The 111,623-nt window shown below is 70.1% G+C and carries 102 protein-coding genes, 1 pseudogene and 1 riboswitch (1 of these 104 running past the window's edge); of the genes and pseudogenes, 61 read left to right on the top strand and 42 right to left on the bottom strand.

Going from position 1 to position 111,623, the window contains the following annotated elements; genetic code table 11:
- From AC07RM_RS00515 to AC07RM_RS00475, 9 genes are all read right to left on the bottom strand, one after another.
- Positions 1-876, bottom strand: partial view of an amidase gene (locus AC07RM_RS00515; protein ID WP_495332164.1) — the 5' portion only. The gene continues 666 nt to the left of window position 1, outside the view; the window shows 876 of its 1,542 coding nt (coding positions 1-876); it begins with the start codon at positions 874-876; the stop codon falls past the left edge of the window.
- Between the two features lie 55 nt (positions 877-931).
- Positions 932-1,624, bottom strand: coding sequence for an ATP-binding cassette domain-containing protein (locus tag AC07RM_RS00510; protein WP_203207381.1), 693 nt, complete (start codon positions 1,622-1,624; stop codon positions 932-934).
- Positions 1,618-2,388, bottom strand: a complete 771-nt coding sequence (gene urtD, locus AC07RM_RS00505) for an urea ABC transporter ATP-binding protein UrtD (RefSeq protein ID WP_495332161.1) — start codon at positions 2,386-2,388, stop codon at positions 1,618-1,620. Before urtD ends, AC07RM_RS00510 begins: the two co-directional genes overlap by 7 nt.
- Positions 2,385-3,500 (bottom strand): urea ABC transporter permease subunit UrtC, encoded by a 1,116-nt coding sequence (gene urtC / locus AC07RM_RS00500; protein ID WP_495332159.1) that lies wholly within the window; start codon positions 3,498-3,500, stop codon positions 2,385-2,387. Before urtC ends, urtD begins: the two co-directional genes overlap by 4 nt.
- Before the next feature lie 5 nt (positions 3,501-3,505).
- Positions 3,506-4,399, bottom strand: coding sequence for an urea ABC transporter permease subunit UrtB (gene urtB, locus AC07RM_RS00495; protein WP_057591911.1), 894 nt, complete (start codon positions 4,397-4,399; stop codon positions 3,506-3,508).
- Between the two features lie 76 nt (positions 4,400-4,475).
- Positions 4,476-5,723, bottom strand: coding sequence for a transporter substrate-binding domain-containing protein (locus AC07RM_RS00490; protein ID WP_261210604.1), 1,248 nt, complete (start codon positions 5,721-5,723; stop codon positions 4,476-4,478).
- Positions 5,724-5,982: 259 nt separating this feature from the next.
- Positions 5,983-6,582 (bottom strand): ANTAR domain-containing response regulator, encoded by a 600-nt coding sequence (locus tag AC07RM_RS00485; protein WP_093346041.1) that lies wholly within the window; start codon positions 6,580-6,582, stop codon positions 5,983-5,985.
- A 16-nt stretch (positions 6,583-6,598) separates the two neighbouring features.
- Complete coding sequence (locus AC07RM_RS00480) at positions 6,599-7,744, bottom strand: transporter substrate-binding domain-containing protein (RefSeq protein WP_495332156.1); 1,146 nt, start codon at positions 7,742-7,744, stop codon at positions 6,599-6,601.
- A 153-nt stretch (positions 7,745-7,897) separates the two neighbouring features.
- Positions 7,898-9,151: a cation:proton antiporter gene (locus AC07RM_RS00475; RefSeq protein WP_495332154.1), complete on the bottom strand. Its 1,254-nt coding sequence runs from the start codon at positions 9,149-9,151 to the stop codon at positions 7,898-7,900.
- Between the two features lie 84 nt (positions 9,152-9,235).
- Here AC07RM_RS00475 and AC07RM_RS00470 point away from each other — a divergent pair, with 84 nt between their 5' ends.
- The 5 genes from AC07RM_RS00470 (at position 9,236) to AC07RM_RS00450 (ending at position 14,128) form a co-directional block, all read left to right on the top strand.
- On the top strand, positions 9,236-10,159 hold the full coding sequence (locus tag AC07RM_RS00470; RefSeq protein ID WP_495332152.1) for a LysR family transcriptional regulator: 924 nt from the start codon (positions 9,236-9,238) through the stop codon (positions 10,157-10,159).
- Positions 10,160-10,310: 151 nt separating this feature from the next.
- Positions 10,311-11,267: a tripartite tricarboxylate transporter substrate binding protein gene (locus AC07RM_RS00465; RefSeq protein ID WP_495315635.1), complete on the top strand. Its 957-nt coding sequence runs from the start codon at positions 10,311-10,313 to the stop codon at positions 11,265-11,267.
- 8 nt (positions 11,268-11,275) lie between these two features.
- Positions 11,276-12,052: an alpha/beta fold hydrolase gene (locus AC07RM_RS00460; RefSeq protein WP_495332150.1), complete on the top strand. Its 777-nt coding sequence runs from the start codon at positions 11,276-11,278 to the stop codon at positions 12,050-12,052.
- A 61-nt stretch (positions 12,053-12,113) separates the two neighbouring features.
- Positions 12,114-13,736 carry an FAD-dependent monooxygenase gene (locus tag AC07RM_RS00455; protein WP_495332148.1) on the top strand — a complete coding sequence of 541 codons (1,623 nt, stop codon included), beginning with the start codon at positions 12,114-12,116 and terminating at the stop codon, positions 13,734-13,736.
- Positions 13,733-14,128 (top strand): VOC family protein, encoded by a 396-nt coding sequence (locus AC07RM_RS00450; RefSeq protein ID WP_495332146.1) that lies wholly within the window; start codon positions 13,733-13,735, stop codon positions 14,126-14,128. The genes AC07RM_RS00455 and AC07RM_RS00450 overlap by 4 nt, the downstream gene beginning before the upstream one ends.
- 39 nt (positions 14,129-14,167) lie before the next feature.
- Here the strand turns inward: AC07RM_RS00450 and AC07RM_RS00445 are convergent, their stop codons facing one another.
- Both AC07RM_RS00445 and AC07RM_RS00440 read right to left on the bottom strand, forming a co-directional pair.
- On the bottom strand, positions 14,168-14,968 hold the full coding sequence (locus AC07RM_RS00445; protein ID WP_495332144.1) for an aminoglycoside phosphotransferase family protein: 801 nt from the start codon (positions 14,966-14,968) through the stop codon (positions 14,168-14,170).
- A gap of 10 nt (positions 14,969-14,978) precedes the next feature.
- Entirely contained in the window at positions 14,979-15,776 is a 798-nt protein-coding gene (locus tag AC07RM_RS00440) for a GntR family transcriptional regulator (protein WP_296779859.1), read from the bottom strand.
- Positions 15,777-15,911: 135 nt separating this feature from the next.
- On the opposite strand from AC07RM_RS00440, the gene AC07RM_RS00435 reads away from it, so the two are divergent.
- Genes AC07RM_RS00435 through AC07RM_RS00405 form a run of 7 tightly spaced genes read left to right on the top strand, consistent with a single transcriptional unit; the run spans position 15,912 to position 23,196 of the window.
- Positions 15,912-16,775 carry an isocitrate lyase/PEP mutase family protein gene (locus AC07RM_RS00435; protein ID WP_495332142.1) on the top strand — a complete coding sequence of 288 codons (864 nt, stop codon included), beginning with the start codon at positions 15,912-15,914 and terminating at the stop codon, positions 16,773-16,775.
- A gap of 5 nt (positions 16,776-16,780) precedes the next feature.
- A complete protein-coding gene (locus AC07RM_RS00430; protein ID WP_495332140.1) occupies positions 16,781-18,199 on the top strand; it encodes a 3-isopropylmalate dehydratase large subunit in 1,419 nt (472 codons plus the stop codon).
- Positions 18,200-18,201: 2 nt separating this feature from the next.
- On the top strand, positions 18,202-18,828 hold the full coding sequence (gene leuD, locus AC07RM_RS00425) for a 3-isopropylmalate dehydratase small subunit (RefSeq protein WP_495332138.1): 627 nt from the start codon (positions 18,202-18,204) through the stop codon (positions 18,826-18,828).
- A gap of 19 nt (positions 18,829-18,847) precedes the next feature.
- Positions 18,848-19,831, top strand: coding sequence for a Bug family tripartite tricarboxylate transporter substrate binding protein (locus AC07RM_RS00420; protein WP_495332136.1), 984 nt, complete (start codon positions 18,848-18,850; stop codon positions 19,829-19,831).
- 4 nt (positions 19,832-19,835) lie between these two features.
- Positions 19,836-21,017: a 2-methylaconitate cis-trans isomerase PrpF family protein gene (locus tag AC07RM_RS00415; protein WP_495332134.1), complete on the top strand. Its 1,182-nt coding sequence runs from the start codon at positions 19,836-19,838 to the stop codon at positions 21,015-21,017.
- Positions 21,018-21,057: 40 nt separating this feature from the next.
- Complete coding sequence (locus tag AC07RM_RS00410; protein ID WP_495332132.1) at positions 21,058-22,056, top strand: Bug family tripartite tricarboxylate transporter substrate binding protein; 999 nt, start codon at positions 21,058-21,060, stop codon at positions 22,054-22,056.
- 3 nt (positions 22,057-22,059) lie between these two features.
- A complete protein-coding gene (locus tag AC07RM_RS00405; protein WP_495332130.1) occupies positions 22,060-23,196 on the top strand; it encodes a 2-methylaconitate cis-trans isomerase PrpF family protein in 1,137 nt (378 codons plus the stop codon).
- Between the two features lie 9 nt (positions 23,197-23,205).
- Here AC07RM_RS00405 and AC07RM_RS00400 read toward each other — a convergent pair whose 3' ends face one another.
- Positions 23,206-24,132, bottom strand: coding sequence for an AraC family transcriptional regulator (locus AC07RM_RS00400; RefSeq protein ID WP_495332128.1), 927 nt, complete (start codon positions 24,130-24,132; stop codon positions 23,206-23,208).
- Between the two features lie 101 nt (positions 24,133-24,233).
- Here AC07RM_RS00400 and AC07RM_RS00395 point away from each other — a divergent pair, with 101 nt between their 5' ends.
- Both AC07RM_RS00395 and AC07RM_RS00390 read left to right on the top strand, forming a co-directional pair.
- The gene (locus AC07RM_RS00395; protein ID WP_495332126.1) at positions 24,234-24,986 is read left to right on the top strand and encodes an SDR family oxidoreductase; all 753 of its coding nucleotides are present in this window, start codon (positions 24,234-24,236) and stop codon (positions 24,984-24,986) included.
- A 324-nt stretch (positions 24,987-25,310) separates the two neighbouring features.
- Positions 25,311-25,493, top strand: coding sequence for a hypothetical protein (locus tag AC07RM_RS00390; RefSeq protein WP_495315665.1), 183 nt, complete (start codon positions 25,311-25,313; stop codon positions 25,491-25,493).
- A gap of 3 nt (positions 25,494-25,496) precedes the next feature.
- Here the strand turns inward: AC07RM_RS00390 and AC07RM_RS00385 are convergent, their stop codons facing one another.
- The 4 genes from AC07RM_RS00385 to AC07RM_RS00370 form a co-directional block, all read right to left on the bottom strand.
- A complete protein-coding gene (locus AC07RM_RS00385; protein ID WP_495332124.1) occupies positions 25,497-27,125 on the bottom strand; it encodes an amidase family protein in 1,629 nt (542 codons plus the stop codon).
- Positions 27,126-27,185: 60 nt separating this feature from the next.
- Positions 27,186-27,368 (bottom strand): hypothetical protein, encoded by a 183-nt coding sequence (locus AC07RM_RS00380; protein WP_495332123.1) that lies wholly within the window; start codon positions 27,366-27,368, stop codon positions 27,186-27,188.
- A 38-nt stretch (positions 27,369-27,406) separates the two neighbouring features.
- Positions 27,407-29,404, bottom strand: coding sequence for a M14 family zinc carboxypeptidase (locus AC07RM_RS00375; protein WP_495332121.1), 1,998 nt, complete (start codon positions 29,402-29,404; stop codon positions 27,407-27,409).
- A 290-nt stretch (positions 29,405-29,694) separates the two neighbouring features.
- The gene (locus tag AC07RM_RS00370; protein WP_057591871.1) at positions 29,695-30,576 is read right to left on the bottom strand and encodes a LysR family transcriptional regulator; all 882 of its coding nucleotides are present in this window, start codon (positions 30,574-30,576) and stop codon (positions 29,695-29,697) included.
- A 200-nt stretch (positions 30,577-30,776) separates the two neighbouring features.
- Here AC07RM_RS00370 and AC07RM_RS00365 point away from each other — a divergent pair, with 200 nt between their 5' ends.
- The 11 genes and pseudogenes from AC07RM_RS00365 to AC07RM_RS00315 form a co-directional block, all read left to right on the top strand.
- Entirely contained in the window at positions 30,777-31,247 is a 471-nt protein-coding gene (locus AC07RM_RS00365) for a DNA-binding protein (protein WP_256222667.1), read from the top strand.
- The gene (locus AC07RM_RS00360) at positions 31,240-31,641 is read left to right on the top strand and encodes a PPC domain-containing DNA-binding protein (RefSeq protein ID WP_495332120.1); all 402 of its coding nucleotides are present in this window, start codon (positions 31,240-31,242) and stop codon (positions 31,639-31,641) included. The genes AC07RM_RS00365 and AC07RM_RS00360 overlap by 8 nt, the downstream gene beginning before the upstream one ends.
- A 22-nt stretch (positions 31,642-31,663) precedes the next feature.
- Entirely contained in the window at positions 31,664-32,482 is an 819-nt protein-coding gene (locus AC07RM_RS00355) for an SDR family NAD(P)-dependent oxidoreductase (protein WP_495332119.1), read from the top strand.
- Positions 32,483-32,496: 14 nt separating this feature from the next.
- Entirely contained in the window at positions 32,497-33,669 is a 1,173-nt protein-coding gene (locus AC07RM_RS00350) for an acetyl-CoA acetyltransferase (protein ID WP_495332118.1), read from the top strand.
- Entirely contained in the window at positions 33,666-35,255 is a 1,590-nt protein-coding gene (locus tag AC07RM_RS00345) for an acyl-CoA synthetase (RefSeq protein WP_495332116.1), read from the top strand. Before AC07RM_RS00350 ends, AC07RM_RS00345 begins: the two co-directional genes overlap by 4 nt.
- Before the next feature lie 68 nt (positions 35,256-35,323).
- A complete protein-coding gene (locus tag AC07RM_RS00340; RefSeq protein WP_490876366.1) occupies positions 35,324-36,337 on the top strand; it encodes a TRAP transporter substrate-binding protein in 1,014 nt (337 codons plus the stop codon).
- A complete protein-coding gene (locus AC07RM_RS00335; RefSeq protein ID WP_495332113.1) occupies positions 36,334-38,226 on the top strand; it encodes a TRAP transporter large permease in 1,893 nt (630 codons plus the stop codon). Before AC07RM_RS00340 ends, AC07RM_RS00335 begins: the two co-directional genes overlap by 4 nt.
- 1,020 nt (positions 38,227-39,246) lie before the next feature.
- Positions 39,247-39,786 (top strand): hypothetical protein, encoded by a 540-nt coding sequence (locus AC07RM_RS00330; protein ID WP_495332111.1) that lies wholly within the window; start codon positions 39,247-39,249, stop codon positions 39,784-39,786.
- A gap of 27 nt (positions 39,787-39,813) precedes the next feature.
- A complete protein-coding gene (locus AC07RM_RS00325; RefSeq protein WP_495332109.1) occupies positions 39,814-40,380 on the top strand; it encodes a hypothetical protein in 567 nt (188 codons plus the stop codon).
- On the top strand, positions 40,377-41,561 hold the full coding sequence (locus AC07RM_RS00320; RefSeq protein ID WP_495332107.1) for a hypothetical protein: 1,185 nt from the start codon (positions 40,377-40,379) through the stop codon (positions 41,559-41,561). Before AC07RM_RS00325 ends, AC07RM_RS00320 begins: the two co-directional genes overlap by 4 nt.
- Before the next feature lie 152 nt (positions 41,562-41,713).
- Positions 41,714-41,871, top strand: a pseudogene (locus AC07RM_RS00315) (IS630 family transposase); the annotation flags it as partial.
- Here the strand turns inward: AC07RM_RS00315 and AC07RM_RS00310 are convergent.
- A complete protein-coding gene (locus AC07RM_RS00310) occupies positions 41,868-42,725 on the bottom strand; it encodes a LysR family transcriptional regulator (RefSeq protein ID WP_495332105.1) in 858 nt (285 codons plus the stop codon). The pseudogene AC07RM_RS00315 and the gene AC07RM_RS00310 sit on opposite strands and share 4 nt — an antisense overlap.
- An 88-nt stretch (positions 42,726-42,813) precedes the next feature.
- Here AC07RM_RS00310 and AC07RM_RS00305 point away from each other — a divergent pair, with 88 nt between their 5' ends.
- The 3 genes from AC07RM_RS00305 (at position 42,814) to lipP1 (ending at position 44,627) form a co-directional block, all read left to right on the top strand.
- Positions 42,814-43,191 carry a tautomerase family protein gene (locus AC07RM_RS00305; protein ID WP_495332103.1) on the top strand — a complete coding sequence of 126 codons (378 nt, stop codon included), beginning with the start codon at positions 42,814-42,816 and terminating at the stop codon, positions 43,189-43,191.
- 35 nt (positions 43,192-43,226) lie between these two features.
- Positions 43,227-43,610, top strand: coding sequence for a MerR family transcriptional regulator (locus tag AC07RM_RS00300; protein ID WP_057592651.1), 384 nt, complete (start codon positions 43,227-43,229; stop codon positions 43,608-43,610).
- 84 nt (positions 43,611-43,694) lie between these two features.
- The gene (gene lipP1 / locus AC07RM_RS00295; RefSeq protein WP_495332101.1) at positions 43,695-44,627 is read left to right on the top strand and encodes a LipP1 family hormone-sensitive lipase; all 933 of its coding nucleotides are present in this window, start codon (positions 43,695-43,697) and stop codon (positions 44,625-44,627) included.
- A 5-nt stretch (positions 44,628-44,632) separates the two neighbouring features.
- Here the strand turns inward: lipP1 and AC07RM_RS00290 are convergent, their stop codons facing one another.
- Together AC07RM_RS00290 and AC07RM_RS00285 are read right to left on the bottom strand one after the other, a co-directional pair.
- Positions 44,633-45,037, bottom strand: coding sequence for a VOC family protein (locus AC07RM_RS00290; RefSeq protein ID WP_431513933.1), 405 nt, complete (start codon positions 45,035-45,037; stop codon positions 44,633-44,635).
- Positions 45,038-45,050: 13 nt separating this feature from the next.
- Positions 45,051-45,803, bottom strand: coding sequence for an SDR family NAD(P)-dependent oxidoreductase (locus AC07RM_RS00285; protein WP_495332098.1), 753 nt, complete (start codon positions 45,801-45,803; stop codon positions 45,051-45,053).
- 147 nt (positions 45,804-45,950) lie between these two features.
- Here AC07RM_RS00285 and AC07RM_RS00280 point away from each other — a divergent pair, with 147 nt between their 5' ends.
- Positions 45,951-46,832, top strand: a complete 882-nt coding sequence (locus AC07RM_RS00280; RefSeq protein ID WP_495332096.1) for an AraC family transcriptional regulator — start codon at positions 45,951-45,953, stop codon at positions 46,830-46,832.
- A 25-nt stretch (positions 46,833-46,857) separates the two neighbouring features.
- Here AC07RM_RS00280 and AC07RM_RS00275 read toward each other — a convergent pair whose 3' ends face one another.
- Positions 46,858-47,661 (bottom strand): IclR family transcriptional regulator, encoded by an 804-nt coding sequence (locus AC07RM_RS00275; RefSeq protein WP_495332094.1) that lies wholly within the window; start codon positions 47,659-47,661, stop codon positions 46,858-46,860.
- Positions 47,662-47,859: 198 nt separating this feature from the next.
- On the opposite strand from AC07RM_RS00275, the gene AC07RM_RS00270 reads away from it, so the two are divergent.
- Together AC07RM_RS00270 and AC07RM_RS00265 are read left to right on the top strand one after the other, a co-directional pair.
- Positions 47,860-49,353 (top strand): alpha/beta hydrolase, encoded by a 1,494-nt coding sequence (locus AC07RM_RS00270; protein WP_495332093.1) that lies wholly within the window; start codon positions 47,860-47,862, stop codon positions 49,351-49,353.
- A gap of 76 nt (positions 49,354-49,429) precedes the next feature.
- The gene (locus tag AC07RM_RS00265) at positions 49,430-50,419 is read left to right on the top strand and encodes a tripartite tricarboxylate transporter substrate-binding protein (RefSeq protein ID WP_495332091.1); all 990 of its coding nucleotides are present in this window, start codon (positions 49,430-49,432) and stop codon (positions 50,417-50,419) included.
- A gap of 18 nt (positions 50,420-50,437) precedes the next feature.
- Here the strand turns inward: AC07RM_RS00265 and AC07RM_RS00260 are convergent, their stop codons facing one another.
- From AC07RM_RS00260 to AC07RM_RS00240, 5 genes are all read right to left on the bottom strand, one after another.
- Positions 50,438-51,010 (bottom strand): TMEM165/GDT1 family protein, encoded by a 573-nt coding sequence (locus AC07RM_RS00260; RefSeq protein WP_093345903.1) that lies wholly within the window; start codon positions 51,008-51,010, stop codon positions 50,438-50,440.
- A 10-nt stretch (positions 51,011-51,020) separates the two neighbouring features.
- Positions 51,021-51,191: riboswitch (yybP-ykoY riboswitch) on the bottom strand.
- A gap of 90 nt (positions 51,192-51,281) precedes the next feature.
- Positions 51,282-52,637: a DUF8696 domain-containing protein gene (locus tag AC07RM_RS00255; RefSeq protein WP_495332089.1), complete on the bottom strand. Its 1,356-nt coding sequence runs from the start codon at positions 52,635-52,637 to the stop codon at positions 51,282-51,284.
- Between the two features lie 111 nt (positions 52,638-52,748).
- Complete coding sequence (locus AC07RM_RS00250) at positions 52,749-54,530, bottom strand: ATP-binding response regulator (protein ID WP_495332087.1); 1,782 nt, start codon at positions 54,528-54,530, stop codon at positions 52,749-52,751.
- Between the two features lie 38 nt (positions 54,531-54,568).
- Positions 54,569-55,252 (bottom strand): response regulator, encoded by a 684-nt coding sequence (locus AC07RM_RS00245; RefSeq protein ID WP_495332085.1) that lies wholly within the window; start codon positions 55,250-55,252, stop codon positions 54,569-54,571.
- A 291-nt stretch (positions 55,253-55,543) separates the two neighbouring features.
- Complete coding sequence (locus tag AC07RM_RS00240) at positions 55,544-55,753, bottom strand: hypothetical protein (RefSeq protein ID WP_495332083.1); 210 nt, start codon at positions 55,751-55,753, stop codon at positions 55,544-55,546.
- 282 nt (positions 55,754-56,035) lie between these two features.
- On the opposite strand from AC07RM_RS00240, the gene AC07RM_RS00235 reads away from it, so the two are divergent.
- Positions 56,036-56,284 (top strand): hypothetical protein, encoded by a 249-nt coding sequence (locus AC07RM_RS00235; protein WP_093345893.1) that lies wholly within the window; start codon positions 56,036-56,038, stop codon positions 56,282-56,284.
- A gap of 15 nt (positions 56,285-56,299) precedes the next feature.
- On the opposite strand, the gene AC07RM_RS00230 is transcribed toward AC07RM_RS00235, so the two are convergent.
- Positions 56,300-56,797: an arsenate reductase ArsC gene (locus AC07RM_RS00230; protein ID WP_296779776.1), complete on the bottom strand. Its 498-nt coding sequence runs from the start codon at positions 56,795-56,797 to the stop codon at positions 56,300-56,302.
- A gap of 164 nt (positions 56,798-56,961) precedes the next feature.
- Here AC07RM_RS00230 and AC07RM_RS00225 point away from each other — a divergent pair, with 164 nt between their 5' ends.
- On the top strand, positions 56,962-57,255 hold the full coding sequence (locus AC07RM_RS00225; protein ID WP_296779773.1) for a hypothetical protein: 294 nt from the start codon (positions 56,962-56,964) through the stop codon (positions 57,253-57,255).
- A 20-nt stretch (positions 57,256-57,275) separates the two neighbouring features.
- On the opposite strand, the gene AC07RM_RS00220 is transcribed toward AC07RM_RS00225, so the two are convergent.
- Genes AC07RM_RS00220 through AC07RM_RS00195 form a run of 6 tightly spaced genes read right to left on the bottom strand, consistent with a single transcriptional unit; the run spans position 57,276 to position 63,546 of the window.
- Positions 57,276-58,163, bottom strand: a complete 888-nt coding sequence (locus AC07RM_RS00220) for a VOC family protein (protein WP_495332081.1) — start codon at positions 58,161-58,163, stop codon at positions 57,276-57,278.
- A 34-nt stretch (positions 58,164-58,197) separates the two neighbouring features.
- Positions 58,198-59,052: an ABC transporter ATP-binding protein gene (locus AC07RM_RS00215; protein WP_495332080.1), complete on the bottom strand. Its 855-nt coding sequence runs from the start codon at positions 59,050-59,052 to the stop codon at positions 58,198-58,200.
- Positions 59,049-59,897, bottom strand: a complete 849-nt coding sequence (locus AC07RM_RS00210; protein ID WP_495332078.1) for an ABC transporter ATP-binding protein — start codon at positions 59,895-59,897, stop codon at positions 59,049-59,051. The genes AC07RM_RS00215 and AC07RM_RS00210 overlap by 4 nt, the downstream gene beginning before the upstream one ends.
- The gene (locus AC07RM_RS00205) at positions 59,881-60,459 is read right to left on the bottom strand and encodes an OsmC family protein (protein ID WP_495332076.1); all 579 of its coding nucleotides are present in this window, start codon (positions 60,457-60,459) and stop codon (positions 59,881-59,883) included. The genes AC07RM_RS00210 and AC07RM_RS00205 overlap by 17 nt, the downstream gene beginning before the upstream one ends.
- A gap of 17 nt (positions 60,460-60,476) precedes the next feature.
- Positions 60,477-62,306, bottom strand: a complete 1,830-nt coding sequence (locus AC07RM_RS00200) for an ABC transporter permease (RefSeq protein ID WP_495332074.1) — start codon at positions 62,304-62,306, stop codon at positions 60,477-60,479.
- 49 nt (positions 62,307-62,355) lie between these two features.
- The gene (locus AC07RM_RS00195) at positions 62,356-63,546 is read right to left on the bottom strand and encodes an ABC transporter substrate-binding protein (RefSeq protein WP_208509416.1); all 1,191 of its coding nucleotides are present in this window, start codon (positions 63,544-63,546) and stop codon (positions 62,356-62,358) included.
- 226 nt (positions 63,547-63,772) lie between these two features.
- Between AC07RM_RS00195 and AC07RM_RS00190 the strand changes: the two genes are divergently transcribed.
- Complete coding sequence (locus AC07RM_RS00190; protein ID WP_208509415.1) at positions 63,773-64,792, top strand: ABC transporter substrate-binding protein; 1,020 nt, start codon at positions 63,773-63,775, stop codon at positions 64,790-64,792.
- A gap of 4 nt (positions 64,793-64,796) precedes the next feature.
- Here AC07RM_RS00190 and AC07RM_RS00185 read toward each other — a convergent pair whose 3' ends face one another.
- Together AC07RM_RS00185 and AC07RM_RS00180 are read right to left on the bottom strand one after the other, a co-directional pair.
- The gene (locus tag AC07RM_RS00185; RefSeq protein WP_495332071.1) at positions 64,797-66,059 is read right to left on the bottom strand and encodes a type II toxin-antitoxin system HipA family toxin; all 1,263 of its coding nucleotides are present in this window, start codon (positions 66,057-66,059) and stop codon (positions 64,797-64,799) included.
- Positions 66,049-66,366, bottom strand: coding sequence for a helix-turn-helix transcriptional regulator (locus tag AC07RM_RS00180; protein ID WP_296779753.1), 318 nt, complete (start codon positions 66,364-66,366; stop codon positions 66,049-66,051). The genes AC07RM_RS00185 and AC07RM_RS00180 overlap by 11 nt, the downstream gene beginning before the upstream one ends.
- A 231-nt stretch (positions 66,367-66,597) precedes the next feature.
- On the opposite strand from AC07RM_RS00180, the gene AC07RM_RS00175 reads away from it, so the two are divergent.
- The 9 genes from AC07RM_RS00175 to AC07RM_RS00135 all read left to right on the top strand — a co-directional run bounded on the left by AC07RM_RS00175 (position 66,598) and on the right by AC07RM_RS00135 (position 76,406).
- A complete protein-coding gene (locus tag AC07RM_RS00175) occupies positions 66,598-67,509 on the top strand; it encodes a TauD/TfdA dioxygenase family protein (protein ID WP_495332069.1) in 912 nt (303 codons plus the stop codon).
- A 77-nt stretch (positions 67,510-67,586) separates the two neighbouring features.
- Complete coding sequence (locus AC07RM_RS00170) at positions 67,587-68,969, top strand: LLM class flavin-dependent oxidoreductase (protein WP_495332067.1); 1,383 nt, start codon at positions 67,587-67,589, stop codon at positions 68,967-68,969.
- A complete protein-coding gene (locus AC07RM_RS00165) occupies positions 68,966-70,174 on the top strand; it encodes an SfnB family sulfur acquisition oxidoreductase (RefSeq protein WP_495332065.1) in 1,209 nt (402 codons plus the stop codon). The genes AC07RM_RS00170 and AC07RM_RS00165 overlap by 4 nt, the downstream gene beginning before the upstream one ends.
- Positions 70,175-70,205: 31 nt before the next feature.
- Positions 70,206-71,816: an ABC transporter substrate-binding protein gene (locus tag AC07RM_RS00160; protein ID WP_495332063.1), complete on the top strand. Its 1,611-nt coding sequence runs from the start codon at positions 70,206-70,208 to the stop codon at positions 71,814-71,816.
- Positions 71,813-72,832 carry an ABC transporter permease gene (locus AC07RM_RS00155; protein WP_495332062.1) on the top strand — a complete coding sequence of 340 codons (1,020 nt, stop codon included), beginning with the start codon at positions 71,813-71,815 and terminating at the stop codon, positions 72,830-72,832. The genes AC07RM_RS00160 and AC07RM_RS00155 overlap by 4 nt, the downstream gene beginning before the upstream one ends.
- Positions 72,829-73,701, top strand: coding sequence for an ABC transporter permease (locus AC07RM_RS00150; protein ID WP_495332061.1), 873 nt, complete (start codon positions 72,829-72,831; stop codon positions 73,699-73,701). Before AC07RM_RS00155 ends, AC07RM_RS00150 begins: the two co-directional genes overlap by 4 nt.
- The gene (locus tag AC07RM_RS00145) at positions 73,698-74,741 is read left to right on the top strand and encodes an ABC transporter ATP-binding protein (protein WP_495332060.1); all 1,044 of its coding nucleotides are present in this window, start codon (positions 73,698-73,700) and stop codon (positions 74,739-74,741) included. The genes AC07RM_RS00150 and AC07RM_RS00145 overlap by 4 nt, the downstream gene beginning before the upstream one ends.
- Positions 74,738-75,577 carry an NADPH-dependent oxidoreductase gene (locus tag AC07RM_RS00140; RefSeq protein WP_495332058.1) on the top strand — a complete coding sequence of 280 codons (840 nt, stop codon included), beginning with the start codon at positions 74,738-74,740 and terminating at the stop codon, positions 75,575-75,577. Before AC07RM_RS00145 ends, AC07RM_RS00140 begins: the two co-directional genes overlap by 4 nt.
- A gap of 4 nt (positions 75,578-75,581) precedes the next feature.
- Positions 75,582-76,406 carry an ABC transporter ATP-binding protein gene (locus AC07RM_RS00135; protein ID WP_495332057.1) on the top strand — a complete coding sequence of 275 codons (825 nt, stop codon included), beginning with the start codon at positions 75,582-75,584 and terminating at the stop codon, positions 76,404-76,406.
- Between the two features lie 19 nt (positions 76,407-76,425).
- Here AC07RM_RS00135 and AC07RM_RS00130 read toward each other — a convergent pair whose 3' ends face one another.
- The 7 genes from AC07RM_RS00130 to AC07RM_RS00100 form a co-directional block, all read right to left on the bottom strand.
- Positions 76,426-78,045 (bottom strand): ABC transporter substrate-binding protein, encoded by a 1,620-nt coding sequence (locus AC07RM_RS00130; RefSeq protein ID WP_495332055.1) that lies wholly within the window; start codon positions 78,043-78,045, stop codon positions 76,426-76,428.
- Positions 78,046-78,075: 30 nt separating this feature from the next.
- Positions 78,076-78,882: a MetQ/NlpA family ABC transporter substrate-binding protein gene (locus AC07RM_RS00125; RefSeq protein WP_495332053.1), complete on the bottom strand. Its 807-nt coding sequence runs from the start codon at positions 78,880-78,882 to the stop codon at positions 78,076-78,078.
- A 158-nt stretch (positions 78,883-79,040) separates the two neighbouring features.
- Positions 79,041-81,290, bottom strand: a complete 2,250-nt coding sequence (locus AC07RM_RS00120) for an alpha/beta hydrolase (protein WP_495332051.1) — start codon at positions 81,288-81,290, stop codon at positions 79,041-79,043.
- Between the two features lie 419 nt (positions 81,291-81,709).
- Positions 81,710-82,675 carry an aliphatic sulfonate ABC transporter substrate-binding protein gene (locus tag AC07RM_RS00115; RefSeq protein WP_495332049.1) on the bottom strand — a complete coding sequence of 322 codons (966 nt, stop codon included), beginning with the start codon at positions 82,673-82,675 and terminating at the stop codon, positions 81,710-81,712.
- A 32-nt stretch (positions 82,676-82,707) separates the two neighbouring features.
- Positions 82,708-83,946 (bottom strand): SfnB family sulfur acquisition oxidoreductase, encoded by a 1,239-nt coding sequence (locus AC07RM_RS00110; RefSeq protein ID WP_495332048.1) that lies wholly within the window; start codon positions 83,944-83,946, stop codon positions 82,708-82,710.
- Positions 83,943-84,968, bottom strand: coding sequence for an aldo/keto reductase (locus AC07RM_RS00105; RefSeq protein ID WP_495333392.1), 1,026 nt, complete (start codon positions 84,966-84,968; stop codon positions 83,943-83,945). The genes AC07RM_RS00110 and AC07RM_RS00105 overlap by 4 nt, the downstream gene beginning before the upstream one ends.
- 61 nt (positions 84,969-85,029) lie before the next feature.
- Entirely contained in the window at positions 85,030-86,214 is a 1,185-nt protein-coding gene (locus tag AC07RM_RS00100; protein WP_495332046.1) for an LLM class flavin-dependent oxidoreductase, read from the bottom strand.
- Between the two features lie 198 nt (positions 86,215-86,412).
- Here AC07RM_RS00100 and arr point away from each other — a divergent pair, with 198 nt between their 5' ends.
- Complete coding sequence (gene arr / locus AC07RM_RS00095; RefSeq protein ID WP_495332044.1) at positions 86,413-86,823, top strand: NAD(+)--rifampin ADP-ribosyltransferase; 411 nt, start codon at positions 86,413-86,415, stop codon at positions 86,821-86,823.
- Between the two features lie 14 nt (positions 86,824-86,837).
- On the opposite strand, the gene AC07RM_RS00090 is transcribed toward arr, so the two are convergent.
- Positions 86,838-88,073, bottom strand: coding sequence for an acyl-CoA dehydrogenase family protein (locus AC07RM_RS00090; RefSeq protein ID WP_495332042.1), 1,236 nt, complete (start codon positions 88,071-88,073; stop codon positions 86,838-86,840).
- A gap of 220 nt (positions 88,074-88,293) precedes the next feature.
- Between AC07RM_RS00090 and AC07RM_RS00085 the strand changes: the two genes are divergently transcribed.
- The 17 genes from AC07RM_RS00085 (at position 88,294) to AC07RM_RS00005 (ending at position 111,337) form a co-directional block, all read left to right on the top strand.
- Positions 88,294-89,898 carry an ABC transporter substrate-binding protein gene (locus AC07RM_RS00085; protein WP_495332040.1) on the top strand — a complete coding sequence of 535 codons (1,605 nt, stop codon included), beginning with the start codon at positions 88,294-88,296 and terminating at the stop codon, positions 89,896-89,898.
- A gap of 19 nt (positions 89,899-89,917) precedes the next feature.
- Complete coding sequence (locus AC07RM_RS00080; protein WP_495332038.1) at positions 89,918-91,471, top strand: amidase; 1,554 nt, start codon at positions 89,918-89,920, stop codon at positions 91,469-91,471.
- Positions 91,468-93,114 (top strand): ABC transporter substrate-binding protein, encoded by a 1,647-nt coding sequence (locus AC07RM_RS00075; RefSeq protein ID WP_495332036.1) that lies wholly within the window; start codon positions 91,468-91,470, stop codon positions 93,112-93,114. The genes AC07RM_RS00080 and AC07RM_RS00075 overlap by 4 nt, the downstream gene beginning before the upstream one ends.
- A gap of 2 nt (positions 93,115-93,116) precedes the next feature.
- Entirely contained in the window at positions 93,117-94,748 is a 1,632-nt protein-coding gene (locus tag AC07RM_RS00070; protein ID WP_495332035.1) for an ABC transporter substrate-binding protein, read from the top strand.
- Between the two features lie 24 nt (positions 94,749-94,772).
- Positions 94,773-95,849, top strand: coding sequence for an ABC transporter substrate-binding protein (locus tag AC07RM_RS00065; protein ID WP_495332033.1), 1,077 nt, complete (start codon positions 94,773-94,775; stop codon positions 95,847-95,849).
- The gene (locus AC07RM_RS00060) at positions 95,846-96,754 is read left to right on the top strand and encodes an SDR family NAD(P)-dependent oxidoreductase (RefSeq protein WP_495332031.1); all 909 of its coding nucleotides are present in this window, start codon (positions 95,846-95,848) and stop codon (positions 96,752-96,754) included. The genes AC07RM_RS00065 and AC07RM_RS00060 overlap by 4 nt, the downstream gene beginning before the upstream one ends.
- A gap of 84 nt (positions 96,755-96,838) precedes the next feature.
- Positions 96,839-98,530: a rhodanese-like domain-containing protein gene (locus tag AC07RM_RS00055; RefSeq protein WP_495332029.1), complete on the top strand. Its 1,692-nt coding sequence runs from the start codon at positions 96,839-96,841 to the stop codon at positions 98,528-98,530.
- A 70-nt stretch (positions 98,531-98,600) separates the two neighbouring features.
- Positions 98,601-99,455 (top strand): transporter substrate-binding domain-containing protein, encoded by an 855-nt coding sequence (locus AC07RM_RS00050; RefSeq protein ID WP_495332027.1) that lies wholly within the window; start codon positions 98,601-98,603, stop codon positions 99,453-99,455.
- Between the two features lie 151 nt (positions 99,456-99,606).
- Positions 99,607-100,353 (top strand): amino acid ABC transporter permease, encoded by a 747-nt coding sequence (locus tag AC07RM_RS00045; RefSeq protein ID WP_495332025.1) that lies wholly within the window; start codon positions 99,607-99,609, stop codon positions 100,351-100,353.
- Positions 100,343-101,179 carry an amino acid ABC transporter permease gene (locus tag AC07RM_RS00040; protein ID WP_495332023.1) on the top strand — a complete coding sequence of 279 codons (837 nt, stop codon included), beginning with the start codon at positions 100,343-100,345 and terminating at the stop codon, positions 101,177-101,179. The genes AC07RM_RS00045 and AC07RM_RS00040 overlap by 11 nt, the downstream gene beginning before the upstream one ends.
- Positions 101,166-102,044, top strand: coding sequence for an amino acid ABC transporter ATP-binding protein (locus AC07RM_RS00035; RefSeq protein ID WP_495332021.1), 879 nt, complete (start codon positions 101,166-101,168; stop codon positions 102,042-102,044). Before AC07RM_RS00040 ends, AC07RM_RS00035 begins: the two co-directional genes overlap by 14 nt.
- A 16-nt stretch (positions 102,045-102,060) precedes the next feature.
- On the top strand, positions 102,061-102,696 hold the full coding sequence (locus AC07RM_RS00030) for a cysteine dioxygenase family protein (RefSeq protein WP_495332019.1): 636 nt from the start codon (positions 102,061-102,063) through the stop codon (positions 102,694-102,696).
- A 61-nt stretch (positions 102,697-102,757) separates the two neighbouring features.
- The gene (metC, locus tag AC07RM_RS00025; RefSeq protein WP_495332017.1) at positions 102,758-104,038 is read left to right on the top strand and encodes a cystathionine beta-lyase; all 1,281 of its coding nucleotides are present in this window, start codon (positions 102,758-102,760) and stop codon (positions 104,036-104,038) included.
- Positions 104,039-104,076: 38 nt separating this feature from the next.
- Positions 104,077-106,236, top strand: coding sequence for a hydantoinase/oxoprolinase family protein (locus tag AC07RM_RS00020; RefSeq protein ID WP_495332015.1), 2,160 nt, complete (start codon positions 104,077-104,079; stop codon positions 106,234-106,236).
- A complete protein-coding gene (locus AC07RM_RS00015) occupies positions 106,233-107,981 on the top strand; it encodes a hydantoinase B/oxoprolinase family protein (RefSeq protein ID WP_495332013.1) in 1,749 nt (582 codons plus the stop codon). The genes AC07RM_RS00020 and AC07RM_RS00015 overlap by 4 nt, the downstream gene beginning before the upstream one ends.
- Positions 107,978-109,696 (top strand): hydantoinase B/oxoprolinase family protein, encoded by a 1,719-nt coding sequence (locus tag AC07RM_RS00010; protein WP_495332011.1) that lies wholly within the window; start codon positions 107,978-107,980, stop codon positions 109,694-109,696. Before AC07RM_RS00015 ends, AC07RM_RS00010 begins: the two co-directional genes overlap by 4 nt.
- A 33-nt stretch (positions 109,697-109,729) precedes the next feature.
- On the top strand, positions 109,730-111,337 hold the full coding sequence (locus tag AC07RM_RS00005; RefSeq protein WP_495332009.1) for an ABC transporter substrate-binding protein: 1,608 nt from the start codon (positions 109,730-109,732) through the stop codon (positions 111,335-111,337).
- Positions 111,338-111,623: the final 286 nt, after the last annotated feature.

Raw genomic sequence — 111,623 nt, 5'->3', positions numbered from 1 at the left:
CGACAGCGGCTGGGAGCGCCAGCCCGGGCCGTACAGGCCGATGCGCGCACCCGCGAGGCTGCGGCTGCCGAACTGCGCGGTGTAGCCGCCCACCGGCTTCTTGCCGACGCCGGCCAAGGTCTTCGGATCTTCGGGCGAGTAGCCCGCGAGCACGTCGAGGCACAGCGCCGCGTCCTTCACGGTGCGCGCGATCGGGCCCACCACGTCGCGGTTGCCCGACAGCGGCATCACGCCGGCATTGGGCACCAGGCCGATGGTGGGCTTGATGCCGACCAGGTCCTGCGCCGAGGCCGGGTTCTGGATCGAGCCGCCGGTCTCCTCGGCCAGGCCCAGCACGGCCATGCTGGCGCCGACCGCGGTGGCCGTGCCCGCGCTGCTGCCGCCGGGCACGCGATCGGGCAGCACCACGTTGAGCGTGGGGCCGGCCCAGCTGTCGTCGGCATGCGTGCCGGTGTGGCTCAGCACCGGCACGTTGGTCTTGCCGAGGATGACGGCGCCGGCCGCGCGCATGCGCGCCACCACGGGCGCGTCGGTGGCGGGCATCAGGTCGACGCCGCCGCTCTTGCCGTGCAGCAGCGACCAGCCGGCCGTGGTCGGGAAGCCGACCATGTCCATCGGGTCCTTGACGACCACGGGCACGCCCGCGAGCGGGCCGAGCGCCTCGCCGGCCGCGCGCCGACGGTCGATGGCACGCGCATCGTCGATGGCCTCGTCGTTGAGGAAGATGATGGCGTTGTAGCGCCCGTTCCAGGTCTCGATCTGCGCAAGGCAGGCGCGCGCGAGCGACTCGGCCGTGAAACTGCCGTTGCGAAAGCCTTCCTGCACGGTGTCGACGGTCAGCGTGGCGAGGTCGATGGTGGGGGGGGTCTGGCTCATGGCGAAGAAACTCCTCGTGAATGCGGTGGATGAAGAGGGAGACAAAAAGGGGAAGTCAGAAGGTCATGTGGCGATCGATGATCTCGTCGCTCAGCTGCTCGATGGGACCGCTCTCGACGATGGTTCCCTTCTCGAACATGGCGAAGCCGCTGGCCACGCGGCGCACGAAGTCGATGTTCTGCTCGACCAGCACCATCGTCAGCCCGAGCTCGCGGTTCATGCGCGCGATCGCGGCCTCGATCTCCTGCACCACCGAGGGCTGGATGCCCTCGTTAGGTTCGTCGAGCAGCATCACGCTGGGTTGCGCCGCGAGGGCGCGCGCCAATGCGAGCTGCTGCTGCTGGCCGCCCGACAGCACGCCGCCGGGCCGGTCGAGGTTGGCCGCCAGGTACGGGAACAGCTCGAGCGCCAGCGGCGGGATCGCGCGCGGCCCGCGGCCCGAGAAGGCGCCCATCAGGATGTTCTGGCGCACGCTGAAGTCCGGGATGATCTCGCGCCCCTGCGGCACGTAGGCGATGCCGCCGCGCGCGCGCAGGTGCGTGGGCAGCCCGTCGATGCGCAGGCCGTCGAGTTCGATGCGGCCCGTGGCGCGCACCATGCTGCCCATCAGGGTGCGCAGCAGCGTGGTCTTGCCCATGCCGTTGCGCCCGAGGATGGCGGTGATCTTCCCTTTCGGGATGGAGAGGCTCACGTCCTGCAGCGCGTGGCTGCGGCCGTAGTAGCTGTCGACGTTGGCGAGTGTCAGCATGGCATTCCGATCGCGTGGGAGATTCCGTGGGAGCCCAGGTAGGCCTGCCGGACGCGCGCATCGCGCTCGATCTCGGCGACGCTGCCCTCGGCCAGCACGCGGCCCAGGTGCAGCACGGTGATGCGCTCGGCGATGTCGCGCACGAAGGCCATGTCGTGCTCCACCACCAGGATGGTGTGGCGCCCGCGCAGGCTCTTGAGGATCTGCGCGGTCTTGCGCGTCTCGCCGGCCGTCATGCCGGCCGTGGGTTCGTCGAGCAGGATCACCTTCGGCTGCTGCGCGATCAAGAGGCCCAGCTCCAGCCACTGCGTCTGGCCGTGGCTCAGGTCGCCGGCCTGCTGTTGCTGCACCTCCTCGAGGCCGGCCAGGGCCAGGATCTCGTCGACGCGGCGGTCGGTCTCGCGCCCGAAGCCCCAGCGCAGGTTGCGCAGGATCGAGGGCTCGCGGCTCGCGGCCACGCAGAGGTTGTGGCGCACCGTGAGCTCGCGGAACACGCTCGGGATCTGGAACTTGCGGCCGATGCCCGCGCGCGCGATCCGGTACTCGGGCCAGTTCGTGAGGTCGCGGCCGTGCAACTCGACCCGGCCCTCGGTGCTGCGCGTCTTGCCCGAGATCAGGTCCATCAGCGTGGTCTTGCCGGCGCCGTTGGCGCCCAGCAGCACGCGCAGCTCGCCCTCGGCCACGCGCAGCGACACGCCGTCCACCGCCTTGAAGCCGCCGAAGCTCACGCCCAGCGCATGCAGTTCGAGTGCGATGTCGCTCATGGCACACCTCCGCCAGCACGGCGCTGACCGATGCGCTCGAGCAGGTCGTGCGCCCAGCCGGCCATGCCCTTGGGCAGGTACAGCACCACCAGCACGAAGGTCAGCCCCACGATCACGCGCCAGGCCTCGACCAGCGACTGGGTCTCGCTCGCCGTGGCCTCGAGCATGTTGATCAGGATCGCGCCGATGCACGCGCCCAGCAGCGAGGCGCGCCCGCCCACCGCGGCCCACACCACCATGGTGATCGAGAAGCTCAGGTCCATGAAGGTGGGCGAGGCGAACTCGGCCACCACCACGTAGAGCATCCCGGCCACCGCGGCGATGGCCGCCGACATCGCGAAGAAGAAGGTCTGGTAGTGCGCCACGTCGAAACCCAGGTAGCGCGCGCGCTGCGGATCGCCCGAGGTGGCGCGCAGGATCACGCCGGCGCGCGTGGCGAGCAGCGCGCGCGCACCGACCAGCACCACGGCGAGCACGCCCGCGACCAGGTAGTAGGTCGACACGCCGTAGGGATCGAGCTCGTGCCCCGCGATGCGCAGCCAGGCCAGGTCCGACAGCCCGTTGAAGCCGTTGGTGATCGGCTGCGCGTCGACCAGCAGCAGGCGCACCAGCAGCACCAGGGCCAGCGTGACGATCGAGACGAACACGCCCGCGATGCGCTTGCGGAACAGCAGCGCGCCGAGCACGAAGGCCATCAGCGCCGGCAGCAGCAGACCCATGGCGAGGCCGAACCCCTGCGACTGGAACGGCTGCCACAGGAAGGCGCCCGGGTTGATGCAGCACAGGTCGACGGTGGCGCCGGGCTGCGCGTTCGACAGCATGAAGTCCGGCACCGGGTTGGCACCGCCATGCTGCAGGCTGGAGGGGCTGGCCATCTTCAGCGACATGGCCAGCATGTAGGCGCCGAGGCCGAAGAACAGCCCCTGCCCCAGGTTGAGGATGCCGGCATAGCCCCAGCTCATGGCGACGGCGATGCCGAGCATGCCGAACACCAGGTACTTGGCGAGCCGGTTGAGCCAGAAGCCGTCGAGCACCAGCGGTGCCAGCGCGACCAGGGCCAGGAAGATTGCGTAGGCGGCGAAGGTCGCGCGCCGGTCCAGAGGAGTGCCCATGCCGCTCACCGCCCCTTGAACGAGAACAGGCCCTGCGGCCGCACCACGATCAGCAGGATCACCAGGCCGAACACCACCGCGCGCGCGAGGATGTCGTTGCTGACCGCCGCCACCACGCCCGTGACCTCGCCGAGGCCGATCGAGGTGACGACCGCGCCGAGCAAGCTGCCGACGCCGCCCGAGACCACCACCAGGAAGCTGTCGACCACCAGGGCCGTGCCCATGTCGGGCGAGACGGTCTTGAAGCCCGCCACCAGCACGCCGGTGATGCCGGCCAGGCCGGCGCCGAAGGCGAAGGTCCAGGCGTTGACGCGCTGCACGTCGATGCCGCAGGCCGCGGCCATGCGCGGGTTGCGGATGATGGCGCGTACCTGCATGCCGATGCGCGTGCGGTAGAGCAGCAGCCAGGTCGCGAAGGTCAGCACCACGGTGCAGGCCACGATGAAGGCGCGGTAGGCATTGATCGGCGTGTCGCCGACCATCACCGCGCCCTGCAGCACGGCGGGGATCGGCATGTTCTGCAGCCCCGGTCCCAGCCCTTCGATGTGGATGCCGAAGAAGGCCAGGCCGCCTTCGAGCCGCACCGCCTGCTGCACCAGGATCGCCACGCCCCAGGTGGCGAGCAGCGTGTCGCCGAGGCGGCCGTAGAGGCGCCGCACCACGCAGCGTTCGATCAGCAGGCCCAGCGCGGCCGCGACCACGAAGGCGATCGGGATCGCGGCGAACAGCCCGAGCCCGAGCCAGATCTGCGCCAGCACCGCGGCATAGGCGCCGACCATGATCATCTCGCCGTGCGCCATGTTCACCACGCCCATCGCGCCGTAGATGATGACCAGGCCGAGCGCGGCCAGCAGAAGAATCGAGCCCATGCTGAGCCCGATCAGGAGTACGTCCAACATCGGAAGTCTTTCTCTCGAGGGTGACTGCGGGCGCGGCACATGCCGCCGCGCCCGCGGACGGCTGTTCAGGCCTTTTTTAGGCCTTCACCGGCGCGGCGCCGTTGCGCTTGCAGATCAGGTTGGCGTCGGTCTCGCCATAGGCGAAGTAAGGCAGCGGCCGCACCGGCTGCGGGCTGGCGTCGACCACCTTGCTCTGGCCGTCGGCCTGCCACTGGCCGATGCGCGGCGTGACCCAGGCATGCAGGCTCTCGGGATCGATGCGCACCTTGCCGCCGGGCGCGTCGTAGCTCTGGCCGCCGATGTGGGCGCGGATGGCGTCGGCCGTGGTGGCCTTGCCGGCCTCCACCGCCTGCTTCCAGAGGAAGACCTGGAAGTAGGCGGCCTCGAGCGAGTGGTAGGTCACGGCCTTGGGGTCGTTGACGAACTTGCGGTAGCGCTCGATGAAGGACTTGTTGGCCGGCGTGTCGATCGACATGAAGTACGGCACCGAGGTGTAGCTGCCGGCCGCGTACTCGCCGCCCATGGCAGCGATCTCGATCTCGCTGATCACGGTGGCGCAGATCGGCACCGCGGCCTGCGACATGCCCTGGTTCTTGTACTCGCGGTAGAAGGCCACGAGCGAATCGCCCACCACGTGCGAGAGCACCACGTCGGCGCCCGACTCCTTGATCTTGCGCACCACCGAGGCCCATTCCGAATGGCCGAGCTCGAGGTACTCGTCGGCCACCCACTTGGCGCCCGACTGCTCGATCAGCTTCTTGCTGACCTTCGACATCTCGCGCGGATAGACGTAGTTGGAGCCGACGATGAAGAACTTCTTCTTGCCGAGCTTCTCGACGATCCACGGCACGTAGTTGGCCAGCTGCTGGTTGGCGACCGCGCCGCTGTAGACCACGTTCTTCGAACACTCGAAGCCTTCGTAGTGGGTTTGATAGAACAGCATCGCGTTGCGGCGCTCGAACACCGGCAGCACCGCCTTGCGGCTGGCCGAGGTGTGGCAGCCGAACACGGTCTCGATGCGGTCGCGCGTGATCAGCTTCGAGGCCTTCTCGTTGAAGGTCTTCGGGTCGGAGGCGCCGTCCTCGAGCACCACCTCGACCTGGCGGCCCATCACGCCGCCCGCGGCGTTGATCTCGGCCACGGCCATGCGCACGCCGTTGGCGAGCATCTTCTCGACGATCGACAGACCGCCGGTCTGCGAATAGAGCGCGCCGACCTTGATGGTGTCGGCCGCGTAGGCGCTGCGCATCAGCGCGGGCGACGAGAGGGCAGCCGCGGAAGCAGCCGAGGAAACGAGGAAGTGGCGACGGTTGGTTGTCAACATGATGGGACCTCAGGACGTGACGCAGCGACCATGCGCTGACGAATGGTTGAAGAGCTCGATGGGTGGAACCAGCCGACAGCACTGTCGGGCGCAGGCGAAAAAAAACCCACAACGCGGTGGGGACCGCGGCGTGGGCTTCATTGCCAGGTGGACCGGAGAACACACATGGTTCCCGATGCCGGCTGCATCGGCGCCTGACGAATCAAGGGGATGCAGCCACCGAGCCGGAGGACCGACTCGATGCAGTCATGCTAGCGAGTTAGGGCGACGGGTGCAACAGGGTTTCCATGTTGATGATCGAACTCGCGATCTGTTCCATCGACAGGCGCTTGGCCATCGCCTGCGCGCGGATCGCCTGGTAGGCCTCGCCCTCGCTGATGCCCTTGGAGGCCATGAGGATCGTCTTCGCGCGGCTCATGGCCTGGTCGCTGGTGATCTTGCGGCGCAGCTTGCGGTTCTCCTTGAGCATCGCCTGGCGCTCGGCCCACAGGCTGCGCGCGGTCACCAGGTGCGCGAGCAGGCCGAAGGGCTTGATCGGCTTCTGCACCACCGCGAAGGCCGCGCTCTCGAGCACCAGCTGCAGGGTGGTCGGGTCCTCGTAGTTGACGATCGCGATCACCGTCGGCTCGGGCCGCGGCATCGACTTGAGCAGCGCCTCGGTGGCCTGGCGCGACTCGCCCTCCACCAGCAGGAACAGCACGTCGACATTGGGCGGCACGGTGGCCGGCATGGGCCAGGCCATGCTGACCATGCAGCCCACGCGGCGCAGGTGGCTGACGAGGGCGTCGCCCTCCTCGTCCGGCGGATGGACGACGACGATCTTGAGCTCGGGCAGTTCGCGCAGCAGCGAAATGGTCATGGCGCCTCCGCTTCCCTCAGGCCGGCCGTCCCGCGAGCGGATCGAACCGGTTCTCGTACATGTAGGGATCGGGCTTCACGCGCAGGCCCGGATCGTCCACCACCTGGAACGTGCCCTGCGCATCGACGCGCGCCACGCGCGGCCAGAGGTAGGTGTGGTGGTTCTCCTGGTCGATGCGCACCCGGCCCTGCGGCGCATCGAACTCGTGCTCGTGCAGGTGCGGCAGCATCGCTTCGAGCCGGTCGCTGCCCGCGCGCGCTAGCGTCTGCGCATAGAGCATCACCTGGAAGTAGGCCGACTCCGCGCAGGCCGTGATCGGCAGGCCGGTGCCGAAGCGCTTGCGCCAGGCCGCGACGAACCGGAGGTTGGCCGGCGTCTGCAGGGTCGAGAAGTACGGCGCCGCCGTGATGCTGCCCGCGGCCGCGCGCGCCGACATCTGCGCGATCTCGGCCTCCTGCGTCGACTGGCTCGCGATCGGATGCGTCTGCTGGTCGAAGCCCGCCTCGCCGTAGGCCTCGTAGAAGCGCGCGATGCCGTCGCCGACCACGGTCGAGTAGACGACGTCGGGCTGCGCGGCCTCGATGCGCCGGATCACCTTCGGCATGTCGATGTCGGCCACGCGCAGCGGCACGTACATCTCGTCGAGCACCTCGCCGCCGGCCTGGCGGAACAGGTCCGCGATGATCCGGTTGGACTCGTAGGGGTAGACGTAGTCCGAGCCGATCAGGAACAGCCGCTTGCCGAAATGGCTCGTGAGGTAGCGCACCAGCTGCACCGAGTTCTGGTTCGGCGCCGCGCCCGTGTAGACGCAGTTCGGCGAATACTCGAAGCCCTCGTAGAGCGTGGGATAGAACAGCAGCGCGCGATGCGCCTCGACCACCGGCAGCACCGCCTTGCGCGTGCTCGACATGTAGCAGCCGAAGATCACGGCCACGCCGGCCTGGTCGCACAGCTGCTTGGCCAGCTCGCGGTAGCGCGGCGGCCGTGAGGCCGGATCGAGCACCACCGGCGCTATCGGCCGCCCGAGCACCCCGCCGCTCGCGTTGACCTCCTCGATCGCGAGCAGGGTCGCCGCCTGCTGCGTGCGCTCGACGGCCGCGGTCACGCCCGTCGATGAAAAAAGCACCCCGACTCGCCAGGGTTGTGGTTTGGATCCGGTCACGTCTGGACTCCCAATGAAAAAAGCCCCCAGCAGCCTTCAAGGCCGCTGGGAGCTTCACTGCTCCATGTCAATGTCGAGGCCTTGCGGCGTCGTCCGCGCTACTGTAGCAGTCCCACGGCCCTGGCAGGCAAGTCTTTTGGGAAGCCCCGGACCTCAGTGGGAGGCCGAGCGGCCGTTGGCGTTCTCCATCGGCACCACCCGCCGCACGATCCAGCGGAAGGCCGGCCCGGTCAGCAGGGTCGACAGCACGGCGAGCGTGACCAGCGCCGCGAAGGCATGTTCCGACAGCAGGCCCTTGTCGCGCAGGATCGTCGCGGCCACGATCTCCATCAGCCCCTTGCATTGCAGCAGCGTGCCTACCGCGAGCGCCTCGCGCCGCGACAGCCACTTGGCCGGCGAGCACGCCAGCACCGCCACCAGCTTGGCGGCCACCGCCAGCACCAGCAGCGTGGCCGAGGCCTGCAGCGAGGCCCAGCCCAGCACGCTGCCGTCGATCTTGAGCCCGCTGTGGCCGAAGAACACCGGCGCCAGGCCGATCAAAGCGAACTGGCCCAGCCGCTCCACCGGCAGCCGGCGCGACCAGGCCGCCGGCACGATCGCGCCCGCGAAGTAGGCACCGAGCAGCTCGTGCAGGCCCAGCTGCGAGCTCGACCAGGCGCCGGCCGCGAGGAACAGCGGCATCGCGAGCCAGATCGCCCAGGCCGGCGGCTCGCGCATCGCCTTGCGCGCGACGGCGGCAATGCCAGCGAGCGTCGCGGCCAGCGCGATCGCCGCGGCCGGCTTGACCCAGGAGCCCGCGAGCAGCGCCTGCCCTTCTGCCGCCAGCAGCAGCAGCGCCAGACCGATCCAGAGCACCGCGTCGTCGAGCACCGCGATGCGCAGCGCGATGCGCGTCAGCGGCCGGTGCAGCGGCCCGAGCTCGCGCACGATACCGATCAGCACCGGCAGCGCACTGACCGCGAGGCACAGGCCGATCGCCAGCGCGCCCCACCACTGCCCGCCATGCGGCGCGCTCCAGCCCGGCAGGTGATTGAACCAGAGCTTGGCGGCCAGCGTGCCCACCGCGAACGGCAGCAGCAGCGCCATCACCGCGCTGGCGACGAAGCGCAGCGTCTCGCCGGGCCGCGCCGGCGGCAGGTCGGCCGCGCCCGGCAGGTGCACCGTCTGCCGCGTTTCGAGTCCCGCGGTGAAGGCCAGCAGCAGCACGCCGATCCAGCCGATGAAGTCGCCACCCGCCGACGGAATGCCGACGGCCTTGGGCAGCACGCCAGTGGCCGCGAGCAGCAAGCCGATGATGATCGGCAGCACCGCGATCGGCACCGAGCGGCCGAGGGCGCGCCAGATGGCCCAGGACAGGCCCATGAAGAGGATCAGGTCGGCGAAGGTCGAGAGCAGGCTGGGGAGCATGGGGTGGATGCTACCGTGGGCCCGTGTCGCGGAAGCGATGCCGAGGCGTCGCGGCTCCCGCCGCCCGCTGGCTACGATAGCGCGATGGACCTCAGGCAACTCCGCTATTTCGTCGCGCTCGCGACCCAGCAGCATTACGGCAAGGCGGCGGGCATCCTGCACGTGACGCAGCCGGCGCTGAGCCGGCAGATCCGCCTGCTCGAGGAGGAACTGGGCGTCCAGCTGTTCGAGCGCCACGCGCGCGGCGCGGCGCCGACCGATGAAGCGCGGCTGCTGCTCGAGAGGGCACTGTTCCTGCTGCGCTACGTCGACCAGATCAAGTCCGACCTGCTGGCCCGGCAGCGGGAGCCTCGCGGGCCGGTCGCCATCGGGCTCTCGCCCGGTCTCGCGCAGCAGCTCACGGTGCTGCTGACCAAGGCGGTGCTCCAGTACCTGCCCGAAGTCCGGCTGCGCTTCATCGAGGGCTTCGCGCCGTCGCTGCAGACCATGCTGGCGCAGGGCGAGGTCGACATCGCGCTGCTGATCGAGCCCATCGAGCGATCGAACCTGAGCACCCTGCCGCTGCTGAAGGAACAGATCTGCCTGATCGGCCTGCCCGACGACCCCCGGCTGCGCAAGCCGAAGATCCGGATGCGCGACCTGGCCGGCGTGCCGCTGATCATGACCGGGCTCGTGAAGTCGGGCGTGCGGCTCGAGCTCGAGGCGGCCGCCGCGCGCGCCAAGCTCGAGCTGCATCGCGTGGTCGAGGTCGAGACCGCCGAGGTGGCGCGCCGGCTCGTGCTCGACGGCGTCGGGCTCACGGCCCATTTCGCGGCGGCGGTCCAGGAAGACCTGGCGGCGTCGCGGCTGCGCGCCGTGCCTATCGAAGGCCTGTTCCTGCACCGCGTGCTCGCGCGCGCCTCGGACCGTCCCGCATCGCGCGCCACCGAAGGCGTGATGAGCGTGCTGCGCACGGTGATCGAGCGGCACGTGCGCGAAGGCAAGTGGCCGAACGCACAGCTGTCCTGAGCAGGCCGCGCCGGGCCATGCCGCTTCGTTATGAGGGCGGTCAGAAAATTCACTTGGACCTGCGCCGCGCGCGTCCCTAATCTTGCGCCGTCCGCCGCCGCCACCGCCCACCGGGTGGCGCGCCGGACTTCACAAGAACGGAGACAAGCAGATGGCATGTGATCGAAGAACATTCCTCGGGGCGGCCGCGGCCGCCACCTTCGCGCCGGCGCTGGTGCGGGCGCAAGAGCCGCTTCGCATCGTGGTTCCCTTCTCGGCGGGCAGCGGCACGGACGTGACGGCGCGCGTGCTGGGCGATGCGATCGTCAAGAGCAGCGGGCGCACCGTCATCGTCGACAACAAGCCCGGCGCCGGCACCGTGCTCGGCTCGGTCGACGTGGCGCGTTCGCGCCCCGACGGCAACACCGTGCTCTACACCACGGGCGGCTACACCACCAGCGCGGTGCTGATCAAGAAGCTGCCCTTCGACCCGGTCGCGGACCTGCTGCCCATCACGCGGCTGGCGCTGTCCTCGGGCTTCGCGCTGCTGGTCGGCGAGAAGTCGCCGTACCGCTCGCTCGCGGAATTCGTGGCGGCCGCCAAGGCCAGGCCGGGCCAGTTGAGCTTCGGCTCCTCGGGCGTGGGCAATACCACGCACGTGATGGGCGTGTTCTTCGGCAAGGGCGTGGGCGTGGACCTGCTGCACGTGCCGTTCAAGGGCTCGCCGACCAACGACCTGTTGGCGGGCACGGTCGACTGCGCCTTCCTCGCGCCGTCGACCGCGGGCTCGCAGATCCGCGCGGGCCGCCTGCGCGCGCTCGGGATCTCGGGGGGCCGGCGCTCGGCGCTGCTGCCCGAGGTGGCGACCTTCGCCGAGCAGGGCTTCACGGTCGAGGACATCCCGGCCTGGTCGGGCCTGTTCGGTCCCGGAAAGATGGCGCCCGACGCGGTGCATGCGTTGCACGACACCATCGTCAAGGCAGCGCGCACGCCCGCGCTGATCGCCTACATGCGCGACAACGGCGACGAGCCCGACCTGATGCCGCCCGAGCCGTTCAGGGCCTACGTCACGGCCGAGATCGGGCGCTACCGCCGGCTGCTGCCGCCGCTCGACATCCAGATCGGCTAGGAGCCGCCATGCTCGAATTCATCGACCTCGGCGAAGTCCGCACCGCCTTCGAGGTAACGGGGGAAGGACCGCCGCTGCTGATGCTGCATGGCGCCGAAGGCAGCCGCCGGCAGTTCGCGCGCATCCTGCCGGCGCTGAGCGACCGCTACACCGTGATCAGTTACGACCAGCGCGACTGCGGCGACACGGTCGGCCCCGAGCGGGCACCGACGCTGATCGATCTCGCCGACGATGCGATGCAACTGCTCGAGGCCCTCGGGCACGCGAGCGCCTTCGTGTTCGGCACCTCGTTCGGCGGCCGGGTCGCGCAGGCCTTCGCGGTGCGCTATGCGAAGGCCGTGCGCCGGCTCGTGCTGGCGAGCACCTGGCCCCTGCCCGTTTCGCTCGCGCAAGCCAATGCCGAGGTCGCGCACGAGATCGCCGTGTTGCGCGCGCAACTGCCCGCGAGCGCCGAACAGCTCGCGGCGCTGTTCTTTCCCGCGCCCTTCCTGGCCGAGCATCCCGCCTTCAGGGCGCATTTCGCCGCGGCACCGGCGCGCTCCGCGCGGTCCGATCGCCGGGCCGCGGTCGTCGGCGACCTGCCCCCGCTCGCGCTGTCGGAGATCGAGCGGCCCACGCTGCTCGTCGCGGGGGAGCTCGATCGCGTGGTGCCGGCAGCGCTCACGTTCTCGCTGGCGCAGCACATCCGCGACACGCACTCGGTGCTGCTGCCCGGCGTGGGCCACCTGGGCACGGCCCAGGCCCCCGAGGCGCTCGCACTGCATCTGCGCGAGTTCCTGGCGTGAACCCCGTTTCCTTTTCCATTTCCCCCGTTCCGCGCCGCTGGGCGCATGGAGTCTTCGTTCGATGATTGATGTACCGGTCCTCGTCGTCGGTGGCGGTCCCGTGGGCCTCACTGCATCCCTGTATCTGTCGCTGTTCGGCATCGAGTCGCTGCTGGTCGAGCGACATCCGGGCACCGCGATCCTTCCCAAGGCACGGGCCCTCAATGCCCGCACCATGGAGATGTACCGCCAGATCGATCTGGAGGACGCCATCCGCGCCGTCGCCATGCCCGATCGCTTCGGCGGCACCATCCTCTGGTCCGAGAGCCTGGCCGGCCGCGAGATCAAGCGGCTGCATCCCGGGCGCGGATCGGCCGCCAACCAGGCCTTGTCGATCGCCGGCAACTGCGGCTGCTCGCAGGACATCCTCGAGCCGGTGCTGCGCCATCGGGCCGAGACGGCCGGCGCCGGCAGGCTTCGCTTCGGCACCGCGCTGCGCGAACTGAGTTGCGACGCCGACGGCGTGACCGCCAGCATCGAGGATGCCGAGGGCCGCGGCGAACAGGTGCGCGCGCGCTACCTGATCGCCGCCGACGGTTCGCAGAGCCGCATCCGGCAGCAGCTCGGAATCGGCCGGCGCGGCGAAGCCGATGTCTACGACAGCATCAACATCCACCTGCGTGCCGACCTCACGCCGTGGATCGCGGAGCGCCCGGCAGCGCTGTACCTGATCGAGCAGCCGGAATTGCGCGGCACCTTCCTGACGATCAACGGCAGCGACCGCTGGGGCTTCCTGGTCACCTCGCTGTCGCACTACGGTTTCACGCCCGAGCAGTTCACGCCCGCGTTCAGCACCGAGATCGTGCGCCGCGCGGTGGGTGCAGCCGACCTCGCCGTCGAGGTCCTCGGCGTCAGCGCCTGGAAGGCCTCGGCGATGGTGGCCGAGCGCTACCGCGCGGGGCCGGTGTTCCTCGCCGGCGATGCCGCGCACGAGATGCCGCCGACCGGCGGCTTCGGCCTCAACACCGGCGTGCAGGATGCGCAGAACCTCGCATGGAAGCTGGCCGCGGTGCTGCGCGGCGAGGCCGGCGACGCGCTGCTCGACAGCTACGATGCCGAGCGCCGGCCGGTCGGCGAGGCCGTCACCCACACCAGCCTGCTCAACGCGCTGTCGATGGGGCGCACGGCGCGGCAGACCGAAGCGGTGCTGCCGCGCAAGGAGTTCCTCAACGAGATCGGCCTGGTGTTCGGCGCGCGCTACGCATCGCGCGCGGTCGTGTCGCAGGAAGAGCCCGCGCCGGTCGCGGACGCGATCGAGGCCTATGTGCCGAGCGCCGCGCCCGGCTGTCGCGCGCCGCATGTCGCGCTGCGCAAGGGTTCGCAGAAGCTCTCGACCACCGACCTGCTGGGCCGCGGCTTCGTGCTGCTCACCGCGCCCGCGGGCTCGGCCTGGCGGGCCGCCGCGGATCGGCTCGAAGGGCCCCGTGTCGCCAATGCCGTCATCGGCGACGAGATCCGCGAGGAGGAAGGTGGCGACTGGCTCGCGGCCTATGGCCTGCGCGAGGATGGCGCGGTCCTCGTGCGGCCCGACGGCCATGTGGCCTGGCGCTCGCCATCGGGCGCCGACGACCCTTGGGCCACGCTGCAGGAGGTGATGAGCGCCATCCTGTGTCGCGGCGCGGCGGCGCCCGGGAGCGCCGCATGAGCATGGAAGTCAGCGCCATCCATCACTTCACGGTCGGCTGCGCGGTCGAGGACCTGCCCGCGCTGCGCGACTTCTACGTGGGCACGCTGGGGCTGAAGGAGGGGCACCGCCCCGCGCTGCGTCATCCGGGCTACTGGCTGTATGCCGACGGGCACGCGATCGTGCATCTCAACGCGCTGCGGACGGTGTCGCCGCCACGGGAGTGCGGCCCCTTCGATCACGTGGCCCTGAAGGCGCGCGGCCTCGAAGCCACGCGGCAGGCGCTGCGCGCGGCGAAGGTGCCCTTCAGCGAAACGCCGTTGACCGGGACCTCGCTGCACCAGGTCTTCCTCAGCGATCCGCTCGGGCTCAAGGTCGAGTTGAATTTCGACCTGGGCCTCGAGGCCGGATAGCGGGCGCCGCCCTCTTCGGCGGCCCCGGCCGAAGGCGCCTCAATGCGCGATGCCGAGTGCCGCGGCCGCTTGCCTGGCGACCTCGAGCGTGCCGCCGGGCTCGTCGCCGTCCTCGATCATCCAGACCGACGACAGGCCGGCCCAGGCGAGCACCCATTGCAGCAGACGCTCGCGCTCGATGTCCGCGGCCTTCGCCGCGATGGCCAGGCGCCGCTCGAAACGGCCCGGCGCGAGCGCGGTCGCGTCGTCGGGGTTGCAGAAGATGTTCGCGACATCGAAGCCGCGCTCGCCGACCAGCCCCTTGGGATCGATCGCGAGCCAGCCCTCGACGCCGAAGTCGAGCACGTTGCCGTGGTGGATGTCGCCGTGCAGCACGCTGGCCTCGCGCGGCGCGGCCAGCAACGCCCGCGCGGTGCGCGCCGATGCGCCGAGCACGCCCGCGTGGCCTGCGCCTTCCGCGCACAGCGACGCGAACCATCGCGTTAGCGGGACCAGCGGCGGCAGCGGCTTGTCGCGCGGGGCATGCAGGCGCGTCGCGACCTCGCAGAGGATGCGCGTCGCCTCGTCGTCCTGCCCGTCCCTGGCCATCCGCGCCAGCGATGCCGTGCCCTGGGCGCGCGCCATCAGCAGCGCTTCGCCGGCCTGCGCCAGCACGGCCGCCGCGCCCTGCCCGTCCCACCAGGCCATCAGCGCCGCACCGGCCATCTCCTCGGGCTGGTGCGAGAGCTTGAGCATGGCCGGCAGGCCGCGCGCGCGGACCGGCAGCAGATGGCCGCTCAGCGAGGAGAAGGGTTCGCCGTCGGGGACCAGGTCCCAACGCTGCAGGTAGGGGTCGAACATGGGCTCAGCCCTAAGGCAGCTCCAGGTCATGCACGATCTGCCCCGCCCCCATCGTGTTCACCGCCTCCGCAGGCACCTCCATCAGCACGCGGCTGCGCTCGCCCGTGAAATGGATGGTGATGTACTGCACCGGCCGCTTGCGCCGGTCGTGCAGCAGGCGCACCAGCCGCACCAGCGGCGCGCCGAGGTCCACGCGCAGAAGGCCCGCGAGCACGGGGTCGGCCGCGACGGCAGTCACCTCCTGGATCACGCGGCCGAACTTGATGCCCTCGGCCATCAGGATCTCGAACAGCGCGCGCTTCTGCAACTCGGAGGCGGTCACGTGCCGGCCGACTTCCTGCGGCACCCAGGCGTCGGTGACCATCATCGGCGTGCCATGCGCCGAACGCAGCCGCACCGCGTGAACGGCGACCGCGCCCGCCTCCAGCTGCAGCTGCTGCGCCACCGTCGGCGGCGCGAGGGCCGTCTCGACCTTGAGCACGGTCACCTCGGTCTCGCGCGCCTGCCGGCCCAGCGATTCGATCAGGCCGAACGAGGGCTGCGGCCGCTGCGCGCGCGGCACGGCACGCACGAAGGTGCCGCGGCCCGGCCGCTTCTCGACCAGCCCCAGGTGCTCCAGGTCCGACACCGCGCGCCGCACGGTGATGCGCGAGACGTCGAACTGGGCGCACAGCGCGTCCTCGGCCGGAATCAGCTCGCCCACGCCATAGGCGCCCTGGGCGATCTGGTCGCGCAGCACCATGAAGAGCTGCCGGTGCAGCGCGGTGCCGGGTTCGCGGCGCAGTTGGGAAGGGTTCGGTGTGTCCATGGAGAGCAGTGCTTCGGCGGCGCGGGCCGCCCGCGCGTTCGGCCGATTGTGCCCGCCCATTCAGGCATACCCTAACAACGTCGAAAGGTTATAGCATTATGATGTCATCACTAAATCACTTCGATGCCCCGCTCCATGACCACCGCCCACGACCTGCGCCAGCTGCTCTCCCGTCCCGAACTCGTCGTCGCCCCAGGCGCCTATGACGGCATGACCGCGAAGATGGTCGAGGCGGCCGGCTTCGCCTGCGTCTACATGACCGGCGCCGGCGCCTCGGCGGCGCGCGGCTTTCCCGATTACGGCCTGCTGTCGATGAACGAGATGGCCGAGGCAGCGGGCATGCTGGCGCGCTCGGTCGGGGTGCCGGTCATCGCCGATGCCGACACCGGCTACGGCAACGAACTCAACGTGACGCGCACCGTGCGCGAGTACGAGATGCGCGGCGTGGCCGGGCTGCACATCGAGGACCAGGTCGCGCCCAAGCGCTGCGGCCATCTCGACGGCAAGGAGGTGATCCCGCGCGACCAGTTCGTCGCCAAGATCCGCGCCGCCCTCGCCGCCCGGCGCGACCCGGCCTTCCTGGTGATCGCGCGCACCGATGCGCGCGCGATGCTCGGTCTCGACGAGGCGGTGGAACGCGCACGCGAGGCGCTGGCCGCCGGTGCCGACATGGTGTTCGTCGAGGCCGCGCAGTCGATGGAGGAACTGGCCGCGATCCCGCGGCGGGTCGAGGGCCCGTGCCTGCTCAACATCGTGCGCGGCGGCAAGACGCCCGACCTGGACCTGGCGACGGCGCAGCAGATGGGCTATCGCCTCGCGATCCTGCCGAGCCTGCTGATCGGCGCCGCGGCCTCGGCCTGCGAACAGGCGCTGTCGGCGCTGCGCAGCACGGGCCAGCCGCCGAGTTCGGCCCATGCGCCCGGCGTGGCCGAGCGCTTCCGGCGCCTGGGCGCCGCGGAATGGGATGCGCTGCGCACGCGCTTCCAGGCGGCGGAATGACGGCCATGACGACGCCCTCCACCGCCGCGCCGCGCACGCTGTTCGACAAGGTCTGGGACGCACACGTGGTCCAGCCCCTGCCCGACGGCTGGGACCTGCTGCACATCGACCGCCACCTGCTGCACGACCTGTCGGGCACCGCCGGTCTGCGCGAGCTGGCCGAGCGCGGCCTGCCGGTGCGCAACCCCGAGTTGGCCTTCGCCACGCCCGACCATGCCGTCTCGAGCGCGCCAGGCCGTACCGGCGAGAGCTTCGCGGGCGGCGTGCATCTGTACCAGGGCCTCAAGCTGCTGACGCGCGGCGCGGGCATCCGCCTGTTCGACCTGGGCCAGCCCGGCCAGGGCATCGTGCATGTGATGGGGCCGGAACTCGGCATCGTGCAGCCCGGCATGACGCTGATCTGCGGCGACAGCCACACCTGCACCAACGGCGCCCTCGGTGCGATCGCCTTCGGCGTGGGTTCTTCGGAGGTCACGCATGCGCTCGCGAGCCAGACGCTGGTGCTGCGCCGGCCGCGCACCCTGCGCGTGCACTTCGACGGACTGCCTGGTGCCGGCGTGGGCGCCAAGGACCTCGCGCTCGCGATGATCGCGCGGCTCGGTGCCAGCGCTGGCACGGGCTTCGCGGTGGAGTACGCCGGCGAGGCGGTGCGCGCGATGGAGATCGAGCAGCGCATGACGCTGTGCAATCTCTCGATCGAACTGGGCGCGCGCATCGGCATGGTGGCGCCCGACGCGAAGACCGAGGCCTACCTGCGCGGCCGCGACTTCGCGCCGCCCGAGGCATGCTTCGCCGAAGCGGCTGCGTATTGGCGCAGCCTTCCGAGCGACCCCGGCGCGGTCTACGCGCGCGAGGCACGGATCGACGCGAGCGCCGTGGCGCCCACGCTGACTTGGGGCACGAGCCCGGAGCATGCGATCGCGATCGACGCGCGCATTCCCGATCCCGCCGATGCCACCGATGCCTCGCAGCGCCAGGCCTGGCAGGGCGCGCTCGACTACATGGGGCTCGCAGCCGGCGCGCCGCTGCAGGGCCAGCGCGTGGACCGCGTGTTCATCGGCTCGTGCACCAACTCCCGGCTGTCGGACCTGCGCGAGGCCGCGGCCCTGCTGCGCGGCCGGCGCGTGGCCTCGCATGTGCGGGCCTGGGTGGTGCCGGGCTCGGAGAACGTCAAGCGCGCGGCCGAGCGCGAAGGCCTGGACCGGCTGTTCCGCGAAGCCGGTTTCGAATGGCGCGAGCCGGGCTGCAGCATGTGCGTGGCCGCCAATGGCGAGCAGGCGGCGCCGGGCGAGCGCGTGGTCTCGACTTCGAACCGCAACTTCGTCGGCCGCCAGGGACCGGGCGCGCGCACCCACCTCGCCAGCCCGGCCAGCGCCGTCGCGGCCGCGCTGGCCGGCGCCATCGCCGATCCACGGAGCCTCTGAACATGCAGCCCTTCACCCTCCTGCGCGGCGCCGCGGCGCCGCTTTCCATCGACAACGTCGACACCGACCTGATCGTGCGCATCGAGCGCCTCACCAGCCTCGCGCGCGGCGCGCTCGGCCCCTGGGCCTTCGAGGCGCTGCGCTTTCGCGCCGACGGCAGCGAAGACCCGGACTTCGTGCTCAACCAGCCGCGCTGGCGCGAGGCACCGATCCTGGTGGCCGGCCGCAACTTCGGCTGCGGATCGTCGCGCGAGGGCGCCGTGTGGGCGCTGCTGGCGCGCGGCATCCGCTGCGTGATCGCCGAGAGCTTCGGCGACATCTTCCACGCCAACTGCTTCCAGAACGGCGTGCTGCCGATCCGCCTCGCCCCCCCCGAGCTGGCGCGTGCCCATGCGGCCTGCAGCGCCGAGGGGCCGTGGCAGGTCGACCTGCGCGCGCAGCGCATCACGCTGCCCGATGGCGGCGAGCTGCCCTTCGAGGTCGATCCGCTGCGCCGCGAGGCCCTGCTCGAAGGGCTCGACGACATCGGCCGCATGCTCAAGCTGCGCGGCGCTGTCGATGCCTGGCAGGCACGCGACCGCGCGGCCCGCCCCTGGGCCTGGCCGGCGGCCGCCGTGCCGCAATCCTGACCACCGGAGACCGCCTTCCATGTTCGACACATCCTCACGCAAGATGGCGCGCCGCTGGCTGCCCGCGCTCTGCGCGGCCTGCGGCCTGCATGCCGCCACGGTCCAGGCCCAGACCGCCTGGGCGCCGCAACGCCCGGTCACGCTGGTCGTGCCCTACAACCCCGGCGGCGGCACCGACGCCACCGCGCGCGCTGTCGCGAGCCGGCTGTCGGTGCTGTGGAAGCAGCCGGTGCTGGTCGAGAACCTCGGTGGCGCCGACGGCCTGATCGGCACCCGGCGCGTGATCGAGGCCGCGCCCGACGGCTACACGCTGCTGTTCCAGGTGCCCTCGCTGCTGCTGATGAAGTACCAGCGCAGCCTCAAGGCGATCGACCCCGTGACCCGGCTCACGCCCGTGACCGCGGTGGCGACCTCGCCGACCGCGCTGGTGATGACCGCCACCCTGCCCTTCAAGACCCTGCCCGAACTCATCGCCCATTGCCGCACCAAGCCCTGCAACGCAGGCAGCGGCGAGAACAGCTCCAAGGTGCGGGCGCAGAAGTTCGCGGCCGACTACCAGCTGCGCGACCTCGCGGTCGTCAACTACAAGGGCACCTCGCCGATCGTGGGCGACCTGGTCTCGGGCAACCTCACGATGGCTTTCACCGGCATCACGGCCGCGATGCCGCTGCACAAGGCCGGCCGCGTGCGCATCCTCGTGACCAACGGCGAACGGCGTGCGCAGGCCCTGCCCGAGGTGCCGACCAGCCTCGAGGCCGGCTGGCCCGACTCCTATTCGGTGACCTGGTACGGCGTGTTCGCGCCCAAGGGAACGCCGGCCGCGATCGCGCGCGCCATCGCCGATGCCACGCGCGAAGCCGGCAAGGACGCCCATGTGCGCGAGGCGCTGGCGGTCGCGGGGGCGGAGCCGGCCTTCACCAGCCCGGCCGCCTTCGAGACCATGATCCGCGAGGACGATGCGCGCCTCGCTGCGCTGGTCAAGCGCTTCCCGCTCGAGGATTGATGCGATGCAAGTCATGGGCGAACAGATCGGCGTGCCGTGCACCGTGCTGCGCGGCGGCACCAGCAAGGGCCTCTATTTCAACGCCGCCGACCTGCCGCCCGCGGGCGCGCGGCGCGACCGCCTGCTGATGGCGCTGCTCGGCGCGCACGACCTGCTGCAGATCGACGGCCTCGGCGGCTCGCGGCTGGTGACGGCCAAGCTCGCGATCGTCGGGCCGCCCACGCATCCCGAGGCCGACGTGGACTACACCTACGGCATCGTGCCGCCGGGCGAGGGCCGCGTGGTCTTCACGAGCAACTGCGGCAACATCTCGGCGGGCGTGGGGCCGTTCGCGATCGATGCCGGACTGGTACCGGCCGAAGGCCCCGTGGCGCGCGTGCGCATCCACAACACGAACACCGGCAAGCTGCTGGTGGCGCATGTGCCCGTGGCCGACGGCCATGCGCGCGTGCGCGGCGACTTCGCGATTCCCGGCGTGCCCGGCACCGGCGCGCGTATCTTCATGGACTACCGCGCCACCATCGGCGCCAAGACCGGGCGCGGCATGCCCACGGGCCGTGCACGCGACGAGATCGCGCTCGACGACGGGCGGCGCTTCGAGGTCAGCCTCTGCGACGTCGGCAATCCCTGCGTCTTCGTCGCGGCCGATGCCCTGGGTCTGTCGGGCACCGAGCTGCCGAACGCGATCGATGCCGATGCCGCGCTGCTGTCGACCTTGAAGGCGCTGCGTGCGCGCGCGGCCGCCCTGCTCGGCCTGTGCGCCGACTGGCGCGAGGCCGACAGCGTGTCGCCCGCGCTGCCGCTGGTCGTGATCGTCGCGCCGCCCACCGCCTATGCCGATGCGCAGGGCCGCACCGTGGCGGCCGCGCAGGTCGACCTGTGCGCGCGGCTGGTGTTCTACGGCCGCTGCCACGAAAGCATGGCGGGCACCGGCGCGATCTGCACCGCGGCCTGCGCGAGCGTCGAGGGCTCGGTGGTGCATGCGGCGGCACGCGGCATCGGCGAACGCGTCGTGCCCGACAGCCTGCACATCGGCCATCCGCTCGGCGCGATGCGCGTCGACGTCCAGGGGTGCTGCGAGGCCTCGCGGCCGCTGGCTTTCGAGGCGCTGGGCTTCGCGCGCACCGCGCGCCGCCTGATGGACGGCACAGCCTGGGTGCCGCGATCGGTGCTGGACCCGGCCTGAGCCCTCATCGATCCCCCACAACATTCCAAAGGAGACTTTCATGCAACCCGATTCATCTCGCCGCCGCTTCCTCGGGCAGTGCGCGGCCGCGGCCACCACCGCGTCGCTCGTCCCCTCCTTCGCATGGGCGCAAGGCGACGGCTATCCCTCGCGCCCGATCCGCATCGTCGTCGGCTATCCGCCCGGGCAGACCGTGGACACCGGCGCGCGCGCGCTGTCGATCGCGCTCACCGAGATCCTCGGCAAGCCGGTGTTCGTCGACAACAAGGCCGGCGCCAACGGCATCCTCGGCGCGCAGGACGTGCGCAACGCGGCGCCCGACGGCTACACGCTGCTGCTGGGCACCTCGGGCCAGCTGGCCATCAATCCCTCGATCTACGCCAAGCCCGGCTACGACCCGGTCAAGGACTTCGCACCCGTCATGCTCAACGGCGTGGGTCGGCTCTACGTGGTGGTGCCGGCGGCCTCGCCTTTCCACACGCTGGCCGACCTCGTGGCCTATGCCAAGGCCCATCCGGGCAAGCTCAACTACGGTTCGGGCGGGCGCGGCATCACGGCCAACCTCGCGATGGAGATGCTCAAGAAGGCGGCCGGCGCCGACATCGTGCACGTGCCCTACAAGGGCTCGTCGGCCGCGCTCACCGACCTCATCGGCAGCCAGATCGACGTGATGATGGACGCGGGCGGGCTGGTGCTGCCGCAGGTGCGCCAGGGCAAGCTCAAGGTGCTCGGCGTGTCGAGCAAGGGCCGCTACAAGGAACTGCCGCAGGTTCCCACCATCGCCGAGCAGGGCTATCCGGGCTTCGAGGTTGCGTCGTGGACCGCCGTGCTGGCCCCGGCCGCCACGCCGCCCGCCGTGGTCGAGAAGCTCAACAAGGCGCTGCTCCAGGCGCAGCGCCGCCCCGACGTGATCCGCTCGGCCGAGACCTCGGGCAGCGAGCTCGAGGGCGGGTCGCCCGAGCAGCTCAAGGCCTTCCTGGTCGCCGAGAACCGCAAGTGGGGCGAGGCCGCGCGCGCCGCTGGTGTCACGCCGGAGTAAGCCATGGCGCACGACGACTCCCGCACCTTCGGCGAACAGCATGGCGTGCCCTGCGTGCTGATGCGCGGCGGCACCAGCAAGGCGCTGTTCTTCCACCTGCGCCACGTGCCGCCGCCGGGCCCGGCGCGCGACGCCTTCCTCAAGCGCGCCATGGGCACGCCCGACCCGCTGCAGATCGACGGCATGGGCGGCTCGCGGCTGGTGACCTCCAAGGTGGCGCTGATCGGTCCGTCGACGCGGCCCGATGCCGATGTCGACTACACCTTCGCGCAATGCGACGTGGAGCGCGACCTGATCGGCTACGACGCCAACTGCGGCAACATCTCCTCGGCCGTGGGGCCGTTCGCGGTCGACGAGGGGCTGGTCGAGGCGGTCGAGCCGCTGACCGTGGTGCGCATCCACAACACGAACACGGGCACCGTGCTGGTCGCGCGCGTGCAGGTGCGCGACGGCAAGGCGCGCGTGACGGGCGACTGCGCCATCGCGGGCGTGCCGGGCACCGGGGCCGAGATCCTCATGGACTACACCGACACGCTCGGTGCCAAGACGGGCCGCCTGTTGCCGACGGGCCAGCCGGTCGATGCGATCGCGCTGGAGGATGGACGCGAGGTGCGGGTCTCGATCGTCGATGCGGCCACGCCCTGCGTCTTCATCGCGGCCGAGTCGCTGGGCCTGAACGGCGACGAGATGCCACCGGCAATCGGCGGCGACCGCGCGCTGATCGAGATCATCGGCGAGATCCAGGCCAGGGCCGGCGAGCGCATCGGGCTCTACGCGCATTGGCGGGACGTGCATCTGCCGGGCCTGCCGCTGGCCGTGATCGTGGCGCCAGCCGGGAGCGAGGACAGCGATCTGCGCGCGCGCCTCGTGTTCCTGGGAAAGTGCCACGACAGCATGGCGGGCACGGGGTCGATCTGCACCGCGGCGGCCTCGCGCATTCCGGGCACGCTGGTCCATGCGGCCACGGGTGACCGGCTGCGCGGCGAGGTGCTGCGCATCGGCCATCCGCTGGGCGTGATGGCGGTCAAGGTCGTCGCGCAGCCCGGTGCGGCGCTGCCGCGGTTCACGGCGCTGGGTCTTCAGCGCACGGCGCGACGCTTGATGGAGGGCGTGGTCTACGTGCCGGCCGAGACGGCGTGAACGCCGCGCTCAGGCACCGTCCGGCACCTGCGCGAGGCCCGCATGCTCGCGCGCATACCGCGTCGGCGGCAGTCCGACGTGCCGCGCGAAGGCGCTGCTGAAGGTGTTCGCGGCGTTGTAGCCCACGCGTTGTGCGATCTCGGCCACGCTGCCCGCGTTGCGCCGCAGCAGGTCCTTCGCGAGCGCCATGCGCCAGGCCAGCAGGTATTCCATCGGCGCCACGCCGACGGTGCGGCCGAAGCGTTCGAAGAAGGTCGAGCGCGAGAGCGCGGCCTCGTGCGCGAGCTCGGCCACCGTCCAGTCCTGCGCCGGGCGTTCGTGCATCGCGCGGATCGCGGCCGCGAGGCGCGGCTCGGCGAGGCCGCGCGCCAGCCCCGACGAGGCATTGGTTCCGCCGGTGGCGCGCAGCGCCTCGATCAGCAGCAGTTCCAGCAGCCGTGCCAGCACGAGCTCGCGCGCCGGCCGCTGCTCGCGCGACTCCTCGCGCACGAACTGCACCAGCATCGCGAGCCGCTCGTCGCCGCGCACGTGCACGAATTGCGGCAGCAGCGACACCAGCAGCGAGGCATCGGGCGAATCGAAGCTGCAGTGGCCCGCGAGCATGCGCAGGTCGATCGCACCTTGTGCATCGCCGACCCTGAATTCGCCATTGCCCAACGGCACCGGCGGTGCGGTTTGCACGCCCGGCGGTGGCGGTTCGAGGCTGCAGAGCGCGATGTGCCGGGCCGCGGGCACCAGCACGAAGTCGCCCGATTGCAGCTCGAGCGGCTCGCCGCCATCGACCGCGAGGCGGCAGCCGCCCTCGAGGATCACGCAGTAGAAGGGTTCGCCCGCATCGGAGCGCTCGATGCGCCAGGGGCTGGCGCCGAACACGCGCTTGGAGAAGCGCGCGCTCGGCCGCAGCAGCATGACCACTTCGGCCAGGGGATCCACCATGTTCGGACGATTCCTGATGAGACTCGGACTCGGGATCGTAGCAAGTCCGGCCCCGGCGACCTATCGTCAGGCATCGATCACTCCCCTTCTCAAGGATCTCCATGACCCGGACCGTTCTCATCACCGGCTGCTCCTCGGGCTTCGGCCTCGAAACCGCGCGTTATTTCCTCGACCGCGACTGGCAGGTCGTCGCCACCATGCGCACCCCGCGCACCGAGCTGCTGCCCGCATCGCCGCGCCTGCGCGTGCTCGCGCTCGACGTCACCGATCCACGGAGCATCGCGCATGCCGTGGAAGCGGCCGGCCCCATCGACGTGCTCGTCAACAACGCGGGCTTCGGCGCGGCCTCGCCGGCCGAGCTCACGCCGCTGGCCACCGTGCGCCAACTCTTCGAGACCAACACCTTCGGCACCCTCGCGCTGATGCAGGCGGTGCTGCCCCAGTTCCGGCAGCGCCGCGCGGGCGTGGTGGTCAACGTCACCTCGAGCGTGACGCTGAAGGCGCTGCCGCTGATCGCGGCCTACCGCGCGAGCAAGATGGCGGTCAATGCCTTCACCGAGTCGATGGCGATCGAGCTCGAGCCATTGGGTGTACGGCTGCGGCTGGTGCTGCCGGGCCGCTCGCCCGAAACGCGCTTCGGCGACAACGCGCGGCCGAACATGGCGGGCTTCGATCACGAGGACTATGCGGAGCTTGCGCAGAAAGTCTTCGCGGAGTTCCAGGACACCTCGGCCCCGACCACCCAGGCGCTCGACGTCGCCGAGGCCGTGTGGCGCGCGGCCACCGATCCCGCGGCGCCGATGCGCATCCCGGCCGGCGCCGATGCCGTCGCATGGGCGGCCGAGGCGCGTTGAACCGCATAACCGTTCGACCTGAAGGCCGATTCGCGCGACATCGCGGATGCGGCTGCTATCCTCGGTGCGCTCCATGCGCACGGCATCGAGACGCGCCGAGGACGACTTCGGCGCTGACGCACATTGAGGGACGGCCCTGCAACCTTGTCGAGGTGTTGCCATGGCCGAACTCCTTCGGGTCCTGCGGACCATTCATCGAGCGCTGCGCGCGCAGCCGATACCGAATCCCTTCCTGTTTCGCCGCATAGCGGTCACACCGGGCCTCGTTCGGCTCGACTACCGCATGCAGCCGTCGTTCGCGCCCGCGCATCGGCGAGGTGCCCGATGATCGGCGCGGGCGGCTGGATGGGGCTGGTGCTCGCGGCGGGAATCGGCTATGCCGCCTGGGCCGCCCGGCGGCAAGGCTGCGAAGCACGCGATGTCAGGGCGCTGCGGGTCAGCAGCGGGCTGTGCGCGTTGGGCGGCGTGGCGGTGGCCGTGCTGGAGCTGCTGCTGCCGTCGGGTTGAGGCTCATGGCACAGGGGCATTCTTGCGAAACTCCGGATTGCGCCTTGCCTTCGTGGCCTGCTCGAAGCCGTAGGCGATCGACAGCAGCGTGGGTTCGCTCCAGCGCGTGCCGACGAAAAAGATCGCGACGGGCATGCCGCCGCTGTCGATTCCCATCGGAACCGTGATGCCGGGGTAGCCGGCCATGGCGCTGCTGCGTCCCGGGCTCACAAGGGCATCGAGCCCATTCGACGACAGGACGCGGTCGAACTCGCCGGCCAACCGTGCCTTTTGTTCGCGGGCCATTTGCTCATAGGGGACGGTAGAGGGTACGAGCAGATCGACGGCCATGTCGATCCACCGTTGCGAGTAGGGCGTTCCATCGGGAAACAAGGGGACGGTCTTGTTGAACGCCTGCAGTTCCTCGATGGTCTTGACGGGAAGCCCGACTCTGGTTGCAAGGTATGCATTCAGCTCCCTGCCGAAGTAGTAGCCCAGCAGCGTCCATTCATCCGCCTCGAATTCGCTGGGGCTCTCCACAGGCACCACCGTCGCGCCGAGTCGGCGCAGGGTGTCCAGCGCGGGCATGAAGTCGGGGTAGAAGTCGGCTGCGGCGTGCAGGTCCGACGAATAGCCAATGCGCTTGCCCTTCAATCCGTCGAGGCTCAGGAACTTCGTGAAATCGACTGCATGAGCCTGCGCGTCCGCCGTGGCTGCGTCCTTCGGATCGGTGGCCGCCATCGCGGAAAGAAGGAGGGCCGCATCGCGGACCGTGCGTGCCATCGGACCCGGGGTGTCCTGGGTGCTCGCGATCGGAATGATGCCTGTTCTGCTGGCCAGCCCCAGCGTGGGACGCAAGCCGACGATGCCGTTCATCGCCGCGGGACACAGGATCGATCCATCGGTCTCGGTACCGATCGCGATAGGCACGAAGCCGGCCGCCACCGCCACGGCCGACCCTGCACTCGATCCGCAAGGTTCTCCGTCCAGCACATGTGCATTCAATGTCTGGCCACCTCGCCCGCTCCATCCGTGGGGCAGGACCGGGGAACGAAAGCCCGCCAACTCGCTGAGATTCGTCTTCCCGAGAATCAGTGCGCCTGCTTCGCGCAATTTCTTCGCGACGAAGGCGTCCTGCAGCGCGGGCTTCCCCACCAGCGCCAGCGAACCCGCCGTGGTCTGCATCCTGTCGCCGGTGTCGATGTTGTCCTTCAGGAAGACCGGAATGCCGTGCAGCGGCCCGCGCGACTGGCCCGCGGCACGTTCCGCATCCAGCTGGTCGGCGATGGCCATGGCATCGGGATTGAGCTCGATGACGGCATTGACGGCCGGCCCCTTCTTGTCGAGCGCATCGATGCGGGCCAGCAGGTAGGTCGCCATGTCGCGCGAGGTGGCGCCCTGCGCCATCTTCTCGCTCAGGCTCGCGATGTCGAGGTACTCGATGCCTTCGAGCGAGGGCGGCACGACGGCGGGAGCGATCGGCGGAACGGGCGCGGCAGTGCCATCCCCGGCCGTCGCTGGCGGCGCCATGGCAAGGGGAGAGATGCTCGCGCCATCGCCTCCGCCGCAAGCCGACAGCACGAGGCACAGCAGTGGGACGCACCAGACGCGGTTGGTCGCCTTGGGGCGGCGCGGACGAACATCGTTTTTCATGGTCACTCCTTGTCGATCGTGGGATGCAGGTGAACGGCGCCGCACTGCACGGCGACGACGCTAGGGCTTGCAGTTGCTTTCGGTGACCGGCGGAATGACCGGCGCGATCGTCCCGGTGCCGGGAGCGACGCCCACGGGCATGAAGCTGGCACCGCCTCCATCGCCGCCGCCACAGGCAGCGACCGCAAGGCAGAAGAACAGCGCGCACAGGCGCCGCGCGAAGACCACGAGTTGGATCTGCATGATGTGACTCCCGATGTCGAAGACGAGGCAAAGGTCCGTCAGCTCGCCGAAGGCGTCGGCGGGCAGGGCTGCGGTGCATCCTTGGCGAGCACCTCGAGGAAGACCGCATCGGGCGGACCGGCCCTGCCCTTCTGGTTGACGCCCTGCACGTAGAGCAGGTGCTTGCCCGGCAGGAAGGCCGAGGTGTCGATGACGCCCGAGACCGTCACCTTGGGCCCCGCGCCGAAGGCGATGTCGGCGGTGGCGCTCAGCGGGATCGCCTTGGCGGCGCTGTCCCAGGGCACGGTGTTGATGTAGGCGTTGGCGGCCTGGATGGGCTGGGGGTCGTGTTGGGTCACCGGCCGCTCGCTGTCGCCCTCGGCGTAGCGATAGCGGTCGTCGTCGATCGTGGCCGTGAGCGTGACGGACTCGCCCTGCCTGACGGTGGCAGCGGAGAGCTTCAAGTCCGCGGCGTCGGGCCCCAGTGGCAGTTGGTACGGCGCCTTCAGCGTGCGCGCCGCATAGCGCAGCGACGCCACGTTCTTCGGGAAGGTGTCTTTCTCGAACTCGTCGCAAGGTTCGTAGAACGAGGTGCCCAGCTCGATCGTGAACGAGGGCGCGCCGAGCTCGCCGTAGAAGGTATCGGTGGTCGTGCCGTCGGTGTCGTAGTCGATGATCTGCGTCGCGGCGTAGCCGTTGTACCAGGCGAGGCGCTGGCCGAAGGCCGCCATGCCGTCGTCGTTCGCGGTCTTCGAGTCGCCGCCCAGGGTGTCGCGCCGGATCCCCCAGGGCCACAACACCAGTTGCGAGAAGCTGTGGATGTCGAGGTACAAGCCTTCGTAGTCATCGGGCGCGCCGGTCGAGAAGTCGTTGGCCGCGGCCGTGCGCCTGTCGCGCAAGAGGCCACCCGAGAAATTGCCGTCCTGCTGTCGGGTGCCCGCGACGTACTTGACGATGGCGGCCGTTTCCGGTTCCGACGCGGCGGTCTTCCCCCTGAAGGTCGCATCGCACGCGTCGCCGCTGGAACCCATGCCGTCGGTGCTGTTCCAGCCGAAAGGAAAGTTGCGATTCAGGTCTATGCCCGAATCAACGGGCCCGATGAACTGGGCCATGATCTCGTCGTCGGGCGCCTTGCAATAGCCATCCACCAGATTGACGTTCTTGCGCCAGCCATTCCCGATGTTCTGCGCCACGGCCTGTTCCGCGAGCTTGCGGCCATCGGGATTCGCATGCAGGATGAAGTGGAACTCGTTGTGGTCGAGCAACCAGGTGGCCGTGGGATCGGTGCCGTGGTTCTTCACCAGCCATTCGGCGAAGCGCGTGGAGATCTCGGCCGGCGTGTATTCGCGCGCATGGATCGACGAGGTGGTGACCATGCGCGGCACGGTCCGGTCCTGGATGCGCTCCTGGTTGCCGATCACGACGGCACGCAGCGGGTTGGCCTCGCTGTCGGGCAGCAGATCGAAGTCGATCGTGCTCAGCACGCTCTGCGGCAGGTACTTGATCAGCACGTTGCGAAACGAGAGCAGTTGCGTCTGCACCCAGGTCTGGCCCACGGGGACGACACGAATCAGCTTCGGGTATTGCGCCACCAGCGCATCGATGTCGAGATTGGCCCGCTCGACGGTGCGATAGCAGGCGGCGTTGCCGTCGAACAGCGGATCGCCAGGCTTGCCCAGCTTCAGCAGCTGTTGCTGCCGCTCACGCTGAAAGCCGCGGATCTTCTCGGAACGCGCCGCATCGATCTCGACCGCATAGCCCATGTTGCGCAAGCGCTCGACGCCGCGCGAGTCGAGTTCCGTCGCAATGGTCTTGCCGAGCTTGTCGACCCGCATGTGATCGATCCAGCGCGACAGGCGCTGGATGTCTTCGCGCGTCGCATAGGACACGCGCACCGACCAGATGCGGCCCTGCTCGAGCTGCGCCGGCGGCGCGGCCGCGGGGTTCACCGTGCCTTGCGCGGTCGCGAGGGGCGCGAGCTGCGCGAGCACGATCAGGCCGCAGATCGCGAGACGAAGACGCTGGGGCCGCGACGCGGCGTGATGATCAGCTCTCATGTGGGTTGTGTCCTGTGCTGCATTCATGGAATTCACCGGCCAGGCTCGCGCTACGGCAGGCCAGGCCGGCACCGTCTCGAAGGGGCATCGGAAATTCGCGTCCACGCGGTTCCTCGAAGGAATCGTCTCGGGGTCATGGATGGCGCATGGACGCGCGGGTGCGTTCCCTCCCTGTTCCGCACCCGGACAGGCTCACCGCGTGGGCGATGTCTGCTGGCGGAAAAGAATAATGGCGCGGGCGCCAGAGGGAAACAACCGTCTATCCGTATTCTTTTGAGAAAGTCGAGGTCTCAGTCGCGCAGCCTCGGCAGCAGCGCGAGAAAGGCCTTGAGCAGCGGCGACTCGTCCGACTTGCGCCAAACCACCAGCGTGTCGACATGCGTCTTCTCGCCCTTGAGCGGGCGGAACACCACGCCCTCGCGATGCAGTGCCTTCACGCAGGCCGGCACCAGCGCGACGCCCACGCCGCCCGAGACCAGGCTCACGATGGTGTTCATCTGGCGCGCCGGAAACATGCGCGGGCTGAAGCCGCGCCGCATGCAGGTGGCGACGATGGCATCGAACATCTGCGGCCCGATGTGGCGCTCGAAACCCAGGAAGCGTTCGCTCGCGAAGCGCTCGAGCGCCACGCTGCCGGGCCGCGCGAGCGCGTGCGTCTCGGGCAGCGCGAGGATCAGCGTGTCCTTCTGCACCAGCCGCGAGTCCAGCGTGGGCGGCATCTCGGCCGGCTGCAGGATCAGGCCTATGTCGAGCCGGCCCGACTGCACGTCGGCCAGGATCTGCTCGGTGATGCCCTCGCGCAGCGCGATGCTCGCGTTGGGATGGTTCTCGTTGAAGTCGCGCAGCACCTGCGGCAGGAAGGTGTAGGCCGGCAGGCTGATGAAGCCGACCGCGATCGAGCCCTTGAGGCCGGCCGCCGCGTCCTTCGCATGGCGGCGCAGGCTCTCCATGCCGCCGAGCACGGCGCGCGCGTCGCGCAGGGCCTCCTCGCCCGCGCGCGTGATCGCGATGCGGCGCGAGCTGCGCTCGAACAGCGCGACGCCCAGTTCCTCCTCCAGCTCCTTGATCGCGAGGCTCACAGGCGGTTGCGAGAGATTGAGGCGCTCGGCGGCGCGGCCGAAGTGGAGTTCCTCGGCGACGGCGACCAGGCAGCGCAGGTGGCGGAGTTCCATCGATCTGAATCCTGTATTGATCGATCTGAATTGTAGATTTGTTGCTATGGATCAGCGCTCCTAGACTCCGCGGCCATGCGCCGGCCCTACCCCCTGCCGCGCAGTCAGGAGACAACGTGAACAAGCAGTCGACGACGGCCCTGCCACGAGCAAGGACCGTGGTCCACCCTGGGCCCAGCGGCCCCGTGAGGATCAACCACATGCGTGCCGACCACGGTCGGCACTTCCGGCTTTCGCTGCCCGCGGGCCGCACCCTGCACGAGGGCCTGGTCGAGGCCCTGGCGCGCGAGGCGGTGCACAGCGCCTCGATGACGCTGCTCGGCGGCGACCTCGAGAGCCTGAGCTTCTGCATGGCCCTGCCCGACCCCTCGGGCCGCGTGCTCGCCACCTACGGCGCGCCGGTGCCGCTGCGCGGCGCGCGGCTGATCTTCGGCAACGCCACGCTGGGCCGCTCGGCCTCGAACGCGCCGCTGGTCCACTGCCATGGCGCCTTCTGCGAGGCGGACGGCGCGGTGCGCGGCGGCCACATCCTCTGCGACCGCAGTGTGGTCGGCCGCGTGCCGGTCACGGTGCTCGTGACCGCGCTCGACAGCTTCGAGCTGCGCGTGGCTTACGACGAGGAAACGCGCATGCCATTGATGCGCCCCGAGGCCAGGGCCGGCCATGTCTGAAGTCCACCGGATCGAACGCGGCCGCATGGGCCGCGTGGCCTACGCACGCATCGGCCCCAACGAAGACCTGATGCAGGGCGTCGAGAAGCTCTGCGTGGCCCAGGGCTTTCGCCATGCCTTCGTGCGCGGCGCGCTCGGCAGCCTGATCGACGCCTGCCTCGAGCGCCCCGACGGCGCCTGCCAGATGATCCGCGGCCCGGCCATCGAGGTCGTGAGCCTGGCCGGCGAAGTGCGCCGGCAGCCCGACGGCAGCCTGCGCTCGGCCCTCACGGGCGTGGTCGCCGACACCGAGGGCCGGGTCTACGGCGGGCCCTTCGTAGCCGGCGCCAACACCGTGTGCGTCACCTTCGAGGTCACGCTCGAGGAGTGGCTGCCGGCCGACGACGACAACTGATTTCGACAACTGCAGGACTCCCATGACAGACACCTCCTCCTCCCGGCGCGTCGCCGTCGTCACCGGCGGCGCGCGCGGCATCGGCCTCGCGATCGGCCAATGGTTCCTCGCGCACGGCCACCAGGTCGCGCTGCTCGACAACGACCGCGCCACGCTCGAAGCGACCGGCCGCACGCTCGCCCAGCCCGATCGCGTGCTGACCGTGAACTGCGACGTGTCCGATCCCGCGCAGGTCGATGCGGCCGCGCATGCCGTGGTCGCGCGCTTCGGCCGCGTCGACGCACTGGTCAACAACGCGGGCGTGGCGGTGTTCAAGCGCGTGGCCGAGACCAGCTTCGCCGACTGGCGCGCGGTGCTCGGCACCAACCTCGACGGCGCCTTCCTCTGCACCCAGGCCTTCGGCGCGCTGATGGTGCAGGCCGGCGGCGGCGCGGTGGTGAACGTGGCCTCGATCTCCGGCCTGCGCGCGAGCACGCTGCGCGTGGCCTACGGCACCAGCAAGGCGGCGCTGATCCACCTGACCAAGCAGTACGCGGTGGAGCTCGGCAATGCCGGCGTGCGCGTGAACGTGATCGCGCCGGGCCCGGTCGAGACCGAGATGGCCAAGCTGGTCCACAGCGTGGCGATCCGCTCCGACTACTACGACGCGATTCCGCTCGGGCGCTACGGCAGCGTGGAGGAGATGGCGAACACGGTGGGCTTCCTGTGCAGCGACGCCGCCAGCTTCATCAACGGCCAGGTGATCGCGGTCGATGGCGGCTTCGATGCCGCGGGCGTCGGCCTGCCGACCCTGCGCCGCGGGCTGCCGTCCGAACGCGCCGCCGAAGCCGCGCACGCCTGAAGGGGCCGCACGCCATGAACCACGACAACGCCTTCATCACCGGCTGGGGCCACACGGTCTTCGGCAAGCTCGACGCGGTCGACAGCGAACAGCTGATCCGCGACGCGGTGGATCCCGCGCTGCACACGGCCGGGCTCGAGGCCACCGACATCGACGGTGTCTTCGTCGGCCACTTCAACGGCGGCTTCATGCCGCAGGACTTCAGCGCCTCGCTGGTCGCGCTCGCGGTGCCGCAGTTGCGCCATGTGCCGGCCGTGCGCATGGAGAACGCCTGTGCCACCGGCTCGGCCGCGATCTGGGCCGCGCTCGATGCGGTACAGAGCGGCCGCTTGCGGCATGCGCTGGTGGTGGGCTTCGAGATCATGAATGCCGTGTCGGCCCCGGTGGTCGCGCAGACGCTGCTGCGCTGTTCCTACGTGAAGGAGGAAGGCGAGACGCCGGCGGGCTTCGCGGGCGTGTTCGGCCGCATCGCGGGCAGCTACTTCGAGCGCTTCGGCGACCAGGGCGATGCGCTCGCCGCCATCGCGGCCAAGAACCACGCCAACGGCATGCACAACCCCTTCGCCCACATGCGGCGCGACCTGGGCTTCGATTTCTGCCGCCAGGTGTCGGAGCGCAATCCGGTGGTCGCGGGCCCGCTCAAGCGTTCCGATTGCTCACTGGTCTCCGACGGCGCCGCGGCGCTGGTGATCTCGGCCGCGCCGACGGCCTCTGCCCGCGTGCCGGCCGTGCGCTGGCGCTCGCGCACGCAGGTCAACGAATACCTGCCGCTGTCGCGCCGCGATCCCACGCGCTTCGAGGGCGCGGCGCTTGCATGGCGCCGCGGGCTCGAGGCGGCCGGGCTCGCGCTCGACGACCTCGGCTTCGTCGAGACGCACGACTGCTTCACCATCGCCGAGCTGCTCGAGTACGAGGCCATGGGCCTGGCACCGCACGGCCAGGGTGCGCGCGCGATCCTCGACGGCGTGACGCGCAAGGACGGCCGGCTGCCGGTCAATCCCTCGGGCGGCCTCAAGTCGCGTGGCCATCCGATCGGCGCGACCGGCGTGTCGCAGCACGTGATGGCGGCGATGCAGCTCACGGGCCTGGCGGGCGACATGCAGGTGGCCACGGGGCGGCCCGGCGCCGTCTTCAACATGGGCGGCGCGGCGGTCGCCAACTACCTCAGCGTGCTGGAGGCGGTGTGAGCGCGGCGCAGGCGGCGAACCTCTCGGTGCTGCTGTCGCAGACCGCGGCGCTGTTTCCCGACCGGCCGGGCCTGATCCTCGAGGACCGGACCTGGACCTGGCGCGAGATCGACGCGCGCGTCGACGCGCTGGTCGATGCGCTGCGCGCGCTCGGCATGCAGCCCGGCGACAAGCTGCTCGTGCAATCGCGCAACAACATCGCGCTGTTCGAGAGCTGCTGGGCCGCGTTCCGCCTGGGCGCGGTCTGGGTGCCGGTGAATGCGCGGCTGACTCCGCCCGAGGTGGCCTATCTCGGCAGCGCGAGCCGGGCCACGGTGATGCTCGCGGAGGACTGCTTCGGCGCGCACGTGGCGGCGGTGCGCGCGGCCTCGGCGCACCTGCGCCATGTGGTGACGATCGGCGAGACCCCACGGGGCACGCAAGGCTACGAGGCGCTGCTCGCGGCGCATGTGGGCGGGCCCAATGCCACGGTAGCGGTCGATGCAGACACGCCGCTGTGGTACTTCTACACCTCGGGCACCACCGGCAAGCCCAAGGCCGCGGTGCTGACCCACGGGCAACTGGCCTTCGTGGTCACGAACCATCTCGCCGACCTGATCCCCGGCACCACCGAGCGCGACTGCTCGATCGCCGTCGCGCCGCTGTCGCACGGCGCGGGCATCCATGCGCTGCTCAACGTCGCGCGCGGCGCGGCGACCGTGCTGCCGGCCTCGGACCGGCTCGACCCGCCCGCCATCTGGGCGTTGGTCGAGCGGCACCGGGTGAGCAACCTCTTCACCGTGCCCACCATCGTCAAGATGCTGGTGGAAGACCCGTCGGTCGATGCCTTCGACCACGGCTCGCTGCGCTACCTGATCTATGCCGGCGCGCCCATGTACCGCGCCGACCAGAAGCGCGCGCTGCGCAAGCTCGGCCCGGTGCTCGTGCAGTACTTCGGCCTCGGCGAGGTCACGGGCTGCATCACGGTGCTGACGCCCTCGATGCATTCGGCCGACGATGCCGATCCCGCTGCGAACGTCGGCTCCTGCGGCCGGCCGCGCACAGGCATGGAGGTCGCGATCCTCGATGCGCAGATGCAGCGCCTGCCGGCCGGTGCCGTGGGAGAGATCTGCTGCCGCGGCCCCGCCGTGTTCGCGGGCTACTTCGACAACCCCGAGGCCACGGCCAAGGCGCTGCGCGGCGGCTGGTTCCACACCGGCGACCTCGGGCGCATGGACGAGCGCGGGCTGCTCTACATCACGGGCCGCGAGTCCGACATGTACATCTCGGGCGGCTCCAACGTCTATCCGCGCGAGGTCGAGGAGATCCTGCTGACCCATCTGGCGGTGCGCGAGGCCGCGGTGCTCGGCTGGCCCGATGCCAAGTGGGGCGAGGTCGGCGTGGCCGTGCTGGTGTGCGAGCGCGACGACGTCGACGCCGAGGAGATCCTGCGCCACCTCGACGGCCGCTGCGCCAAGTACCGCTGGCCGCGCCACGTGCTGTTCTGGCCCGCGCTGCCCAAGTCGGGCTACGGCAAGGTCGCGAAGAACGACATCCGCCGGCTGCTGATCGAGCGCGGCGAGATCGCGGAGGCCGCCATCGCCTGAAGTTACACCCCCTTCCCCACAGCGTTCCACAGATCCCCAGAAAACCCACACAACAGGAGACAAGCGCCATGAACATCCAACGCCGCACCGTGCTGCGCACCGCCGCCGCCGCATCCACGCTGGCCCTGCCGCTGCGCCACGCCTTCGCGCAGAAGAAGCCCTACAGCTACAAGTACGCGAACAACCTGCCGGTCACGCATCCGATGAACATCCGGGCCAAGGAGATGGCCGATGCGATCCGCGCCGAGACCCAGGGCCAGGTCGACATCCAGATCTTTCCGAACAACCAGCTCGGCTCGGACACCGACATGCTGAGCCAGCTGCGCTCGGGCGGGGTCGAGTTCTTCACGCTGTCGGGCCTGATCCTCGCCACCCTGGTGCCCGCGGCCTCCATCAGCGGCGTGGGCTTCGCGTTCCCCGACTACGCCAGCGTCTGGAAGGCGATGGACGGCGAGCTCGGCGCCCACATTCGCCAGCAGATCGCCAAGGCCAACATCCTCGCGATGGACCGCATCTGGGACAACGGCTTCCGCCAGATCACCTCCTCGAGCAAGCCCATCGCGGCGCCGGCCGACCTGAAGGGCTTCAAGGTGCGCGTGCCGGTCTCGCCGCTGTGGACTTCGATGTTCAAGGCGCTCGAGGCCGCGCCCACCTCGATCAACTTCGCCGAGGTGTATTCGGCGCTGCAGACGAAGATCGTCGACGGCCAGGAGAACCCGCTCGCGATCATCTCGACGGCCAAGCTCTACGAGGTGCAGAAGTACTGCTCGATGAGCAACCACATGTGGGACGGCTTCTGGTTCCTCGCCAACAAGCGCGCCTGGGACCGCCTGCCGCCCGAGCTGCAGGCCATCGTGGCGCGGCACGTCAACGCCGCCGCGATCAAGGAACGCGCCGACGTGGCCGAGCTCAACACCGGGCTGCAGAAGGAACTGGCCGCCAAGGGCATGCAGATCAACCAGCCCGACCCGGCCGCCTTCCGCGACCAGCTGCGCAAGGCCGGCTTCTATGCCGAGTGGAAGGCCAAGTACGGCGACGAGGCCTGGGCGCTGCTCGAGCGCAGCGTGGGCAAGCTGGCATGAGCACGCAGCGCCTGGCGGTCGCGCACGGCCATGGGCCCGCGCAGACCTTCGACCCGGCGGCATCGAACCCGCTCGCGGCGCGCATCGAGCAGGCGCTCGGCGCCGCGGTGAGCGTCGCTGCCGGCGCGCTGGTGCTGGCCGACGTGGCGGTGCTGCTCGCGGGCGTGGTCGCGCGCTTCGTGCTGCACCAGCCGCTGATCTGGTCGGACGAGCTGGCCTCGATGCTCTTCATCTGGCTGGCGATGCTCGGCGCGGTGGTCGCGCTGCGGCGCGGCGAGCACATGCGCATGACGGCGCTGGTGTCGGGCCTCGCGCCCGAGCGCCGGCAGCTGGCCGAGGCGCTCGCGCTGTGCGCGGCGCTCGCCTTCCTCGCGATGATCGCGTGGCCGGCCTGGGAATACGCCGCGGAGGAACGCTTCATCACCACGCCCGCGCTCGACATCTCGAACGCCTGGCGCGCCGCCGCCCTGCCCGCGGGCGTGGCGCTGATGGCGCTGTTCGCGGTGCTGCGGCTGTTCCGCGACTTCGACTGGAAGACCACCACCAAGGCCGTCTGCGTGGTGGTGATCGTGGTCGCGGCCTTCGGCTTCGGGCGGGCCGTGTTCGAGGACCTGGGCCGGCTCAACCTGCTGGTCTTCTTCGTCGGCGTGGTGCTGGCCTGCGTGCTCGGCGGCATCCCGATCGCCTTCGCCTTCGGCCTCGGCACCTTCGGCTACCTCGCGCTGACGACCGACACCGCGCTGCCCGTGATCGTCGGGCGCATGGACGAGGGCATGTCGCACCTGATCCTGCTCGCGGTGCCGCTGTTCGTCTTCCTCGGCCTGCTGATCGAGATGACCGGCATGGCCAAGGCGATGGTGGCCTTCCTCGCGAGCCTGCTCGGCCATGTGAAGGGCGGACTCTCGTACGTGCTGGTGGGTGCGATGTACCTGGTGTCGGGCATCTCGGGATCGAAGGCGGCCGACATGGCGGCGGTCGCGCCGGCGCTGTTTCCCGAGATGCAGAAGCGCGGCGCCAGCGACGGCGAACTGGTCGCGCTGCTGGCAGCCACCGGCGCGCAGACCGAGACCGTGCCGCCGAGCCTGGTGCTGATCACCATCGGCTCGGTCACCGGCGTGTCGATCGCGGCGCTGTTCACCGGCGGGCTGCTGCCGGCCGTGATCCTCGGGCTGATGCTGTGCGTGGTGGTGCACTTCCGCAGCCGCCACGAGGACCTGAGCCAGGTCGAGCGCTCGCCCTGGTCCCAGGTGCTGCGGCTCGCGCTGGTCGCGCTGCCCGCGCTCGCCCTGCCCTTCGTGATCCGCGCCGCCGTGGTCGAGGGCGTGGCCACCGCCACCGAGGTTTCGACCCTCGGCATCGTCTACGCGGTGGTGGCCGGGATCGCGATCTACCGGCAGTTCGACTGGCGCCGGCTCGGGCCGATGCTGGTGGCCACCGCTTCGCTGTCGGGCGCGATCCTGCTGATCATCGGCACCGCCACCGCGATGGCCTGGGGCCTCACGCAATCGGGCTTCTCGCGCTGGCTCGCCGAACTGATGGCGAACCTGCCGGGCGGCGCCGGGATGTTCCTGGCCGTGTCGCTGGTGATCTTCGTGATCCTCGGTTCGGTGCTCGAGGGCATCCCGGCGATCGTGCTGTTCGGCCCGCTGCTGTTTCCCATCGCGCGCCAGCTCGGCATCCACGAGGTGCACTACGCGATGGTGGTGGTGCTGTCGATGGGCCTGGGCCTGTTCGCGCCGCCGCTGGGCGTGGGCTACTACGCGGCCTGCGCGATCGGGCGCGTGCAGCCCGATGCGGGGATCGGGCCGATCGTGGGGTACATGCTGGCGCTGCTGGCGGGGACGATCGTGGTGGCGGCAGTTCCGTGGCTGTCGATCGGCTTCCTTTGAACCAGTATCGTGTCCCGCAAGTAACGAGCACCAATCCTGCATGTCGCTGCGGTATCTTGAGATCGGAGATACCACGAGAGAACAGGGAAACCAAAAGGCAAGCTGGTTTTAAGCGAGGGCGAGCGAGCGCAGTGGCGGTCGTTAGCATCGCGCAGGCCTTGAATTGGACAGTGCAGCCGGCGAGCCGAACGATGCGATCGCCACACGACTGGAGATGAAGACGCAGATGGTATGCAAGTGACGGGCACGGTTCATCGAGCAACACATCTCAGGCTTTTACGATGACCTTTGCCCGAGCAAGCCGCGTCAATCGAAGACGAGCGAGTGGCGCACCTGATCAAGACCGCGCTTCGGGTCAAGCCGACCAACAGCTCGACGCACTGGAGCGTACGCACGGTTGCCACTGAGACGGCTCTTCAAGACCGGCGTCCAGCACTATTTCCGACTCGTTGATTCGCAGCCGCATCGCACTGATAGCTTGAGCTATCCGACAATCCGTTATTCATCGAAAAGCTGCGTGATGTGGTCGGCCTGCATCTGAATCCACCGGACAGCGAACTGGTCATATGCGTGAATGACAAGAATCAGTGCCAGGCGCTGGAGTGAACGCGGCCGATGCCGCCCATGGGTCCGGCTATGTCGAGGGTTTCACCCACGATTGCAAGCACCATTGAGGGCCCAAACTGTTCTAGTCTTGAGCGTACTCAATGGTGCGGTGCTTGCGACATGCAGCCGCGTCATCTACACCAGGAGTTCTTGTCGTTCCTGCACGAGATTGACAAGGCTCTGCCGCTTGAGTTGAACATCCACTGCATCGAGGTACGGCTTGAGTCTCACACACGGATGCCCGAGAGAGGCTTGTACGGACGTCGTGTCGAGAACTGAAACGGCGGCGTCAACCATGGTCTCGCTCTGCGCGGCCGCAAGGACTTGACCGCGATGCCGTTCCCGGGAAAAGTGAGGTGGTGAACAAATGATGAACGAAAATCCAGCTGAACTTCCCCGACTGCGAGGATATTGATGATCTGGGTAGGGCCGCGTTTCTCTGTCTTGGCTCTGTGTGCATTGCTGGGCGGTTTGTCGGGCGGCAGCGCGCGAGCGGCTGACTTTTCCAAAGAGCAGATGGCATTTCGTTCGCCGCTAACAAGCATCGGCGTCGTTGAGGATCTTGACGCGCCACCCGACCCCGATGACCCGAGAAAAGGCGGCGGTTTCGATGCAGAAGGCTACTTCCAGAACATCGTTATCACTAAAGTGTCGGAGTGCACCGCAAACGTTTTGAAGGTCTTCACGACATGGTCCAATGCTCAGTCGTTGAGTATCGCGAAATCCACGCAGACGACGACCGCTGCACTCGCGTTCGTAACCATTGCCGCACCGCCCGGTGTGTTGCAGCTTGACTACCGCTTTCATTCGGAAACGAAACGCTCTCGCGCGACCCTGTTCTATTTTTCCAATGATGGCTCGAAGCACGAACCATCGGCGCTGCGAGCAATGCTCAATCAGTACAAGGTGGCATCTCTACAAGATAGCATTCGTACGGCTGTCGCTTGTCAGTAGAGACCCATAACGAAGGAGCGATACGCGATGTCGCAGGTGCCTCTGAGATTCTCTGTTCAAGTGATCGCCGATCCACAGGATCCTGCCAAAAGATTGTCAGGAGCGTTCAAGCTGCCCGGAGTCAGGTTGACGGGGACGCACACTGTGGACGGCATCCACGATGACGGCCCTATCCTTCGCGACGGCGCGCTGGTAGTGCCGTCGGATGGCACCACGATTGCGTTCGCAACACTTGAGGTGCCCGGAGATTTAGTGCCACAGTCCGCGCTTGACGAGCAGAAGTTCTCCCTCGAGAAGGAGAAGGCACGCAGCGAGGATGAGAATAGGCGCCGGACGCTTCTCTGGAGTGCCGGCTCTGCTGTACTTACTGCCGTAGTGACGCTCGGGGTCGCCTATATCAACAAAGGAGGCGATGTCAAGCCTTCTTCCGGAGGTGCTTCTGCCGATGCCGTTCAGGCCTGCCGGGCAAGCTTGAAGCGTCTGCCGCTACTTGCCAAGGCGAGCGGCCAGACCGTTCAGTCCCTCGCTGAAGCAATTTACCGGCACGAAGCAGACTGCGATGAAGTGCTCGTGAAGACGCTGGGGGTGCGGTGACGACGCACTTTCAGGCCGGGATAATGTCGCTTGGTGCGGCAACGCTTGCTCTCGCCGCGACTGTCGGGATCAGTTATGCGGCCGAGCCTTCGATTGCTTCTGCACCTGAGATTGATTTTGGAGTTGCGCTTTGCTTCGACTCTCCGCAGCAGCAGATCGACAGCGCAATGCGAGCCGCGGTCATCCGCGCGATCGTGCCAGGAGCTCGCGGCAAGCAGGTAGGTCTCAAGCTCGTTAGTTGCGAGAAGGTGATCGGCGACGCTACTTGTTTCGCCGAGGACCGGCTGCTGATTTGTCGTGCCACGGCCATCGAAAGGGTTCTGCGCATCGCGGCATGGGTTGCTAAGAAATACGGTGATGCCCAGCCCATTTCCTACGACGGCTTTCGAATGCGGATCGACCGGTGGAACGTCGCCGCCGTTCACTATGCCGATGGCCTCACTGCAGATAGCATGTTGGATGTGGCTCTCTCGAAGTTCAAACAGAACTACGCTGCCTATCAATCCTCAGGCCCTTCAGCCGACGCGAGCAAGTTGTCAGCGGCTGACGTCGTATACGTTGCCACAGTCGACTACGTTCTGGCCGCGCTAGTGGGCCACGAACTGTCCCACGTGATGGGCGAACGGTGTCCTCTGGCGCAAAAAGCGAGGGCGGAGGAACTAAGGATCGTCAGCCTAGTCATGGCGCTGCATCAAAGCGGGGAGTTGTTCTGCCCTCGACCGCCTTCACTAGAGGAGGTTCGCGCGGACGTCTGCGGTCTGCGCCATGTGCGGGCGGTCAGTCAGTCACTGGTTAGCCACCGAGCTGGCGAGAGAGACGCCGAATTCGCTCGCCGTGTAAGCGCCGATCTCGTCGCCTTCAACGTGACCTTCGGCTGGCGCCCTCGCAGTGGTGCGCCTGCCGGCAGGTATCCTTTCATGGAACTGCAGGAGTACCTGTACGCCCCAATGCGAGTTCTCGCGTTCGGAGCCGAACTTTCGCCGCCGGCAAAAGGCACAGTGGCCGTTTGCGGCGAGGCTGCCTCACTGTTTGTCTTTGGCGCCCAGCAACTCTTTAAGAGTTGCCCCGCGGCGAATGGCATTGTCTCTGACGAGATCCTGGCGCTGCTGCCGCCTGCAGTGGAGACTGCGTGGAACGGGGCCAAATGGACGCCAGGCACCTTTGCCTGCGTCGGGCGATAGCTGTCGCGCGACTGCCTCACACGAGCGCGAGGAGACTGCCGAATCCCAGCTTTTTTTGGGTTGAACAGTCGATAAGCGGTGGGCCGGGATTCCGCATTCGAGGGAGGCGTCGAGCTCAGGACAGCGAGTGAGCCGAGCAACGCGATTGCCGCTCGTTCTCCACCACCAAGCAACTCGTGCAATGCATCGACCGCTTTGTCACTGCCTACGACGCTGACTTTCGGCCGGTCAAGTGGACCGCCACCGCTGACTCGATTCTGAAAAAAGCTGCATCAACTTTGCTCATGCATCAGCCGGTACAGGACACTAGCCGCGCACCACGCTGCGGAAGGCCACCGACAGCGCCTCGAGCGCCGCGCGCGGCCGCCCTTCCCCCACGCGCGTGTGCAGCAGCACCGGCAGGCGCGGCAACTCGGGCAGTCCGAGCCGCGCGCCCACGTCGACCGCGCCGAAGGGCAGCATGCGCGGCGCCAGCGCCGCCACGCCGAGGCCGGCCATGACGGCGGCCGCGACGGCGGCGACGCCACCGCCGACGAAGACCTCGGTCCAGGGCACGCGCGCCTCGTCGAGCATTCGCGCCGCCAGCGCGCGCACGCCGCAGGGCTCGGCCATGGTGGCCAGCGGCAGCGGCTCGCCCGCGCGGTGCTGCCAGGTCGGTGCCGCGAACCAGCCGAACCGCTCTTCGGCCAGCAGCTCGCCGTCGTTGCGGCCCGCATGCAGGCGCACGATCACGGTGTCGAGTTCGCGCCGGTCGAAGCTCTGCAGCAGCTCGCCCGAGGAGCCGATGCGGATCTCGATCAGCAGCTGGGGGTCCTGCGCGTTCATGCGCGCGATCAGCGCGGGCAGCTCGGGGCCCGCCACGTGGTCGCTGATGCCGATGGTGAGCCGCTGGCGCGCCTGCGCGAAGGCGCCGAGCGCGCGGTCGTGCACCGCCAGCAGCTCGCGCGCATGCTCGAGAAAGGCCGCCCCCTTGGCCGACAGCTCCACGTGCCGCGGCGTGCGCTCCACCAGCCGGCAACCGAGCTGCTCCTCGAGCCGCTTGAGCTTGAGGCTGATGCCGGCCTGCGTGGTCTGAAGCGCCTCGGCCGCGAGCGTGAAGCTGCCGAGCTCGACGATGCGGATGAAGGCCAGGACGGCATCGAGATCGAGGGGGCGTGCAATCATTTTAAAAAATTGTCGTTGATATATTTATCCATAGCAATTCCGTATGACTAGCATCGTCCGACATCACCACCCCCTTGAAGGAATCACGATGCCCATCAGCCATGTCTTCCTGCGTGCCGGCAAGCCCGAGGCCTATCGCAAGGCGATCCTCGACGGCCTCGGCCGCGCGCTCAGCGACGCACTCGGCGTGTCCGAGGACAACCGTTTCATGACGCTCAGCGAGCACGAGCCCGCGAACTTCCGTCACGGCAACGCCTATGGCGTGACGCGCAGCGACGACGTGGTCTACATCCGGATCACGGTGTTCGACAGCCGCAGCGCCGCGCAGAAGCAGGCGCTGTTCCGGCGGCTCGCGGAACTGCTCGCAGAGAGCCCCGGCCTGCGCGGCGAAGACCTGTTCGTGAACATCGTCGACTCGCCGAAGGAGAATTGGTCGGTGGGCCATGGCCTCGCGCAATTCGCCTGAGGCCCGGCCGACGAGATCCACGATGGAGACATCCCATGCTCGATATTGCAGAGGTCGCGCAGCGCGCCGGCCTGGCGCCTTCGGCGCTGCGCTTCTATGAACGGCGCGGATTGATCGAGTCCGCGGGCCGCACCGGCCTGCGGCGCGCCTACCGGCCCGAGGTGGTCGCGCGGCTGGCACTGATCCACTGCGCGAAATCGGCCGGCTTCTCGCTCGCGCAGATCGGCCGCTTCCTCGCGTCCACGCCCAAGGACGTCGAGCTGCGCCGCAGCATGGCCAAGCGCGCCACCGAGCTCGACCACGAGATCGAGCGGCTGCAGACCATGCGTGACAGCCTCAAGCACGCGGCCGTGTGCACGCATGCCTCGCTGGTCGAATGCCCGAAGTTCAAGGCCAACTTCCGCGAGCTGGTGCGTTAGCAAGAAAACCGCGAAGAAGCGCTTGACTTGAACCGAAGTTCAAGTCGTAGATTGGCTGTCCCCTTCACCACCGGAAGACAGGACATGCCGCTTCATCCCCAGGCCCAGGCGCATCTGGATCGCCTCGCCGCCACCCGCTTCTCCGACATGCACACGCTCGCGCCCGACGCGATCCGACAGGGCATGCGCCGCATGCTCGCGGCGCTGCCACCCGGCGCGCCGGTGGCCTCGGTCGCCGACCGTCGCATCGACACCGCGACCGGGCCGCTCGACGTGCGCATCTACCACCCGTCGCCGCAGCAGGTGCTGCCGGTCATCGTGTTCTTCCACGGCGGCGGCTTCGTGCTCGGCGACCTCGACACGCACGACGGCCTCGCGCGCGCGCTCGCCGTGGCGACGCAGGCGGTCGTGGTCTCGGTGGCCTATCCGCTGGCGCCCGAGCACAAGTTCCCGGCCGGTGTCGACGCGGCCTTCGCGGCCACCGCCTGGGTGGCCGAGCATGCGGCGCAGCTCGGTGCCGACGGGCATCGGCTCGCGGTCGCGGGCGACAGCGCCGGCGGCAACCTCGCGGCGGTGGTCGCGCTGAAGGCGCGCGATGCCGCGGGACCGCGGATCGCGCACCAGCTGCTGATCTATCCCGATGTCGATTTCCGCCGCATCAACACCTCGATCCAGGCCTATGCGGGGCAGTACGGCAACATCGGCCGCGAGATGCAGCACTGGTTCATGGACCACTATCTCGGCGATGCGGCATTGAAGACCCATGCGCTGGTCTCGCCGCTGCTGGCCGGAGACCTGCGCGGACTGCCACCGGCCCATATCGTCACGGCCGAGTTCGATGCGCTGCGCGACGAGGGCGAAGCCTATGGCGAGCGCCTGCGCGAGGCCGGCGTGCCGGTCAGCGTGAAGCGCTACGACGGCATGATCCACGAGTTCATGCGCTGGCCCTTCGACGCCACGCGCGAGGCGCTGGCCGATGCCGCGCGGGCGCTGCGGCCCACGCTGTTCGCGGCGTAGCGGCCTTAGCGCGGCGGATGCTGCCAGCTCTTGTGGACGAACTCGAGGCTGTGGCCGTCGGGGTCGAGCACGTTGGCCGCGTAGTAGCGCGGGTCGTAGTGCAGGCGCGCCCCGGGTGCGCCGTTGTCGCGGGCGCCGGCGGCCATCGCCGCGGCGTGGGCCGCGTCGACTTCCGCATGGCCCGCTGCGACGAAGCCCACATGCACCGCCTCGCCGTTCACCGGGCCCTGCCGCAGCCAGAAGAACACGCGCCCCCGGGCGCCGAAGCCCTTCAGGTCGGGATGGCCGGGCGGGCCGTCCTTGCCCGCGTAGTCGTGCTGGTGGGCGATGCCCAGCGGCGCGAGCGTGGCGGCATAGAAGTCGACCGAGCGTTGCAGGTCGCTGACGGACAGGAAGATGTGGTCGAGCATGGAGGGCCGCAGTTCAGATGTTGTAGCCGCCGGCCACCTCGATGGTCTGCGCGTTGATCCAGGCATTGTCGGGGGACAGCAGTCCCGCGATCACGCGGCCGACGTCGTCGGGCGCGCCGATGCGGCCGAGCGCGGTCTGCGCGGCGAGCAGGGTCTCGAAGCCGGGGCTCTGGTCGAGGGCTTCGCTGGTCATGTCGGTGCGGATGGCGCCCGGCGAGACGGCATTGGCGCGGATGCCGCGCGCGCCGAACTCCTTGGCCATGTAGCGCGTGAGCACCTCCAGCCCGCCCTTGAAGGCGGCATAGGGCGCGACGCCCGGTGTCGCGACGCGCGTGGTCGCGCTCGTGAGGTTGACGATGTGGCCGCCGTCGGCCATCAGCGGCAGCAGCGCCTGGGTCAGGAAGAACGGGCCCTTGAGATGCACGTCGAGCAGGCCGTCGAACTCGGCCTCGCTGACCGTGGCGATGGGATTGAAGAGGCCGTAGCCCGCGTTGTTGACCAGTGCATCGAAGCTGTTGCGCTTCCATGTCGCTTCGAGCGTTGCCACGACCCGGTCGCGAAAGCCGGCGAACGATGCGATCTGGCCCACGTCGAGCGCGAGGGCCGCGGCCTTGCCGCCCTCGGCTTCGATCGTGCGCACGAGCGCCTCGGCACCGGCCGCGTGGCTGTTGTAGGTGAGGATCACGCCCATGCCGCGTTTGGCGGCCTGCAGGGCCGTGCTGGCGCCGAGGCCGCGGCTCGCGCCGGTGATGATGACGATGTTCATGCGTGCTTTCGTTGAATCAGTGATGCATCGACGATAGGCGGCGGCCCGCATCGCGGCCTGCCCATTCCTGCCTCGGGCCTGCCCAAAACTGCCGCGCTGGCGCGCACGCACTTGCGGTGCCTGGATGGCTGCGATCTGATGCAGGCCATGGAAGAACAACTGGCGGAACTCCGCGACCTGGCCGCGCATGCGCGCAATCGCCTCACGGAGACCGGCATTCCGCGCGTGGCCATGGTGCAGGGGAAGATTCCCGAGCACGAGCTCAACGCGGTCTACGACCCGATGGTCAACCTGGTGCTGCAGGGCGGCAAGTCGATGACCGTCGGCGACCGCACACTGCACTACGGCCCGGCCACCTATTTCGTGATGTCCATCGAGCTGCCCGCGGCCGGCACGGTGCGGCCCGCGCCGGGCGGCGAGCCCTATCTCGCTGTGGCCCTGAGCCTGCAGCCGGCGGTGATCGCGGCGCTGATCGCCGACCTGCCGCCGATCGCGCTCGCGCAGAAACCCGAGGCCGGCTTCTCGGTGGCCGCCGTCACGCCGGACCTGATGGATGCCTGGGTGCGCATGCTGCGGCTGATGCGGCGGCCCGCCGACATCCCGGCGCTGGCGCCGGTCTACGAGCGCGAGATCCTCTATCGCGTGCTGCAGGGACCGCAGGGCGCGATGCTGCGCGGCATCGCCATGCCCGACAGCGCTCTCTCGCGCGTGAGCCGCGCGATCCAGCGGATCCGGCGCGACTTCGCGCAGCCGCTGCGGGTCGAGGCGCTCGCGCAGCAGGCCTCGATGAGCGCGTCCGCCTTCCATCGGCACTTCAAGGCCGCGACCTCGCTGAGCCCGGTGCAGTACCAGAAGCGCATCCGCCTGCTGCAGGCGCGCACGCTGCTGGTGGCCCAGGGCAGGAGCGTGAGCGCGACCGCCTTCGAGGTCGGCTACGAGAGCGCCACGCAGTTCAGCCGCGAATATGCGCGCGCCTTCGGGCTGCCGCCGGGGCGCGACGCGGAACGGATCCTGGTCGGGAACGCCTGAGCGCGGACTGCCGGCTCACACCTTGTCAGTGGTCGTCCGCGCGCACGAAGGACTCGAGCACCTTGACCATGCGCGCGAGCTGCGGGCCGATGTCCTGCTCGAGCAGCTCGCGGCCGAAGCGGCTGGCCGAGCCACCGACGTTGAAGGTCACGACGTTGCCGTCGGCCTGCCGGATGGCCGCGCCCACGCCGCTGATGTCGCTCTCCCAGCCGCGCACGACCATCGTGAAGCCGCGCTCGCGCCAGTGCGCGAGCGAGGTCTCGATGGCCTGCTGCGTCTGCGGCCAGCGCTCGCGGTCGGCCAGGCGGATCTCGCCGAGCAGCCGCTCGCGCTCCTTCGCATCGAGCGCGCAGAGGTAGGCATGGCCCATCGCGGACAGCGCCACGGGCAGCCGCGAACCGATGTCCAGGCCCAGCGACAGCGGCGCGCTCGAGCGGCAGTTCTCGACGTAGAGCATCGACAGCCCGTTGCGGATGCCGAGCGACACCGAGGCGTCGTAGCGGTCGGCCAGGTCCTGCATGTAGGGGCGCGCGATGCGACGCAGCTTGAGGTTCGACACCATCGTGATGCCGAGCGCGACCAGGCCGTCGCCATGCGCGTACTTGCCGGTCTCGCGCGAGTGGCGCAGGTAGCCCGCCACGACGAGGGTGTAGGCGAGCCGCGCGATCGTGGGCTTGGGCAGGCCGGTGCGGCGCGCGAGCTCGGTGCTGGTGAGCCATTTCTCGTCGGGGCCCCAGGCGGCCAGGATGTCCAGCCCGCGCGCCAGCGCGGTCACGAAGCGCGGGCTGTCGGCACCCTCCTCGAAGTCGATCTGCTTGGTGCGGCCCATGCGTTTCTCTCAATTTAATTTCGTTGGACGGAATTATATTTTCAGCAGTTGGAAACGGTTCATGGAATTCCCTATACGAGAGAAACGCGAGCGGAAAGATACTCGCCGTCGTTCGAAAGAACGTTCCATAAATCTAATTCCGCTGAACGAAATTAAAAGATTCACGCGGAACCCATCCCCACACGCAGGAGACATCTCGTGAAGTTCCATCGCCATCCGGGCCGCCGCGCCACCCTTCTCTCGCTCATCGCCGCCGCGACGCTGGCCGCATGCGGCGGCGGTGGCGGCGATTCGTCGGGCGCCAGCGCCGCGGCGCTGGCCGCCGCGATCGCCGCGCAACAGGCCGGTGCGGGCGGCGCGGGCGCCGGCAATCCCCCGGCACCGCCGCCCCCGGCCGCACCCGAGCCCGAGGAAACGCGCGCGCAGGACGGCCGCCAGTTCACGGTCGACGAGACCAAGCTGCCGTTCGCGGCGCTCTCGGGCGCGCCCGACACCGACCGCTGGTGGGGCGTGCTCGAGGGCGCGGGCTACCGCGTCGAAGTGCCGAAGAACTGGAACGGCATGCTCGTGATGTACGCGCACGGCTACGGCGGCACGGGCCCGGTGGTGAGCGTCAGCGATCCCACCATCCGCGCGCACCTGATCGGCCAGGGCTATGCCTGGGCCGCGTCGAGCTACACCAAGAACTACTACGACGTGCGCGCCGGCGTCGAGGACACCAACGCGCTCGCGCTGGCCTTCCAGCGCATCGCCTCGCAGAACGGCCGCACGCTCGATGCGCCGCGCAAGACCTACATCGTCGGCCAGTCGCTCGGCGGCCACGTGGCCGCGGCCGCGGTCGACGCCGAGGCGACGGAGACGGCCAACCACAAGGTGCGCTATGCCGGCGCGGTGCCGATGTGCGGCGTGCTCGGCGACACCGAGCTCTACAACTACTTCGGCGCCTCGCAGATCGCGGCGCAGCAGCTGGCGGGCCTGCCCGTCAACGGCTGGCCCGTGAGCAACTGGAACGACCTGCTGCCCACGGTGCGCGCCGCGCTGTTCACGAGATTCCCGAGCGCGACGACCGCGCAGGGCGAGAAGTACAAGGCCATCGTCAAGAACCTCACGGGCGGCGAGCGCCCGATGTTCGACGCCGGCTTCGCGGGCAGCATGAACGCCACCGTGTGGGGCACCTTCGGCCGCGACGGCACCATCAACGGCATCCTCAACCGCGACGGCTACGACACCACCGGCATCGTCTACCAGCTCGACAACGACCCGGCGCAAAGCCCGGAGGAAGTCACCTTCAACCAGGGCGCCTACCGGCTGCATGCCGACCCCGAGGCCAACCGGCTGCGGCGCGACGGCCTGCGCTGGTTCCCCAAGTCCAATGCGCGCATCGACGTGCCGGTGGTGACCATCCACACGCTGGGCGACGTCTACGTGCCTTTCAGCATGGAGCAGATCTACAAGCGCCGCGCCGATGCGCTGGGCACCTCGAAGTGGCTCGTGCAGCGCGCGATCCGGGGCATCAGCCACTGCGACTTCACGACCGAGGAGCAAACCCAGGCCTTCGACGCGATGACGAACTGGGAGCAGAACGGCGTGAAGCCGGCCGGCGACGAGGTGCTCGACGCCGCGACCGTGGCGCGCGCCGACTACGGCTGCAAGTTCTCCTCGGCCAGCCGCGGCGGCTGTCCCGCGCCCTGACGGCGCCGGTGCGGCCCGTCCCGTTCGCGGGGCGGCCGCACCGCCCTTCCCGTTTTCTTCGTTCGCACGTCCCGCCATGAAACAACCCACCCTCACCCGCCGTGCGCTGCACGCCCTGCTGCTGGCCGCCGGCCTCGCCGCCGCTCCCGCCTTCGCGCAGTCCGATGCCTTTCCGGTGCGGCCGATCCGCGTGCTGATCGGCTTCACCGCCGGCGGCTCGACCGACGTGCCCTTCCGCGTGCTGGCCGAGAACGCCTCGAAGATCCTCGGCCAGCCGGTGATCATCGAGAACAAGCCCGGCGCGGGCGGCGTGCTGCCCGCGCAGACCATGCAGGCCACCGCGCCCGACGGCTACACGCTCGCGCAGGTGCCGCTGCCGGTGTTCCGCCTGCCCTACACCACCAAGCTCAACTGGGACCCGGCCAACGACCTGAGCTACGTGATCGGCCTCGCCGGCTATTCCTTCGGCCTGGTGGTGCCCGCCGATTCGCCGATCAAGTCGATGCGCGAGTACCTCGCCTATGCCAAGGCCAACCCGGGCCGCCTGAGCTACGGCACGCCGGGCGCGCTCACCACCTTGCACCTGACGATGGAAGCGATCGCGATCCAGGCCGGCGTGGAGTTCAATCACGTGCCCTACAAGGGCAACTCCGAGTCGCTGCAGGCGGTGCTCGGCGGCCACGTGATGTCGGTCGCCGACACGCCGGGCTGGGGCCCCTATGTCGACCAGGGCAAGCTGCGGCTGTTGTCGACCTGGGGCGAGCAGCGCTCGAAGAAGTACCCGAACGCGCCCACGCTCAAGGAGTCGGGCATCGACATGGTGCAGGCCTCGCCCTTCGGCCTGGTGCTGCCCAAGGGCGCGAACCCGAAGGTGGTCGCGATCCTGCACGACGCCTTCAAGAAGGCGATGGAGATGCCCAACTACCAGGAGTCGCTCGCCAAGTTCGACATGGAGACCTTCTACATGGACAGCGCCACCTACAAGCAGTACGCGGTGCGCACCATGAAGACCGAGAAGGCCGTGATCGACAAGCTGGGCCTGGGCACGGCGGCCGCCGCCAAGTAGGCGGCCGCCCGCCGGGGCTCAGAACAGGTTGCCGACGTTGAACAGCGTCAGCAGCCCCAGCACGCCGAAGATGACGGCGGCCACGCCGTGCACCAGCCGCATCGAGACCTTGGCCGCGATCTTCTCGCCGAGGAAGACCGCGGGCGCGTCGGCCAGCATCATGCCCAGCGTGGTGCCGATCACGACCTGCACCACGTCGGGATAGCGCGCGGCCAGCGCCACGGTCGCGATCTGCGTCTTGTCGCCCATCTCCGCGAGGAAGAAGGTGATGACCGTGGTGCCGAAGGCGCCGAAGCGGCTCTTCGTCTTCGCGGCGTCGTCGTCGATCTTGTCGGGGATCAGCATCCACGCGGCCATGGCCAGGAACGAGGCGCCGATCACCCAGCGCAGGATGTTCGGCCCCATGGCCTGGGCCACCCAGCCGCCGAGCGCGCCCGCGGCCGCGTGGTTGACGACCGTGGCGGTGAAGATGCCCGCGACGATCTGCCAGGGTTTGCGAAAGGTCGCGGCCAGGATGATCGCGAGCAGTTGGGTCTTGTCGCCCATTTCCCCGAGCGCGACCACGCCCGTGGATACGAGTAAGGCTTCCATGATGAAAAGAGAACTCCCTGGGCCAGCGACGCGAAGACCACGCCACTTCCCGGCCCATACCGAGGTGACGTGGTCAAAGGTCTTGCCAGGCTCTAAAGCTGCTCGCGCCATGGCCGAAGGCCAAGTGTGTTGACGCGGGCTCCTGCGTTGCGCAGGTCAGCTACTCCCCAATGACTGAGGCCGCGATCTTAGGGGCGAGCGCCGATTCGCCCCCGTCTTTTCGACGAATGTCCCCGTGTCGAGAGCGAGTTGCATTACCGGGCATGCGCGCTCAGGGCGCGAGCGTGAGCTTGAGGATCTGGTTGCCGTGGTTCGCGCCCACGTAGACGGTGCCGTCGGCGGCCACCGCCACGCCGATCGGAAAGTTGAAGGCGATCGGCGCGCCGGTGCCGTCCTGCAGGGTGCTGATCTCGCCCGCGGGCGTGGCCACGCGCGCCACGCCATCCCAGGCGTGGGTCAGGAACACGTTGTCGCGCGCATCCACCGCCACGCCGTACGAATAGCCGAGCTTGGCCGGCGTGGCCACCGTTCCGTCGACCACGCCCGCGCCCGCGTTGCCGTTGGCGCAATCGCCCAGCAGCGTGCTCACCGTGGCACTGGCCACGTCGATCTTGCGCAGGCAGGGGCTGTCGGTGTCGGTGTCGTAGAGCGTCTTGCCGTCGCGGCTGAGCGCCAGGCCCTGCGGGCGTGCGAACTGGGCGGCCGTGCCGACACCGTCGAGGTAGGCCTGCGTGCCGTCGCCCGCCAGCGTGCTCGTGGTGCCGTCGGGCGCGACCTTGCGCACGCGCTTGTTCTCCGTGTCCGCCACGAACAGGTTGCCCGCGCTGTCGAGCGCGATGCCGGTGGGGTTGTTGAACATCGCGGTGGCCGGGCTGTCGGCATATCCGCTGCTGCCGGTGCCGACCCAGGTGCTGGCGGTCGTGGCGTTGGGCGCGATCTTGCTGATGCGATGCTGGTCGCTCACGTAGAGGGTGCCGTCGGCCGCCAGTGCCAGGCCGACCGGCGCATTCATCGTCGTCCCCGGCGTCACCTCGGCACCGCTGCCGCTGGCCGTGTCGATCCGATAGACCGAGCCATTGCCGCCCATGGCCACGTAGAGCTTCGCGCCGCTCGCATCGAGCGCGAGCTGATAGGGACTGCTGTAGCTCACGCCCGTCGTCGCCAGCACGGTGGCGACCCAGGGCTTGACCGTCAACGTGGCGGCGCTGCTGGTCACGCTGCCCTTGGCGCCCGTCACCCGCACGCGCAGTTGCTGGCCGCTGTCGGCCAGCAGGCTGGCGGCCGTGCGGAAGCTGTCGCTCGTGGCACCGGCGACATCGCTCCAGTGGGCACCGCCGTCGGTGCTGCGTTGCCACTGGTAGGCCGTGGCGTGCGCGGCCTGCACCTTCAAGGTGGCGGACACGCCCTGGCCCACCGTGGTGTTCGATGGCTGCGTCGTGATCGAGGCCGCGGCTGGAGCGGGTGCCGGCGGAGGTGTCTGCGCGGCAGGCGCGGGAGCGGGAGCGACCGGGAAGCCGGCAAAGCCCCCGCCACCGCCGCCTCCCCCGCAGGCCACCAGCACGAGATTCATGACCAGCAACGCGACGGGTGTGCGCGCTGCACGGCAAACGGCAAGACGGGTGTTCATGAGAGGCCTTCCTTCTTTCAAGTGAGTGGATGAGAAGGCCTCCACGGTAGGGATCGCGACACCTGCGATCTAGTGTCGAAGGTCATCGACTTTCGGCGGAAAAAAAGACGCTCAGGCGTGCCTGCGGACGGGCGTCGTTCCGTGTCGCGTCAGCGCTGCGAGCGCCTGCAGCAGCCGGTCGGCCGCCACCGGCTTGAGCAACACCTGCAGGCCGGCGTCGTGCATCTGCTGCTGCCGCCGCGGCGCGGTTTCCCCGGTGATCAGCAACACCTGCAAGCCGGGGCCGAAGCGCGCGCGCAGCCGTTGCGCCGCGGCCAGGCCGTCGGCGCCATCGGCCAGACGCACGTCGCACAGCAACACGTCGACCGGGGTGTTTGCCTGCGCGGCCTGCGCCAGCACGGCCTCGGCTTCGGTCTCGCTGGCCACCGCGTCGATGGCCACGCGATGGGCCTGCAGCAGCCCGGTCACGGCCTGGCGGATCGGCGCCTCGTCGTCGATCAGCAGCACGCGCCGCGGCAAGGGCAGGACGGCGTCGGGGCGCGCGATGGACGGCGCGACACCCGAGGCCGACACCGCCGGCAGCACCATGCGGAAGCGGCTGCCGCGCTGCGGGCGCGAATGCACCTGCAGCGGATGCGCCAGCAGGCGCGAGAGCCGCTGCACGATCGACAGGCCGATGCCCAGCCCCTGCGCGCGATCGCGGCCCGGATTGTCGACCTGGTAGAACTCGTCGAAGATGCGGCCCAGGTGCTCGGGCGAGATGCCGATGCCGGTGTCGCAGACGTCGATCCACACCAGTGGCCCGCGCGCACGGGCGGCCACCACCACGCCGCCACGCGGCGTGTACTTGAGCGCGTTGTCCACGAGATTGGAGAGCAGCCGCTGCAACAGCTGCGGGTCGCTCAGCACCCAGCACGGCGTGGCGCGCAATCGGAGTTGCAGGTCCCTGCCGGCCGCCTGCGCCGCGAACACGTTGTTGAGCGCGAGGAACAGCGGATTGAGCTCCACCGGCCGGATCCGCGGTGCCACCTCGCCGGCGTCCAGCCGCGAGATGTCCAGCAAGGTATCGAGCGAATCGCCGAGCGTTCCGACCGCATCCATCAGCCGCACCGCGTGGTCCCATTCCTCGCTGCCCTGCAGCTTCTTCTCGATCACCGCGCCGAACAGCGCGATCGCATGCAGGGGCTGGCGCAGGTCGTGGCTCGCCGCGGCGAGAAAGCGCGTCTTCTCCTCGCTGGCGCGCTGGGTCGCGGCGATCTGGTGGCTCAGTTGCTCGGCCAGCGCCTCCTTCTCGAAGCGCATGGTCAGCGAGGCCGTCAGCAGCCGATGGTGCTGCAGCGCGAAGGTGATCATCACGCACATGTAGAGCAGGCAGCCGGTGGCCAGGAACAGGTGCACCGTGTCGCCGCGCCAGGCCAGCGCCAGGGTCAGGCTCGCCATGCTCGGCACGATGAAGCGCGGGATGTTGCGCTTGAGGACCGCCAGCGACAGCGCACCGCCCGCGCAGCCGCCCATCATCATCACGATGACCATGACCCAGAGCCCGAGGTTGCGCCCCGGCGGCACGCACAGCCAGGGCGCGAGGCCCCAGACGCAGGAGCGCAGCAGCACGTTGCGCGCATTGAAGCGCGCCCAGTACTCGGGATGCTCGGCCGCATCGGGGCTGCGCCGGTAGCGCCGGTAGGCGCGTCGCAGCGTCAATGCCAGGTGCAGCGCCATCCACAGCAGCACCTGCCAGCGCCACGTGGCCACGAACAGGCCGATGCCCAGCGCCTGCGCCGTGAGCATGTCCGCAAGATAGGCGGCCGGCGCGTTCGCATGGACCGCCGCCACCTGTTCGCGCAACACCCGCCGGGCCAGTTCGGGCGGGGGCGCGTCAGTCATCGCGAGCATGCGGGCATCTCCATCGAAAGCCGCATGGCGCGGAGAGCTTATCGAAGGCTGCTGATGAGCTGGGCCCGCGAGCGCATGCCGAACAGCAGCAGCAAGGTGGACACATGGTTCTTGACCGTGCCCTCGGTCAGGCGCGACAGCTGCGCGATCTCCTTGTTCGACTTGCCGGCCAGCAGCCAGTCGAGGATCTCGACCTGGCGTGCATTGAGCTGCGGCTGCGACTCGGCGCGTGCCGGCGTCGTGGGCGTGCTGCTCGAGGTCATCGATGGCCGGGCCGGCAGGCCGATCAGGTCGTTGTCCCTCACGTAGCGCAGCACCTCGCCCAGGTGGCCGGTCTTGGGCAGGAAGGCCTGCGCCCCGAGCGCCATCGCGCCGTGCATCAGCGCATGGCTGTCCTTGCCCGAGAGCACGATCACGGGCGAGGAAGGGAAGGCGCGCCGGAAGCGCACCAGGGTGTCCAGCCCCTGCGAGTCGGGCAGGTCGAGATCGAGCAGCACCAGGTGGTGCGAGGCCTCATGGAGCGCGTAGAGGTGCAAGGCGTCGGCGAGGCAGCGCGCCTCGTACACCGGCACGCTGCCGGTCTCCGCGAGCAGCAGCGCGCGCAGGCCGAGGCGCACCAGCTCATGGTCGTCGACCACCAGGATGCCGCGCGCCGGCAGAGGCACGCCGGCTTCGCTGCGCAGCGGCGCGGCATGCGGTGACAGGGGTGTGGCGTGGGCCATGGGCGGGCATCTTAGTGCTGCCCCGAGCGAAAAACGAAATGACCAAAGTCATGAAAACCGCTGCTGTGCGGCGAGCGAATGGCGCTGTCGGCAAGGGACTCGCCCTTTGGGATATTGCGCGATCCTCGCTGGTGTCGTCGCCAGTCCTGCTGCACGTCGAAAAGGAGCGACCGCTTCGAGGATTCCGGTCTTCTGCGGGCTCATTCGCCACGCAAACGCGCTCACCTACGCAAGAAGAGATAGCTCTTCTGGACGCCTCGGCTCACGAGTGCCGCGCAAAGCGGCCCGCGCTCAGATCGCGATCGAAGGCAGTGCCTGCCCCTGCGCGGCGCGTGGTCCCACCACGATGCGCTGCGGCCGCTCCACGCGCGGCAGCGGCTCGGGCAAGGCCTCGGGTGCGGCCGCGCTCGTACCGAGCACGCCCCACACCGCGGCGAAGCGCACGTCGGCCTCCTTGCGCAGGCGCGCGATCTGTTCGATCTCCTGGGGTGCGACCTTCATGCGGCCGCCGCGCGTTCGCTGGTGCAGTAAGTGAATGGCCGCCTGGGCCGCGTCTTCGGCGCCCACCCATGCCGCAAAGGCGGCGTCCCGGTTGTCTTGCATGCTTGTTCCCCAGCGAAGAAGTTGGGCGCAGTCGCAATCATCTACGCCTTGATACACCGTATCGATCGAACCGTGGGTCTTCTGTAGGTCATTGCCGACTCGGCCTGCCGGTGGAGGACTGCCTGCCACCCGCGCCGGGGGCCGATCATTCTTCCGACCAAGACCTCGAGGAAAAAAACCATGTCCCAGCTCAGCGTCGATCTCTACCAAAGCGTCACCGATCCCGAGAAATTCATGGCCGTTCCGTCCGGCACCGATCCTGCCGAACTGACCGGGCCGATGGTGTTCGACCGGGACTACGGGCAGGTGGTGCGCTACCGCCAGGGCTTCGAGTTCGACCCCACGCAGGACTACGCGGGCGCCAACGCCGCCAAGATCGCCGCCGACGTTCTGACCGTCAGGTGGGCGCTCTACCGCCGCGAAGGCTGAGCCCACGCGAGCGGCTCAAGACGTCCCGATCTGACGCGCCTCCGCCTCGATCACGAGGCGGTCGATGCGTTCGTCGGGCAGGTTGACCAGCAGTTCCACATGCCGGCGGATCGCATGCATGGTCTGCACGAAGGCGTCGTCGCCAAGCTCCGCGCCCGGTGCGCGCGGGTCGGGATGCGACCAGTGCGCCGAGGCGGGCTGGCCGGGCCAGACCGGGCAGGTCTCGCCCGCGGATTCGTCGCAGAGCGTGACCACGAGGTCCATGTGCGGGGCCGAGGCCGCGCCGAATTCTTCCCAGCTCTTGCTGCGCAGTCCTTCGGTCGGCAGACCCGCGCCGCGCAGCGCCTCGAGCGTGCGCGGATCGGCCTGGCCGTCGGGCGTGGGCGCATGGCCCGCGGAATGCGCGACGAAGCGGCCGTGGCCCAACTGGTTGAGCAGCGATTCGGCGATCAGGCTGCGCGCGGCATTGCTGTTGCAGAGGAACAGGACGTGGACGGGATGGCCAGGATTCATGGCGTGACGCGAGGCCGCGCGTCGCGGCCCGGTTTGTTGCGGACCCGGGCATTGACGCCGCTTCCGATGACGCACGCATGACACCCCCGCGCCGGCGTGTGTAGTGCCGGCGTCACCTTCGCTGCGCACGATGGCGTCTTTCTCCACTTCACCGAAAGCACCGCATGTCCACCGACGCCAAGCTCATCGCCGCCGCCGAACTCGCCGACCACTACATCGAGATCATCCTGTCGGAAGAACCGGCCCTGCTGGTCGAGAAGATCGCCGACCAGGGCGCGAAGGACATCGCCAAGTCGGCCAAGGCGCTGGCCGAGTTCCGCCTGCAGCTCGCGAAGGCGCTGGCTGAGCAGCCGATCCCCGAGTACTTCGAGGAATCGGAAGAGGAAGAAGAAGAGGAGTCGGAGGAAGAATCGGCCGAGGACGGCGAAGAAGCCAAGGACGAGCACGCCGACAAGTAAGCGGCCCGCCCCCGCGCCGTTCAGCCGCCCACGAGGCTGTCGAGCGCCGATGCGCGCCGCGCGGCGCCTTCGCGCGCGGCCGGCGCGAACTCGATCGATGCGCCATGCGTCTTCGCGAGGTCCGGCGCCTCGGGCGACGGCGTGGCCGCGGTGTGCAGCACCAGCGCGTAGGGCCCCTCGCCGCGCGCGCTGAGCCGTTGTTCCACCGCACGGCCGATCGGCGTGGCGGCGTCCGTCTTCGCGCTCGCGCGCGGCGACGAGAACACCAGCGCGCTGCCGCCGAGTGCGATCACGGCCAGCCGCACGCCGCTGCCCGGCAGCGCCACGGCTTCGCCGACATGCACCGCCACCTCGCCATGCCCGTCGCCGAGCAGCGCGCGGTAGCGCTCGAGCGTGGCGTCGAGGTCGTGCACCGCGAGCGCGAGGCTCGCGACGCCGAGCGCGCCATTGGGATGCGTGCGCGCATCGCCCTCGGGTACGCGCAGCGCGCGGGGCGTGAGGTCGCCGCACAGAAAAGGCAGGTCGGCCGTCGCGGGTCGCGCGGTCTGCCAGCGCAGGCGTTCGCCGTCGGGACGCACGCGGCCGCCATCGAGCGGGCCGTCGAGCGCGAGCCCGCGTGCCTTGGCCTCCTCGACGGTGATCGCGGTGCTGCGCGGCAGCAGCGCGAAGTCGACGATGCCTTCGCCATGGCGCTGCAGCAATTGCCACCAGCGCTCCTCGGGCGAGGGCGCGCGCCAGGCGATCAGTTCGAAGTAGCTGCCGTCCTGGAACACCACCAGCGCGTTGTGCGTGGTGCGGCCCGGATGGTCGCCGCCGCGCAGTACCTGGAAGCCGAGCGCCGCGTAGTCGGCGATGGCGCTCTCGAGGTCGTGCACCGCGATGACGATGTGGTCGAGTTTCAATGACATGGTCGTGTGTTCTCCCGTGGGGGGCGTGTGAAGTTCAGGAGGCGGTGCGCGCGGCGCCGTCGCCGCCCAGGTAGGCATCGCGGATGCGCGGGTCGTCGAGCAGCGCGGCGGCCGGGCCCGAGAGCACGATGCGCCCGGTCTGCAGCACGTAGCCGTGGTGCGCGATCTGCAGCGCGAGGCTGGCGTTCTGCTCGACCATGAAGACCGAGACGCCCTGGGCATTGATGCGCGCGATCAGCTCGAGCACCTTGTCCACATACAGCGGCGACAGGCCCATGGTCGGCTCGTCCATGCAGATGAGCTGCGGGCGGCCCATGAGCGCGCGCGCCATCGCCACCATCTGCTGCTCGCCGCCCGAGAGCGTGCCGGCCTGGAAGTCGATGCGCTCGGCCACGCGCGGGAACAGCTCGAGCATGCGCTCGAGGTCCTCGGCCACCGCGCGGCGGTCGCTGCGCGCGTAGGCGCCCATCAGCAGGTTCTCGCGCACGGTCATCGCGGGGAACAGCCGGCGCGCCTCGGGCACCGAGCCGATGCCCTTGCGGATGATCTGCGGCGTGCTCAGGCCCAGCGTCGAGACGCCGTCGAACAGCACCTCGCCCGAACGCGGCTTGAGCAGGCCCAGCACGATCTTCATGGTGGTCGACTTGCCGCTGGCATTGCCGCCGAGCAGGCTCACGATCTGGCCCTTGCGCACCTCGATGTCGAGGTCGAAATGGGCCTGCACCGGGCCATAGAAGCTGTTGACCTTGCGCAGCTGCAGCAGCGGATGAACGGCGGTGCGGGCCGCGGGGCCAGCGGCCGACACGGCCGGCGCGGCATGGTCATCGTCGCGGCCGTCTCCCCACAACGGCGACGGCGGCAGGCCCGTGCGGGCGACGGTGGCGATCATGCGGGCACCGCCTCGGGCTGTGTCTGCCCCACCTGCCGGTGGCCGAGGTAGGCCTCGATCACCGCGGGGTCGTTGCGCACGTCGTCGGGCCGGCCCTCGGCGATCTTGCGGCCGTCGTCGAGCACGGCCACGCGGTCCGACAGCTGCATCACGAGGTCGAGCTTGTGCTCGATCAGCAGGATGGTCTGGCCGCGCGCCTTGAGGCCACGGATGATCTCGAGCATCTCGGCGGTCTCGCTCTCGTTCATGCCGGCCGTGGGTTCGTCGAGCAGCAGCAGCCGGGGCTGGAGCGCGAGCGCGCGCGCGATCTCCACGCGGCGGCGGTTGGCGTACGAGAGGCTGTAGGCCGGGTGGTCGATGCGCGGCGCCAGCCGTTCGCCGAACAGCGCGACGATCTCGAGCGCTTCCTGGCGCAGCGTCTTCTCCTCGCGCCGCACGGCGGCGGGCTGCACCAGCGCCAGCGCCAGCTCGGCCAGCGCGCCCAGGCCCGGCACGCCGCCCACGCGCGGCTTCACGGCGCGCAGCCGGGTGTGCGAGCCGACCAGCACGTTGTCGAGCACCGAGAGGTTGGCGAACACGCGCCCATGCTGGAAGGTGCGCGCCAGGCCGCGCGCGGCGAGCTGCTGCGCGGGCAGGCCCGTGATGTCCCGGCCCTCGAACAGCACCTGCCCTGCGTCGGGCCGGTCCAGGCCGGTCACGAGGTTGAAGAGCGTGGTCTTGCCGGCCCCGTTGGGCCCGATCACGCTGAGCAGCTCGCCCTCGGCCACGTGCAGGTCGACCGCGTTCACGGCCGTGAGGCCGCCGAAGCGGCGCACCAGGCCGCGGATCTCAAGCAGCGATGGCATCGCCCGCTTCCTGCGGCGCGGTGGCGGCCTGCGCCTTCGAGTTCACGAGCTTCACCTCGGCGCGGATGGTCTGCGGGTTGCGCAGCAGGTTGAGGATCGGGCAGTTGCGCTCCACTGCCTCGAACAGCGCGTCGATCTCGGCTTGGCTCGCGGGCGAATCGATGTGCACCGTGTAGCCGATCTGGTGCGGCCAGATCGGCGTGCTCTCGTGGCCCGGCTTGCCGCCGCGCGGATCGATGATGCCGGTGACCTCGACCTCGAGGCTTTCGAGCGGCACCTGCCGCTCGGCCGCCTGGATCAGGAAGATGTGCGTGACGCAGGTGCCGAGCACGCCGAGCTGCAGCTCGGGCGAGCTCGGGCCGAGGTCGTAGCCCGCGAAGTTCGGCGGGCTGTCGCTGATGACCTGGTGGTCGCGGATGCGCAGGCGGCGCACGCCGCTGCGGCCCTCGGCCTTGACGCTGGCCTTCAGTTGCAGCGGCTGCGCGCTGCCCGCGTCGACGGCGGCATTGCGCGCCAGCACGGCGGCGCGCTTCTCGGCGAGGTAGTCGTTGAGATGGCTCATGGTGTGTGGTTCTTTCTTCAGACGGTGCCCAGCAGGCCTTGCGGGCGGAAACGGATCAGCAGCAGCAGCGCGACGCCATAGATCAGCATGCGGTACTCGGCGGTGACGCGGAACAGTTCAGGCAGGCTCACGAGCGCGACCGCGCCCAGCAACGCGCCGCTGATGTTCCCGAGCCCGCCGAGGATCACCATGGTGAGCGCCAGGATCGAGATCTGCGAGCCGAAGGTCTCGTGGTTGATGTACGAGTACATGTGGGCCGTGAAGGCGCCGCTCACGCCGGCCGCGAAGCCGCCGAAGCCGAAGGCCAGTGCCTTGTAGCGATCGGGGCTCACGCCGTAGGCGCGCGCGGCCACCTCGTCCTCGCGCACCGCGCGGAAGGTGCGGCCCAGGTGCGAGTTCAGCAGCCGCCACTGCAATAGCGCGAGCAGCACCATGGCGCCGAACGAGGCCCAGTAGATCGCGCCGTTCGACGAGGCATCGCGCCCGAACAGCGACAGCGGTGGTATGCCCGAGACGCCGATCGGCCCGCGCGTGAGGCTCTCCCAGTTGAGGATGGTGAGCGCCACGATCTCGCCGATGCCCAGCGTGGCGATCGACACGTAGTGGCCGCGCAGCCGGAAGGCCGGGAAGATCAGCGCGGTGCCGATCAGCGAGGTGAGGATGCCCGCGAGCACGATGCCGGTGCCCACCGGCAGGTGCAGGTCGAGCACCAGCAGCGAGGAGGCATAGGCGCCGATGGCCAGCAGCCCCGCATGGCCGAGCGAGATCTGTCCGACGGTGCCCGCCACCAGCGTGAGGCTCAGCGCCAGCGCCGCATAGAGCCAGGCATTGGTGAGCGTCTGCAGCAGGTAGGGCGAGGGATCGAACAGCGGCAGTAGCACCGCGGCCGCGAACAGCGCCACGAGCAATCGGCGCGGCACGCGCCAGGGTTTGCTCGGCGCGATGAAGGTGCCGGTCAGCGGCTCGGGCGGCAGCGCGCGCTTGCGGCCGAACAGGCCGTTGGGCTTCCACACCAGGATCGCCAGCAGCAGCGCGAAGGCGAACAGGTTGCGGTAGGGCGTGCCCAGCAGCGCCACGCCATAGCTCTCGATCAGCCCCAGCAGCAGGCTGCCGACGATGGCGCCCGGCACGTTGCCCACGCCGCCGACCACCGTGGCCACCACGCCCTTGAGCGTGGCCTGGAAGCTCATCGCTGGGCTGATGTTGTTGTAGTACATGCCCACCAGCAGGCCCGACAGCCCGCCGAGCGCGGCCGCGATCGCGAACACGGTCTGGTTCACGCGGTCCACGTCCACGCCCATCTGCTGCGCCGCGTCGCGGTCCTGCGCGGTGGCGCGCACCGCCCAGCCGAGCCTGGTGAAGCGCAGGAAGCCGAACAGCACGGCCGCGCTCGCGAGGCCGATGCCCGCGATCAGCAGGTCGAGCGCGCCGATGGTGCCGCTGCCGACCTGCAGCCGCCAGTCGGGCAAGGCCGTGGGCAGCGCGCGCGGATCGGGGCTGAAGACCAGTTGCACCAGGATGTCGAGCACGAAGCTGATGCCGATGGTGGCCAGCAGCGGCGCGATGCGTGCCGCGCCCTGCAGCGGGCGCAGGCCCACGCGCTCGATCAGCATGCCGAGCGCGCCCGAGCCCAGCACCACCAGCGCGATCGTCACGGGCAGCGGCGTGTGCAGATAGGTGATCGAGGCCCAGCCGATGTAGGCGCCGACGGTGTAGACCGAGCCGTGCGCGAAGTTGATCAGGTGCGAGACGCCGAAGATCAGCGCCAGCCCGACCGCCAGCAACGCATAGATGTTGCCGATGATCAGGCCGTTGACCGTGTAGTCGAAGAAGGAGCCGAAGTTCATCGAAGGACCGCCATCTGCGCGCGCCAAGGCGCGCCGTGCGCGAGCACGCTCATTTGGTCGAGGCCAGCGCCGCCTTCTCGTCGAGCTGCGCCCATTTGCCGTCCTTCACCACCAGGTTCACGCTCTTCACGCCGATCACGCGGCGCGTCTGCGGATCGAAGCTGGCCTTGCCGAAGATCACGCTGGGCACGTCCTTGATCTTGTAGAAGGCATCGCGCACCGCCTTGCGGTCGGCGTTGGGGCCGGCCTGGCGCAGCGCGGCCGCCGCGTACACCACGGCGTCGTAGGCATAGGCGTTGAAGGCGTCGGGTTCCTTGTCGTACCTGGCGCGGAAGCTCTTCACGAAGTCGCGCACCTCGGCGCGCGGCTCCTCGGGGAAGAAGGCGGTGTTGGTGTGGATGCCGTTGACCGCGGCGCCGCCGAGCTCGATGAACTTCGGCGAATAGACCGAGCCCACGGCCGCGATCGGCTGCTTCAGGCCCACGCTGCGCACCTGGCCCGCGATGAGCGCGCCGTCCGGGTAGTAGGAGATCAGCACCAGGCCGTCGGGGTTGGCGTCGCGCACGCGCACGAGCGTGGAGCGGAAGTCCTTCTCGTCGGGCTGGTAGCCCTCGGCGATGGCGAGCTGCGCGCCGCGTTCCTGCGCGGCCTTCACCAGCACGTCCTTGCTGGTGCGGCCCCAGTCGGTGTTGAGATAGAGCACCGCGATGCGCTTGAAGCCGAGCGTCTTGACCGCGAGATCGGCCAGCAGCGGCTGCGCGTCGGCCTGGCTGATCGACGGGCTCCAGATGTAGTCGCCGCCCTTGGTGAAGTCGGGGTGCGAGTTGGTGAAACCCAGTTGCACCAGGCCCGCGCGCTGGTAGATCGGCGAGGCCGCCATCGAGGCCGGGCTCGAGAAGTCGCCGAGCTCGATCAGCACGCGCTTGTCGTTCACCAGCTTCTGCGCGATCGCAACCGACTGGCGCGGATCGCTCTGGCTGTCCTCGAAGTTGTAGGCCAGCGGCCGGCCATGGATGCCGCCCTGCGCGTTGATGTGCTCGAGCGCGAGGTCGAAGCCCGCCTTCCACTGCGCGCCGTACTGCGCGTTCTGGCCGGTCAGCGGACCGCTGACGCCGAACCAGACGGGCTCGCCGCTGGCCGGCGCGGCCAGGACGGGAGCGGACAGCGCGAAGGCGGCGCCGGCCAGCGACAGCGCGGCGATCCGGCGCAGGAAGCGTTGGCGGGAGATCGGTGTTGGCATGGTGTGGGGGTCCCGGGGCATGAAGATCAGGCCGGCCATTCTTCGCGTTGCCCGGGGCCGCTGGAACGAAAAAAAGCGCTGCGCGATATGCGTTTTCCGAGCAAGGCACGGCGCACTTTTCGCGCTCTTGCAGGCCGGACATATGCATGACTGAAAACATTCGTTGGATAGGCACCGGCCGCGCTCGGACACTCGCCGCTTCGAATATTCCGGTGGAGAAGCCCTGATGACCGACTCTCTTTCCTCGCGCCTGCCGCCTTCGCGCCGCAGCGTCCTTCAAGCCGGCGCCGCTGCCGCCGTCGTGGGCTCCGCGGCCCTGCTCGGCGCCTCGGCCTGGTCGCAGCCGCGCAAGCTGACCTTTGCCTGGAGCCAGGCCGGCTTCTGCCTCGCGCCCGTGCCGGTCGCGCTGGAGCGCGGCTTCTTCGAGAAGAACGGGCTCGACGTCGAGCTGCTGAACTGGGCCGGCTCGTCAGACCAGATGCTCGAGGCGCTGGCCACCGGCAAGGCCGACGTCGGCGTGGGCCTGATCCACCGCTGGGTCAAGCCGCTGGAAGCCGGCTTCGACGTGAAGGTGGTCGGCAGCGTGCACGGCGGCTGCCTGCGGCTGGTGGGCGCCAAGGCCGCCGGCGTGACCACCGAGCTCGCGAGCCTCAAGGGCAAGACCATCGGCGTGTCGGACCAGAACAGCCCGGCGCGCCAGTTCTATGCGATCCATCTCGCGAAGAAGGGCATCGACATCGAGAAGGACGTCGACTGGCGCGTCTATCCGGCCGACCTGCTCGACATCGCCGTGAAGAAGGGCGAGATCCAGGCCATTGCCGACGGCGACCCGAACGTCTACCTGATCGAGAAGCGCAACCCCGGCGTCTTCACCGAGATCGCCAACAGCGCCAAGGGCGAGTACGCCGAGCGCCTGTGCTGCATCGTCGGCGCGCGCGGCGAGTTCGCGCGCAACGACAAGCCGCGCGCCGCCGCCACCGTGCGCGCGCTGGCGCAAGCCTCCGACTACGTGGCCGAGAACCCGAACGAGTCGGCGCGCATCTATGCCAAGTACGCGCCCAAGGTCGCGGTGGAAGACCTGCAGAAGCTGTTCACCGAGCTGACCTACAAGCACCATCCGGCGGGCAAGGCGCTGCGCAACGAGGTGGAGGCGTTTGCGACGGACTTCCGGAATGCGGGGATCCTGAAGAAGAGCACGGACGTGGTTCGGTTTGCGAACCATGTGTCGTTGGACGTGCTGGCTTGAGGGGCTACATGCCGGGTGGCTTCTCGAAGAAGAAGCAGTCCGGCAGGATGGCCGGCGCGATGTGGTCGATGTCTTTGGCCGACACGCCGCAAGCGAAGAAGCCGTCGCGCCAGTGCCGGATTCCATCGACCAGCCGATCGATGTGCCTGCGCGCCTCTTCGGTCGACAGACCGAAGCGCCCGGCCTGCGACAGCAGGTTGTAGATGCTGGCCGTGCGGCCGTGATCGCCGACGGTCAAGGCCAGGTCGCGCCGCTCCAGGCTGACCATGGGCGCGGGCACGAGGTCGTAGGCCGGAGACAGGCGCCATCCCTTCTGCCTTCGCAGCAGGGCGTGGTTGCGTGGATGATCGTCGTTGTTGGTCACGGCGGCATTGAAGACCATCCGCCTGAACAGCTCGGTGCAGTCGGCTTCCGGCTTGTCGGACCAGCGACGCAGGTTGTCGGCCAGCAATGGGTAAGACCAGCGTTCCCGGTCCAGGTGGCTGTCGCCGCAGTCGAGCACCGTCAGCCCGCTGACGAGACCGAAGCGCAGATAGCCGTCGTCGGTGTGGTCGCGATCGAAGCGCTGCAGCATCAGCACGTCGCTCTGGCCGACCGCTTCCAGCTTGGCCTGGGTGACGTTCAGGCCGCAACGGCGCGCCAGGTCCAGCGTCGCGAACTCGACGCGCTGCAGATTGAAGCGATCGCCTCTGGCGGGAAACTTGCCGAGCCAGAGGCTTTGCGCGTCCTCGATCGTGGCCTTGGGCCGCGCGCCGCCCATGCTGGTGCCTGGATCGAGCTGTTCGAGCAGATGCGCGGCCACCGGTCGGCCCTCTTCGATCGCCTGCGTGGCAGCGATCAGTTCGGCCAGTTGGTGCGTGCGGTTGTAGTGCCGCCTGGGCGCGGGCGGTTCGACCTTCAGGCCGAAGCTCAGGTAGCCGGCCCCGTCCTGTGGCCCGTGCAGCAGATAGTCGATCTCCTCGAGATCGCCCGCGCTGCGCTCGAGCTTGTGCTCGATCACCCGCCGTCCCCAGGCGTCGGGGCCGGCGTCCCGCACCGCGCCCGGAATTCCCTTGAGCTGCGTGAACTCGAAGACCTCCTTGGCGAGGGGCAGGCGGAAGGGATCGAGCGCAACCGCTTCCTTGCGCTGAAGGTAACGGTCACCGTAGCGAAAGCGACCGATCCGCGTGCCATCGGCCAGTGTCTGCACCCGGAGCAACGCCGCCGGCACCGTCTCCAGGGTGCCGGGAAGCTGGATGTAGACATAGGCTTCGCGCTCAGAAGTCATAGTCGTCGCTCGTCTTGCGGACCTTGCCCGCGCGCGTGGGTCGGTGAGATGCTTCGAGCGCCTTGCCGTGCAGATCGCCGTCGGGATCCGCCACCGCGTCCAGGGAGTTGTCGAGACCCAGCGCCCACAGCACGGTGAAGCACACGCCGATCGCCGTACCCGGCTTCCCGAGTTCCAGCGCGGTGAGCGTGTTGCGGTTGATGCCGGCCTTGCCGGCCAGATCGGCCACCGACCAGCCACGACGTATGCGTGCGACACGGATGCGCTGCCCCAGCCGTGCAACATGCTCGGCGGCTTGGGTGGGCATCGAGAAACTGCTCATTTGGCTAGGCATAAATTCACTCAATGCCCATTATGTTAGGCATTTTGCCCTGATGGCGCAAGCAGGAATACAAGCTCGGCGGGACGGATTCGGATCGGTCGCTCGCCCCCGCTTTTCCGCATATCCACATGCGCAAAGAGCGCATGCAACCCATGCGAACTTTCCTAGCATCGGGCGCAGCATCCATTCCATCCAGCGCGCCCGCGCTCCCACGCCATGTCCTCCGTGCTTGCCGCCGAACGGCCGACCGTTGCCGAACCTTCTTCCGTTGTCCCGTTCAGGATCGCCGCGATCGACGCATCGCTCGGCGCCGAGGTCACCGGCCTCGATGCCACGCGTCCGGTGCCGGCCGCGCAGGTGCGTGCGCTCAAGGAGGCGCTGCTCGATCGGCATGTGCTGGTGCTCAAGCAGCAGCGGCTCGACGACGCGCAGTTCGAGCGCCTGGCCAGCTACTTCGGCGCCGTGTTCCGTCCGCCGTCGAACGTGCCGGTGCTCGGCTCCGATCCCTATGGCGGCAACACGCCCGACATCGTGCGGGTGTCGAACGTCGATGGCGGCGTGCTCGGCCATGACGAGCTCGCGGCGCATGCCGACCACCACTGGACGCCGGTGCCGTCGTCGGGCTCGCTGCTCTACGGCATCGAGGTGCCCTCGGAGGGCGGCGACACCACCTGGTACAACCTCGCGGCCGCCTGGGACGAGCTCGATGCGGGCACGCAGCGCGAGATCGAGCATCTGCGGCTCATCACCTACAACCCCTTCCTGCGCAAGCTCAAGCCGCTCACCACCGGCTTCCCGCTCTACCGCACGCCCGACATCGCGCCACTCGAGCCCTTCGAGGTGCATCCGCTGGTGCGCACCCATCCGGACAGCGGCCGCCGCGTGCTCTACCTGGGCGCGCGCACCGAGGTCGAAGTGGTGGGCGTCGATCCGCAGTACGGCGCCGCGCTGATCGCGCGCCTGCGCCAGCACCTGCTGCAGCCGCGCTTCGCCTACACGCACCGCTGGAGCGTGGGTGACATCGTCTACTGGGACAACCAGGCCACGCTGCATGCGCGCAGCGCCTTCGACAACGGCGAGCGCCGCGTGCTCAAGCGCATCAGCCTCTCGGGCAGCCGCCCGTACTGACACCGCCACCTGCAGTCCCCCAAGCGCACCGCCATGCGCGCCACCGCCCCGCGCGGCGGCGCGCGCGCGAGCCAGCCATGTCCCTTCCCCGCCGTCCCATCCTGCTGAACGCGTTCGACATGAACACGCCCAGCCACCTGACCCACGGCCTGTGGCGGCATCCGCGCGACCGCGCCACCGACTACAAGCGGCTGCCCTACTGGCTCGACCTCGCGCGAACGCTCGAGCGCGGGCTGTTCGATGGCCTGTTCCTCGCCGACGTGACCGGCGTCTACGACGTCTGGGGCGGCAGCCCCGAGGCCGCGCTGCGCCATGGCATCCAGGTACCGATCAACGACCCGGCCGTGCTCGTGAGCGCGATGGCCAGCGTCACGCGCCACCTGGGCTTCGGCATCACGGCCACCATCGCGGCCGAGGCGCCGCATGCCTTCGCGCGCCGCATGTCCACGCTCGACCACCTGAGCGAGGGCCGCATCGGCTGGAACATCGTGACCGGTTTCCTCGACAGCTCGGCGCGCGCGCAGGGCGCGGCCGTCGCCACCAGCCACGACCGGCGCTACGACCTGGCCGACGAATTCATGGCGCTGGTCTACCGGCTCTGGGAAGAGAGCTGGGACGACGACGCGGTGATCGCCGACCGCGAGCGCGGCATCTATGCCGACCCGGCGCGCGTGCGCGCCATCCGCCATGCGGGCGAAGGCTGGCGGCTCGATGCGGTGCATCCCTGCGAGCCTTCGCCGCAGCGCACGCCGCTGCTGTTCCAGGCCGGCGCCTCGGCGCGCGGCACGGCCTTCGCGGCACGCCATGCCGAGGTGGTGTTCGTGCCCAACCAGGGCCTGGCCGCCACCGCGGCCGTGGTGCGCAAGCTGCGCGCGGCGCTGGCCGAGGCCGGGCGCGATGCCGACGCGGTGCGCTTCGTGACCACGCTGCTGGTCGTGACCGGGGCCACCGAAGCCGAGGCCCGCGCGCGCTCCGAGGAGTACCGCCGCTATGCGCAACCCGAGGCCGGCCTGGTGCAGTTCAGCAGCGCGATCGGCCACGACCTCTCGCGCCATGGCCTCGACGACGCCATCGGCGGCGGCAGCGCCGATGCGATCCAGAGCTCGGTCGCCTCGCTCAAGGGACCCGGCGGCGCGCCGCTGACCCCGCGCGCGCTGCTCGCGCAGATGCCGCTGGGCGCGCGCCATGCGCCCGTGGTCGGCACGCCCGCGCAGATCGCCGACACCATCGAGGCCTGGGTCAGCGAGGCCGGCATCGACGGCTTCAACCTCGTGCGCACCGTGAGCCCCGAGGGCCTCGAGCATTTCGTCGACCTCGTGGTGCCCGAGCTGCAGCGCCGCGGCCTGCACAAGCGCGCCTATGCCGAAGGCAGCTGGCGCGAAAAGATCTTCGGCCCGGGCCGAGCCCGGCTGCCGTCCTCCCACACCGGGGTGCGGCGGCGCACCTCCACATCGCCATGACAGCTCCCTCCTCCTCCTCCACCGGCCCGGTCCACGTCGTGCGCGACGATGCCGAGGCCCTCGCCATCGCGCGCCGCCTCGCGGCCGATTTCGCCGCCGGCGCCTCCGAACGCGACCGGCAGCGCCGCCTGCCCTTCGAGGAGGTCGAGCGCTTCTCGGCCAGCGGCCTGTGGGGCATCACGGTGCCGCGCGCCTTCGGCGGCGCCGCGGTCTCGCATGCCACGCTGGCCGAGGTCACGGCGCTGATCTCCGAAGCCGATCCCGCGCTCGGCCAGATCCCGCAGAACCACTACTGCCTGGTCGACGCGGTGCGGCTGATCGGCGATGCGCAGCAGCAGAAGTTCTTCTTCCGCGAAGCGATCGAGGGTCGGCGCTTCGGCAACGCGGTGTCGGAAAGCGGCACCGCCAACGCCAAGGTCGTGACCGCGCGGCTGCGCGCCACGCCCGAGGGCTTGCGGCTCGACGGCCGCAAGTTCTACTGCACCGGCGCGCTGTTCGCGCACTGGGTGCCGGTCGCGGCCAAGGACGAGCAGGACAAGCAGGTGCTGGTCTACGTCGCGCGCGAGGCGCCGGGCCTCGAGGTCGTCGACGACTGGAGCGGCTTCGGCCAGCGCACCACCGCGAGCGGCACGGTCACGGCCGACAACGTCGCGGTCGGCGCGCTGCAGGTGCTGCCGCGCGCCCGGCTGTTCGAGCCGCCGACCATCCACGGCCCCTTCGCCCAGGTCCTGCACGCCGCCATCGACCTCGGCATCGGCCGTGCCGCCATGGCCGACCTTCACCACTGGGTGCGCGAGCGCGCGCGGCCCTGGCCCGATAGCGGCGTGGCGCGCGCGGCCGACGATCCGCTCACGCTCGCACGCATCGGCCGGCTGGTGATCCAGCAGCATGCGGCCGAGGCACTGCTCGAACGCGCGGGCCGCGCGCTCGACCGTGCGCGCGACGAGCCCGGTGCCGAACACGTGACCGAGGCCTCGATCGCGGTGGCCGAAGCCAAGGTGCTGAGCACCGAATTCGCGCTCGAGGCCGCCACCGCGCTGATCGAGCTCGCGGGCACGCAGTCCACGCTGGCCGAGCACAACCTCGATCGCCACTGGCGCAATGCGCGCACCCACACCGTGCACGACCCGGTGCGCTGGAAGCCGCATGCAGTCGGCAACCACTGGCTCAACGGTGCCAGCCCGCAGCGCCACGCTTCGATCTGACTTTTCTTCGCTATCTCCGAAAGCCATCACCATGGACCGTCGCCGTTTCATCCAACAAGGCAGCGCCGCCTTCTCGCTCGGCACCGTCGCCGGCACCAGCCTGCCACTGTCGGCCTGGGCCCAGGCGCGCAAGGACACGCTGCGCGTGCTCTCCGAAGGCGCGCCCAACTCGCAGGACCCGCACGGCGAGGGCGTGAGCCGCGAATCGCTGGGCCTGTTCTTCAACGTCTACGACCGGCTCATCAACTTCGACCGCGCCCAACTCTCGCCGGGCGTCTTCAAGTACGACTACGGACGCTTCCGCGGCGAGCTGGCCGAACGCTTCGAAACCAGCGCCGACGGCCGCACGCTGACCTTCTTCCTGCGCCGCGACGCCACCTTCCACGACGGCAAGCCCGTGACGGCCGCCGACGTGAAGTGGTCGCTCGACCGCGCGGTCTCGCTGCCGGCCAGCAAGCGGCAGCTCGCGACCGGCTCGCTCGAGAATCCCTCGCAGTTCACGGTGGTGGATGCGCACACCTTCCGCATCGCGCTGCCGCGCGCCGACCGCTACACGCTGCCGAACCTCGCGCTGAGCTTCGCCTCGGTGCTGAACAGCGAGCTCGCGAAGTCGCATGCCACCGCGGCCGATCCCTGGGCCACCGAATGGGTCAAGGCGCACGAGGCCGGCGGCGGCGCCTTCCGCATCGAGAGCTTCACGCCGGGCCAGCAGGTGGTCTACACCCGCTTCGACGGCTGGAAGGGCGGCAGCGCGCCCCAACTGCGCCGCGCCGTGTTCCAGGTCGTGCCCTCGGCCTCCAACCGCGTGGCCGCCTTGCTCAAGGGCGACGCCGACGTGGCGCTGCAGCTGCCGCCCAAGGACCTCGATGCGCTGACCGATACCACGCGCGCCAAGGTGGTGTCGGTGCCGGTCACGACCAGCTTCCGCTTCGTCGCCTTCAACACCCAGGCCAAGCCCTTCGACGACGTGCGCGTGCGCCAGGCCATCGCCTACGCCCTGCCCTACACCACCCTGCTGCGCGGCGCCAACCTGGGCCGTGGCGAGGCGCTGTACGGCGCCAGGCCCGGCAAGCCCGCGAGCAGCCGCTTTCCGCAGCCCTATCCCTACGACACCCAGTTGCTCAAGGCGAAGGAGCTGCTCGCGCAGGCCGGCTATCCGCAGGGCTTCAAGACCAGCTTCAGCTACAACGTCGGCGACGCCACGCTGGCCGAGCCCGCGGCGCTGCTGATCCAGGAGGCGCTGGCGAAGATCGGCATCGCGCTGAGCATCGAGAAGGTGCCGAGCGCCCAGTGGGGCACGCTGCAGACCGAGAAGAAGCTGCCCTTCTTCATCGACAGCTCCTCGGCCTGGTTCAACGACCCCGACTACTTCTTCCGCATCTTCTTCCAGGGCGACTGGCGCTGGAACTTCGGCTCGTTCAAGAACGACGAGCTCGCCAAGCTGCTCGAGCAGGCGCGCTGGGAGACCGACCGCGCGAAGTACGACCGCGCGATCCAGCGCGCGATCGAGATCGCCTTCGAGCAGGTGCCGCTGGTGCCGCTGTGGCTGCCCACTTTCGAGGCGGCGCTGCAGCCCGACCTGCAGGGCTTCACCTACTACATCCATGGCCAGGTGGACTTCCGGCCATTGACGCGCTCATGAGCTTCGCGCGGCGCGTCCTCTCGCGGCTCGCGGCCACCGTGCCGGTGCTCGCGGGCACGGCCGTCTTCACCTTCGTGCTCACGCACGTGCTGCCGGGCGATCCCGCGGCCTTCCTCGCCTCGGGGCCGAACGCCGGCCCCGAGGAGATCGCGCAGATCCGCGCGCGCATGGGCCTCGACCTGCCGCTGCCCACGCAGCTGTGGCACTACCTGCAGGCGCTGGCGCACGGCGACTGGGGCCAGTCGCACACGACGGGTCAGCCGGTGCTGACCGACCTGTGGCAGCGCCTGCCGGCCTCGCTCGAGCTCACCTTCGCGGCCTTCGTGCTCACGCTGCTGGTGGCACTGCCGCTGGGCACCGCGGCCGCGCTGCGCCCGCGCTCGCTGTGGGATCGCGCCTGCACCGTGCTCACCGTGGGCGGCAGCTGCGTGCCGAGCTTCGTGATCGCGCTGCTGCTGGTCTACGTCTTCTATTTCCTGCTGGGCTGGGCGCCCGAACCCACAGGCCGCATCGACGCGATGATCGAGCCGCCGCCGGTGCGCAGCGGCTTCATGCTGCTCGATGCCGCGCTCGCGCTGCGCTGGGATGCCTTCGCTTCCGCGGCCGGCCGGCTGCTGCTGCCGAGCGTGGCGATGGCGGCCTTCTCGCTGGCGCCGGTGGCGCGGCTCACGCGCGCGTCGCTGCTGGGCGTGCTGCGCAGCGACCCCGTGCGCACCGCGCGCGCGCTCGGCCTGCCGCCGCGCGCCGTGCTGACCGGCGCGCTGCACCTGGCGCTGCTGCCGGTGGTCACCAGTGCCGGCATGGTGTTCTCGTACATGCTGAGCGCCAACGTGGTGATCGAGAAGGTATTCGCCTGGCCCGGCATCGGCAGCTATGCGCTCGACGCGCTGATGGCGGCCGACCATGCGCCGCTGCAGGGCTTCGTGCTGCTGGTGGCGCTGATGTTCGTGCTGGTCAATTTCGCGATCGACCTGCTGCACGAGCGCATCGATCCGCGCGTGGGGAATGCGGCATGAGCGCGGTGCCGGGCAAGTTCGAGGCAGATGCGCGGCCGCGCTGGCGCCCGCGCGGCAACGAGGCGCTGGGTCTGCTGCTGTTCGCGCTGCTGCTGTTCGCCGCCATCGCCGGCCCCGCGCTCGCACCCTTCGATCCGCTGGCCACCGACGTGCCGGCGCGGCTGCAGCCGCCGAGCGCGCTGCACTGGTTCGGCACCGATGCGCTGGGCCGCGACCTGTTCTCGCGCGTGCTGGTGGCCACGCGGCTCGATCTCTCGATGGCCGCGGGCGCGGTGCTGCTGTCATTGGCGGCGGGCAGCGCCATCGGCGCGCTGTGCGGCTTCGTCGGCGGCCGGCTCGACCGCTGGGTCGGCCGGCTGGTCGACGTGCTGATGGCCTTCCCGCTGTTCGTGGCCGCGATGGCGCTGGTCGCGGCCTGGGGCAACACGGTCGTCAACATCGTCTATGCGACGGCGCTGATCAACCTGCCCTTCTACATCCGGCTCGCGCGCAGCGAGGTCGGCGTGCGGCGCGGCGCCGGCTACGTGCTGGCCGCGCGGCTCGGCGGCCAGGGGCCGGCGCGGCTGCTGTTCGGCGTACTGCTGCCGCACGTGCTGCCCATGCTCGCGGTGCAGGGCTCGATCAACCTGGGCTGGGCGCTGCTCAACGGCGCGGGCCTGTCCTTCATCGGCCTCGGCGTGAAGCCGCCGACGCCCGAATGGGGCGTGCTGGTGAGCGAGGGCGCGCCCTACATCATCACGGGCCAGTGGTGGCTCGCGGGCTTCCCGGGCCTGGCGCTGTTCATGGCCGTGGGCTGCTTCACGCTGCTGGGCGACGCGCTGCGCGACCGGCTCGATCCGCGCGGCGCCGCCGACCGGAGCGGTCCATGAGCGCACCGCTGCTCGAGGTCGATGCGCTGAGCCTGCGCTTCCACGGCGCGCAGGGCGCGGTCCATGTGCTCGACCGCGTGAGCCTCGAGCTCGCGGCCGGCGAAACCCTGGGCCTGGTCGGCGAGAGCGGATCGGGCAAGTCGGTGACCGCGCTGGCGCTCGCGGGCCTGCTCGATGCGCAGGCCGACGCGGGCGCGCGGCGGTTGCGCTTCCAGGGGCTCGACCTGCTCGACGGCAGCGGCCGTCCGGCGCGCGCGGCCTGGGATGCGCTGCGTGGCCGCCGCATCGGCTTCGTGTTCCAGAGTCCGCGCCGCGCGCTGCATCCGCTGCGCACCATCGGCGACCAGCTGCAGCAGGTGCTGCGGCTGCACCGCGGCCTGTCGGCGCGCGCCGCGCGCCAGGCCGCGCTCGAATGGATCGAACGCGTGGGCCTGCCCGAGCCCGAGCGCCGGCTGCGTGCTTTTGCCCACCAGCTCTCGGGCGGCCAGTGCCAGCGCGCGATGATCGCGCTGGCACTGGCCGGCGAGCCCGAGCTGCTGATCGCCGACGAGCCGACCACCGGCCTCGACGTGGTCACGCAGGCGCGCGTGCTCGACCTGCTGGCCGGCCTCGCGCGCGAGCGCGGGCTGGCGACCCTGCTGATCACCCACGACCTCGCGCTGGCCGCGCAGCGCTGCGACCGCATCGCCGTGATGCATGCGGGCCAGGTGGTCGAGACCCTGCCCTCGCGCCACCTGCGCGAGGGCGCGGCCCATCCCTACACGCGCCAGTTGCTGCGCGCCACGCCGCAGTCGGCCAACACGCTCGATGCGTTGCGCGGCGTCGATGGACGCCTGCCCGATCTCGCGCGCACCGACCTGCCGGCCTGCCGCTTCGCCGAGCGCTGCCCGCAGGCCGAGGCGCGCTGCCGGATGCAGCCGCCGGTGGCGCAGCGGCAAGGCACCGAGCACCGCGTGCATTGCTGGCTGCCGCTGGCGCCGGCCGCGCGGCCCGGCGCCGAACATCCCGTCCATCCGACACACGAAGCAGTCCCCGCATGACACAGCCCACGTCCGACACCCTGACCTCGCTCTTTCGCAGCCGCTACGGCGGCGAGTCGCCGCGGTCCGCGCCGCCATCGGCCAACCCCGTGCTCGAAACCCTGCTGGCCCACCGCTCGGTGCGCGCCTTCGATGCCGAGCGCGCGCTGCCGCCGGGCACGCTCGAATGGCTGATCGCCGCGGCGCAGTCGGCGCCCAGTTCGTCGAACCTGCAGACCTGGAGCGTGGTGGCGGTCGAAGACCCCGAACGCAAGGCCCGCATCGCCGAGTACGCGGGCCGGCAGGACCAGGTGCGCGATGCGCCGCTGCTGCTGGTGTGGCTGGCCGACGTCGCGCGCCTGCGCACCCTGGCCGACGACGCGGCCGTGCCCATCGAAGGCGCCGACTTCCTCGACACCTCGCTGATGGCCGTGATCGATGCCGCATTGGCCGCGCAGAACGCCGTGACCGCGGCCGAATCGCTGGGGCTGGGCACCGTCTACCTCGGCGCGATCCGCAACCGGCCCGAAGAGGTGGCGGCCGAACTGGGCCTGCCGCCCGGCGTGTTCGCGGTCGTCGGCCTGTGCATCGGCTGGCCCGATCCGGCGCGGCCCACGGCCGTCAAGCCGCGGCTGCCGCAGCGCGCGGTGCTCTCGCACGAGCGCCATGCGGCCAGCGACACCGTCGGCCATGTGAAGCACTACGACGCCACCATGCAGTCCTTCTATGCCTCGCAGGGCTTGCCGGCGGTGCGCTGGAGCGACCATTCGCTGGCACGGCTGCGCGATCCCGCGCAACTGCGCGGTCGCCACCGGCTGGTGGAGGCGCTGGCCGCGCAACGCATCGGGCTGCGCTGAGGCCATGGGCGAGTCGCAAGCGCTGCTGCGCGTCGAGGACCTGCACGCGCGCCATGCGCTGCCTGCGGTGCCGGCCTGGGGTGGCCTGGTGCATCGCCGCCGCTGGCTGCCGGCGGTAGATGGCGTGAGCTTCGCGCTCGCGCGCGGCGAGGCGCTGGGTCTCATCGGCGAATCGGGCTGCGGCAAGTCGACCCTGGCATCCGTGCTCGCGCGGCTGGCCGATCCGCTGTCGGGCCGCTTGCTGTTCGACCGCATCGATCTGGCCACCGTGCGCGCCGGCCAGGCCGCCGAGGCACCCTGGCGCCATCGCATCCAGATGGTGTTCCAAGACCCTTACGAAAGCCTGGACCCGCGTCGCAGCGCCTTCGACGCGATCGCCGATCCGCTGCGCCGGCTCGCGGCGCTCGACGGCGCGGCGCTGCGCGAACGCGTGCTGCGGACGGCACGGCGCGTGCAGCTCGGCGACGAACTGCTGGCGCGCCGGCCGCACCAGCTCTCGGGTGGCCAGGCCGCGCGCGTGGGCATCGCGCGCGCGCTGGCGCCCGCGCCCGAGCTGCTGATCCTCGACGAGCCCACCGCGGCGCTCGACGTCTCGGTGCAGGCCGGCCTGCTCGCGCTGCTGGCGGGGCTGCGCCGCGAACTCGGCCTCGCGATCCTGTTCATCTCGCACGACCTCGGCGTGGTGCGGCTGCTGTGCGAGCGCGTGCTGGTGATGCGCGCGGGGAGCATCGTCGACGAAGGGGCGCCGCAGGCGCTGTTCGAGCGTCCGCGACATCCCTACACCGCCGAGCTGGCCGCGGCGGTGCCGCGCTTTCCGGCGGCCGCCTGATCGGCCGGCCGGCGCGGCTTCAGGGCTGGAAGTACAGATCCGCGAAGCTCCCGCGGATGTGCTCGCCCGTCGGCCCGTAGTCGCGCACCTTCTTCGCGAGCACCGTGATCGCCGGATTCGCGCCCAGCTCGATCGAGGGCACATCGCGGTGCACGATCTGCTGGAAGTCAACGAAGAGCTGGCGCCGCCTGGTTTCGTCCACTTCCACGGCCGCCGCTTCCAGCAGCCGGTCGACCTCGGGATTGACGTAGTGCGCTGCGTTCGAGAACGGCAGCCCGACCTTGAAGTTCTTCGACCAGAACACGCGCTGCACGCCCACCGTGGGATCGAACAGGTTGGTGAGGCTCTCGAGCGTGATGTCGAAGGCGCGCTCGGTGTAGGCCTTGGTCACGTAGGTCGCGAAGTCGTAGCTCTCGACCGCGGCATCGATGCCGATGCGGCCCAGCGACTGGCGCACGAAGTCGGCCGCGCGGCGTTCCTGGAACGGGTTGTAGAGCACCCGCAGCTTGAGCCGCGTGCCGCCCGCGCCGCGCTTGAAGCCGGCCGCGTCGAGTGCCGCCTCGGCCGCCTTCGGGTCGTAGGGATACGGCTGGATGCTCGCATCGTGGTAGCGCGAGATCCCCTTGCCGATCGGCGAGGCCGAGGGCGTGCCCAGGCCGTACCAGACCGTCTTGGCGAAGGCATTCACGTCGATCGCCTGCGCGATCGCGCGCCGCGCTTCGACCTTCTGCAGCGCCGGCGTGTCGAGATTGAAATAGATCTGCTGGTGGCTGCCGAGGTACGGCGAGATGCGCGTGTCGATCTCCACGCCGGGCAGCTTGCGGAAGCGCTCCACGTCCGACAGCGGAATGCCGCCGGTGCCGTTGGCCAGGTCGGCCGCGCCCGACTCGAGCGCCGCGGCGCGCGCGGCGGCATCGAGCACGAAGCGCACCACCACGCGGTCGAGATACGGCTTGGGCTTGTCCCAGTAGTTCGGGTTGCGCTCGAGGATGATGTGGCTGCCCTGCACCCACTCCTTGAACACGAAGGGGCCGGTGCCGATCGGCTGGCTGTTGTACTTGCTCGCCGCGATGTCCGTGCCTTCGTACAGGTGCTTGGGCACGATCGGCGATTCGGTCGCGGCCAGGGCCGTCAGCAGGAAGGGCGCCGGCTTGCTCAGCACCACCACGGCCGTGTAGGGATCGGGCGTGCGCACCTCCACCACGTTGGCGAAGGTACCGCGGCCGCGCGGGTGCACCTGCTTGAGCGTGAGGATCGAGAAGGCCACGTCGGCCGACGTGAAGTCCTTGCCGTCGTGCCACTTCACGCCCTTGCGCAAGGTGAAGGTGTATTGCAGGCCGTCCGCGCTCAGCGACCAGGCCGTGGCCAGCAGCGGCTTGGGCTTGAGGTCGTAGTCGTAGGTCAGCAGGCCTTCGACGATCTTCGGACCGATCTCGGCATTGCCGCCGGCCGTGGTCGTCAGCGGCACGATGGAAGCCGGCACGGGATTGACCAGCCAGTTCAGCGTGCCGCCCTGCCGGGGCTGGGCCCAGGCGGCGGGCGCGGCCAGCAGCGCGAGGGCCGAGAGCGCGGCGGCGCCGGCGGCCAGCACGCGGCGGCTCGGCGCGCCGATGTTCTTGTTGCGGGAGGGAGATGTCATGTTCGGGTGCGTGTGGCCAGCGAAGCTCGCTCAGAACGCCGGGATGACCGCGCCCTTGTACTTGTCCTGGATGAACTTGCGCACCTCGGGCGTGTGCAGCGTCTTCACCAGCTTGGCGATGGCCGGCGACTGCAGGTTGTCCTTGCGCGCCGCGATGAAGTTGGCGTAGGGCGAATTGCGGCCGTCCTCGATGAACAGCGCGTCACGGCCCGGATCGAGCTTGGCCTCGAGCGCGTAGTTGGTGTTGATCAGCGCGAGGTCCACGTCGGGCAGCGCACGCGGCAGCTGCGCCGATTCGATCTCGCGGATCACCAGCTTCTTCGGATTCGAGACGATGTCGCGCGCGGTCGACTTGATGTTGGCCGGGTCCTTGAGCTTGAGCAGGCCCTGCTTGGCCAGCAGCGCCAGCGCGCGGCCCGAGTTCGACGGATCGTTGGGGATCGCCACCACCGCGCCCTCGCGCAGGTCGGCCGTCTTCTTGATCTTCTGCGAGTAGGCGCCGAAGGGCTCGATGTGCACGTCGCTGTTCGGCACCTCGACGATGTCGGTCTTGCGGTCCTTGTTGAAGGAATCGAGGTAGGGCCGGTTCTGGAAGAAGTTCGCGTCGAGCTGCTTGTCGCCGACCGCGAGGTTGGGCTGCACGTAGTCGTTGAACACCTTGACCTCGAGGTCCACGCCCTGTGCCTTGAGCTGCGGGCGGATGAATTCGAGGATCTCGGCATGCGGCACCGGCGAGGCCGCCACGCGCAGCGTCTCCTGCGCCTGCGCGGACATCGCGCCCAGACCGGCCACCGACAGCACCATCACCGAGAAGGCGCGCTGAAACGAAAACGTCATGGTTGGAATTCCCTCATCGTCAGAAATGAAAAACGCCGGATCGCCCTGTCCTCGCAGGAACGTCCGGCGTTGGGCAGATTAGCGGCGCGTTGGCGCGCTCCCAAGCGATGAATCGGCGCTTGCTTATGTGAATTGCGAGCAAGCGGCGGGCTTGATCCTCAGTTCATGCGCTGCAACAGCACATCGGTCACCGCCACGCTGCCCGAGGCCTTCGGAAACCTCAGCGTGACCTGCTTGATGTGCGCGAGGTCCACGCCATGCAGCGCGAAGGCCTTCAGCGGAACCGCCACCATGCTCAGCAGCGGTCGGGTGGTGCCGGTATCGGCATAGATCGCGTCCGCGGGCGCGTCGACCAGCGGGATCGCGCCGTCGGGCTTGCGCGCGATGCCATAGAGCGCGTCGCTGAAGTCGCTGCCCTTGATCGCCGCCTGGCGATCCTGCGTGTCGGTCAGCGCGATCTCGACCTCCTGGCCGATCGGTGCCACCACGGCGACGCGCAGGCTCAGCGTGTCGAAGCCCTTGGTGGAGAGGTCGCCCGTGTGGATCGTCATCGCGGCACCGGCCGCGGCCCATTGCAACTGGGCCTGGTCCGTGATCGACCAGGTCAGCAGCGTCTTCGCGTCATAGCTGAAGTCGTACAGCGCGCCTTCCTTGAACAGACGATCGACGGCGAGCTGGCTCACGGGGTCGTTGCATGCCGCGTCGCGGTCGGATCTGAGCGCGAGGAAACGGCATTGCACGGCCTGGCTGAACTTCTCGTAGGCGGTCGACAGCCCGCTCGGATTCTTCGCGCTGGCGTCGGCGCTGCGGAAGTTCTGCAGCAACTTGCGTTGCGCGGCCGGTTGGTGGATGGTCAGCACGGCGCGCTCGTCGCAGCTGTTTTCGCCCGCCGGGCAGCCCGCGGCCGGGATCGGCGCCTGTCCCTTCCAGTAGGGCGCGAACTGGAACTCGTCGCCGACGAAGTAGCGCATGAACGATTCCATCAGGAACTGGCCATTGCGCCGCTGGTCTTCGCGGCTCAGGCGCAAGGTCTGCGCCTGTGCGGCCTTGCAGTAGAGCGGCGCCCGGATCTGCGAATCGTCGGTCTTGGACCAGTAGTCGTTGTAGAAGTTGTGGTTGGCGCCCCGCACGAGGACCTGGTACTTGGGCGCGCTGTCGTCCTCGGCGGTGTAGCGGCTCTCGTCGAAGATCTGCCCGCCTTCGAGCGTGTAGACGTCACCATCGCAGCTCGGCAGCAAGGTCATGAACGGCACGTGCGTGACGCGCGACAGCTGCTTCTTGTTGATCGCCGCCAGCGAGAAGACCGCGCGGATGCGATGCGGCAGCCCCGTGGCCGATGGCAGCACGACCCCGGAGCGGCGCAGCTCCTCCTCGGATGCGATCTGCTGCAGCCACTGCTCGCTGTTCGCGTTGATGCGCCGCAGCACCGTGCTCATGTTCCTGAGCGCGGCATCCGCCTTCTCGAGGGCCAACTGCTCGGCGTCGAGCCTGGCCTTGGCGTCGAGCGCCTCGCGCTGCAGCCGCTCCACCTCCTGGGCCAGGGCATCGATTTCCGACGATGGCGCGGGCGGCGACCGGTCCTGCGCTGCCTTGAGCTGGAGTTTCGCCAGCAGCAGCTGCACGGCCGCGTCGGTGGAGGCGGTCAGGGCCTCGTCGACCCGTTTCTGCGCCGCTTCCTGCGCGGCCTGCAGCGGCAGGGCCGCCAGGCGCAGGGCGCGTGTCGCCTCGATGTTCTGGTAGCTGATGCCCACGCGCTGCCGGTTGAGTTCCACCGCATAGGCCACCGCTTCGGCGCCGCGCGAATGCCCGATCAGGCCCACGCGCTCGAGGTCCATCTTTCCCTTCAGCCCCGGCAGCGCGACGCCGTTGAAGACGCCGCTCTCATTGCCTTCGCGCAGCAGGTCGAGCGTGGTCATCAGCAACTGCCCGCGCGCCAGCGCACCGGCATCCGAGGCATTGCCGTTGAGCCCGTTGATCTTTCCCGCGTCGATGGAGACGGCCACGTAGCCGTTCTCGGCCAGGCTCTTCTGAAGGTAGTCGTAGCCCTTGGCATTGTTGAGATCGGAGGCGTCATGCATGCCGTGCAGGAACACCACGACCGGATGGCCGCCGCTGGCCGAGGGCTGGACCTTCGATGTGCCTTGCACGCTGGCCGGCCCGGTCGGATAGCGCACCGTGCCCTGCAGCGGCACGGTGTAGATCACGTCCTTGTAGCGCGCATCGGAGACGGCCGTGGTGCCGAAGCCATAGACCACCTGTTCGGAGGACAGGTAGCCGCCCTTCTCTCCGAAGGGCACGGTCGCGGTGAAGCGCGTGACGACGGAGGGATCTTCCGGCTCGGGTGGGGTCGTCACCGGAATCGTCGGCGCCGGGTCGGCCGTTCCGCCGGTGGCGGTGGTCGTGGGCACGGGTGAAATCAGGGCCAGGGATCCCGCACCGCCATCGCTTCCCCCTCCGCATCCGCTCGCGAGCGCGAATCCCAGAAGCACCGCGCAGGCTTTCAACAAGCGCATGCAACGCTGTCCATTCATTGATCTTCTCCCAGACATTGTTTCGACGATGGGAGCGATCCGCGATCGAGGCACGACTCGCTCCGAGGGGTGTCCGATTCGCGCATGCGGTTCTGTCGATGCGTCGCCGAGCGACGCCTGTCTCTGGTGGTGTGCGCATCTCGCCATTGCGGACCGCGCGGAGAAGCAATTCACATGCCTTTTAGAAAGGCCATGGAATCAGTCGCAATTGATCTGAATTGCCGTTCTTTTAATTAATATTCAGGCAATTGACCGGCTTTATCGACGCGCGATCCTGTGCGCCTGTTCGGCGAAGCTCAGCCGCGATCCGCGTCGTCCCAGACCGCCTCGCGCACCGCGACCGATTTCGGCAGCACGCCGAGCTTGAACAGCCGATCGGCCGTGCGCTGCTGCGAAGCGAGGATCGCGTTCGACAGCGGCACCACGTCGAAGCCCGCATTGGCATTGACCTCGGTCACCACGTCCAGCGGCATGCCGGTGGCGGCCGCAACCGACTTCGCGACCTCGGCGGGGTTGGCCCTGGCCCAGCGGCCGGCCTCGGCCGAACCGTCGATCAGCGCCTTCACATGCGCGGGCCAGGCCTTGGCGAAGCCGGTGTTGGCGAGCAGGAAGGAAGCGCTGTCCTCGAGCACGTCGCCCTGCCAGGCGATCACGCGGGTCTTGTTGCGGCGGCGCGCGATGGTGAAGTACGGGTCCCAGATGGCCCACGCATCGATGTCGCCGCCATCGAAGGCGAAGGCCGCATCGGCCGCGCCCAGGCCGATGCTGGTCACGGCCTTGATGTCCAGGCCCTGGCGTTCGAGCGCGGCCGCCACCAGGTTGTGCGAACTCGATCCCTTGGCATAGCCGATGCGGCGGCCCCGCAGGTCGGCGATGCTTCGGATCGGCGAATCCTCCTTCACGAGGATGCCTTCGGAGCGCGGCGTCGAGGGCTGCGCCGCCACATAGGCCACGCGCCCGCCCGAGGCCTGCAGGAAGATGCAGCCCACGTTGCCCGCATTGCCGAAGGCGACGTCACCGGTGTCCATGGCCTGCAGCAGGTTGAGGCCCGAGGTGAACTCGGCCCATTCGATGCGGATGCCCAGCGGCTCGAAGCGCTTCTCGAACACCTTGAGCTGGCGCGCCACCAACGGAATACCGGTTTTCTGGTAGCCCAGCGTCAGGGTCGATCCCTTGAGGCCGGTGGCGGCGCTCCAGGCGGAAGGGGCGGCGACCAGCGAGGCGGCGCCCGCGGCGAGAGTGAATTGGCGGCGGGTCAGCATGGCGGGATCGATTCAGCGAAAGGGGGCCAGGGTCACAGCGCACCCGCGCTCTCGGGCAGGATGCCGTTGAGCAGGTGGTCGCCGACCACGGTGAACTTGTGGCGCACCGGGTCGTGCAGCGTGTGCACGCGCGCGTTGCGCCAGTGGCGGTCGAAGGCATGCGGCGCCTGCGCGGAACGCGTGCCGCAGAGCTCGAACAGCTTGCTCGAGGCATGCAGCGCGATCTCCGAGGTCAGCACCTTGGCCTCGGCCACCGCGAGCGAGGCCGCGGCGCGGCGTTCGCGGTCGGGCCGGGCGATGGCCTCGTCAAGCGCGAGGCCCGCGCGCTGCGTCATCGCCTCGGCCGCATGCAGGCGGATCTGGATCTCGCCGACCTGCGCGATCACCAGCGCATCGACGATCGCGCGCGGCGCGCCGGCCGGCTGCGCGATCGATGCGTGCTCGCGCAAAAAGCGCACCGTGTCGTCGAGCGCGGCCTGGGCGATGCCGAGGTCGATGCCCACATGGCTGATCTGCGAGACCGCGCCCATCGGCTGCTCGCTGTAGGCGCGGTGGATCGGCAGCACGCAGAGATCGGGCAGCAGCACGTCGTCGAGGTGCACGCGGCCGCTCGCGGTGGTGCGCTGGCCGAAGCTCTGCCAGTCGTCCTCGATGCTCAGGCCCGGCGTGCCCGCCGGAATGATCGCCACCGTCTTCTCGCCGGCCGCGTTCAGGCCGATGGCCGACACGTAGTGCGCGAACAGCGCGCCGGTGGCGTAGATCTTCTCGCCGCGCAGCAGCCAGCCCCGCGGCGTGCGCTCGATCCGCAGCGGCTGCACGGCACCGTCGCGCGGCGCATCGACGTTGGCATTGCCGAAGCGGCAGCCGCGCAGGATCTCGCCGAGGAAGAAGTCCTTCTGCGCCTCGCTGCCGATGGTCGAGAGCCAGAACACGGCGCTGTTGTGGTTCTGCTGGACCTGGCCGATCGAGGCATCGGCCGCCGACAGGATCGCGAACACCCGCGCCACGGTGGCATACGACACGGCCGCGCCGCCATGGGCGCGCGGCAGGTTCATGGCCCACAGGCCGGCGCCCGAGACCTGGTCGAGCTCGCGCTCGGGCAACAGGCGCTGGCTGTCGCGCGCGGCCGCGCCTTCGACCAGTGACTTCGCCACGCGCTGCGCGGCTTCGAGCACCTCGGCGTCGGAGCGCAGCCGCTGCGCCGGCTCGACACGGCGCGCGGTCCGCGGCAGATCCGCCTGGACCTCGATCGATGCGGCCAGCGCGCTCATGCCGCCGCGCGATGCCGCGGCTTGCGGCCGAAGAACGGGTGGCTGGGATCGTTGAAGCCCGGGCGCGACGAATGGCCGGTGGTCACCAGGCCGTCGACCAGTGCCTCGTCCACATCGGTGAAGCGGTACTGCAGCGCGGGCACGTAGTCCTCCCACTGCTCGAGCGTGCGCGGCCCGGCAATGGCCGAGGTCACGAGCCGGTTGTTGAGCACCCAGGCCAGCGCGAACTGGCCCGGCGTGATGCCGCGGCCTTCCACGTGTTCCTTCACGCGCTGCGCGATCTCCAGCGACTCGGGGCGCCATTCGGTCTGCAGGATGCGCTTGTCGTCACGGCCAGCGCGCGTGCCGGGCGGCGGTGCCTCGCCGGGCCGGTACTTGGCCGTGAGCACGCCGCGCGCGAGCGGGCTGTACGACACCACGCCGAGCCCGTAGTACTCGGCCGCGGGCAGGTGTTCGGCCTCGATCTGCCGGTTCGCGAGGTTGTAGAGCGGCTGCGTCGCCACCGGCCGGTCGACATTGAGCGCATCGGCCGTGCGCGCGAACTCGGCGATCTTCCAGGCGCTGTGGTTCGACAAGCCGTAGCTGCGCAGCTTGCCCGCGCGGATCAGGTCGCCGAGCGCACGCACGGTTTCCTCCACCGGCGTCTGGCGGTCCTCGCGGTGCAGGTACAGCAGGTCGATGTGGTCGGTGCCCAGGCGCTTCAGGCTGGCCTCAACCGAGCGCACGATGCCGTGGCGCCCGGTGCCGCGGTTGTTCGGGCCTTCGATGTCGGGATCGGCATTGGCGAACTTGGTCGCCAGCACCCAGTGCTGCCGGTGCGGCGCGATCAGCTCGCCGACCACCGTCTCCGACTGGCCCTGGTTGTAGGCATTGGCGGTGTCGATGAAGTTCACGCCCTGCTCGCGCGCGCGGTCGGCGATGCGTTGCGAGGTCGCGCGGTCGGTCTGGCCGCCGAACATCATGGTGCCGAGGGTCAGCGGCGAGACGAGGATGCCGCTGCGGCCGAGCGGCCGGTAGTCGATGGTGCTCATGGGAGAAGGAAGAAGAGAGGAAGGAAGAGGCGGCGCGCGTGACGCGCCGGCATCAGAAGCGCAGTCCGGCCTGCTTCATCAGTGGCAGGATGCGGTCGCCGAAGAATTCGAGATCGGGCTTGAAGTCGTAGAAGCTCAGCTGCAGGCCGTCGACACCCGCGCGCTTGAGCTGCACGAACTGCTCGACCACCTGCTCGGGCGTGCCGATCACCTCGATGTTGCCGCCGATGGCGCGCCGCTTGGCGGTGTCGTTGCCGACCCGGCCACGCCAGGCATGGGCGTCGCTGTCGAAGCGGTTGAAGCTGGCCTGCGGGTCGACGTCGGCATGCGCCACGATCGCATCGTGGTAGGCCCAGGTCTCCTTCTCGGTCGCGCGGCTGATGACCATGGGATTGAGCAGCGTGCGCACCTCGCGGCCCACGTCGCGCGCGGCCTGTTTCACGCGCGCCGTGTGCGCGGGCAGCGCCTCGATCGCGCTCGGGAAGCTCGAGCCGGCCGGGCTGGTGATGAAGACGATGTCGGAGTAGCGCGCCGCGAACTCGATGCCGGCGTCCGAGCCGGTCGCGTTCACCAGCACGGGCCGCCCGAAGCGCGGCTTGGGCGACACGAAGGCGCCGTCGAGCTTCCACGGCGACTCGCCCTTGAACGACCAGTTCTCGGTGTCGGCCCACAGCCGCTGCACCGCCTCGAGGAACTCGGCCGCGAGCTCGTAGCGCCGGTCGTGCTCGATGCGCTGCGAGCCGAACATCTCGTGTTCGACCGCGCGGTGCCCGGTCACCACGTTGATGCCCCAGCGCCCGCCCGAGATGTGGTCGAGCGTGGCCGCGTACTTGGCCAGGTGCAGCGGATGCAGCGGCCCGTAGAGCACGTGGATGGTCGAGATCAGCAGGATGCGCTGCGTCACCGCGGTGAGCGCGGCCGTCGTCATGAAGGAGTCGAGCGCGTTGCCGTTGAACACCCCGCCGTAGCCGCCCTTGGGCAGCCATTGCGAGAGCGCGAACACCAGGTCGAAGCCCAGCCGTTCGGCCTGCAGCACCAGGTCGCGGTTGTAGTCGAAGCGCCAGTCGGTGGTGCGCGGCAAGGTCGACGCGCTCCAGCCGCCGGCCTGGATCGGCAGGAACAGGCCCAGCAGCACCGGCTGCTCGAAGGCGCGGGAGATCGGGCTGGCGGCGAATTCGGTCGGCGCGACGAAGCGCTCCCATCCGGCGATGGCGCCGGGTCGGTGTGACAGGGACATTGGAGGATTACTTTCTGCTGGCGCGGATTCTGGCCAGCAGGGGCGGGAATGGCACGCCCGTAATTCGCATATCGACATGCGGGGAGGCGCAATGGCGAAGGTGGACGGCTTTGGGGGAACACGAGAAAGCGTAGGAGCGTGGGCATGGAACTCCGCTAACCTCCTTCGGCTCGACTTTTCCCGGAGGTACATTCGCACATGTCAGCCACCCCCACCCCACCGCCCTACTACCACGGCACCAAGGCCGACCTGAACCTCGGTGACCTGATCGAGGCGGGCTACAGCTCCAACTACGGCCAGCGCAGGAAGGCCGTGTATGTCTACCTGAGCGCCACGCTCGAGGCCGCGACCTGGGGCGCCGAGCTGGCCGTCGGCGAGGGCCGCGGCCGGATCTACGTGGTGGAGCCGATCGGCCCGATCGAGGACGACCCCAACCTGACCGACAAGAAATTCCCCGGCAACCCGACGAAGTCCTACCGTACGCGGCATCCGCTGCGGATCACGGGCGAGGTGAAGGATTGGCAGGGCCATGCGCCCGAGCAGCTGCTGGCGATGCGCGAGCGCCTGGAGGAACTCAGGCGCGCGGGCATCGAGGCAATCGAGGACTGAACGCCCATACCTTGTCAGAACACCTTGCCCTCTTCGAGGTGCGTGGTCGTGCCGTTGAGATGGTGGTCGCCGATCACGCGTGCCTTCTGCTGCAGCGGGTTGTGATTGAAGATGGTGCGCAGGTTGCGCCAGTGGCGGTCGAAGTTGTGGCGGCGCGAGGTGGCGGATGCGCCGCCGGCCTCGAAGAGCCGCTCGGCCGCCTGCAGCGCGATGCGGCTCACCGCGAGCTGGGTCTTCGCGGTGGCGAGCGCGCCTTCGAGCACGAGCTGGCGCGTGCGCTCGTCCTCGTGCTCCTTCGCGGCATCGTGCCGCAGCGCCTGCGCCGAGCGATCGAGGCGCCGCGCGTTGTCCGAGACCAGCGCATCGACCGCGTGCGTGGCGGTCGCGAGGTCGCCGACCACCCATTGCGTGAAGTGGTCCTGCGCCGCGCTGTCGGCCGGGCTGTGCGCGGCCGGCCGCGCATGGTGGCGCACGTAGTCGAGCGCGTCGGCAAAGATGTTGCGCACGATGCCCGCGGCCACGGCCACCAGGTAGAGCTGGCGCAGTGACGATGCATGGCGGCGCTGCAGGGTCTTGGGGCTGCCGTACACCAGCTCGTCGGCCTGCACCTCGAGGCCCTCGAACTCCAGGCTGCCGCTCGCGGTCAGGCGCTGGCCCATGCCGTCCCAGTCGTCCTTCACGTGCAGGCCTTCGCGCCGGGTGGGCACGACGATGGCGACATCGCGGCCCTCGGGGTCGCGCACCGCGATGCTCGCGTAGTCCGAGAAGGCGGTGCCGGTGGCGTAGTACTTGCGGCCGTTGAGCACCAGGCGATCGCCATCGCGCTCGAGCGCGGTGGTCACGGTGCCCGACTTGGGCGTGCCGAGCTCGGTGAAGGCGCCGCCGAACAGCGCACCCTCGCGCACGCGCGCCAGTTGCAGCTCGCTGTTCGCATCGGGTGGCGCGGTGGTCCAGAGCTCGATCGCGTTGTAGTGGATGCGCAGCGCATGCGCGACGTTGGAGTCGGCGGCGGCGAGCGTCGCGACCACCTCGATCAGGTCCTCGACCGAGCCGCCGGGACCGCCGCGCTCGGGCGGCACGCGCAGCGCGCCGAGGCCCGAGGCGCGGAACAGCGCGAAGGCCTCGAAGGGCAGCACGCGGTCGCGTTCGCGCTGCGAGGCGCCTTGTGCAATGGCCGCGGCCAGCGCGGGCAGGCGATCGAGCAGGGTCTGGAGGTCGGGCGCCTGCGCGGCGCGATCGGGTGCGTTCATCGGTGAAGGTGCGGTCAGCGAGCGGTCGAGGATGAACGCAGTATGGGCGCGCGGCATGGCCGTTTCCCGCATAAGAAAACTCGCATTCCTGCAATGGCGAACGGGCACGGATCGCGTGGAGCACGGCGCATTTCCAAACGCGAAAAGATGCTAAGCGCGCGCTTGGATTTCGCGGGGATATCCCAGACCATCGGCGGCCCAACCGCTAACCAGTCAGAGAATGAAATTCGATCGATGGGCGCTGCGCGTCGCCCTCGCCGCGGCAGTGGCCGCCGCGCTCCCGGGCGCCTTCGCGCAGGGCACCGCACCCTCCCCCCAACCCATCGACGGCGGCACGCTGACGCTCGCGGTGTCGCAGGAGCCGACCTCGCTGGTGTCCTTCCTCGACACCAAGACCGACAACCGCAACATCAGTGCGAAGATCACCGAGGGCCTGCTGCGCTACGACGCGCAGTTCCGCGCGCAGCCGCTGCTCGCCACGTCGTGGCAGGTCAGCGCCGATGGCCTGAAGTACACCTTCAAGCTGCGCCCCGGCGTGAAGTGGCACGACGGCCGCGACTTCGGCGCGGAGGACGTGCGCTATTCGATCCTCACGCAGAAGAAGCAGGGACCGCGCGGGCGCATCACGCTCGCGAACGTGGAACGCGTCGACGCGCCCGATCCGCTGACCGCGGTGATCGTGCTGTCGAAGCCCGCGCCCTTCCTGCTGAAGTCGCTGTCTTCGGCCGAACTGCCGATCGTGCCCTCGCACCGCTACGCCGACGGCGAGCCGCTGGGCAATCCCAATGTCACTGCGCCGGTGGGCACCGGTCCCTTCGTGTTCGACCAGTGGGTGCGCGGCAGCCACCTGGTGCTCAAGAAGAATCCGAACTACTGGCGCAAGGGCTATCCGCACCTCGACCGCGTGATCGTGAAGTTCGTGCGCGATCCGGCCGCGATCTCCACCGCGGTCGAGACCGGCGAGGTCGACGCGGCGCTCGGCGTGGGGCTGGCCGACCTCGAACGGCTCGAGAAGAACCCGAAGCTCAAGGTCGACGCCACCTACGACGCCTTCCTCAACAACGCCTCGTTCCTCGAGTTCAACCTCGAGAACCCGGTGCTCGCGAACCCGAAGGTGCGGCATGCGATCGCGCAGGCGATCGACCGCAACTTCATCCGCGACACCATCTACCACAAGCGCGTGGAGGTGGTGAACTCTCCGATCCCGCGCGTGCTGGCCGACTACTACGACGACAGCACCTTCCGCTATCCCTTCGACGTGACCGCGGCCAACCGCCTGCTCGACGAGGCCGGCCAGCCGCGCGGCGCGGGCGGCACGCGCTTCTCGCTGCGGCTGAGCTACATCCCGGGCGCGGAATTCAAGCGCACCAGCGACTACCTGCGCGCGGCCTTCTCGCGCATCGGCGTCAAGGTCGAGATCGTCGACGGCGACCTGCCCACCTTCCTCAAGCGCGTCTACAGCACGCGCGACTTCGACATCAACCTCAACGGCCTGGGCCGGCTGTTCGACCCGACGGTGGGCGTGCAGCGCATCTACTGGGGCGACGGGGTGCGCAATCCGCTGATCTGGATCAATGCCTCGCACTACGACAACCCGCAGGTCGACGCGCTGTTCCGCCAGGCCGCGGTCGAACTCGACGGCGCGAAACGCGCGACCCAGTTCCGCCAGATCCAGCAGATCGTCGGCCGCGAGCTGCCGGTGGTGCCGCTGGTCACGGTGCATTCGGCGCTGCAGGTCTACAGCACCCGCGTGCACGAACTCAACAACAGCATCGACCTCACGGCCGGCGACTTCGCCGATGCCTGGATCGAACCCCGCAAGTAAGACAGACGGACGCAACGCCATGAGCCTCCAGGACATCACGAACGATCAACTGCACGCGCTGAGCTTCGCCAGCGCCGGCGAACAGGCCCGCGCGCTGGCCGAGGGCCGCGTCAGCGCGGTGGCGCTGCTCGAGCACCTGCTCGCGCGCATCGACCGCTTCGACGGCGCGCTCAACGCGGTGCCCGTGCGCGACGACGAGCGCGCCCGCGCCGCGGCACGCGAGGCCGACGCGGCGCTCGCGCGCGGCGAGCGCCGGCCGCTGCTGGGCGTGCCGGTCACGGTGAAGGAATCCTTCGACGTGGCGGGCCTGGTCACGAGCAGCGGCAACCCGGCCTTCGCCGACAACGTGGCGCGCGCGGACTCGCTCGCGGTGGCCGCGCTGCGCGAGGCCGGCGCGGTGATCGTCGGCAAGAGCAACGTGCCGCTGGGCCTGGCCGACCTGCAGAGCTACAACGCGGTCTACGGCATCAGCAACAACCCCTGGGACCCGGCGCGCACGCCGGGCGGATCCTCGGGCGGCTCGGCCGCGGCGCTGGCCGCGGGCTACGTGGCGCTGGAGATCGGCACCGACATCGGCGGCTCGATCCGCATTCCCGCGCACTTCAACGGCGTGTACGGCCACAAGCCGACCGCCGGCCTGGTGGCGCTGCGCGGCACCGGCGTGCCCTCGGGCCGCCATGCCGAGCGCGACCTGGTGGTGGCCGGGCCGCTCGCGCGCACGGCGTCCGATCTCGAGCTGGCGCTCGGCCTGCTGATCAATCGCGACCCGCTGCTGGCCAAGGGCTGGAAGGCGAGCCTGCCGCCGGCGCGCCATGCGCGGCTGTCCGATTTCCGCGTCCTGGTGATCGACCAGTGGCCCGGCAACGAGCGCAGCGTGCATGAGCGCCAGGTGAGCGAGCGCGTGGTCGACCGGCTTCGCACGCAGGGCGTGCAGGTGAGCCGGCCGGCCGACCTGCCGCCGGGTCTGCTGCCCGACCTGGTGCGCTCGCACCGCGTCTATCGCAGCCTGCTGGGCTCGTCGCTGGCCGCGCCGCCCGCGCTCAGCGAGGCCGCGCAGCAGCGGCTGGAAGCACTCTCGCCCGAGGACGACAGCGCCGACGCTGCCTGGCTGCGTGCCTCCACGCTGCGCCACAGCCAGTGGCTGCAGGACCACGAGGCGCGCGTGGCGCTGCGCCACCAGTGGGAACGCTTCTTCGCGCAGTTCGACGTGGTGGTGACGCCGGTGGCGCCGCTGCCGGCCTTCCGCCATAACCACAGCGAGCCCAAGGATGCGCGCACCTATCCCGTGGCCTTCGAGGACGGCACGCGCGAGGTGCGCTTCCTCGACCTGTTCGCCTGGGCCGGGCTGCCGGTGCTGCCGGGCCTGCCGGCCACCAGCTTCCCGATCGGGCTCGACGACGAGGGCCTGCCGGTGAGCGCGCAGGCGGTCGGCGCCTACCTCGAGGACCGCACCACCATCGCCTTCGCGCGGCTGCTCGAGGAGGCCTATGGCGGCTTCATCGCGCCGCCGGGCTACGAGGACAGCGTGGCCGCGCCCACGACACCTGCCGCCCCGACCGCGCCCGCCGCATGACGCCGACGCCTCCGATCAGCCGCCGGCATTTCCACCGGCGGCTCGCAGGGCTGCCGCTCGCGCTGGCCGCGGTGCCGGCCGCCGCGGCAAATGCCACGCCCGATGCCGCGCCCCATACCGCACCGGACACCGCGCCGCGCCACAAGCCCGGCAGCGTCGTCACCCTGCTCACCGCGCTCGAGCCGCCCACGCTGGTGGGCCTGGTCAACTCCGCGGCCGGCACCTTCCTGGTGTCGCCCAAGGCGGTCGAGGGCCTGCTGAGCTACGACTTCGACCTGCGCCCACGCCCGCAGCTCGCCGTGGCCTGGGAGGTGCAGCCCGACGGGCTGCAATACACCTTCAGGCTGCGCCGCGGCGTGAAGTGGCACGACGGCCGCCCCTTCACCTCGGCCGACGTGGCCTTCTCGATCCTCGCGCTCAAGCAGTCGCATCCGCGCGGGCGCGCCACCTTCGCGAGCGTGAGCGAGGTGCGCACGCCCGATGCCCACACCGCGGTGCTGGTGCTGAGCAAGCCCGCGCCCTTCCTGCTGACCGCGCTGGCGGCCGCCGAATCGCCGATCGTGCCGCGCCATGTCTACGAGGGTCGCGATCTCGCGAGCCATCCGGCCAACAACGCGCCGATCGGCACCGGGCCCTTCGTGTTCAAGGAATGGCAGCGCGGCAGTCACATCATCTACGAGCGCAACCCCGACTACTGGGATGCCGGCAAGCCCTACATCGACCGCTTGGTGGTGCGCTTCGTGCCCGACCCCGCGGCGGCCGCGGCCGCGCTCGAGAGCGGCACGGTCGACCTGGCCGGCGCGACGCCGGTGCCGATCCCCGACCTCGACCGGCTCAAGGCACTGCCGCACCTGAGCCTGGACACGCGCGGCAACGAGTACTTCAACAACTCGACCACGCGCATCGAGTTCAACCTCGACAACCCCTACTTCAGCCACGCCAAGGTGCGCCAGGCGGTGGCCCATGCGATCGACCGCGAGGTGATCCTCAAGACCGTGTGGTACGGCTACGGCCTGGCCGCGCCGGGCCCGATCTCGCCGGTGCTGCGCGCCTTCTACGAGCCCGCGGCGGGCGTGCCGGGCTTCGACCGCAAGCGCGCCGAGGCACTGCTCGACGAGGCCGGCTTTGCGCGCGGCGCCGACGGCGTGCGCTTTCGCGTGAGCCACGACGTGTTCGACGGCGGCGGCAACCGCGTGGGCCAGTACATCCGCCAGGCGCTCGCGCGCGTGGGCATCGACGTGACGGTGCGCACGCAGGAGTTCGGCGCCTACATCAAGCGCGTCTACACCGACCGCGACTTCGACTTCAACAACCAGGGCATGAGCCAGATGTTCGATCCCGCGGTCGGCATCCAGCGCTTCTACTGGTCGAAGAACTTCCGCCCCGGCGTGCCCTTCTCCAACGGCGCGCACTACGACAACCCCGAGGTCGACCGGCTGCTCGAGGCCGCGGCGGTCGAGAACGATGCCGCGAAGCGGCGCGCGCTCTATGCCGAGTTCCAGCGCGTGATCGCGCGCGAGCTGCCGACCATCGGCCTCGTGGCGGTGGCCCAGGTCACGGTGGCGAATCGCCGCATCGGCGGCCACACGGTCGGCGCCGAGGGCCTGTCGGGCAACTTCGCCGATCTTCACCTCAAGGGATGAGCATGCAGGACTGGAACATGGAGCGCCGCGCCTGGCTGCAGGCCGGCGCGGGACTCGGGCTCGCGGGCCTGGCCTCGCCGTTCGCGGCGGTGTCCGCGCTCGCGCAGGGCCGCGACGCGGGCACGCCGGTGCGCGGCGGCACGCTGACCGTGCTGATCGATCCCGAGCCGCCCACGCTCACCACCATCGCGCATTCGGCCGGCGCCTCGGTGCTGATCTCGGCCAAGACCACCGAGGGCCTGCTGAGCTACGGCTTCGACCTCTCGCCGCAGCCGCAGCTCGCGACCGCCTGGAGCGTGAGCGCCGACGGGCTGCAGTACAGCTTCACCCTGCGCCGCGGCGTGAAGTGGCACGACGGCCGGCCCTTCACCTCGGCCGACGTCGCGCATTCGATCGGCCTGCTCAAGCAATATCACCCGCGCGGGCGCGCCACCTTCTCGAGCGTGTCGGAGGTGCGCACGCCCGATGCGCACACCGCGATCCTCGTGCTGTCGAAGCCGGTGCCCTACCTGATCACCGCGCTGTCGGCGGCCGAGTCGCCGATCGTGCCGAAGCACCTCTACGAGAACGGCAAGGCCGACGCCAACCCGGCCAACAACGCGCCCGTGGGCACCGGCCCCTTCGTCTTCAAGGAATGGGTGCGCGGCAGCCACGTGAGCTACGAGCGCAACCCCGACTACTGGGACAACCCCAAGCCCTACGTCGACCGGCTGATCGTGCGGTTCATTCCCGACGCCGCCGCGCGCGCGGCCGCGATCGAGAAGGGCGAGGTGCACCTGAGCCCGGGCACGCCGGTGCCGCTGGGCGACGTGGAGCGGCTGCGCGCCAGGCCGAACCTGGTGTTCGAGCCGAACGGCTACCAGTACATCAACAACGTCTCGCGCGTGGAGTTCAACCTCGAGAACCCCGCGCTGCAGGACCTGCGCGTGCGCCAGGCGATCGCGCATGCCATCAACCGCCAGGTGGTGCAGAAGACCGTGTGGTACGGCCAGGGCCGGTTGATTCCGGGGCCGGTGCATCCGGCGCTCGCGAAGTTCTACGTGCCCGACCTGCCGGTGCTGCCGCACGATCCGAAGCAGGCCGAGGCCCTGCTCGACGCGGCGGGCCTCGCGCGCGGCAAGGCCGGCCCCAACCTGCGGCTCAAGCTCGCGCTGACGCCCATTCCCAACGAGGGCGGCCAGCGCACCGCCGAGTACCTGAAGCAGAGCCTGGGGCGCATCGGCATCGAGGTCACGATCAACGCGACCGACTTCGCGACCTACGTGCGCCGCATCTATGCCGACCGCGCCTTCGACCTGCACGTGAGCGTGATGAGCAACACCTTCGACCCCACCGTGGGCATCCAGCGCCTGTACTGGTCGAAGAACTTCAAGAAGGGCCTGCCGTTCTCCAACGGCTCGGGCTACAACAACCCCGAGGTCGACCGGCTGCTCGAGGCGGCCGCCATCGAGACCGACGAGGCGCGCCGGCGCCAGGCCTTCGCCGAGTTCCAGCGCCACATCGTGCGCGACCTGCCCGACATCACGTTATTGGCACTCGACAACTACACCATCGCCGACCGCCGCGTGCGCGGCCACACGGTCAGCGCCGACGGCATCGCCGGCAACCTGGCCGGTGCGTGGATCGGCACCTGATCGACAGTGAAAGGAAACCTCTCCATGACCACCGCCACCACCGACCGCCCCGACGTGCTCTGGTACACCCGCTGCCCCGTGCCCTCGCCACTGGGCATTGCCGCGCGCCAGGGCTGGCTGGCCCAGACCTTCGCCGAGGAAGGCATCGCGATCGAATCGATCATCGACTCGAAGGACCGCAGCATCCGCGAGAGCCACTTCGACCACCACCTGGCCTGGTCCTTCCGCCAGGGCGGCAACATCCCGCCAATCTGGGCCCGCGCCAACGGCCGCGCAACGCGGCTGGTGGCGATCACCTGGACCGACGAGTTCCAGGCCATCGTGACGCTGCCGGGGCGCGGCATCGCGTCGATCGAGCAGCTCGCGGGCCGGCGCTTCGCGGTGCCGCGCCGGGTCAACGACCTGATCGACTTCCATCGCGCCACCGCGCTCAAGGGCGTGGTGTCGGCGCTGTCGCTGGCCGGCCTCACGACCGAGGACCTCACGCTGGTGCAGCTGCCGATCGAGGAGTCGGTGATCCTCGCGCAGGGCGAGCCCAGCCTGTTCGGGCTGCGCCGGCGCCATCCCTATTTCCGCGAGGTCGAGGCGCTGGTGCGCGGCGAGGTCGACGCGATCTTCGTCAAGGGCGCCGAGGGCCTGGTGGTCGCGAACCTGATCGGCGCCCAGGTGGTGGCCGAGTTCGGCAGCCATCCCGATCCGAAGATCCGCATCAACAACGGCACGCCGCGCGTGCTGACGGTCGATGCGGCGCTGTCCGAGCGGCGGCCCGACCTGGTGCTGCGCCTGCTCGAGGTGGTCGAGCGCGCGGGCCGCTGGGCCGAGGACCATCCCGACGAGACGGTGCGCTTCGTGGCGCGCGAGATCGCCACCAGCGAGGAGGCGGTGCTGGCCTCGAACGGGCCCGAGGTGCACCGGCACCTGGGCATCGGGCTCGACGCGCCGCTGGTCGAGGCGATCGGGCATTTCAAGGACTTCCTGCTGCAGTGGGGCTTCCTGCCGGGCGACTTCGACCTCGGCGACTGGGTCGACGCCGAGCCCTTGCGTGCGTTGCGTGCCGGCAAGGCGGCCGCGCCCGAAGCCGCCGTGCTCGCCGCCGCATGAGCGCCGCCAACGCCAACCCGACGCCGCGCATCCTCGTGACGGGTGCCACCGGCCGGCTCGGCCGCCTGCTGGTGCCTCGGCTGCGCGAGCGCGGCGCGGTGGTGCGCGCCTTCACGCGGCAGGTGGCGAACGCCGCCGCGCTGGCCGACCAGAGCCGGCACGAGCGCGCGCCCTTCGAGGTGGCGGTGGGCGACCTCGAGGACCGGGCCTCGCTGCGGCGCGCCTTCGAGGGCGTCTCGCACCTGTTCCTGCTGTCGCCGATCGTGCCCGCGCTGGCCGCGCAGCAGATCGCCGCCATCGAGGCCGCGGCCGAGGCCGGCGTGCGCCGCATCGTCAAGCTCTCGGGCTCGCACTGGACCATCGAGCCGCCGGGCCGTTCGCTGTCGGGCGACGCGCATGCGCGCATCGAAGCCGCGCTGGCCGCCTCGGGCATCGCGCACCGCGTGCTGCGCCCCAATGCCTGGACGCAGGTGGTGCTGGCGCGGCTGGCGGCCGAACTGGCCGCGGGCGATGTGCTGCATGCGCCGCCGGGCCTGCCGCGCGTGGCCTACATCGATGCGCGCGACATCGCCGACGTGGCGGTCGAGGCGCTGCTGAACGATGCGGACGACGCGCCGCCCGGCCCCTGGGTGCTGACCGGTGCGCGCGCCGTCGACCATGGCGAGCTCGCGCGCATCGCCGCCGGCCTCAGCGGCCGGCCGGTGGTGGCCGAACCGCTGTCACCGCAGGAACTCGCGGCACGCCAGGCGCAGGCGCCCTCGCCCTACATCGCGCAGGTGCATGCGCAGTTCGCCGCGCTGATCGGTGCCGGCGAGGCGGCCACCGTCACCGACACGGTGGAGCGCGTGCTGGGCCGGCCACCACGGCGCATCGAGGACTTCGTGACCGAGTCGCTCGCGGCCTGAACCGCATGTGCTTATGCGGAAGGCTTCGTAGCCGCGCGCACCGGCGGCCGTTAAGGTGCCGCCGGTTTTCACCGTCCCCATTCCATGTCCTCACTCGCCGATCTCGCGGCGCCCGCCACCGGCGCGGCGCCCTCTTCCCTCCCCGAACGCGTGCCCGCCATCGATGCAGCCATCCTGCAGCGCTGGCTGCAGGACGGCGACGAACTCGCGCTGCTCGACATCCGCGAGCACGGCCAGTACGGCGAGGGCCATCCCTTCTTCGCGGTGCATGCGGCCTACAGCCGGCTCGAGCCCGAGGTGGCGCGGCTGGTGCCGCGCCGCGCGACCCGCACCGTGCTGTTCGACGACGGTATCGACGGCGATGCGCTGGCCCGGCGCGCGGCCCTGCGGCTGGCCGCGCTCGGCTGGTCCGGCGTCTCGGTGCTGGCCGGCGGCGCGCCGGCCTGGGAAGGCGCGGGCCGCACACTGTTCAAGGGCGTGAACCTGCCTTCGAAGACCTTCGGCGAGGTCGCCGAGCATGCCTTCGAGGTGCCGCACATCGACGCGCCCACGCTGGCGCGCTGGCAGCGCGAGGCCGAGCCCTTCGTGCTGCTCGACGGCCGCACGCTCGAGGAACACCGCAAGATGACGCTGCCCGGTGCCATTCCCGTGCCCAACGGCGAACTGGCGCTGCGCTGGCGCACCCAGGTGAGCGACGAGCGCACGCCGATCGTGGTGCACTGCGCGGGCCGCACCCGCAGCATCGTCGGCGCGCAGATCCTGCGCGACCTCGGCGTGCCCAACCCGGTGTTCGCGCTCGAGAACGGCACCCAGGGCTGGGCGCTGGCCGGCCTCGCGCTCGAACGCGGCAGCCGCCGCGCGCTGCCGGCCGCGCCCGATGCGGCGCAGCACGAAGCCGCGCGCGCGAGTGCCGAGGCCGCCGCGCGGCGCTTCGGCGTGCCGGTGCTGTCGCACGCCGCGGCACAGGCTTGGCTCGACGACGCCAACCGCACCGCCTTCGTGTTCGACGTGCGCACGGCCGAGGAATTCGCGGCCGGCAGCCTGCCCGGCGCGCGCCATGCACCGGGCGGCCAGTTGCTGCAGGCCACCGACCTGCAGATCGGCGTGCGCCATGCGCGCGTGCTGGTGCTCGACGACGATGGCGTACGCGCGCCGGTCATCGCGCTGTGGCTGCGCCGGCTGGGCCTCGAGGCCGCGCTGGTCGAAGGCGGCCTCGCGAGCGGGCTGCGCGTGCCCGAGGGCGCGCCGCCGACGCTGGGCCCGGTGCCCGCTTCGGCTTCGGCCGGGCAGCTCGCCGCGCTGCCCGAGGGCACGGTGCTGCTCGACCTGCGCGCGTCGCCGGCCTACCGCCAGGCCCATGTGCACGGCGCGCGCTGGTCGATCCGCCCGCGCCTGCTGGCCGATGCGCGCACCGCCACCGGTGACGACACGCGCCGCCCGCTGCTGCTGATCGCGCCCGACGCGCTGGTGGCACGGCTCGCCGCCGCCGACCTGCGCGATGCCGGCTGGCCCGCGCCCACCTGGACCACGCACGAGACGCTCGCGGCCGCGGGCCACGGCGTCGAGGCCACGCCCGCGTCGCCCGGCGATGCCGAGGCCATCGACTACCTGTTCTTCGTGCACGACCGGCACGACGGCAACCTCGACGCGGCGCGCCGCTACCTCGACTGGGAGCTGGGCCTGATCGCGCAATGCGCGAGCGACGAGCTGGCCGTGTTCCGGCCGCACGGCGAAGCGACCCGAGGCTTGCACGGAAAAGCGCATATCGATAGTTGAAGGCCTTCGTTGCGACGGCAGGCGCGGCCTCGGAAGATCGCCGCCTGCCCTGCTTCGCCCCTTTCATTCGATGACTTCCCGTCCGCGTTCGCGTTTCTCCCCCTCTTCCTCCCGATTCGCCGCCGCGGCGCTCGCCACCCTGCTCGGCCTGGTCGGCGCGGCCCATGCCGACGCCACGCTCGACCGCATCAAGCAGCGCGGCAAGGTCGCGATCGGCGTGGTGGTCAACGGCGGGCCCTTCGGCTCGATCGACCCGGCCACCCAGCAGCTCGTGGGCTGGAACCCCGACCTCGCGCGCGATCTCGCCAAGCAGCTCGGCGCCGAAGTCGAGCTGGTGCAGGTGCAGCCGGCCAACCGGGTGCAGTTCCTGCAGTCGGGCAAGGTCGACCTGCTGATCGCCTCGATGGAATACAACGCCGACCGCGGCGAGATCCTCGGCCATGCGCCGACGCCGTTCTACCGCGTGGGCGGCACGGCCGCCGTGCTCAAGACCAGCGGCATCGCCAAGTGGGAGGATCTGCGCGGCAAGACCGTGTGCGCCTCGCAGGGCAGCAGCTTCGTGAAGCCGCTGCAGGAACAGTACGGCGCCCAGGTGCGCGGCTTCAAGACCGCGCAGGAATCGCTGCTGGCGCTGCGCGGCGGCAACTGCGTGGCCGCCGTGCACGACGCCACGCTGATCCAGCCGCTGCTGCGCAGCAATCCCGAGTGGGCCGCCTACGCCGCGCCGATCCGCGACGAGATCCTGCCCGCGCCCTCGGTGGTCTGGGCCCGCAAGGGCGAGGCCGACACCATCGCCGCCGTCGACAAGGTGGTGAAGCAGTGGCACCGCAGCGGCTGGCTGATCGAGACCGAGAAGCGCAACGGCATCGAGCCGCCGCAGCCGCTGCTGCCCGAGCTGCAGGCCAAGCTGCGCGCCGCGCCCTGAACCCACGGCCACGGCCCCGTCCGGCCCGCCCGCATCGCAACCTTCCGTTCGCCGTGAGCGGCGCCCCTGAACCGGCGCCGCGCCCTGCCCTTTCCGTTCGCGCCATGAAGCCACGCTCCTCCACCGACACACCATCGTCGGCGCGCCAGCCATGAACGACGCCGGACTGCTCGCGCAGGCCGTGGCCGCGCTCAAGACCCTGGGCCTCAACTACGCCTTCGTGCTCGACGCGGGCGAGCGCCAGGCCTTCCTGCGCGGGCTGCTCGTCACCTTCGAGCTCTGCGTGCTGACCGTGCCCTGCAGCCTCGCGGCCGGCGTGGCGATCGCGGCCGCGCTGACCTCGCCGCGGCGCTGGGTCGCGCTGCCGGCGCGTGCCTTCGTGGAGCTCACGCGCAACACGCCGACGCTGGTGCAGCTCTATTGCGCCTTCCTCGTGCTCAACATGCTGATCACGCAGCAGCTCCAGGGCCTCGGCGGCAATCCGCTGACGCCCTTCGTCTGGGTGGTGATCGTGGTGGCGCTGCACAAGGGCGTGTTCCATGCCGAGGCGCTGCGCGCGGGCATCGAGGCGGTGCCGCGCGTCACGCTCGAGGCCGCGCGCTCGCTGGGCTTCTCGCAGCGCCAGCTGCTGTGGCGCGTCGAGCTGCCGCTGGCGCTGCGCTTCGCGCTGCCCTCGCTGGTCAACAACCTGGTCGACCTGGTCAAGATGACCGCGGTGGCCTCGGCCATCGCCGTGGGCGACGTGACCTACGAGTCGATCATGATCTGGACGCAGCGCGACAACGTGCTCGAGCTGCTGCTGCTGATCCTGCTGTACTTCGGCCTGCTGACCTGGCTCGTGAGCCTGGCCGGGCGCTGGCTCGAGGCGCGCTGGCGGATGCCCGGCTATGGCCAGTGAGATCGCCGCGGCACCGGCCGCTCCCCCGCTCGGCGCCGAAGCCGGCACCAGCCTCGTCGCGCACCTCGATCCGCGCCGCCATCCCTGGCTCGCCGCGCTGGCCGCCGTGCTGCTGCTGATCGCGGCCTGGAGCGCCACCGGCACCACGCCCGTCGCGCTGCGCCACCTGTGGCAATGGTCGCCCACGCTGCTGCTGGGCTTGCTCACCAACGTCCAGATCAGCGTGCTCGCGATGGCGATCGGCACCGCCGTGGGGCTGCTGGTGGGCGCGCTGTCGTTCTCGCCGTTCGCGCCGGTGCGCGGGGCCACGCGCTGGTACGTGCAGTTCTTCCGCAACGCGCCGGTGCTGGTGCTGATCTATTTCACCACCTACGTGTTTCCGTTCGAGCTGCGGCTGGTGGCCTGGACCGTGCCCTTCCCCGACTGGCTCAAGGTGGTGCTGGGCCTCGCGCTGCCCACCAGCGCGGTGGTGGCCGAGATCTTCCGCGGCGCGATCCAGTCGATCCCGAGCGCGCAATGGGAGGCGGCGCAGTCGCTGGCCTTCCGGCGCGGCGAGATCTTCCGGCTGATCGTGCTGCCGCAGTGCCTGCGCCGCATGCTGCCGCCGTGGATGAACCTCTACGCGAGCATCACGATGAGCACGGCGCTGTCCTCGCTGGTCGGCGCGCACGACGTGGTCGACGCCGCCCAGGTCGCGAGCAACACGGTGGCGCGCACCGACTTCACGGTGCTGGTCTATTTCACGCTGCTCGCCGTGTTCTTCGCCTACTGCTACCCGATCGCCCGCGCCACGCGCGCGCTGGAACGCCGCCATGCCCGCCACTGAGACCGCCACCCCCATTTCCAACACGCCCCTGGTCGCCCTGCGCGACGTGGAGCTCGCTTTCGGCGCCAACGCGGTGCTGCGCGGCATCTCGCTCGAGGTGCAGCGCGGCCAGGCGGTGTCGATCATCGGGCCCTCGGGCTCGGGCAAGTCGACCATCCTGCGCTGCATCACCGGGCTGCTGCGCCCGCAGCGCGGCGAGATCCGCGTCGGCGACACGCGCGTGGACGCGCTGCGCGCCGAGGCCGAGTTCATCGCGCTGCGCAAGCGCGTGGGCTTCGTGTTCCAGCAGTACAACCTGTTCCCGCACCTCACGGTGCTCGAGAACCTGGTGATCGCCCCCACGCGCGTGGCCGGCCGCGAGCGCGCCGCCGCCGAGCGCGAGGCGCGCGAGCTGCTCGACAAGGTACGGCTCTCGCACAAGGCCGCGGCCTATCCGGGCGAGCTCTCGGGCGGCCAGCAGCAGCGCGTGGCGATCGCGCGCGCGCTCGCGATGCGGCCCGAGCTGATGCTGTTCGACGAGGTGACCTCGGCGCTCGACCCCGAGACCGTGGGCGAGGTGCTGACCGTGATCCGCGACCTGGTGCGCGAAGGCCTGACCTGCGTGCTGGTGACGCACGAGATGCGCTTCGCCGAGGAGATCAGCGACACCGTCTACTTCACCGAGGCCGGCGTGATCGTCGAGCACGGCCCGCCCGCGCGCATCTTCCGCGCGCCCGCCAGCGACCGCACGCGCGCCTTCCTGCACCGCGCGCTCGGCGACGGCGCGCGCGACCGCTCCGACGAGGCGGACGCCGCCGTGCCCGCGCGCCGCCCCGCCCCCTTCCCCGAAACGCTGCCCTTCGACCGACTGCGCTTCGCCCTCTGACCCACCGAGGCTCCCCATGACCACTTCCCAGAACGACACGACCGCCATCGCGGCACAGCGCCGCATCGCCGTCGACCAGGCCCTGGCCGACATCCGCGCCATCGCCGCCGCCCAGGCACTCGACCGCGCGGTGCTCGCGCGCATCACGGCGCGGCTCGAGAAGCTTGCGGCCCACACCGCCCTGTTCACGCGCGAGGACTTCCCGCCACCGGCTGCGAGCGAAGGCGTGGGCGCCTCCACGCGCTACCGGCTCAACCCCGGGGACGGCGACGACGACGTGGCGCTCTACCTGAACTCGATCAACCCCGGCAAGACCTCGATCCCGCACAACCACACGACCTGGGCCACCATCGTGGCGGTCGAGGGCCAGGAGGAGAACCGCGTCTACCGCCGCACCGACGACGGCAGAGATCCCGCGCAGGCGCGGCTCGAACTCGAACGCGAGGTGACGGTGCAGCCCGGCACCTCGATCGCTTTCCTGCCCGAGGACCTGCACAGCATCCACGTGATCGGCGACCGGCCCACGCTGCATTTCCATCTCTACGGCCAGCCGCTCGAGACGCTGTCGCGCCGCATCGGCGTGAACCTCGAGACCGGCGCGATCGTCAACTACAACGCGACGCAGCTGCAGCCGAGCAAGGCGGTGGCATGAGCGCCGCGCCGGGCCGCCCCAAGCAAGCTCGCACCGCAGTGCGAAGCACGAAGGTACTCCGATGAACGCGGCCAACGGCTTGAACGACGCGACGCGGTTGCTGCACGCGGGCGCGCCGCAGCTGCGCGCCGGCTCGGGCCCGGTCAGCGTGCCCGTGGTGCGCACGAGCACCGTGCGCTTCGAGAACACTGCCGCCCATGCCGATCATCACCACCGCCGCGCCGCGGGCGAGCGCGTGGCCTCCTACGGCCGCCATGGCCTCGACACGCACCGCGCGCTCGAGGATGCGGTGACCGCGCTCGAGGGCGGGCACCGCGCCTTCCTCACGCCCTCGGGCCTGTCGGCGATCACGCTGGTGCTGCTCGCGCTGCTGTCGCCCGGCGACCATGCGCTGGTGGCCGATGGCGTGTATGCGCCGCTGCGGCGCGTCGACAGCACCCTGCTCAAGCGGCTGAACATCACGGTCGAATACTTCTCGCCCGCGCACGACGACCTGGCGAGCCTGCTGCGGCCCAACACACGGCTGCTGTACCTCGAGTCGCCGACCTCGCTGCTCTACGAGGTGCTCGACCTGCCCGCGCTCAGCAAGATCGCGCGCGAGCGCGGCGTGACCGTGGCCACCGACAACACCTGGAGCGGCGGCTGGTTCTACAAGCCGCTCGCGCTCGGCGCCAACATCTCGATCCAGGCCGCCACCAAGTACATCTCGGGCCATTCCGACCTGATGCAGGGCATCGTGGTGGTCGACAGCCCCGCGCTGGCCGCGAAGCTGCTGAGCGCGCACGAGGCGCTGGGCCTGACCATCGGCGCCGACGACGCCTACCTGGCGCTGCGCGGCCTGCGCACGCTGCCGGTTCGGCTGGCGCAGCATCAGCGCAATGCCACCGAGGTCGCGCGCTTCCTGCAGCAGCAGCCGCAGGTCGGCCGCGTGTATTACCCGGCGCTGCCCGAGGACCCGGGCCATGCGCTGTGGCGGCGCGACTTCAGCGGCGCGAGCGGCCTGGTGTCCTTCGCGTTCCGCGATGCCACGGCCGCCGAGGCCGATGCCTTCGTCGACGCACTCACGCTGTTCGGCATCGGCGCCTCGTGGGGCGGCTACGAGAGCCTGGCGCTCGCGGCCCAGCCCGAGCGGCTGCGCGAGCACCGCCAATGGCAGGGCAACGCGCCGGTGGTGCGGCTGCATGTCGGCCTCGAGGATCCGGGCGACCTGGTGGCCGACCTGGCGCGGGCCTTCGCGAAGGCGACGCCGACCACTACCGCGCCCGCAGCCGCGCCCGCACCCGTGCCGGCCCCCGCCGCGGCGCCGTTCCGTGAATTGAGCGCAGGCGCGCACCTGCTCTGAGTCTTCCCTTCCTCTCCCGTTTTTCCCGTACCGTCGTCATGTCCTCGCACTCCTCCTCCCCCACCGTCCCCGTCATCGACCCCCGCGTGCGCGTGGCGGTCGACGTCGGCGGCACCTTCACCGACATCGTGCTGCTGCGCGGCGAGCGCAAGCACACCGTGAAGGTGCTCACCACGCCGGCGGCGCCCGAGCAGGCCGTGTTCGACGGCGTGGCGGAGGTGCTGCAGCACGCCGGCGCGGCCTGGGCCGACGTCGACCTGCTGATCCTCGGCACCACGCTGGCCACCAACGCGCTGATCGAGCGCAAGGGGGCGCCCACGGCGCTGCTGACCACGCACGGCTTCCGCGACCTGGTCGAGATCGGGCTGGAGGACCGCTTCGCGCAGTACGACGTGTTCCTCGACAAGCCGGCGCCGCTGGTGCCGCGCCACTGGCGCCATGGCGTGGTCGAGCGCACCGACGCGGCCGGCCGCGTGGTCACGCCGCTCGACGAGGCCCAGGTGGCCGTGCTCGCGCGCCAGCTCGTGGCCGACGGCATCGAGAGCGTGGCCGTGTGCTTCCTGCACGGCTATGCGAACCCCGTGCACGAGCGCCGCGTGCGCGAGCTGCTGCGCGAGCATGCGCCGCAGCTGTGGGTGTCGCTGGCCTCCGACGTCTGCCCCGAGATCCGCGAGTACGAGCGGCTCTCGACCGTCAGCGCCAATGCCTACGTGCAGCCGCAGGTGGCCGGCTACCTGCGCCGGCTGCAGGAAGGCGCGCGCGAACGCGGCCTGAAGGCCGAGCCCTTCCTCATGACCTCGGGCGGCGCCATCACCACGCTGCAGGCCGGCATCGACGAGCCGGTGCGGCTGGTCGAGTCGGGCCCGGCGGGCGGCGCGGTGCTCGCGCGCCAGGTGGCCGAGCAGATCGGCGCCACGCGCGCGCTCTCGTTCGACATGGGCGGCACCACGGCCAAGATCTGCTTCATCGACGACTACCAGCCGCAGCTGAGCCGCAGCTTCGAGTTCGGCCGCGTGCATCGCCATCTCAAGGGCTCGGGCCTGCCGATCCGCATCCCGGTGATCGAGATGGTGGAGATCGGCGCCGGTGGCGGCTCGATCGCGCGCGTCAACCACCTGGGCGTGGTGCAGGTCGGCCCCGACAGCGCGGGCTCCTCGCCCGGCCCGGCCGCCTACGGCCTGGGTGGCGAACAGCCGACCGTGACCGACGCGCATGCCGCGCTCGGCGCGATCGACCCGGCGCGCTTCGCGGTCGGCAAGGTGCGGCTCGATCCGCAGCGCGCGCGCGCCGCGCTGCTGCAGGGCGTGGCCGCGCAGACCGGGCTCGAGGTCGAGGCCGCCGCGCAGGCGGTGGTCGAGATCGTGACCGAGAACATGGCCAACGCGGCGCGCGTGCATGCCTCGGAGCTCGGCAAGGTGGCCGAGGAGAGCACGCTGATCGCCTTCGGCGGCGCGGCGCCGCTGCATGCGGCGCTGCTGGCGCGCAAGCTCGGCATCGCGCGGCTGGTGATCCCGAACTCGGCCGGCGTGGGCTCGGCGCTGGGCTTCCTCTGGGCACCGGTGGCCTACCAGACGGTGCGCAGCTTGCACCAGCGGCTCGACCGCATCGACCATGCGGCCGTGGGCCGTCTGCTCGACGAGCTCACCGCCACCGCCGACGACGTGGTGCTGCGCGCCGCGCCCGGCGCGCCGCTGGTGCGCCAGCGCGTGGTGTTCATGCGCTATGCGGGCCAGGGCCACGAGATCCCGGTCGAGCTGCCCGAGGGCGCGTTCGACGCGGCCGCCAGCGCCGCGCTGCACCAGCGCTTCGAGGCGCGCTATGCCGCGCTCTACGGCCGCAGCCTGCCGCACATCGCGGCCGAGGCCGTGAGCTGGTCGGTCGCGGTGGAAGCCGGCGGCCGCGCCGCGCCGGAGGCCGACGGCCTCGTGGCCGACGAGGGCCGTGCCACGGCCTCGGCCACGCGCGAGCTCTACGACGCCGAGACCGGCCGCTGGCAGGCGGTGCCGGTGTACGAGCGCGCCGCGCTGCGGCCCGGCCTGTGGGTCGAGGGTCCGGCGCTGGTCGTCGAGGACGAGACCACCACGCAGCTGATCGCGGGCTTCGAGGCGCGCGTGAGCCGGCTCGGCGCGCTGGTGCTCGACGACACCACGGCCGTGCGGCACGAGGAGGAAGAGCACGCGGCGGCGGTGGCGGCATGAGTGCTGCCAGCGCTGCCAGCACCGCCAACGCTGCCAGCACCGCCAATGGGCGCCAGGCGCTGCGCCAGCAGCTCGTGTGGAGCCGCCTGCTCGCCGTGGTCGAGGAGCAGGCGCAGGCGCTGATCCGCACCGCCTTCGGCACGCCGACGCGCGAGGCCGGCGACCTGTCGGCCGGCGTGTTCCTGCCCGACGGCCGCATGGTGGCGCAGGCCGTGACCGGCACGCCGGGCCACGTCAACTCGATGGCCGACTCGGTGCTGCATTTCCTGCGCGCCTTTCCGGCCCACACCATGCGCGACGGCGACGTGTTCGTCACCAACGATCCCTGGAAGGGCACGGGCCACCTGTTCGACGTGGTGATGGTCACGCCGGTGTTCCACGGCGGCCGGCTGGTGGCGCTGTTCGCCTCGACCGTGCACGTGGTCGACATCGGCGGCGTGAATGCCGGCCCCGATGCGCTCGAGATCTACCACGAGGGCCTGTTCCTGCCGCCGCTGCGCTTCGCGAGCGACGGCGTGCTCGACGAGTCGGTGCTGGCCATCGTGCGCGCCAACGTGCGCGAGCCCGAGCAGGTCGAGGGCGACCTGCATGCGCTGGTGGCCTGCAACGCGGTGGGCGCGACGCGGCTGCAGCGGCTGCTGCGCGAGTTCGGCCTGGACGACCTGCGGGCGCAGGGCGACTACGTGATCGAGCGCTCGGCCCAGGCCATGCGCGCCGCGCTGGCCGACTGGCCGCGCGGCACCTGGCGCAACCACATGACCGTGGACGGCTACGACACGCCGGTCGAGCTGCATGCGGCGGTCACGATCTCCGACGACGGCATCCTGGTCGACTTCGCGGGCACCTCGGGCACGGTGGCGCGCGGCATCAACGTGCCCAAGGCCTACACCGATGCCTACACCTCCTTCGGCATCCGCTGCCTGATCGGCGCGGACGTGCCCAACAACTCGGGCTCGCTGGCGCCGATCCGCGTGGTCGCGCCCGAGGGCTCGATCGTCCATGCGCTGCCGCCGGCGGCCGTTGCCACGCGCGCGGCCATCGGCCAGATGCTGCCCGACCTTGTGTTCGGCGCGCTGCGCCAGGCCCGGCCCGACCGCGTGCCGGCCGAGGGTGCCTCGTCGCTGTGGAACATCCGCCTGTATGGCGGCCAGCCGATCGAGGGCGGGCCCAACGACGCGCTGCGGCGCGCGCGCCGCTTCAACATCGTGAGCTTCAGCACCGGCGGCACCGGCGCGCGGCCCGGCAAGGACGGGCTCTCGGCCACGGCCTACCCGAGCGGCGTGCGCAACGTCTCGCTCGAGATCCTCGAGACCCAGGCGCCGCTGCTGTTCCGGCGCAAGGAGTACCGGCCCGATTCGGGCGGCGCGGGCAGCTCGCGCGGCGGGCTGGGCCAGGTGATCGAGGTCGAGAACGCCGATGGCGACCCGATGGTGCTGTCGGCCACCTGGGACCGCGTGCGCTTTCCGGCGCGCGGCGCGCTCGGCGGCGGCGACGGTGCGCCGGGCACCGCGCGGCTCAAGCATGCGGGCACGACCCTGCGCGGCAAGGGCCGCCAGCTCGTGCCGGCCGGCGAGGTGCTGGTGGTCGAGACGCCCGGCGGTGCCGGCCTCGGCGATCCCGCGCGGCGCGACCCCGCGCTGGTCGCGCGCGACCTCAAGGCCGGGCTGGTCAGCCATGCGGCCGCGGCTTCCCCTCCTTCTTCTTCGTCTTCCTTCGCCCCCGAACTTTCGGACCACCACGCATGAGCTCCACACCCAAGCCCGCGGCTCCCGCCGGCCGCCAACTGATCCGCCACCAGCTCGCCTGGAACCGCCTGCTCTCGGTGGTCGAGGAGCAGGCCCAGACGCTGATCCGCACCGCCTTCGGCACTTCCACGCGCGAGGCCGGCGACCTCTCGGCCGGCGTGTTCCTGCCCGATGGACGGATGATCGCGCAGGCCGTGACCGGCACGCCGGGCCACGTCAACTCGATGGCCGAGTCGGTCAAGCACTTCCTGCGCCGCTTTCCGATCGAGACCATGGAAGACGGCGACGTGTTCCTCACCAACGATCCGTGGAAGGGCACCGGCCACCTGTTCGACATGACCATGGTCACGCCGGTGTTCCATGGCGAGGGCGAGGCGCGGCGCGCGGTCGCGCTGTTCGCCTCCACGCTGCACGTGGTCGACATCGGCGGCATCGGCTCGAGTCCCGACGGGCTGGAGATCTATCACGAGGGCCTGTTCCTGCCGATCCTGCGCTTCGTGCGCCGCGGCACGGTCGACCCGGCGGTGCACGCCATCATCCGCGCCAACGTGCGCGATCCCGAGCAGGTCGAGGGCGACCTGTTCGCGCTGGTGGCCTGCAACGAGGTCGGCGGCCGGCGGCTGCGCACCCTGCTGCGCGAGTTCGGCCTGGCCGACCTCGAGGCGCTCGGCGACTTCGTCATCGCGCGCTCGGCGCAGGCCATGCGCGAGGCGCTGGCCGAATGGCCGCGCGGCACCTGGCACCACACGCTGGTGGCCGACGGCTACGACGCGCCGATCACGCTGCAGGTGGCCGTGACCATCGGCGACGACGGCATCGACGTGGACTTCGCCGGCACCTCGGGCACCGTGGCGCGCGGCATCAACGTGCCCAAGGCCTACACCGACGCCTACACCTCCTTCGGCATCCGCTGCCTGGTGGGCGCCGACGTGCCCAACAACGCGGGCTCGCTGGCGCCGATCCGCGTCGCCGCGCCCGAGGGCTGCATCCTGCATGCGCTGCATCCCGCGGCCGTGACCGCGCGCCACGTCATCGGCCAGTTGCTGCCCGACGCCGTGTTCGGCGCGCTGCGCCAGGCCCGGCCCGACCGCGTGCCGGCCGAGGGTTCGTCGTCGCTGTGGAACCTGCAGCTCGTGGGTGGCGAGGTGCTGGCCGGCACCGCGCCGGCCGATGCCGAGGCGGTGCGCCGCGGCCCGCGCTTCAACGTGATCAGCTTCAGCACCGGCGGCACCGGCGCACGGCCCGGCAAGGACGGCCTCTCGGTCACCGCCTACCCGAGCGGCGTGCGCAACGTCTCGCTCGAGATCCTCGAGACCCAGGCGCCGCTGCTGTTCGAGCGCAAGGAGTTCCGCGTCGACTCGGGCGGTGCCGGCACCGTGCGCGGCGGCCTGGGCCAGGTGATCGAGGTGCGCCATGCGCAGCCCGACGCGGCCTTCCTGATCGCCGCCGCCTTCGACCGCGTCGACCACCCGGCGCGCGGCGCGCTCGGCGGCAGCGACGGCGCGCCGGGCCGGCTGCGGCTGGCCTCGGGCCGCGCGCTGCGCGCCAAGGGGCGCCAGCTCATTCCGGCCGGCGACAAGCTGGTGGTCGAGACGCCTGGCGGCGGTGGTCTCGGCGATGCCGCCCGGCGCGCCGAAGCCGCCATCGCGCGCGATCTGCGCGAAGGGCTGGTGACGGCCGCGCCGGCGCCCGCGACCGATCCTGCGCTGGCCTGATTTCGTTCCTCTTCTTCTTTCTGTCCTCTCACCATGTCTTCCCTGCTCCGCCCCCCGCACCTTCGCCGCGCCGCCGTCGCGCTGCTGCTCGCTGCCGGCCTCGCCGCCGCCACCCAGGCTGCGCCGCCCAACCACAGCGGCACCCTGACCCTGCTGTCGACCAGCGAGCCGACCGCGCTCGTCACCATCGGCAATGTCGCCACGCCGATCCTCAGCGTCAGCGCCAAGGTCACCGAGGGCCTGCTCAAGTACGACTACGACGTCAATCCGCAGCCGCAGCTGGCGACCAAGTGGGTCATCAGCCCCGACGGCCTGACCTACACCTTCACGCTGCGCCAGGGCGTGAAGTGGCACGACGGCAAGGACTTCACCTCGGCCGACGTCGCCTACTCGATCGAGCTGCTGAAGAAGATCCATCCGCGCGGCCGCAACACTTTTGCCAACCTCACGGCCATCGACACGCCCGACAAGTACACCGCGATCCTGCGGCTGTCGAAGCCCGCGCCCTACCTGATCCGCGCGCTGGTCGCAACCGAGACGCCGATCGTGCCCAAGCACGTCTACGAGGGCACCGACCCCGCGAACAACCCGAACAACAACGCGCCGATCGGCACCGGCCCGTTCAAGTTCAAGGAGTGGGTGCGCGGCAGCCACATCGTGTACGAGCGCAATCCCGAGTACTGGGACAAGCCCAAGCCCTTCATCGACCAGCTGATCGTGCGCTTCGTGACCGACCCGGCGGCAGCCGCCGTGGCTTTCGAGACCGGCACCGTCGACCTCGGCTATCGCACGCCGGTGCCGCTGGCCGATCTCGAGCGGCTCAAGAAGGTGCCCGCGCTGCGCTTCGAGACCAAGGGCAACAGCTACTCGTCGAACGTGACCCGGCTCGAGTTCAACCTCGACAACGAGTACTTCAGGAACGAGAAGGTGCGCCAGGCCGTGGCCCATGCCGTCGACCGCGGCGTGATCGTGAAGGTGGTGAACTACGGCTACGGCCAGGTCAGCTATTCGCCGATCGCGCCCGGCCTCAAGGCCTTCCACGATCCCGCGCCCTCGCCCTATGCCTTCGACCTCAAGAAGGCCAACGCCCTGCTCGACGAGGCCGGCTATCCGCGCAAGGCCGGCGGCGTGCGCTTCAGCGTGCCGCTGGACTTCAACCCGATCGGCGCCGACGGTCCACGCCTGGCCGACTACCTGCGCTCGACCCTGGCGCGCATCGGCATCGCGGTGACGGTGCGGGCACAGGACCCGAGCGCCTTCATCAAGCGCATCTACACGGACCGCGATTTCGCGTTCACGCACAACGGGGCGAGCAATCTGTTCGATCCGACCGTGGGGGTGCAGCGGCTTTACTGGTCGAAGAACTTCATCAAGGGGGTGCCGTTCTCGAATGGCACGCACTATCAGAGTCCTGTGGTGGACAAGCTGCTCGAGGATGCGGCGGTGGAGAACGATCCTGCGCGGCGGTTGAAGCTGTTCAAGGAGTTTCAGGAGACGGTGGCGCGGGATGTGCCGGATTTGAATCTCTATCAGCCTGTGTTCATCACCATTGCGAATCAGCGGGTGCATGACCACTCGTTGACTGCGGATGGGGTGGAGTCGAATTTGGCGGATGTCTACGTTGACGAGGCTAAGAAGTAGGCTTCTTTTGTTTTGGGGTTTTGTTCTTTGGTGAGGCCGTAGGCCGGGTCCCGCCCCGGCGGGCGGCTCACTTTCTTTGTCTCGCCAAAGAAAGTAAGCAAAGAAAGGCGACCCCACTGTCTGCGACCCCTCCGCTGCGCTCCGGGGCAACCTGCGGTGCTCGCGTTTCGCGGGGTCTCGCAGAACTCGCTCCACTGCGTTCCGCTCAAACAGCTGCGAGCCCTTATCCGCGAAACGCTGCGCTCCTCGGCGCAGCCAGAGGGGGTGGGTCGGGCCATCGCTGCGC

It is taken from the genome of Variovorax sp. GW821-FHT09B05 (assembly GCF_059418265.1).
This window is presented reverse-complemented; position numbering and strand designations above follow the sequence as displayed.

Excerpts from the sequence above, each read along its gene's own strand:
- AC07RM_RS00510 (WP_203207381.1), bottom strand. The coding sequence starts at position 1,624 with ATGCTGACACTCGCCAACGTCGACAGCTACTACGGCCGCAGCCACGCG.
- urtD (WP_495332161.1), bottom strand. The coding sequence starts at position 2,388 with ATGAGCGACATCGCACTCGAACTGCATGCGCTGGGCGTGAGCTTCGGC.
- urtC (WP_495332159.1), bottom strand. The coding sequence starts at position 3,500 with ATGGGCACTCCTCTGGACCGGCGCGCGACCTTCGCCGCCTACGCAATC.
- urtB (WP_057591911.1), bottom strand. The coding sequence starts at position 4,399 with ATGTTGGACGTACTCCTGATCGGGCTCAGCATGGGCTCGATTCTTCTG.
- AC07RM_RS00490 (WP_261210604.1), bottom strand. The coding sequence starts at position 5,723 with ATGTTGACAACCAACCGTCGCCACTTCCTCGTTTCCTCGGCTGCTTCC.
- AC07RM_RS00485 (WP_093346041.1), bottom strand. The coding sequence starts at position 6,582 with ATGACCATTTCGCTGCTGCGCGAACTGCCCGAGCTCAAGATCGTCGTC.
- AC07RM_RS00475 (WP_495332154.1), bottom strand. The coding sequence starts at position 9,151 with ATGCTCCCCAGCCTGCTCTCGACCTTCGCCGACCTGATCCTCTTCATG.
- AC07RM_RS00470 (WP_495332152.1), top strand. The coding sequence starts at position 9,236 with ATGGACCTCAGGCAACTCCGCTATTTCGTCGCGCTCGCGACCCAGCAG.
- AC07RM_RS00465 (WP_495315635.1), top strand. The coding sequence starts at position 10,311 with ATGGCATGTGATCGAAGAACATTCCTCGGGGCGGCCGCGGCCGCCACC.
- AC07RM_RS00460 (WP_495332150.1), top strand. The coding sequence starts at position 11,276 with ATGCTCGAATTCATCGACCTCGGCGAAGTCCGCACCGCCTTCGAGGTA.
- AC07RM_RS00455 (WP_495332148.1), top strand. The coding sequence starts at position 12,114 with ATGATTGATGTACCGGTCCTCGTCGTCGGTGGCGGTCCCGTGGGCCTC.
- AC07RM_RS00450 (WP_495332146.1), top strand. The coding sequence starts at position 13,733 with ATGAGCATGGAAGTCAGCGCCATCCATCACTTCACGGTCGGCTGCGCG.
- AC07RM_RS00445 (WP_495332144.1), bottom strand. The coding sequence starts at position 14,968 with ATGTTCGACCCCTACCTGCAGCGTTGGGACCTGGTCCCCGACGGCGAA.
- AC07RM_RS00440 (WP_296779859.1), bottom strand. The coding sequence starts at position 15,776 with ATGGACACACCGAACCCTTCCCAACTGCGCCGCGAACCCGGCACCGCG.
- AC07RM_RS00435 (WP_495332142.1), top strand. The coding sequence starts at position 15,912 with ATGACCACCGCCCACGACCTGCGCCAGCTGCTCTCCCGTCCCGAACTC.
- AC07RM_RS00430 (WP_495332140.1), top strand. The coding sequence starts at position 16,781 with ATGACGACGCCCTCCACCGCCGCGCCGCGCACGCTGTTCGACAAGGTC.
- leuD (WP_495332138.1), top strand. The coding sequence starts at position 18,202 with ATGCAGCCCTTCACCCTCCTGCGCGGCGCCGCGGCGCCGCTTTCCATC.
- AC07RM_RS00420 (WP_495332136.1), top strand. The coding sequence starts at position 18,848 with ATGTTCGACACATCCTCACGCAAGATGGCGCGCCGCTGGCTGCCCGCG.
- AC07RM_RS00415 (WP_495332134.1), top strand. The coding sequence starts at position 19,836 with ATGCAAGTCATGGGCGAACAGATCGGCGTGCCGTGCACCGTGCTGCGC.
- AC07RM_RS00410 (WP_495332132.1), top strand. The coding sequence starts at position 21,058 with ATGCAACCCGATTCATCTCGCCGCCGCTTCCTCGGGCAGTGCGCGGCC.
- AC07RM_RS00405 (WP_495332130.1), top strand. The coding sequence starts at position 22,060 with ATGGCGCACGACGACTCCCGCACCTTCGGCGAACAGCATGGCGTGCCC.
- AC07RM_RS00400 (WP_495332128.1), bottom strand. The coding sequence starts at position 24,132 with ATGGTGGATCCCCTGGCCGAAGTGGTCATGCTGCTGCGGCCGAGCGCG.
- AC07RM_RS00395 (WP_495332126.1), top strand. The coding sequence starts at position 24,234 with ATGACCCGGACCGTTCTCATCACCGGCTGCTCCTCGGGCTTCGGCCTC.
- AC07RM_RS00390 (WP_495315665.1), top strand. The coding sequence starts at position 25,311 with ATGATCGGCGCGGGCGGCTGGATGGGGCTGGTGCTCGCGGCGGGAATC.
- AC07RM_RS00385 (WP_495332124.1), bottom strand. The coding sequence starts at position 27,125 with ATGAAAAACGATGTTCGTCCGCGCCGCCCCAAGGCGACCAACCGCGTC.
- AC07RM_RS00380 (WP_495332123.1), bottom strand. The coding sequence starts at position 27,368 with ATGCAGATCCAACTCGTGGTCTTCGCGCGGCGCCTGTGCGCGCTGTTC.
- AC07RM_RS00375 (WP_495332121.1), bottom strand. The coding sequence starts at position 29,404 with ATGAGAGCTGATCATCACGCCGCGTCGCGGCCCCAGCGTCTTCGTCTC.
- AC07RM_RS00370 (WP_057591871.1), bottom strand. The coding sequence starts at position 30,576 with ATGGAACTCCGCCACCTGCGCTGCCTGGTCGCCGTCGCCGAGGAACTC.
- AC07RM_RS00365 (WP_256222667.1), top strand. The coding sequence starts at position 30,777 with ATGCGTGCCGACCACGGTCGGCACTTCCGGCTTTCGCTGCCCGCGGGC.
- AC07RM_RS00360 (WP_495332120.1), top strand. The coding sequence starts at position 31,240 with ATGTCTGAAGTCCACCGGATCGAACGCGGCCGCATGGGCCGCGTGGCC.
- AC07RM_RS00355 (WP_495332119.1), top strand. The coding sequence starts at position 31,664 with ATGACAGACACCTCCTCCTCCCGGCGCGTCGCCGTCGTCACCGGCGGC.
- AC07RM_RS00350 (WP_495332118.1), top strand. The coding sequence starts at position 32,497 with ATGAACCACGACAACGCCTTCATCACCGGCTGGGGCCACACGGTCTTC.
- AC07RM_RS00340 (WP_490876366.1), top strand. The coding sequence starts at position 35,324 with ATGAACATCCAACGCCGCACCGTGCTGCGCACCGCCGCCGCCGCATCC.
- AC07RM_RS00335 (WP_495332113.1), top strand. The coding sequence starts at position 36,334 with ATGAGCACGCAGCGCCTGGCGGTCGCGCACGGCCATGGGCCCGCGCAG.
- AC07RM_RS00330 (WP_495332111.1), top strand. The coding sequence starts at position 39,247 with ATGATCTGGGTAGGGCCGCGTTTCTCTGTCTTGGCTCTGTGTGCATTG.
- AC07RM_RS00325 (WP_495332109.1), top strand. The coding sequence starts at position 39,814 with ATGTCGCAGGTGCCTCTGAGATTCTCTGTTCAAGTGATCGCCGATCCA.
- AC07RM_RS00310 (WP_495332105.1), bottom strand. The coding sequence starts at position 42,725 with ATGATTGCACGCCCCCTCGATCTCGATGCCGTCCTGGCCTTCATCCGC.
- AC07RM_RS00305 (WP_495332103.1), top strand. The coding sequence starts at position 42,814 with ATGCCCATCAGCCATGTCTTCCTGCGTGCCGGCAAGCCCGAGGCCTAT.
- AC07RM_RS00300 (WP_057592651.1), top strand. The coding sequence starts at position 43,227 with ATGCTCGATATTGCAGAGGTCGCGCAGCGCGCCGGCCTGGCGCCTTCG.
- lipP1 (WP_495332101.1), top strand. The coding sequence starts at position 43,695 with ATGCCGCTTCATCCCCAGGCCCAGGCGCATCTGGATCGCCTCGCCGCC.
- AC07RM_RS00290 (WP_431513933.1), bottom strand. The coding sequence starts at position 45,037 with ATGCTCGACCACATCTTCCTGTCCGTCAGCGACCTGCAACGCTCGGTC.
- AC07RM_RS00285 (WP_495332098.1), bottom strand. The coding sequence starts at position 45,803 with ATGAACATCGTCATCATCACCGGCGCGAGCCGCGGCCTCGGCGCCAGC.
- AC07RM_RS00280 (WP_495332096.1), top strand. The coding sequence starts at position 45,951 with ATGGAAGAACAACTGGCGGAACTCCGCGACCTGGCCGCGCATGCGCGC.
- AC07RM_RS00275 (WP_495332094.1), bottom strand. The coding sequence starts at position 47,661 with ATGGGCCGCACCAAGCAGATCGACTTCGAGGAGGGTGCCGACAGCCCG.
- AC07RM_RS00265 (WP_495332091.1), top strand. The coding sequence starts at position 49,430 with ATGAAACAACCCACCCTCACCCGCCGTGCGCTGCACGCCCTGCTGCTG.
- AC07RM_RS00260 (WP_093345903.1), bottom strand. The coding sequence starts at position 51,010 with ATGGAAGCCTTACTCGTATCCACGGGCGTGGTCGCGCTCGGGGAAATG.
- AC07RM_RS00255 (WP_495332089.1), bottom strand. The coding sequence starts at position 52,637 with ATGAACACCCGTCTTGCCGTTTGCCGTGCAGCGCGCACACCCGTCGCG.
- AC07RM_RS00250 (WP_495332087.1), bottom strand. The coding sequence starts at position 54,530 with ATGCTCGCGATGACTGACGCGCCCCCGCCCGAACTGGCCCGGCGGGTG.
- AC07RM_RS00245 (WP_495332085.1), bottom strand. The coding sequence starts at position 55,252 with ATGGCCCACGCCACACCCCTGTCACCGCATGCCGCGCCGCTGCGCAGC.
- AC07RM_RS00240 (WP_495332083.1), bottom strand. The coding sequence starts at position 55,753 with ATGAAGGTCGCACCCCAGGAGATCGAACAGATCGCGCGCCTGCGCAAG.
- AC07RM_RS00235 (WP_093345893.1), top strand. The coding sequence starts at position 56,036 with ATGTCCCAGCTCAGCGTCGATCTCTACCAAAGCGTCACCGATCCCGAG.
- AC07RM_RS00230 (WP_296779776.1), bottom strand. The coding sequence starts at position 56,797 with ATGAATCCTGGCCATCCCGTCCACGTCCTGTTCCTCTGCAACAGCAAT.
- AC07RM_RS00225 (WP_296779773.1), top strand. The coding sequence starts at position 56,962 with ATGTCCACCGACGCCAAGCTCATCGCCGCCGCCGAACTCGCCGACCAC.
- AC07RM_RS00220 (WP_495332081.1), bottom strand. The coding sequence starts at position 58,163 with ATGTCATTGAAACTCGACCACATCGTCATCGCGGTGCACGACCTCGAG.
- AC07RM_RS00215 (WP_495332080.1), bottom strand. The coding sequence starts at position 59,052 with ATGATCGCCACCGTCGCCCGCACGGGCCTGCCGCCGTCGCCGTTGTGG.
- AC07RM_RS00210 (WP_495332078.1), bottom strand. The coding sequence starts at position 59,897 with ATGCCATCGCTGCTTGAGATCCGCGGCCTGGTGCGCCGCTTCGGCGGC.
- AC07RM_RS00205 (WP_495332076.1), bottom strand. The coding sequence starts at position 60,459 with ATGAGCCATCTCAACGACTACCTCGCCGAGAAGCGCGCCGCCGTGCTG.
- AC07RM_RS00200 (WP_495332074.1), bottom strand. The coding sequence starts at position 62,306 with ATGAACTTCGGCTCCTTCTTCGACTACACGGTCAACGGCCTGATCATC.
- AC07RM_RS00195 (WP_208509416.1), bottom strand. The coding sequence starts at position 63,546 with ATGCCAACACCGATCTCCCGCCAACGCTTCCTGCGCCGGATCGCCGCG.
- AC07RM_RS00190 (WP_208509415.1), top strand. The coding sequence starts at position 63,773 with ATGACCGACTCTCTTTCCTCGCGCCTGCCGCCTTCGCGCCGCAGCGTC.
- AC07RM_RS00185 (WP_495332071.1), bottom strand. The coding sequence starts at position 66,059 with ATGACTTCTGAGCGCGAAGCCTATGTCTACATCCAGCTTCCCGGCACC.
- AC07RM_RS00180 (WP_296779753.1), bottom strand. The coding sequence starts at position 66,366 with ATGCCCACCCAAGCCGCCGAGCATGTTGCACGGCTGGGGCAGCGCATC.
- AC07RM_RS00175 (WP_495332069.1), top strand. The coding sequence starts at position 66,598 with ATGTCCTCCGTGCTTGCCGCCGAACGGCCGACCGTTGCCGAACCTTCT.
- AC07RM_RS00170 (WP_495332067.1), top strand. The coding sequence starts at position 67,587 with ATGTCCCTTCCCCGCCGTCCCATCCTGCTGAACGCGTTCGACATGAAC.
- AC07RM_RS00165 (WP_495332065.1), top strand. The coding sequence starts at position 68,966 with ATGACAGCTCCCTCCTCCTCCTCCACCGGCCCGGTCCACGTCGTGCGC.
- AC07RM_RS00160 (WP_495332063.1), top strand. The coding sequence starts at position 70,206 with ATGGACCGTCGCCGTTTCATCCAACAAGGCAGCGCCGCCTTCTCGCTC.
- AC07RM_RS00155 (WP_495332062.1), top strand. The coding sequence starts at position 71,813 with ATGAGCTTCGCGCGGCGCGTCCTCTCGCGGCTCGCGGCCACCGTGCCG.
- AC07RM_RS00150 (WP_495332061.1), top strand. The coding sequence starts at position 72,829 with ATGAGCGCGGTGCCGGGCAAGTTCGAGGCAGATGCGCGGCCGCGCTGG.
- AC07RM_RS00145 (WP_495332060.1), top strand. The coding sequence starts at position 73,698 with ATGAGCGCACCGCTGCTCGAGGTCGATGCGCTGAGCCTGCGCTTCCAC.
- AC07RM_RS00140 (WP_495332058.1), top strand. The coding sequence starts at position 74,738 with ATGACACAGCCCACGTCCGACACCCTGACCTCGCTCTTTCGCAGCCGC.
- AC07RM_RS00135 (WP_495332057.1), top strand. The coding sequence starts at position 75,582 with ATGGGCGAGTCGCAAGCGCTGCTGCGCGTCGAGGACCTGCACGCGCGC.
- AC07RM_RS00130 (WP_495332055.1), bottom strand. The coding sequence starts at position 78,045 with ATGACATCTCCCTCCCGCAACAAGAACATCGGCGCGCCGAGCCGCCGC.
- AC07RM_RS00125 (WP_495332053.1), bottom strand. The coding sequence starts at position 78,882 with ATGACGTTTTCGTTTCAGCGCGCCTTCTCGGTGATGGTGCTGTCGGTG.
- AC07RM_RS00115 (WP_495332049.1), bottom strand. The coding sequence starts at position 82,675 with ATGCTGACCCGCCGCCAATTCACTCTCGCCGCGGGCGCCGCCTCGCTG.
- AC07RM_RS00110 (WP_495332048.1), bottom strand. The coding sequence starts at position 83,946 with ATGAGCGCGCTGGCCGCATCGATCGAGGTCCAGGCGGATCTGCCGCGG.
- AC07RM_RS00100 (WP_495332046.1), bottom strand. The coding sequence starts at position 86,214 with ATGTCCCTGTCACACCGACCCGGCGCCATCGCCGGATGGGAGCGCTTC.
- arr (WP_495332044.1), top strand. The coding sequence starts at position 86,413 with ATGTCAGCCACCCCCACCCCACCGCCCTACTACCACGGCACCAAGGCC.
- AC07RM_RS00090 (WP_495332042.1), bottom strand. The coding sequence starts at position 88,073 with ATGAACGCACCCGATCGCGCCGCGCAGGCGCCCGACCTCCAGACCCTG.
- AC07RM_RS00085 (WP_495332040.1), top strand. The coding sequence starts at position 88,294 with ATGAAATTCGATCGATGGGCGCTGCGCGTCGCCCTCGCCGCGGCAGTG.
- AC07RM_RS00080 (WP_495332038.1), top strand. The coding sequence starts at position 89,918 with ATGAGCCTCCAGGACATCACGAACGATCAACTGCACGCGCTGAGCTTC.
- AC07RM_RS00075 (WP_495332036.1), top strand. The coding sequence starts at position 91,468 with ATGACGCCGACGCCTCCGATCAGCCGCCGGCATTTCCACCGGCGGCTC.
- AC07RM_RS00070 (WP_495332035.1), top strand. The coding sequence starts at position 93,117 with ATGCAGGACTGGAACATGGAGCGCCGCGCCTGGCTGCAGGCCGGCGCG.
- AC07RM_RS00065 (WP_495332033.1), top strand. The coding sequence starts at position 94,773 with ATGACCACCGCCACCACCGACCGCCCCGACGTGCTCTGGTACACCCGC.
- AC07RM_RS00060 (WP_495332031.1), top strand. The coding sequence starts at position 95,846 with ATGAGCGCCGCCAACGCCAACCCGACGCCGCGCATCCTCGTGACGGGT.
- AC07RM_RS00055 (WP_495332029.1), top strand. The coding sequence starts at position 96,839 with ATGTCCTCACTCGCCGATCTCGCGGCGCCCGCCACCGGCGCGGCGCCC.
- AC07RM_RS00050 (WP_495332027.1), top strand. The coding sequence starts at position 98,601 with ATGACTTCCCGTCCGCGTTCGCGTTTCTCCCCCTCTTCCTCCCGATTC.
- AC07RM_RS00045 (WP_495332025.1), top strand. The coding sequence starts at position 99,607 with ATGAACGACGCCGGACTGCTCGCGCAGGCCGTGGCCGCGCTCAAGACC.
- AC07RM_RS00040 (WP_495332023.1), top strand. The coding sequence starts at position 100,343 with ATGGCCAGTGAGATCGCCGCGGCACCGGCCGCTCCCCCGCTCGGCGCC.
- AC07RM_RS00035 (WP_495332021.1), top strand. The coding sequence starts at position 101,166 with ATGCCCGCCACTGAGACCGCCACCCCCATTTCCAACACGCCCCTGGTC.
- AC07RM_RS00030 (WP_495332019.1), top strand. The coding sequence starts at position 102,061 with ATGACCACTTCCCAGAACGACACGACCGCCATCGCGGCACAGCGCCGC.
- metC (WP_495332017.1), top strand. The coding sequence starts at position 102,758 with ATGAACGCGGCCAACGGCTTGAACGACGCGACGCGGTTGCTGCACGCG.
- AC07RM_RS00020 (WP_495332015.1), top strand. The coding sequence starts at position 104,077 with ATGTCCTCGCACTCCTCCTCCCCCACCGTCCCCGTCATCGACCCCCGC.
- AC07RM_RS00015 (WP_495332013.1), top strand. The coding sequence starts at position 106,233 with ATGAGTGCTGCCAGCGCTGCCAGCACCGCCAACGCTGCCAGCACCGCC.
- AC07RM_RS00010 (WP_495332011.1), top strand. The coding sequence starts at position 107,978 with ATGAGCTCCACACCCAAGCCCGCGGCTCCCGCCGGCCGCCAACTGATC.
- AC07RM_RS00005 (WP_495332009.1), top strand. The coding sequence starts at position 109,730 with ATGTCTTCCCTGCTCCGCCCCCCGCACCTTCGCCGCGCCGCCGTCGCG.